Origin of the sequence: Chlamydia caviae GPIC, assembly GCF_000007605.1 — a bacterium.
GTDB lineage: Bacteria > Chlamydiota > Chlamydiia > Chlamydiales > Chlamydiaceae > Chlamydia > Chlamydia caviae.
Genome location: NC_003361.3, coordinates 171,110 through 286,452 on the forward strand (window position 1 = coordinate 171,110; position 115,343 = coordinate 286,452).

The window sequence follows — 115,343 nt, forward strand, 5'->3', positions numbered from 1 at the left end:
AACATTTAGGATCCATATACACACCGTACGCAACAAATTTCTGGAGGGGAACAGAAGCGTAATCTTTTAAATCCTCCAAGACCGCGATTTACATATAATTGCCTTTTCCCTTCTTCAAAGAGGAAATGACCTCGCGCTAAATCTGGATTTTCTAATCCAGAGATTTTGTTCATAATCTTATTGGCAAACTTCGGCCAAGGGATAGAAATTTGAGGTCCATGTGTATGGCCAGAAAATATAATATCTCCAGGATAAGGCTCTAGTTGACGCACAGTATCAGGATTATGAGAAAGGATAATACCAGGCAAAGAAGGATTATAATTAATAAACGCTTTTTCGGGATTAAATTGTTTAGCAAAAAGATCTCCCAAACCAACAATATTGATTACATCGGGAATAAGGTGACTTTCATTATGCAATAGGCGGATAGGGGTATTTTTTAATAATTGTAAAAGTTCTTTATTAGGTTCTTGTTTTTCAAGACCCTCAGCGTATGTATAATCTCGAGAGCCAAATAGTCCTTGGGTTATCGAAACAAAAGCCCGCTTTAATGGCTGGCTGCTTTTCAAGGAAATAATATCAATCTTTCCCTGACTATTGCGGGAAATATAAGATTGGTAATCATGATTCCCAAGAATAGCAAATGTCCCTAAAGGAGCATGCAAAGTATTTAAAAAAGCTTCTAGTCGCGAACGCTCTTCTATTTGTGCTCGGCAAAGGAAATCCCCAGAAAATAGAAGAATATCCGGAGCGAGCTTCGCTATCTTTAAAGAAACTTTTTTAAGGAATTTTTTAGGAACAAATTTATGAAAGTGTAGGTCAGAGATTTGAACAATGCGCAACCCATGCAAGTGGGCGTGTTTTTTAGGCAGCTTCCATGTTAACAAAGATGTTTGTAACCAGTTTGGCTCTATAAAATTTGCCCATGAAAAGGCAACGAGAGGAGCTGCAGCAGCTAAGGATAAAGAGGTTAGGACCACAATAACACTATAAACACATTTTTTCCTCGTCCTATAGGACGAGGATCCTGAAAAAGAGCCAACTCTTAATTTTATTTTACGATATGAGCGGAAAGGGCTTTCGTCATTTGAAACATATCGATTGGATTTTTAGAACCAAAGACTTTAGCTAGGGCGTCATCGGGAAGGATATTTCTTTTATTCTTAGGGTCTTGAAGGTTATTTTTTTTAATGTGCTCCCATACTTTTTTGACAATTTCAGTGCGGGGCATTGGTCCCTCGCCAACGATAGCTGCTAAATCGGGGGTAATATTGACGGGGTTCATAAAAGCAGAGTTTTTGTTTTTTTGACTCATTGGTTACTCCTAGTAAAGGTGGTATGAAGAGACGGAGCTCTTCATCGCAACTTTTTTATCTTTCAAGAAGGTTTCTCGTCAAAACAAAAAAACAGAACTCGCTCCTCAATCACTCTTTATTAGTGTTTTAAGTGGCAATCTGGAGAGGGTTTGGGTGAAGGAAAGAGCTCGTCTCTAGATGGCATTGGAGGAGCAGGACACGTTGACTTTATTGTTTTTGCTTTTCTAGAATCCTAATAGTAAGTCTTTTTAAGAGTCCTATATGCACGAAAGTTTAGATAAACGGTTAGAATGCTTAGTAGCTGGCTTGGCTTTAGCCGGGAGGTCTCTTTGACCTTGAAGGTAAGAGACAAGAGTTGACTGAATTAGAAGATCAGACCTTGAAAGAGGACTTCTGGCAAGACGTTGCTCATGCTGGAAAAGTTTCTGAACGCGTCGCATCATTAAAACGACAAATTTCTGATTATGAAGAATTCAAAAGTAAGGTAGATAACCTGACTTTTTTCTTAAATGATAGTGAAGCTTCTTCAGATCCCGAACTTCGTGAAGATTTAGAAAAAGAATTTTCTGTTTGTGAAACTATCCTTGCCGAATGGGAAACGCAACGCTTACTTTCTGGCGAGGTGGATAAAAATCCCTGCTTTTTAACGATCAATGCTGGTGCGGGGGGGACCGAGTCTTGTGATTGGGTGGAAATGCTTTTCAGGATGTATTCTCGCTGGGCATCCCACCATCAATGGAAAGCCGAGGTTATAGATCGTCAAGAAGGGGATGTCGCAGGGATTAAGCATATTACCGTAAAGTTTTCAGGAGAGTATGCTTATGGTTATGCTAAAGCAGAGCGTGGTGTGCATAGACTTGTGCGCATTTCCCCTTTCGATAGTAATGCGAAACGTCATACAAGCTTTGCTTCCGTGGATGTCTATCCTGAAATTGATGATGAGATAGAAATTGATATCCGCCCAAATGATTTGCGTATTGATACGTACCGATCTTCAGGAGCTGGAGGACAGCACGTCAATGTTACCGATTCTGCTGTGAGAATTACCCATATTCCCACAGGAATTATTGTTTCTTGCCAAAGTGAGCGCAGCCAAATCCAGAATCGTGAAAGCTGCATGAAAATGTTGCGCGCAAGAATGTATCAGCAGGTTCTTCAGGAACGGTTAGAAAAGCAACTTCTTGATAGAAAAAATAAAAAAGAAATTGCTTGGGGTTCACAAATTCGTAATTATGTTTTTCAGCCTTATACTTTGGTCAAAGATATGCGTACGGGGCATGAGACTGGCAATGTGCAGGCTATGATGGACGGAGAATTGCTAGATGATTTCGTCAAAGCGTATTTAGCAGAGTATGGAGAAGCCTCATGACAGAGAATAGAGATACAGGAGTCCCTGGATTAGAAATACGTTACACGCTGCCTAGTGATGCTGTGTATATGCAGCAATGGTTAAATGATCCTAAGATCCTTCGAGGGTTTCCGTTAAAGACTGAAGCAGAAATTCGTGACAGCGTAAATTTTTGGGTAGGATTTTATCGGTACCATAGTAGTTTAACAGCTGTATATGAAGGGGAAGTCGCTGGAGTGGCTACTCTTATTTTAAATCCCTATATTAAGGTGTCCCACCATTCGTTAATTTCGATTATTGTTGGTGAGCCTTACCGAAATAAGGGGATTGGAACAGCATTATTAAATAATTTGTGCCATTTGGCTAAAAGTCGTTTTCATTTAGAGATCCTCTATTTAGAAGTCTATGAGGAAAATCCTGCTATAGAGTTATATAAACGTTTTGGTTTTATTGAAGTGGGAAGACAACGGCGTTTTTATAAAGATGAGATAGGGTATCTTGCCAAAATTACTATGGAAAAAGATCTTTAGATGCTCGTGCTAAAATCTATTTTATAAGTCCTAGTGTTGTATGGCATTTCAGAAAATCCGTAAAATCCTTAAAAAATTTTCTCGAACACTTCTCGTCACTAAGTCTTCTTCTATGAATCTATCAGGGATCTATAGTCCTACGCGCATAAGATCTTCTATTCCTGTCGATTATACTTCTGGAAAAGTGTATGATCTAGAGAAGATATATCAAGATCTCAATTTGAGATTGTTTGATGGTTCTTTGAATTTAAAAATCGGATGGTTTGGTCGGGAACGCTCGGGGAAAGCACGCCGCGTTGTTTTAGGGTCTTACCATGAAGAAGAACAACTCATACGCATACACCGTTCATTAGATCGTGAAGATATTCCGTTATTTTTTATGGAGTATATTATTTATCATGAAATGGTTCATAGCATAGTTCCTCGTGAATATTCTTCATCAGGAAGAACGATTTTTCATGGGAAAAAATTTAAAGAATGCGAGAAACGTTTTCCGCTATATGAAAGTGCTGTAGCTTGGGAAAAGGCAAATATTTACGTATTGTTGCAAGGATATAAAACAAGATTGGGTAGGAAACATGGCAGGACACAGTAAGTGGGCGAATACAAAATACCGCAAAGAACGCGCAGACCATAAAAGGGGAAAGATCTTTTCTCGAACGATTAAAGAATTAATGGCTGCTGTGAAGATGGGAGGTCCTGATCCTAAAACAAATGCACGTTTACGCGTAGTCATACAAAAAGCTAAAGATCAAAATATTCCTAATGAAAATATCGAAAGGAATCTGAAAAAAGCGACCTCAGCAGATCAGAAAAATTTCGAAGATGTTACCTATGAGCTTTATGGTTTTGGGGGAGTCGGGATCATTGTCGAAGCAATGACGGATAATAAAAATCGTACCGCCTCTGATATGCGCATTGCTGTGAATAAACGCGGAGGGTCTCTCGTAGAGCCAGGTAGTGTTCTGTATAACTTCGCTCGTAAGGGAGCTTGCTATATTTCTAAGAGCTCTATAGATGAAGCGACTCTATTATCACATGTCATTGATGTGGGAGCTGAAGATCTTGATAATGATGATGAAGAGAATTTCATCGTACTTTGTGATCCCGTAGAGCTAGCTTCTGTGAAGGAAAAGTTAGTTGCCTTAGGCGTGACGTGTTCTGAAGAAAAGCTTATCTATGTCCCTTTACGTCTCGTAGATTGTGATGAAAAAGACGGAGAGGCAAATCTTGCTTTAATCGAATGGCTAGAGCAAATCGATGATGTCGATGAGGTATATCACAATATGGCTTAAGGCTTTTCTATACTTAGAAAAGCCTTAAGAGTTTTGCTTAGGAGTGTCTTTGAGGTGGAGAAGGAGGAGACCCCGTCACCTTAGATAAGGTTTTTGACAGCATTGTTGTTGTATTTCTTGCAGCTTCAAGTAACTGTTTACCTTGTGTGGATTCTGTATCTGCACTATCCAAGGCTTCTTGCAATCTTGCGCCTTTTTCAAATAGTGCGATTTTATTAGCAACGCTGCTTAATGTTGCTGTTACATTGGCTGCTGCTCCAGGAATTCCTGAAGGAGACCCTCCCGTTGTAGGAGTCGCTGTTCCTCTAGTTCCTGCTACAGATGTAGAGGTTGCTGTCTCTTGCCGAGGAGCTGGCGAGCTTACCGTAGTGCTTGTCGTAGAAGGTGTCGCAGCTTGTAATAAATTCGATAAGCTATCAGCTACACCTTTAGCAGCTCCATGAAGGTCAGGGGAACCTCCAGGAGTCGTTGTTTCTGCCGTCTGTGCTTTAGGAAGATCGGAGACAGTCGCAGATTGTTGAGGTGCAGAACTGCTAGTAACTACTGAAGCAGGTAAAGGTGCAACGATACCGCCTGATCCCGTGCGCTCTTGGAAAGCTTTGATGAGACTTCCTACGTTTGTCCCTGGGGCACCAACAAGGTTCCCTTGTTGATCAAACGCGTCGTCAAGGTGGGAGCGTAACTGTGGTAAAAGATGCTCCAATCCTTCTGCGCCCTCACCACCTGCAGCACTCATTAAATTGCTGGCTCGTGATTCAGAAGAGGTTCTTGCATTTCCTCCGACGATATTGCCGTCCCCATCAAGGTTAACTTTTTTTGCAACGAATACTCCTTCAGGTTGGGTAGGCTTCGGTGTGTTCCCTGATTCAACAGCTTGAATTACATCGCCGAGATTCTGATTTACAGGAATAGGCTCTCCTTCATTGCTTTCAGGATAAACAACATCTAAATGTTCTCGGACACGGTTTAAGATATTTCCTAGTTCACCGCCATCATCGTCATTACTTCTTTGTACTCCACGTCCACCATCACCTTGATCATTCTTTAACAATACTGTAGGCTTATAAGTCCCATTTTCTGATGTTCTGACAACGGTGCCTAAATCTTGGTTTCCTTCATGATGTACGCCATTTTGATCATAGACAGTATCTAAATGCTCGCGGACGTTGTTCAATATTTGTTGTAAATTAGCAGCCGGCATTCCTGTGATATTGACGCCCCCTTTAGCTGGAGGAGGTGGCCCAGGAGGTAGTGGGGCTGGGGCTAAGTTGTCTACTTCTTCCCCACCACTTTCGTAATGTAAAGTATCTTCGTATTGTGTGCTGGTACTTTGTGTTTCTACATCATCAATATCTGTTTCTGTACTTTCATCTTGAGTGGAGAGGCCGTCAATTTCATCAAAGCCTGCGGTACTATCAACTTCGGACATATCGGGTGTAGGGGAGGTAGTGACAGTAGTCGTCGTTGTCCCTCCAGTAACATTGACGTTAGTGCTAATACCACCTAAGTTAACATTGATAACAGGTGGAGTGTAAGGACCGGGTTGTGGTTGAGCAGGAGCCGCTGTTTCTCTTGAGAATGCTGTTGCGTCTGGTTTAGCAACATTATTCCAATTAATTCCTTTCAAACCACCGACATCACCCCAGATAGGTCCTGAATCACATTTGGTTCCGCGACGCCATACCGAAGGGGTATAGCCGCTGCTAGATTCTTTAGAGTTCCATGGACCATAGAGCACAGTAGTTTTAAACTTCATGCTCATAAGTAGGTGATCGTAATGTCCTGTCTCTCCAGTCTGTCCTGCGACGCGTGGTTGAATATTATTGGACCAGTCAGCTTGCATAGATTCATAGCCTACGCAGAATTTCGCAATGCACATTTCTAAATCTTTAACATCAGTGATAGGCTCTTTTGTTTTTCCGTTAGTTACAGCTATGGACTCTGCTGTGCTCCAATCACCATTTCTTACGAAAATAAAGCTTCCCCTAGCCTCATCCATAAAAACAATATGACCGGCCTTAGTCTGTAATTTTGCTTGTACAGAGGGGGTGGATAGGAATTTGATAATCGAAGCTTTATCTGTGGGATCATATTTAGGAAGGGCCATACTGGGTAGGCCACCAGGACCCTCAGCTCTTTCAGCACCATCGGCAGCTTCTGAACCTCGTAGACCTGCAAGATCTCCTAAATCTACATCACCAGAAGCTTCTTGAGTGCCTCCAGCTTCACCTGTAGCCCCAGCATCTTGAGTTTCTCCCGTAGCCCCAGCATCTTGAGTTTCTCCCGTAGCCCCAGTATCTTGAGTTGAAGATGTCGTTGAAGTGTCGGAAATGCTGCTGTCGCTACTCGATGTGCTGTCAGTTCTTGCTCTTCCTGTTCCAAGAATATGAGTTCCTAATAGACTGGCTGCTGTAGCTGTTGATGCGCTGCCGCCTGTAGTCGGCGCTGTTGTAGATACATCTCTTTGCGTTGTAAAAATCACGGCTCCCGAATCAGATTCTGCCTGAGCTACCGCTTGCTCTGCTGTTGTGTTAACAGTTTGCGCGGTTGTTTCTAAAGCTCCAGTCCCTGTAGTAGATACAACGTGACCCCCAAAGGATGTAGATGTCGTTACTACAGGAGTTGATGTCGTCGTAGTCGTAACATTCGTTGTAGATGGATTATTAATAGGACTAGTCATGATTTAACAACTAAATAAAAAACTCTAATTTAATTAGATTGTAAAACAAACTATTTATTAATATCTCGAGTTTTTGTTCAGTTAATAAACTAACCGCTGTTTTAATAGCTTTTAATTATTGTGAATAAAAGACATTTGTTTCTAAAAAAATGAAAAGTTTGCATGGAAAATAACGTTAGGGAAAGTTAACGTTTCTTTAGGATGATTAGAAAAAGGTGACTAGGAGCTAAGAATGGCAGCAGCAGAAGTTTTTGGTGGTTGTGTGTTACAAGGTTCAGTACGTGTATCTGGAGCTAAAAACTCTACAACTAAGTTACTTGTTGCTTCGCTATTGTCTGATCGCAAATGTATTTTGCGTAATGTTCCTGACATTGGTGATGTACGTTTGACAGTTGAGTTATGTGAATCTTTAGGTTCAATCGTTCATTGGGATAAGCAGGCGGAAGTCATAGAAATTCATACACCTGAGATTCGTATGACTGAGGTGTTGGCACAATTTTCTCGGGTAAATCGTATTCCGATTTTATTGTTAGGAGCTTTACTTGCGCGTTGTCCTGAAGGTGTTGTTGTTCCCTGTGTTGGGGGAGATGCTATTGGAGAGAGAACTCTGAATTTTCATTTTGAGGGTTTAGAGCAGCTTGGAGCACAAGTGGCTTGCGATGGGCAAGGATATCAAGCGGCTGCTCCTAAAGGTCTTGTAGGGGCTTATATCACTCTTCCTTATCCTTCTGTAGGAGCTACAGAGAATTTAATCTTAGCGTCTGTACGTGCGCGGGGAAGAACGATCATTAAGAATGCTGCTTTAGAAGTGGAAATCCTTGATCTTATTTTGTTTTTACAAAAAGCCGGCGTAGAGATCACTACAGATAATGATAGAACTATAGAAATTTTCGGATGTGATGATTTCTATGAGGTAGATCATTGGGTAATTCCTGATAAGATAGAAGCGGCTTCATTTGGTATGGCGGCGGTACTTACCGGCGGGCGTGTTTTTGTAGAAAATGCTGAGCAGGATCTGATGATTCCTTTCCTGAAGACTTTACGCTCTATAGGAGGAGGATTTTCAGTTACAGAAACTGGAATCGAGTTTTTCTATAATGAGCCTTTAAAAGGAGGCGTTGTCTTAGAAACAGATGTGCATCCTGGATTCCTTACGGATTGGCAACAACCGTTTTCCGTTCTCCTTTCTCAGGCAGAAGGGTCGTCGGTAATTCATGAAACCGTTCATGAGAATCGCCTAGGGTATTTGCGAGGGTTACAGCAGATGGGAGCCAGTTGCGAGCTGTTTTATCAATGTTTAAGCTCAAAGGCTTGTCGCTATGCTACAGGAAATTTCCCTCATAGCGCGGTGATTCATGGCGTGACACCTTTAAGATCCTCACACCTTGTTATTCCTGATTTACGTGCAGGATTTGCCTATATCATGGCAGCGCTTATCGCTGAGGGGGGACCGTCGCTAATAGAGAATACTCAGCTATTAGATCGGGGGTATTATAATTGGGTGGAAAAACTCAATTCGCTAGGGGCAAAGATCCATTTACTATCTTTAGATCCCGTCGCTCCCTAATGTTATAATTTGTCTAAAGTTTGTAACCCTAATAAATGCATGCCTGCAGCTAGGGTCTTTTCAACAAGAGCGCAAAGATACAAACGTTCTTTTTGATGGGAGGACCCTTCAATATGACAATCTCTAAAGAAGGCATTAAACTTGTTTGTAAGCATATATAAATAGTCGGTTAGGAAATGCGGGCAGAGATCTTTCAGAGTCAGATCAATGGCTTCTGGGAAGCGCAAGAGCGCTAAAGCTAAAGCTTCTTCGGAAGGTTCTTGAATATTTGGCGTCGCTTCTAGGTCTAATGTTTCAATTCCCAAACGCCGCTTTATTCCTTGAATGCGTACATAAGCATAAAGAAGAAACATCGCAGTGTTCCCTTCAAAACGCAACATCTTCTCAAAAGAAAAGATATAATCACTGACGCGATGAGAAGATAGATCCGCATATTTAATAGCATTAATCCCTAAAATAGGAGCTCGTGAGGAAATTTCTTCATCAGAGATTTCCGGACGGTGTTCTTTTAAGGTGGCTTTTGCTTGATCTATAGCAGTATCTAACAGCTCTTTGAGTTTTATATTCTCTCCGGAACGGGTTTTAAATTTTTTTCCTTCAGAATCAAGAACAAGACCGAAACCCACATGAGAGAAGGTTTCTTTATTAGGCAGGTAGCCTGCAGCTAATGCCGTAGCTTCAAGAAGTTGGAAATGTAGAGATTGTCCCATATCGGTGACAATGATAATTTTATCAGCACCATCGTTGTTTACGCGATAGCGCATAGCAGCTAAATCTGTAGTTGCATAGTTATAGCCCCCATCGCTTTTTTGCACCATTAAAGGGATGGAAAAGCCCTCATGAAAAACGCATTTTGCGTTATCAGAAATCGTAATGAGATTCTTGTTTTCTAAATCTTGAATAATTTCAGGAAGGAAAGGATTGTAGAAAGATTCCCCACGCTTTTCGATAGCAATATCTAAAATATTGTAGATTTTTTGAAAAGCACGCTCAGAAATAGCACAAATTTGCTTCCATAACTTTAAAGCAGAAGGATCTCCAGCTTGTAAAGCAACGACGTTCGTTTGTGAACGTTTTTTAAATTCTGCATCCTCAGCAAAGCGTGCATGCGCTTTTTTATATAATACTGTGAGATCTTCAAGGTTCTCGATATCTTCGGAAGGTTCTTCTTGAAGGTAGGTGATTAACATGCCAAAAGCTGTTCCCCAATCACCAATATGATTCAAGCGTGAAACGTCATTGCCTACAAAAGCAAAAACACGTGCTAAACAATCTCCTATAATTGTAGACCGTAGGTGCCCTACATGCATATCTTTAGCAATATTTGGAGAAGAAAAATCAATAACAACTTTTTTAGGATCCTTAACACGAAATCCTGAAGATAACTCCTCAGAAAATGTTTTTAGACTGTTGTTTAGAAATTCTTTTGAAAATGTAAAATTGATAAAACCTGCGCCAGCAATTTCTATAGAAGTAAAAATCTCTTTAGGAATGTGATTGACAATGGCTTCAGCAATCGCTCTAGGCGCCATCTTTAATGTTCGAGCAAGTTTCATCGCATCATTACATTGATAATGACCAAAATGCTCTTTTGTAGATTGGGTAATGTCAGGAGAAAAAGTGTCGATTTGAGGAAACGCTGATAGAGTGGCTTCTCGACATAGAGAAGATAAATAAGAAAGCAGAGTCATCGTCATTAGGGGACCTCTCCTATACAGCCATTTTCATACCAAGTTTTTAGCTCGGCGATTTTGCTCATAATTCTATCAGTAGCTATTTGATAAGTTTCCTTAGCACTTAGAGTGTCATTATCAATCAAATCATCAAAAGTTAGCGGCGTACCAAAAACACAAGTGACTGTTTTCCAAATTTTAGGGAATTTTTGATGGCGATTGAAAATATCATAAGTCCCTCCAATATAGACAGGAACCACAGGAACGCGAGCTTTAATAGCAATTAAACCAACACCAACCTTTCCGGGAAGCAGATCCCCAGTTGGGCTACGCTCTCCTTCGGGATAAATAATCAGCTTTTTTTTCTTTTTAAAGAGTTCAAAAGCAGCCTTAAATGCTGCAGAATTTCCCCCACCTCTTTTAACAGGATAAGATCCCCATTCTTTATGTAGCCATCCTGTAAATCGGTTGCTGAATAATGTAGAACGTGCCAGGTGATGTAGACAACCACGAACAGATAAGTTTAGCGCTATAGGATCTAAATATGAATTATGATTCGAAGCAATAATCGCTGCGCCTTTGACAAGATTCTTTTTCACTCCATAAACTCTATGTCTATAGAGTAGGGTGAAGACGACTTTGGTAAGGAATTTACAAACTGTAAATATCATGGCAAATTCGGGGAAACTAAAGCTAAAATTTTCTCTAGAACCTGGCTTATTGTCAAATCTGAAGAATCTAATATGATGGCACCTTCAGGGATGATCAAAGGATCATGGAGACGTTGGCTATCGGCTTCATCACGCTTCACAAGCTCAGCATGTAAAGCTTCTTTCGAAAGAGAATTCTCTGGGAGATCTTTTAATCTTCGGGAAGCTCTGACCTCGGCACTTGCTGTAAGAAAGATTTTTACATCAGCATCAGGAAAGACCTTGGAACCCATATCCCTTCCTTCAAAAACACAGTTGCCCAATTCTGCATATTTTCTTTGGAGCTTATGCATAAAAGAACGTACTTCGGGAAGCTGAGAAAGTTTTGAAGCTGCATTGGCGACTTCTTGAGTTCCTAGTTCTGCAGATAAGAGCTGCCCCTCTAGAAAAGCTTCCAAAGGCTGCCCCGAAATAAATGAAAAGGAGAAAGGAGGATTGTCAATAAGCTCTTTGATTGGCAGGGCTTGCCAAGGTTCTTGCAGGTGTGTGTAGGCTAAGGTGCGATACATCGCACCTGTATTGCAATAGTTAAAGTTTAACTCCGTGGCAAGGGCTTTTGCTATTGTACTTTTCCCCGTTCCGGAAGGGCCGTCTATTGTAATAATCATCTGAGAAATATAGATTTTTGGGTAATCAAAAGGAGAATATACACAATAGGAGTAGAAAGTAACAGAGAATCTAAGGTATCTAAGGTACCGCCTACAGCCTTGAGTTGGTTACTATTTTTAATTTTTGCATCCCGTTTGAAAATAGATTCGATAATATCTCCAAAAAATCCACTAATTCCCAGAATCACTCCTAAGGCAATTAAAATACTTGGCATAGTGATATAGTTAGCGAATCTTGCGGGAATTTGTAAAAAGAAGGCGACACTGATTAATGTAGCTCCTAAACATCCTGCAACAAAACCAACAATCGTTTTATGTGGACTGATTTCAGGAGTGATTTTCTTTTGTCCCAGTGCTTTCCCAAAGAAATATCCGAAGATATCTGCTCCTTTTGTTGTGGCAATGAGAAAACATGCCCACCACACACCTAAAAAGGGTTCATCCGTGTGGATAAATCCATAAAGAATGTGTAGAAATAACCGCACAGGAATGCCCACATAAAGCATGGAAAATAAGGTAATTCCTGAGCTTTCCAAAGGACCACATTTATTTTTCCTAGATCTAAAAACATTGATCGTTACCCAAATAAATAAGAAGCTCCAGGGGAGGGTAGAAATAAATTCCGGAAGGACATGACGCCATCGAATCGCAATGAAACTGGTTAAAACAAAGATAAAGGATCCCATAGCACTATATAAACGGAAAGCATAGTGCATCTTCACTCTGGCCATCGTTCCATATTCATAGGTTCCTACAGCACTACAAAGCGCTGTGATAAATCCTAAAGCAAAAGATGTGACAGGAAATAAAGAACTGTAAAGAAGAAGTACTAAGAAAGTGAGAACCAACGAATGTACAACAACTCGTTGAAAAAGATCTCCATAGAAAGGAGTTTTGAACTTATTCAGTTTCAACATGGCTATCTGCCTCCTCGTCGTGATCTGTGTTGGTAAGCTTTAATGGCATCTAGAAAATGATTGGGTTTAAAATCTGGCCATAAAATATCAGTTACGTATAGCTCTGTATACGCTATTTGCCATAAGAGGAAATTACTGACACGCATTTCACCGCCAGTGCGGATTAATAAATCAGGATCCGGCATCTCCGAAGTATCTAAATACAAGCGGATTAACTCTTCAGAAATAGAGTCAGAAGATATTTTTTGCTCTACCAAATCTTGATGGAGTTTTTTAAATGCACGTACCAGTTCATCCTTTCCTCCATAATTAATTGCTAACACAAGATCTCTATGCGAGTTTTGGTGGGTTTTTAAGGAGATTTCAGAAATTTTTTGTTGTAACTGTAAAGGGAGAGCCGATAAGTTCCCTATACAACGTAGGCGAATCTTATTTTCAATAAGATAAGGAAACTGTTCGTCCAGTTGCGAGTGGAAAAGAGAAAAAAGTTCCTCGACTTCTTCGGTTGATCTTAGAAAATTCTCTGTAGAGAAGGCAAAGAGTGTAAGAACCTCAATACCTAAAGAAAAAGCAGATTCAATAATACTAGGAAGAGCTTTAGCTCCGTAGTAATGCCCTGAGGTTTGTTTGAGCGTACATTGTGTTTGATGTTGCTGATGCCAACGGCGATTGCCATCCATAATGATGGCAACATGTCTCGGTAGAGACTGTAGGGATACATTAACTTGATCTTCCTGTTTTAAGGTAAGAGGCATATCTAAATCGTGAGTTGTGGCAATGCGTTGTGACTGGATTTCAAAAACAACAGCTGAACCTCTTCTTGAGCCGAAATAATAGACAAAGAGCTTTATAATTTTCTCGGACTGTAAAGCAATCCAGAGTTAAGTGAATTGGAATCTCCGAGGCATAGTAGAAGAAATATCATATCTTGACAAGTTGACATTCTTCAATGAGAGGAGAATATACAGTATAAAAAGACCTTCTCAGGGCAATAGCAATAAGCTTTTCTGTTTAATGTGATGTATTTCGATTAGCTGGTTCAGCAGTTCGCAATGTTAAGAAAAAATTACTATAATATATTTGTTTCACTGCAGCGTTAGCAAACCAACTGTCAAAATGAACTTTTACACGCCTTTATAAATATATCCTGCTACATTTTTTGATTTTTCTCCAAAACAAAGATAGGGCAATTATCCTGAGCTATCTATGTAAAGAGTCTTCTCAATTATCTAGTTGTAAAAACAATAAAAATTTTTCATAAGAAAGATCCTAGAGGTTTTTTATTTCTTCGATTTGTTATACTTAGTTGCGTTTATAAACTAGTTGTTTTTCAGTCATGAGACTAATACTTCCAACTTATAAGGTTTTTTAAATGAAATTGCCTCGAATGTGTTTTGGATATCTGCCGAAACCCACATTTATGTCTACAAAAGCGAGGGGCAGTGTTCATTATATCCCTACTGCTCGGCATGCGGCTAGAAAGATAGGTTCAGGGCTCTTCTCACTGCTAGGTATGGGAGCTCTTTCCTGCAGTATACTTGCCGCCAGTATGTGTCAGACGTTTCTCCCTTGTATTGGATTGTTAATTCTTGGGATCCTTCTATGTGTCGTTGCCTATCGCCAATACACAAGCGCATGGACACGTATAGAAATCCCAAAATTATGTTATCGGCAACATGTAGTCTCTTCGGTAACCGACCAAGAATACCTCTCTTTGTTGCGGACATGGCGTTTGCTCTCCCCAGGGATGTACTGTCATCAAGAAAATAGAAATATTCAAATTTGCGAAGGGACTAGGGAGAATTTAAAGAAAATTTTAGAAAAAAGATCAGTTAAGAAGAATGGAACGATTTTAATTCAAGAATTGGATTTAGAGGCCATTCGAAATGGTCGGTTAGCAACGGAAACATTGTATCAAGAAGTGTTTCAGCTTCCCCCTATTATGCAAGAGTGTGTTGAAAATTCATTAAGAACCAGCCATTCTAAAGACAGAATAGTCGCCATTCCTTGGAGCGATCTCTCTCCAGGACCATCCCCCCAAGAAGTCCTTTATACACATATTCCTGGATTGCGTCAGGAAGGAGCAGAGTCCTCCCCGCTTTCCGTATATACAGTAGCCTATGTTGAGGCTTTTAAAGCAGCTATAGAAAGAGTCTCTGTTTCACGTCTTGTAAATAAGGCAGGGATATGTCTTTTAGTTTCTCCTTTAGGTGTTGTAAAGGGATTGGATCCAGAGGCGCTACATTCTACAAAACTTCTTTCTAAAATGGCTTTTCTTCAAGCTGCGGAGTTTTTGGCAAGAGAAGCAGTACTTCCCGAGAGTAAATCGAAATTGCCAATAACCATAGCTCTTGTTGATCCCGAAAGTGTTGCTCCGTTGAGATCTATAGATACTAACGTGATGTTTCCAAGTAGAGAATGTTTGTCTTTCTCCGATTTCACCCCATCAAGTTTTTCTTGGTGTCATGTAATTTAATCTGCCTTGAGGATAGTCTGTAAGGGGTAGATTGATTTGTTGTACACGGAAGTTTGGAAGAAATAAAAATTAAAATAAATCGTCCTAGATCATAAATACAATCTTAGGATTGTAGTGACGACTTCATAATAAATTACTTGTTTAAATTCCTAAACAGGTCTCCATTTGACGATTTTATTTTCAATTGGTATTTTAGTTCATTAGTATTTCTATTCAAAATATTCGCTAATTTAAAAGAGCCGCGCAATGAAACAGAGATTTGGACGCAATTTAAGTATAATTGTTTTTGTTTTTGGATTAGCTCTCTACTATGTGTTGCCCACATGTCTGTACTACTCGCGACCATTAAGTAAAAAAATCGATGAGAAGGAAGCGCAACAAATTGTTCGCAAGTTAACGAATCAAGTTTCTGAAGTACGCAGTGATATTATCCCTAGAGTTTCTTCGGTGCTTTCAGCGTTGAAATTACGCGGTCATATTGCACAACATCCCAGTATTCCAGGAGTGGTGAATATCCATTTCAAAGATCATGCGGATGCCTACACTTTTCTTGAAAATATGATTTATGGCGAACCCACAGTCCCTATAAAATCTTCACGTCTTTACGTATTAGGCTATGAAAGGAAGGAAGGCAGTGTTGTCCAGGTGACTGGATCTTTGACTACCGCTTTAACAGAAAAAGACTTTTCTTTTGTTTCTTATAATAGAGAGGATGCTGAATCAGGAACAGAAATCTTAAATATTGCCGCATCTTCAATTACTCCAAATCCTTCAGGTGCATGCTCTTGTGGCTATCCCTCGTTTTGGGCTACAGCATCGATAGATAGAGTCGTTCAGTTGGCTAAGAACCTTTCGTTAGGTTTGGACATTCTTCCTAATTTCAGAACAGCATCTCTACTGAATTATTTCTTTTCTTCAGAAAGAGATTATTCCGCATTTTTAGCACGCTTAGAAAGTTTATCGATGGACTCAAATATTTCTGAGCAACATCAATCTATTTTTCGTGACTTATGTCATGATCTGAAGACCAGAGCGCAAAGATGGAAAAAAACAACCACGCGCATTGTAGATAATTCTTTAGAGTGTAGCGCAGTATCTCCCTTCTTCTCTTCAGTAGAATTTCTTTCTAAGGAAAGAAAATTAGTATTTTGTCTCGATCCTCATGTGCTTGCTAAACGTGAAGAGTTGCCCATAGAACAGCGTTTGGATTTTGATGCTTGGTTGGCTAAAGAGAAACACAGACTAGCGCATAAATTTCAACGACCTTTGCAGGAGACCTCTCAGGGATTTTCATTGAATCTAAGTGATAAAGATGCGAGTGGAAAAATCGTTTTGCATGGCCAGCGTATCTATCAGGGAATGGTCGAGCATCTAGCTACATTGGCATTGAATAGACCTCCAGCAGAATCCTGTGATCTTGTACGAGAAAATTTTCCTATACACTGTCGTTTGCCTAGAGAAAGCGATACCTTCGGTTGTTTCATTTTCTCTCCAGAAAAAAGTTGCTCTCATTTCTCTAAAGGATCTGTTTACATAGTTTTGAAAGGGCTCCGCTCTGTAGCCGCGAAATATGAGAAGGGAAACGCAGAAGAGGCTAAGGTCTTCGATAAGGATCTACAAAATTTATATAATTGTTTTGCTTATACGGATGCTGCTCCATGGAGTATCGGAGAAGATGAGGTTTTAGAAGTTAAGGAGCCTCTACAAAGATTTTTCGATGTGTGGGGCGAGAACTTTGTTGTTTCTAACGAAGGTGAAATTGCTAGTCTTGAAGTTCGCGATATACGAGATCGTTTAGAAACGTTGAATCGCATTGAAAAGCACCGTCAAGAAGAATGGGTGCGTTGGCATGAACAGTACCAACAGGCCAGCTGTTCTATGGATGATCAGCAGCGTGTACGCGCTGCTGTGCCTCACCGAAGTGCTTTTGTTGAAAATCTCAAACTCAATCTACGAAAATACTCTCGTGGCGATAACGTTTTGCGCTTCGGGATTGATTTTATTGGTGGAAAACAGATCCGCTTAGCTTTTAAAGATCATCAAGGAAAGCAATTAACTGATAAGGAAGGGATCCTTAAAGTTTCTGATGAACTCTACGCTCGTTTAAATAAATTGGGCGTTGCAGAAGTCGAGATACGTAGGGAAGGAGATAACGTACATCTCAGTGTTCCTGGATCTACTAAAATTTCTTCCGAAGAAATTTTAGGTACCTCTCAGATGACGTTCCATGTCGTGAATGAGAAATTTTCTCACTATTCTGCGCTTCGCTATGAAGTGCAAAGATTTTTAGATTACCTGTGGTTCACAGCACGAAGTCAAGAAACGACATCTCCGGAAGCTATTAATAAGTTGGCAAGTCGTATCTTTAATGATCAGAGCTTCCCTTTGCCCACTAGCGTTAAAGAAGCAGTTGCAAAATTACAGCAAGAAGGTCTGGCTTTCCCTGAAGTTGGTGGTGAGGCAGCCTCTTCTCATTTGGATACGACGTATTCAATGATTGCTATAGAAAAGAATATTGAAGGTAGAGCAAATCCTTTGATGATTGTTTTCCGCAACTATGCTTTAGACGGTGCTTCTTTAAAAAACATCCGCCCAGAATTTGCTGTAGGGGAAGGCTATATCTTAAATTTCTCAGTAAAAGATACTGCAATAGCTCAACGAGCTCACAATATTTCTCCAACAGAGAGTTTCCACGCTTGGACCGCTGCTTATTGTCAGGAAGGCGTCAGTGGAACAACCAATAGCCAACACTCTTCTGGAAGAGGCTGGAGAATGGCTGTTGTTCTTGATGGTTATGTGGTCAGCGATCCTGTATTAAATGCTCCTTTAAAAGATCACGCTAGTGTTTCTGGAAAATTTTCACATCGTGAAGTAAACCGCTTAGCTACGGATTTAAAATCAGGATCTATGTCCTTTGTTCCTGAGGTTTTAAGTGAAGAAGTTATCTCTCCTGAATTAGGCAAGCAACAACGTACACAAGGGATTATCTCTATATGTTTAGGTCTTGCTGTTTTGATCATTTTGATGAGCGTTTATTACAAATTCGGAGGAGTTATTGCCTCGGGAGCTGTTATCTTAAATCTTCTATTGATTTGGGCAGCCCTACAGTATCTTGATGCCCCTCTAACTCTCACGGGATTAGCGGGAATTGTATTGGCCATGGGAATGGCTGTAGATGCTAACGTGCTTGTATTCGAAAGAATTCGCGAAGAGTATTTATTATCGCGAAGTCTTACCCAGTCTGTAGAAGCAGGGTATAAAAAAGCTTTCAGCGCTATCTTTGATTCGAATTTGACCACAATATTAGCTTCGCTACTTCTTTTGGTTTTAGATACGGGACCAATTAAGGGATTCGCTCTGACTTTAATCCTAGGGATTTTCTCTTCAATGTTTACTGCATTATTCATGACGAAGTTTTTCTTCATGGTATGGATGAATAAAACGCAAGAAACTCAGCTGCATATGATGAATAAGTTCATCGGCATCAAGCATGATTTCTTAAAAGAGTGCAAAAGACTTTGGATGGTATCCGGGAGCGTTATTGTTTTGGGATGCGTTGCGTTAGGTTTCGGGGCATGGAATTCCGTTTTGGGAATGGATTTTAAAGGTGGTTACGCTTTCACTTTAGACATGTCTGATCAGAAAGCTGTAGATGTTGTACAGTTTCGTAATAAGTTAGGGGATAAATTTAAGCAGGTAGGCTTATCTTCTAGAGACTTCAAAATTAAGACGTTAGACTCTTCTGAGAAGATAAAAATATACTTCAGTCAAAACGCATTAACTCGAGTACAAGCTTCTGAGAAACAGGTATTCGAAACCCCTGATCCTAATTTATCTTTAGTGATGGGCATACTTTCTGATACAGGAATAGACACTTCTTCAGAGAGCTTTAAAGATACCCAGAATTTCTGGCTTAAAGTTAGCGGACAGTTCTCTAATAAGATGCGTCAACAAGCTTGTATAGCGTTGGCGGGAGCCTTAGCGATCATTTTGCTTTATGTGAGCTTGCGTTTTGAATGGCGTTATGCATTTAGTGCTGTTTGCGCATTGATTCATGATCTTGTCGCTACCTGCGCCGTATTAGTAGCCACACATTTCTTTTTGCAAAAGATACAAATTGATTTACAAGCAGTCGGAGCTTTGATGACGGTTTTAGGGTATTCGTTAAATAATACCTTAATCATTTTCGATCGTATTCGAGAAGATCGTCAGGAAAAATTATTTACACCTATGCCGATTTTAATAAACGACGCACTGCAAAAAACCTTAGGAAGAACAGTAATGACCACAGCGACAACACTGTCGGTATTATTAATTTTACTGTTTGTTGGAGGCGGTTCAATCTTTAACTTTGCTTTCATCATGACAATAGGTATTCTTTTGGGCACACTATCATCTCTATACATAGCACCGCCTCTTCTTTTATTCATGGTTCGTAAAGAGGAAAGAAACAGGCAATAATTACAAGTTATTGCCTGCTTTGGTACAGAAGGATGAAAATTCTCTTTAGAAAAATAGATTTTTAAAGAGTTTACGGCGCGAAAATCTATGGCAATAAAAGATAATTCTTCTGTCCCCAGCCCTAACTGGGTATACCCTAAGCAGGATCCTGCTTTGCTTTCTGCTCTTATAAAGGAATTGCATCTTCATCCGATAGCTGCACAGATCTTTATTTCTCGAGGATTTCAAACTGTAAATGAAGTCCGCGACTTCCTTTATGTACACTTAGATAATCTTCACGATCCCGAACTCTTACTGGATATGACCAAGGCCATAGAGCGCTTGCTTCTTGCTAAAGAGCGCAATGAACACGTCATGGTTTATGGCGATAGTGACGTTGACGGCATGACGGGGGTGGCTCTTCTTGTAGAGTTCCTAAGATCTATAGATATGAAAGTTAGCTACTGCTTTTTGGGAGCTTTGCTAAAACATTACGGAGAACCGTCCTCATTAATTGCTAAAATGAAAGAGGAGAAGGTTACTTTACTGATTACAGTAGATTGTGGGATTACCGCAGGAAAAGAAGTCAGCGATATCAATAAGCAGGGAATTGATGTGATTATTACAGATCATCATATGCCTACGGGTAAAATTCCCCATTGTATAGCTACTTTAAATCCTAAATTAAGAGATCGTGCTTATCCGAATAAGGAATTAACCGGCGTAGGTGTGGCGTTTAAGCTCGCGCGTGGTGTTCTCAATGCGCTAAGGAAAGAGAACCCAAAACTAAAAGTAGATACTAAACATTTATTAGATTTAGTGACTTTAGGGACAGTGACTGACGTGGGGACCCTTTTGGGAGAAAACCGCACTATGGTCAGGCATGGTATAAAAGAGATTGCTAAGGGCTCGCGGTTAGGCCTGCATAAACTCTGTATTTTTGCTGGGGTAAAACCTTCCGAAGTGACCTCTACGGATATCGTTTTGAAAATATCTCCTAAGCTGAATAGCTTGGGAAGGCTTGCCGATGCTGCTAAAGGGGTGGAGTTATTACTCACCCAAGATCCAGAAACTGCAGATGAGATAATTCAATATCTCGATAAGATAAACAGAGAACGGCAAAAAATAGAAGCTGATGTTTTTCATGATGTACAAAAAATCCTGAAAAACAAACCCGAAATCGTTAAGCAAGCCGCTATCGTATTATCGTCGAATGATTGGCATGCAAGAGTCATTCCGATTATTTCTGCGCGCCTTGCCAAGGCCTACAATAAGCCCGTAGCTATTATTTCGAATCAAGGAGGCGTAGGGAAGGGGTCATTAAGAACTATAGGCTCTTTCCCACTCCTTGGGATATTACAGAAGTGCTCATCTTTGTTTATATCCTACGGAGGGCATGATTTTGCTGCGGGGATTATCATCAACGAAGACCAAGTAGAAGCATTCAGGAAGAAATTTATCCATCTTGTGAACTCATCATTAAAAAAGGATAAAGCAGTTCTTACCCTGCCCTTAGATGCTCAAGCTGATTTCGACGAGATAGATCACGATTTATTGTCCTCTATAGATCTTTTTGAACCTTTTGGGAAAGGAAACCCTATGCCGGTATTCTACACCATAGTCCATCAGGTGCGTTATCCTAAATTATTACCAGGAAATCATCTCAAGCTTTATCTTAACCACGGGGAAAGGAATCTGGAAGGCATTGCTTTTGGACTGGGAGATAGAATAGAGGCGCTTAAAGCAAACTGGAATAAGCCCTTGGAACTTGCCTATACGCCACGTTTATCCCAATCTTCTAACGGAGGAGTGATTCATTTACTCGTTCGAGATTTCCATATTCTTCCGCTAAATTATAAAGATAGCCAGCCAAAGTTTTAATTCCTTGAATGTGAAAAAAATACCCCCACCATCGCAGTATTTTCTAATACTTTTTTCTTGAGTTTTTCTACAGGCCCGTTTTAAATCATTCACCCAATTTTATTGACGGCTGGGTATCTTCACAAACGCATTTCTTCTAGACATTTTGGCTAAAGAAAATAACCCGATAATTCAGAATACATATTTTCTTTCGTAACATCTTATGAAAGGAAATAACCTAGGAATCTCCATAGTTGTAGCGCAGTTCTTCGGAAGGTTTTTGATGGGTTTTTTACCGCATTGTAAGGGTGATCAAAGATAATTCTTGATAGTTTTTATTTTAAAACATTCTTACTAATAAGAAGCATTTAATTTAAAATAGCGGAATAGGAACATTTTCTTTGTTTTATTCCATATTTTTTTTAAAATGTCCACTTTTAACTCCCATATTTGCAGCAGATATGTTTTCAGTTCCCCAATCATCTGTTATAGGTAATTCCCTGATCACGATGAACCCACAACCTGAAATTTTAATATTTTCCTCAGAAGCGGCTCGTCAGGCGCATAGGAGGCGAACTCTTTACCCCGTAATTTACAAGATACTTGATGTCATTTGTGAAATTATTAAGTGCATTTTCCGCATTATTTTGTTTATTCCGTTCGGATTACTTTGGGTATTGGGGAAGATTTGTCAGAATTGTTTGCTTCCGGCTGCTGGAGGGCTATTCACAGAGCAGCTATGCTTTGCGAAAAAAATATTGCAAGAGAGTTTTCGTTGTTATGTGGACGATTGGCTAGAGAGTGGTTATGCAAGTTCTGTAAAGCGTATTCCTATTCAATGTGATGATTTACTCATTGACGCCATTAGTATTCAATTCCCTGATGCTGAAAAAGATAGATGGATGCTGGTTTCCTTAGGGAATAGCGAATGTTTTGAAACTAGAGCTATGGTTTACTCTCGTAATGATTGGATATTGAATGTGGCGAAACAAGCGCGGGCTAATGTTGTAGTATTTAACTATCCAGGGGTGATGCATAGCAAGGGCCCCATTACACGGGAGTCTTTAGGAAAGGCTTATCAGGCATGTGTTCATTATCTTCGAGATCACCCTGACGGACCGAAGGCAAAACAAATTATAGCTTACGGCTATTCTTTAGGAACCCTAGTACAAGCGTTAGGATTGAGCAAGGAAGTCGTCGATGGAAGTGACGGGGTCGATTGGTTTGTCATTAAAGACCGTGGACCGAGGTCAGTTGCGGCGATAGCATCTCAATGGCTCGGGAAAGTTGCTGGATGGACAGCAACACAGTTAGGTTGGGAAATCAATTCGGCAAAATACAGTGAATCTCTTGTTTGCCCAGAATTATTCATACACGGAGAGGATTACCAAGCTCAACTCATAGGAGATGGTATGTTCAATAGGGATAATTGTTTTGCAGCACCATTTTTAGATCCTAATGCTCCTAAATTCCCTGGAAAGAAAATTCCTGTAGGGGAGTTCCTACTACAGCATAAGGGAGAGCTTGATGAGACGACCATACAGAATGTAGTTAAACACATCATAGATCACTATAGTCCGGAAGACCCCAGTGAAACACCAGATGATGGGGAATAACTTCAATAATACAAAAGCGTGTTTGTGACTGGTTAGAGAATCTTTTACGTAAAAGATTCTCTATGGCACTGTTGTCTCTACCTTAGATTTGTCTTCAAATTTAAGGTGCTAGTATGCGTATAAGCTACTGAGGCATATAAAATGCGCTTCAAAATAACTTACTATAGTTGAACAGTCTAAATGGAGCAATGATGAACGCTATTACGACGAATCTGATTTTTTCTAATCTGTCTATTTGAGTTTCAGAGGTTGGGAGTTTATTTCTAAATAACTAAGTACAGACTGTAAAATTAGGGAGATTGGGATGTTGTCCGAACTCTTCCTAGAGATATTCCATTCAAGTGCTTTAGGATGGGGAGTTTGTGTTTGAGTGGGCTTGTATTTTCAAGATGTCTATGTTTTAACGTTAAGAAATATTAATAAAATGACGGAGTAATTTGGTTTTATTAAGATTTAAACAAAAACATCAACTTTATATTAACAAAAAAGCTTGATTAATAAAGCTTTTCTTAGGAAAATACTTATTTAAAAATTTCTAAAAATTAAGGAAGAACTACTAACTATTAAGGTTGTTTTAATTCTAGAATATGTTGAGGGGGGAGGTTTGCTAACGTATGGAATGCATACAACATGAAAGCTGTTTTGATTTAGATGACAGAGAAAATGCACAGCAACTTGAAGTGCAAGAAGGAACTGAGATGGTTTCTATTACACAGGCGGCAAAGTTGCATAATGTAACACGTCAAGCAATTTATGTAGCAATCAAACAAAAGAAACTAAAGGCTTCTAAAACAACCCGATGGGAAATCGATCTTAAGGATTTGGAAGACTATAAGCGTAACCGTTATTCAAGAAAGAAGTCTCTTTATCAGGGGGAGCTACTCTTTGATAACGACAAGGGGTTTTACTCTGTAAATCAGGTGGCTGATATGCTAGGGATCCCTGTGCAGAAAGTTTACTACGCTACCCGCACGGGAACCATGCGAGGAGAACGCAAAGGCGCAGCTTGGGTTATCTCTCAATCAGAGATCGATAGATATAAGAGCGAGTATTTAAATAAGCAAACAGTGAAGAAAATGAAAGAAGTTGCGGTTGAACACCCTACAGCTACTCCAGCAGATGCTGTTTTTTCGGGAACCGCCTTATTTGAGAACGACTAGTTCATATTTATCTTCTCCTGCTTCTTAAGCTACCGCTTTTATCTCCTTCGCCTTTCTAACTTCTCGTGTTTTTTTTGATATTCTGTTTATATGCAGATAGATTAGATCTGCGTGTAAATTTCCATAGAAGCTCTGTAGCTTTTACTAGGGATACAGAGTTTTTTCTTTGCCCGCCTCTAATTCGGTAATCGAGGTGCCTAGAGAGGATTTCTCTTGAAGAAATAACTAGGTTCGAGGTATCAAGTCTCTTTCGTCTTAGGATTAAAAAAGAATGGCTTGGGAAAACGTACGCGTTAGAGTTGCGCCGTCGCCTACAGGGGATCCCCACGTAGGGACAGCCTACATGGCTTTGTTTAACGAAATCTTTGCAAAACGATTCAATGGGAAGATGATCCTGAGAATCGAAGATACCGATCAAACACGTAGCCGTGATGATTATGAGAAAAATATTTTCTCCGCTCTTCAATGGTGCGGTATTCAATGGGATGAAGGACCAGATATTGGCGGTCCTCACGGCCCCTATAGACAGTCAGAACGTACGGAAATCTATAGAGAGTACGCAGAGCTTCTTTTAAAAACAGATTACGCTTACAAGTGCTTTGCTACGCCTAAAGAGCTTGAGGAAATGCGTGCTGTCGCCACTACTTTAGGGTACCGCGGGGGATACGATCGCCGTTATCGCTACCTCTCTCCTGAGGAGATAGAGGCGCGTACTCAGGAAGGCCAACCCTATACCATTCGGTTAAAAGTTCCTCTTACTGGTGAATGTGTTCTTGAAGACTACTGCAAGGGTAGAGTTGTTTTTCCCTGGGCAGATGTTGACGATCAAGTTCTTATGAAATCCGATGGTTTCCCTACATACCATTTCGCTAATGTTGTAGATGATCATCTTATGGGCATTACTCATGTTCTTCGTGGAGAAGAATGGCTGAGTTCTACTCCTAAACACCTGCTTCTTTACGAAGCTTTTGGTTGGGAACCGCCTATATTCTTGCATATGCCCTTACTCCTTAATCCCGATGGTACAAAACTATCGAAAAGAAAGAATCCTACTTCGATCTTCTATTATCGTGATGCTGGGTACATAAAAGAAGCCTTTATGAATTTCCTGACTCTCATGGGTTATAGCATGGAGGGGGATGAAGAGGTATATTCTTTAGAGAAGCTTATTGCAAACTTTGATCCTAAGCGGATTGGAAAGTCCGGAGCGGTTTTTGATGTTCGTAAGCTAGATTGGATGAATAAACACTATCTAAATCATGAGGGATCACCAGAAAATCTATTAGCTAGACTGAAGGATTGGTTGGTCAATGATGAGTTTTTATTGAAAATTCTTCCCCTCTGCCAATCTCGGATGGCGACACTTGCAGAATTTGTCGGGTTATCAGAATTTTTCTTTTCAGTTCTTCCTGAGTATTCCAAGGAAGAGCTTTTACCAGCCGCAATCTCTCAGGAGAAGGCTGCTATCCTTTTTTACAGCTATGTAAAATACTTAGAAAAAACCGATTTATGGGTTAAAGATCAGTTTTATCTAGGGTCTAAATGGCTTTCGGAAGCTTTCCAAGTCCATCATAAGAAAGTGGTGATTCCTCTTCTTTATGTGGCTATTACTGGAAAGAAACAGGGATTACCCCTGTTTGACTCTATGGAGTTATTAGGGAAACCTCGTACGCGTATGCGTATGGTTCATGCTCAAAATCTACTTGGGGGAGTTCCTAAGAAGATCCAAACGGCTATCGATAAGGTTCTTAAAGAAGAAAATTTCGAGAATAAAATCTTAGAATTTTAGTCTGATTAAGTGGACAGTACCTCTATTGAGAATGCGATCACGCTATATATTTTGTGGGAAGGATGCTTGAAATATCGACTTGGCGATGGAAAACTCTAAAGAGTTTGCTTGCTTAGCTAGGGGGATGCATCCTTGTGCGAGAATATAGCTACGAGGAGGGGGAGCGTAGGAACAGCTGGAGACAAACAGAGATGTAAAGATAGCCATATGTAAAAAAGAAAATCTTTTCATTTCCAACTTCCTATTTATTTAAATGTTAGAACAACATTTGTTTATTATCTATTAATTAAAAGAGTTGTTTTTACAATAAAAGCCCATGCTTATAACAATCAATAGTTTATGAAAGGCGAAAAAAGCTCCTTTCCCTCAAGCATTTCATGCAAGTTATTCATAATAACACTCTTCTAGTTCTATTTATAAATCGTTCCCATTTAACAAAACTGCTTTAATTAATGCTTTAGTTTGGTTTTTAGTATCAGAAAAATAGTTAATTTAAGAAAAATATAAATAGAAAAAAGAATTGATAAAATTTTTATTTTCTATTGTAATATTGTTCATGGGAAAGCGCTTTATTAATTATTAAAAATTGAAAGGGTTTTTAATAAACAATCAAGCGCGTTAAGTTTTCTAATTAGAAAGGAGTTATAAACTTATGAAGAAAGCTATTTTATTAGCTGCAGTATGTTGTGGTGTTGTTGGCTTGAGTAGCTGCTGCCGTATCGTAGATTGCTGTTTCGAGGATCCTTGTGCACCTAAGTCTTGCAATCCTTGCAACGTTTTCAAGAAAGACGGCGAATGCAGTCCTTGTGGTTCTTACACACCTTCTTGCTCTAAGCCTTGTGGCTCTGATTGTAATGCAAAAGTTCAAGGACCTCAAGCTAAAGGTTGTACATCTCCAGACGGTAGATGTAAACAATAAGTAGTGGTTCTTAACTATTTACTTAAATTGGTTAGGTAGTTAGGAGGTAAATTATTTCCCTGTTAACTACCTTTATGAAAATAAACTTAAATGTTGAGGGTAAGAGTCCATCACTTTCTACCCGATGGCAGAAGAAAAAATAACACACGCGATAGGAGATCCCTATGTCCAAACTCTTCAGACGAGTAGTTACGGTCCTCGCGCTAACTAGTATGGCGAGTTCATTTGCCAGCGGGAAGATAGAGGCCGCTGCTGCAGAGTCTCTTGCTACAAGATTTATTGCTAGTGCTGAAAACTCAGATGACAATATTTCGCAGAGAAAAGCCAAGAAAGTTAGATTTGGTCGTAATAAATATCAAAAACAAGAACAAAAAAATAATGGCCCTTACTGTGATAAAGAATTTTATCCGTGTCAAGATGGCTCATGCCAATCATCAGTAGATACTAAGCAAGAACCTTGCTACGGCAAAATGTATTGCGTACGTGTTAGCGATGATAGTAACGTTGAAATTAGCCAAGCTGTACCTGAATATGCAACAGTAGGATCTCCTTATCCTATTGAAATTCTTGCTGTAGGTAAAAGAGATTGCGTTAATGTTGTTATCACTCAACAGCTTCCTTGCGAAGTTGAATTCATAAGCAGCGATCCTGCGACAACACCTACTTCCGATAGTAAATTAATTTGGACAATTGATCGCTTAGGTCAAGGTGAAAGATGCAAAATTACTGTTTGGGTAAAACCTCTTAAAGAAGGTTGCTGCTTCACAGCTGCTACCGTATGTGCTTGCCCAGAACTTCGCTCTTATACCAAATGCGGACAACCTGCTATTTGCATTAAGCAAGAAGGCCCTGAGTGCGCTTGCTTACGTTGCCCAGTTTGTTACAAAATCGAAGTTACCAACACAGGTTCTGCTATAGCCCGTGGTGTTGTGGTTGATAACCCAGTACCCGATGGGTATTCTCACCCTTCAGGACAACGCGTTCTTTCCTTTAACTTAGGAGATATGCGTCCTGGTGATACAAAATGCTTCACTGTAGAGTTTTGCCCTCAAAAAAGAGGAAAAATTACCAACGTTGCTACTGTATCTTACTGCGGTGGACATAAGTGTTCCGCTAACGTAACTACTGTAATCAACGAGCCTTGCGTACAAGTAAATATCTCCGGAAATGACTGGTCTTACGTATGTAAGCCTGTAGAGTACACCATTGTTGTATCTAACCCAGGGGATCTTAAACTTTACGATGTTGTTATAGAAGATTTAATCCCATCAGGAATTACAATTTTAGAAGCTCCTGGTGCTGAGATCTGCTGTAACAAAGCTGTATGGTGCATTAAAGAGATGTGTCCAGGAGAAACTCTTCAATTTAAAGTTGTTGCTAAAGCTCAAACCCCAGGCAAATTTACAAATCAAGTTTCCGTAAAAACAAACTCTGATTGTGGATCTTGCACTTCTTGCGCAGAAGTTACAACTCATTGGAAAGGTCTCGCAGCTACCCATATGTGCGTAATTGATACCAATGATCCTATTTGCGTAGGTGAAAATACTGTATACCGTATTTGCGTAACCAACCGTGGTTCTGCAGAAGATACTAACGTTTCGTTAATCCTTAAGTTTTCTAAGGAATTACAACCCGTTTCTTCTTCGGGTCCAACAAAAGGAACCATTACAGGTAATACAGTAGTATTCGATGCTTTACCTAAACTAGGTTCTAAGGAATCTGTAGAGTTTTCCGTAACATTGAAAGGAGTTGCTCCTGGAGATGCCCGCGGAGAAGCTATTCTTTCTTCAGATACTTTAACAGTACCTGTAGCAGATACGGAAAACACACACGTTTATTAATCTTTTAAAATTCTTTAAAAGATCTTAAACGAAAAAGCCGTCCTAGATTGCATCTAGGGCGGTTTTTTTTGTTTCAGACTTCTTGAAATTCTTTGGAATTTTTTGAAGAGCCCTCTTGATAAAATCTAAAAAAATTAAATTAAAAATTTTAATTAAATAATGGAGTTGGTTAAACTCTTTCGTCTTACGTTTTTAGAGAAGGAGTTTAACATGTTAACAGGTGTAGAAAATAGCGAAAGCGGCGTTATCGATCTAATTAAACCAGGATTGGATGATGTAATGAAAAACGAAACAGTACAAGTGACTTTGGTGAATTCTGTATTAGGATGGTGTAAAGCGCATATCGTTGATCCGATAAAGACATCCAAAATTGTACAATCAAGAGCCTTCCAAATTACCATGGTTGTACTTGGAGTTATCCTACTTATTGCTGGTTTGGCTTTAACTTTTGTATTGCAAGGGCAGCTTGGCAAAAATGCCTTCTTATTCTTAATCCCTGCGGTTATTGGTTTGGTTAAACTTCTAACCACCTCAGTGTTTATGGAAAAACCTTGCACTCCAGAAAAATGGCGTTTATGCAAACGTCTTTTAGCAACAACTGAAGATATTCTAGATGATGGGCAAATTAACCAATCAAATACGATTTTCACTACAGAAAGTTCCGACGTAACGAATACAGCAACGCAATCGTAGTTAAGATGGCATAGCCTTGAACTTTGTAATGTTTTGAGACATTAGGAGGCGTTTAGCCTCCTAAAGAAATAGCCGCCTTGCGCTCTCTTAAAAGAATCATGTCCTTTAAAATATTCACAGATTCTTCCATTTGTAAATCATTGCTTCCAAAAGGTCGTATTGCCTCTGAGGGATCTTTTAACTCATCTAAGAAGATCTTATAGTTCTTATTTTCACTTAGACGTTGTTTACTATTTGCGGTTAGCTGAGGAAGCATCTCTTTCCAAACAGTCTCTTCTTTCTGTAGATTGGGAGTGTAGTATTTTTGAAACCAAGGACGCATTTGGGCATCTAGGTCTTTTAAATTATCATCCATCACATTATCACAACTATCCGCAGGGAGGGGATGTTCTAGATAACGCTCTCCTAAAGGTTCTGCAAAATAACGCGAGGCGATATGGATATCAGAGCGTACACCTTGAAGTTGTGTAGATTTTCCAGAAGGAGAGTAGTATTTCCCTACAGTAACCTTGAAGAAGCCCTCTTTATCAGAATCTGCCGTAATTGTTTGATGTTGGATTGTCCCTTTCCCATAAGTTTGTTCATCACCAACGATTATAGCTACGCCATAATCTTGAAGCGTTTGAGCAACAATTTCCGCCGCAGATGCAGAGCTTTTCGAAACAAGAATAGTTAAAGGACCATCGTAGAACTTTTTAGGAGATACTGTGCGGTAACGCTTGATGCTGCCGTCTGCGTAGCGAGAGACAACAACGACACCGTTAGTCATAAATAATCCCGACACCTTGATAGCTTGTGAGAGAAATCCCCCAGTATTTTCTCGAATATCTAAAACTAGCCCTAGGAGATTCTTATCTTGTAGACTTTGAATCGCACGTTTTAAATCTTGTTCGCTAGAGATTTGATTTTCTCCTTCATAAAAAGAATGCAGCGTGATCTTTCCTATAACCCCATTGCCATAGGACTCATAGGAGACATCCACACGACGATCGTCCAAGCTGATCTTCTCACGTCTTAATTTTACTGTACGGTTTTGATCTTGACTATGGACATCTAAGGTAACTTCAGAACCTTGAGAACCTCTAAGACAGTCTAATACCGCTCTAAAGGGAAGATTCTCTATATTTTTGCCATCAACACGATAAATGATGTCATCAACATGTAAGTCTCCAGTTTTGTGGGCAGGCCCTCCAGGAATGATCTCCTTTACACTAACCCCATCAATATCTTCTTTTAAGATTACACCAATCCCACACATGCCTTTTTCTAATTGAATACGCATAGCAAGGGCTTCATCCTTACTAAAGTAGGTGGTATGCGCATCTAAGCTATGAGCCATAGCCTTAACTACACGAACATGGAAGTGGTGCGACTCCTCTTGAGGAGACATAGGTTTCCCATAGTCATTAATCCCTAAGTAGGGGTTTTCATGCGCTTCGAGTTGTCGTACACAAAGTTGAGTTAAAGAAGCTTCCTTGCCCTGATAGCGGTTTTTAGAACTATCTGATAGGTACACAGAAATATAAGAGAGAAGTAAAGAACGCTGTCTTTCTTTAACCTCTTGGATAGAGCGCGCCCACTGCTTAGGTTTCTTAATCAGTGCATGGGTAGCAGCTTCTTTAACCAAAGCCTCAGGATCAGATAACCATTCAGTTCGCCACTCGCGTGCTCGAATAATGCTATCTTTAATTACACGATTTAAATTCTGATAAATCGCAAAATTATTCGTCTTATAATTTTTCAACAGACGTTTCTTGATATCTGTAGATTGGATAAAATTACCTACCTCTTGTTCTGTAAGATAAGCTTTGTGAGAATCAAAAGATTGCGAATATCCTCTTAATGAACGCATAAGAATATCGGGGGAGATATCTTGAACATCCACATGATATTCAATCAATCGATCCACAGTTTTTCGGATGTCTGCTTCATGAAGTAATTCAGAAGCAAAAGAGAAACTGGGAAGGCAGGTTAGAACAAGAGCGCAAAGACGTAGTATTTTTATCATTACAAATATCTTTGTTGATCACGGATACTCGTAACATCGACACAAAATCCTCAGGCTTGAGCGAAGATTTTTGGTCTCCAAAAAAAAACTATTTAGAATAAACAGGTTGGTAAAAAAAATATTCTTTTTAAGATAGCGGAGCGAAGGGACGTAATACGTCGCACGCATCGCAAAGTGTATTGATCAATAATATTCCGGCTGCAATGAAAACCAAGAAAGAACCTATAATAAAGTAGGCTCCTGAAAAAGGTAGTGTTGCTTGAGGAAGGAAACTTAATCCAGATAAAATCAAAGCAAGAATCAAAAATACAGCCGCCGCCGCAGTCATCACAATATTGCGAGAGGAAGCATATACTCGCTGCTGACAACTTGCGTGTAAAGAATTAGCTGGAATTTCCGTAATCATGCCTACCTTCGACTTATTTAGGAATAAATATTATAAAAAAAATGACATAAGAAAACACTTAAAATAAAAGTTTTTTAACTTAGATCGTTTTCGAGATTCTTTTATGCATTATCTTTGTTTTTTCACATTGATGGCTTCTATTTTAATGAGTGGAGCTGCTTCTCGTGCATATGCTGAAGATTTTCCTTGGGTAGCACCCAAATCTCTTACCATACTCGGTAGCCCCTTTATCGATGTTGTTCTCGATGTTGATGAAGAATTTATCGAAAATTGTAATTTGAAAATCGGAGAGATACAGACTTTAAGTAGCTTCGATATTAAAAAATTTTTTTTTATGTATAAAGAGGCTTTCCCTGAGAATCCTATTCAGGTGACGAGGAAAGAGCCTCTCAGTCTTACTGAAGATCAGCTAGCTAACTTAGGGATTGCAAGTTTACGCAATGGTAATGCCTATTTCAATTCTCCAAAACATGCGGAGCATGGCCCCGCATTTAATGAGTTGGATCAACTGCGACTGATTTTATGCTGCCCAAATCAAGAAGACACTTTATGTTACTTCTCCCAGGAAGCTCCTGAGTCTTCAACGGAATTGTGTCTATCTCCTGATGGGCGATATACTCTGATTGATAGTGAATTATTTCTTTGCGGCTTTTGTATAGAAAGTTTTTTAAAAAGAACAGAGAGCCAGACACAAAAGGTCTTGCTTGATCTGAATAATTCACGTGTTGCTTCTCGATTTAGAGATCGGATTTGGTCGTTATTGCCGTATATAGACGTTCTTTTTTTATCCGAGGGGTCAATAGAAGCGATCACAGGGATTTCCAATCCAACTACGGCAAGACGCCTGCTTTCTCGCATTGTTCCTACGGTATTTGTTCAAAATGCATCTGAAGACAAAGCACATATCTACTTTATGCAACACGGAAAAGAAACAGCTTATAGTTTAAAACAAGACACACAACAAATCGTTCTAGGGTTTCTTTTCGGCTATATTAACGATAATGTAGTCGATAATTATTTCCACTCTAGTGATCTTTTATTTGAAAATGCCTAATTTCTTCTCTTACGAATCATAAGAGTCATTTTTCCAATGCTAAAACTGAAAAATAAGTTTTTCACGTTAGAACGATTTTTTTGAATATCAGATGATTATACTCTAATTCCTATCTGAAAATAAGCCCTTGCAAACAAAGGGATCCTTACTCTATATTTTCCCCCTTATAGTAGTTAGGTTGAATTGAGAAGGATACATGCCAACCATTAATCAATTAATACGTAAAAAGCGTCAATCTAGCGCGTCTAGAAAGAAATCTCCAGCCTTGCAGAAATGTCCACAAAGACGTGGTGTATGTCTACAAGTGAAGACAAAGACTCCTAAAAAGCCGAACTCAGCTTTACGTAAGGTTGCTTGGGTGCGCTTGTCTAATGGCCAAGAAGTTATCGCTTACATTGGTGGTGAAGGTCATAATTTACAAGAGCACAGCATCGTTTTGGTTCAAGGTGGTAGGGTTAAAGATTTGCCTGGTGTCCGTTATCACATCGTTCGCGGAGCTCTAGACTGTGCTGCTGTCAAAAATAGAAAACAAAGCCGCTCTCGATACGGAGCAAAGCGTCCTAAGTAGGACTATTCTTTATTTAGGAATGAGAAGTTAGAGGTTAATTTATATGTCAAGACGACATGCCGCTGAGAAGAAAGTAATTCCAGCAGATCCTATCTACGGAAGTGTAACCTTAGAAAGGTTCATTAATAAAGTTATGATGCACGGAAAAAAAAGCATCGCTAGAAAGATAGTCTATTCTGCTTTAGAGAGATTCTCTAAAAAAATCGGTGCGGAGAATGTTCTAGAAGCTTTTAAAGAAGCCTTGGAAAATGCAAAGCCTTTGCTCGAAGTTCGCTCCCGTCGTGTTGGAGGAGCAACTTATCAGGTTCCTGTAGAAGTTGCTGCAGGAAGAAGAGATTGCTTGGCTATGAAATGGATTATCAATAATGCCAGAAACAAGCCTGGAAAGTGCATGGAAGTAGGACTAGCAACCGAGCTTATTGATTGTTTCAATAAACAGGGAGCTACCATCAAGAAACGTGAAGATACCCACCGTATGGCTGAAGCAAACAAAGCATTTGCTCATTATAAGTGGTAAAATAATATTTAATCTCGGTTTGGAAGGGGCATAACAAGTTCATGAGTGATCAGGAATTCGATTTAAGCAAAATTAGAAACATCGGTATCATGGCGCATATCGATGCAGGAAAAACGACAACTACAGAAAGAATTCTTTATTACGCTGGAAGGACTCATAAAATTGGTGAGGTTCATGAAGGCGGAGCTACCATGGACTGGATGGAGCAGGAGCAAGAAAGAGGAATCACCATTACCTCTGCTGCAACAACTGTTTTCTGGTTGGATTGTAAAATCAACATTATTGACACTCCTGGTCACGTAGACTTCACTATTGAAGTTGAAAGATCTCTCCGTGTTTTAGATGGTGCCGTAGCTGTATTTGACGCGGTATCTGGAGTCGAACCTCAGTCAGAAACTGTATGGAGACAGGCGAATAAGTACGGTGTTCCCCGGATTGCTTTCGTAAACAAAATGGACCGTATGGGTGCGAATTATTTCGCAGCTGTAGAGTCTATGAAAGAAAAGCTTGGTGCTAACGCTATTCCTGTACACTGTCCTATTGGCGCTGAAAGCCAATTTGTTGGGATGGTCGATCTTATTTCTCAGAAAGCTCTATATTTCTTAGATGAAACTCTAGGGGCTAAATGGGAAGAACGTGAAATTCCTGAAGATCTGAAAGAGAAATGTGCAGAACTTCGCTATGCTCTTCTTGAAGAGCTAGCTACAGTAGATGAGGGCAACGAAGCTTTCATGATGAAAGTACTTGAAGATCCCGATTCCATTACTGAAGAAGAAATTCACCAAGTCATGCGCAAAGGTGTTATTGAAAATAAGATTAACCCTGTGTTGTGCGGAACCGCTTTTAAAAACAAAGGTGTGCAGCAACTTCTTAATGTTATCGTAAAATGGTTGCCTTCCCCTAAAGATCGTGGCATCATTCACGGAATTAATTTAAAAAATAACGAAGAAGTTCATTTAGAGCCTAGAAAAGATGGGCCTTTAGCTGCTCTTGCGTTCAAAATTATGACAGACCCTTACGTTGGTCGTATTACCTTTATCCGTATCTATTCCGGAACGCTTAAAAAAGGTTCAGCTATCCTTAACTCTACTAAGGATAAGAAAGAACGTATCTCACGTTTATTAGAAATGCACGCCAATGAGAGAACCGATAGAGATGAGTTTACTGTTGGTGATATTGGTGCTTGCGTTGGTTTGAAATATTCAGTTACAGGGGATACCCTCTGTGATGATAATCAGGAAATTGTTCTTGAGCGTATTGAAATCCCTGAACCTGTGATCGACATGGCTATTGAGCCAAAGTCTAAGGGCGATAGAGAGAAATTAGCTCAAGCGTTGAATGCTCTTTCTGAAGAAGATCCTACGTTCCGCGTGACCTCAAACGAAGAAACCGGACAAACAATTATTTCCGGAATGGGTGAGCTACATTTAGATATTCTTCGCGATCGTATGATCCGCGAATTTAAAGTGGAAGCTAATGTCGGTAAACCTCAAGTTTCTTATAAAGAAACAATTACCAAAAACGGCAGTAGCGAAACTAAATATGTAAAACAGTCTGGTGGTCGTGGACAATATGCTCACGTTTGCCTCGAGATCGAGCCAAATGAACCAGGGAAAGGGAATGAAGTTGTCAGCAAAATTGTTGGAGGTGTCATTCCTAGAGAATATATTCCCGCGGTTATGAAAGGTGTGGAAGAAGGCTTAAATACAGGAGTTCTTGCAGGCTATGGTTTGGTCGATGTTAAAGTAAGCATCGTATTTGGATCATATCACGAAGTGGATTCCAGTGAGATGGCATTTAAAATATGCGGTTCGATGGCTGTGAAAGAAGCTTGTAGAAAAGCTGCTCCAGTAATTTTAGAACCTATTATGAAAGTTGCAGTAACCACTCCTGAGGATCATTTAGGAGATGTTATTGGTGATTTAAATCGTCGTCGTGGCAAGATCTTGGGCCAAGAATCTTCACGAAGTATGGCGCAAGTGAATGCGGAGGTTCCTTTAAGTGAGATGTTTGGATATACAACATCTTTAAGATCTTTGACTTCCGGAAGAGCAACATCAACAATGGAACCCGCCTTCTTTGCTAAGGTTCCTCAAAAAATTCAAGAAGAGATTGTTAAGAAGTAAGGAATATATGAAGCAGCAGAAACAGAAAATTCGTATTCGTCTGAAAGGATTCGATCAAGGGCAGCTAGATCGATCAACTGCAGATATTGTTGAGACTGCTAAAAGAACAGGCGCTCGTGTAGCAGGCCCTATTCCTTTGCCTACAAAGAGGGAAGTGTACACTGTGTTGCGTTCTCCTCACGTAGACAAGAAGTCTAGGGAGCAGTTTGAAATTCGCACCCATAAGCGTTTAATAGATATCCTGGATCCTACAGGAAAAACTATAGATGCCTTAAAAATGTTAGCTCTTCCAGCAGGGGTTGATATTAAGATTAAGGCTGCTTAATTTAGTTCGGCTTGGCCATGCATTTATTAGAGAAATTTAAGGCTCAGAGGGTTTCTCTTCTCTCGCGAGAGCTCGTTTCTTGTTGCGATTCTAGCATTGCTTCTTCCGATGCAGGCCATGTCTATCAGCTGTTTTTCAATACAACAAATTCTAATCTATCTTATAAGGTAGGGGATTCTTTAGGTATATTCCCTAAGAATTCTTTAAGTGTTGTTGGGAAGATTCTCGAGTGTCTAGGTTATTCTCCAAAACAACTAGTGCAAACTCGAGAATCCTCTCACATTACATTCTATGACTTCCTAAGATGTCATGCAAACATAGATAAAATACCTGCAAAACTTAAGTCTTTTTTCCCTGATGTAGAGGATTCCACCTCCCTCTATGATGCTATCCAAAAATATCAACCCACGATCTCTTTAGAGCTATTTACACAAAGTGTATTACCTTTGTTACCCCGATTTTATTCCATAGCTTCTGCTCCACATCCTACTGAGGGCAAGATAGAACTTCTAGTACGGCTTGTGAGCTATTCTGGAGAGTATGAACAACGTCATGGAGTATGTTCCTTCTTTTTATGTAAGGAATTAGAAATAGGCGAGGAATGTTACGCGTTTGTACAGCCTACCAAGCATTTTACTATTGGAGATCATGTTCAGAATAAGCCTATTGTTATGATTGGTTCAGGAACAGGAATTGCTCCATATAAAGGTTTTGTACAACAGCGCATTTATAATAATGATCCTGGAATGAACCTTCTCTTTTTCGGAGAGCGATTCGAAAAGGCCAATTTCTACTATCAAAATTTTTGGAAGAAAGCGATTAAAAACGAGTTGTTGAAGCTTTTCTTGGCATTTTCTCGTGACGGGGATCAAAAGATCTACGTACAAGATCTGCTCAGAAAAGAAAGAGAACTCGTTTTACGAGCATGCGAAGAGGGAGCTCACTTTTTTGTCTGTGGTAGTAAAACATTGGGAAGTGAAGTTAAAAAGACTCTGGAAGATATCCTAGGCAAAGATAAGCTCTCCCAATTAAAGGAAGAGCGTCGTTATGTTATCGATGTTTATTAATTGCAATACTCTGCAACTGTGAGTACGCAAAAGCATTGTACACCGTCGCCACAGCCAAAATCACTCAATCCTTCTCCAGAAGTCGCAGTAATACCTACAGAGCCTAAAGGAATATTTAAAGCTGAGGCAATACTTTGTCTCATGGCAGAGAGTTTTGGCAGAAATTTAGGGCGATTTCCTTCAATAGTAATCGCTACGTGGGAAATCATTTGGTTCGATTTTAAAGATTTTATAGCTTCGGATAAATACACACTACTGTCGGTAATGCCGCGAGTGTGGAAAAGCTCATCGGCGACTTCTCCTAATATGATTCTATGAGTTACAGAAGAAATGGCATTGCAAATAGCATGGAAGACGATATCACCATCAGAATTGGCTTGGAAACCAGGACTGTTTTCAAAGATTACCCCAGCTAAAATGCAGGGCTTTGCAGAACTTTCTGAGAGAAAACGATGGCTATCTTGCCCGATTCCTACACGATAAATCCATTGCGGTTTAGGCAAAGGAGAGTCATTTTCTGCGTCCATATTTTATTGTACCGTTTTAACATTCCTTATTTTGAGATTATTCCATTTTTAATTGGTAGATCACCGTATACCTCAATCTACAGAGGTTATACCGCGACTAAAAGTCTCGTGGAAAAATATACAAAATAATCAGAATTCACGCACCTATACATATGTAAAAATTCTTTCTTTGAAACATTAACTAGCCTATAAAAACATTATTTTAATTTTCTTCTTAACACAATAATTTATTTACAGACGTTAAGAAAACAATTTATTTTTAATCTAAAATAGTTGATAATAATACGATTTTTTACCAATACGGGTCTTATTTACAATTATGCAGATTAGATTTCAGACAACCGAAGAGTTTGATGAGGTAATAGGACGAGTATTTCCTAGCAGCTGCCATATGGTGTTTCCTAGAGATGATGATGGCCTTTGGGATACCTCTTATGATTGGGATCTAACACATCCTTTTGCTTTGAAAAATTCTGTTTTAGCAGCCATTCCATTGATTGGATCAATTATGGGATTGATCAAATTATTCACTGTTTGGTCTGTGAGCCCATATGGTGAAAGTAAAGTAAAGATAGCTACCTACACCATCACAGGACTCATGGAATTGTGTGGTCTAGGGATTGTTCTCCTAGCATTAAAAATTCTCTATTTATTTTTTAAAACTATTTGCGCTCTATTTAAAAACATTTCTTTTAGGAATGGAGGGGAGCAAATTTCTTCTGCAAACTTGCAAAATCGAAGTTTTCAATCCGCAGGTCTAATTTTTTCGTAAACTCTTTGATTAGAGCTTATGTTCTTAGAAATATCATTGCTTTAAAGCGAATATTTCCTTATGATAACCTACTGAAATGGCTGGATAGCTCAGTTGGTAGAGCAGAGGATTGAAGATCCTTGTGTCGTCGGTTCGACCCCGGCTCCGGCCATACTCGGTTAACGTTCAACGTGTCTAGTTTTTCTTGAAAAACTAAAATCAAGGACTTTGTATTTTTTATAATTTCAAAGTTTGCTAAAGTATTTAGCAAATCTATTGAGTCCTAAGCACAGAATAAAGAATCATAAGGAAAGAATTAATGAAGTCTTACGCGATAATTCAGACCGGAAGCAAACAATATCAGGTTTCTGAAGGGGATGTAATTGACGTCGAATTATTAGACGGCATTTCCGAAGGGCAAGAAATTGTTTTCGATCAAGTGTTGTTTACTTTTGATGGATCTAAAGTTTCTTTAGGGACTCCCATTGTAAAGGATGCTGTGGTGAAAGGTCAGCTACTCTCTCAAGTTCGTGGAGAAAAAGTAACGGCCTATAAATACAAAAGACGTAAAAATTATCATCGTAAGACTGGTCACCGTCAGAACTATCTTAGAGTGAAAATTAGCAATCTAGTGATTTAATTGGTGGAAAACTAAAGGGATTTTGAAATGGCACATAAGAAAGGTCAGGGAGCAAGCCGTAACGGTCGCGATTCAGAGTCAAAGCGTCTCGGTATGAAAGTGGGCGCAGGGCAAAGAGTTTCCACAGGAAGTATTCTTGTAAGACAAAGAGGTACTAAGTGGCATCCTTCACAAAACGTAGGTAGAGGTCGTGACGACACTTTATTTGCTTTGGTGGACGGTATTGTGGTCACTAAGAAGACAGATCGTACATACATTTCTGTTCTTCCAGAATAAGTCTTAAAGAGACTCTTCAAAAACTCATTTATCTTAGGAAGCTCTATTTTTTGCTCACGCATAAAATGGAGCTTTTCTGTTTTTAACAGGGTTTACGATTTGGGGATAAGTATACAATGTTTTTAGATCAGATTACTATAGAGTTGCGCGCTGGGAAAGGCGGCAATGGTGTTGTAGCATGGAGAAAGGAGAAATACCTACCAAAAGGTGGTCCTTACGGTGGTAATGGCGGCGTCGGTGGATCCATTATTATTGAATCAGCTACACATGTATACTCTTTCGAATCTTATAGAAATATACGCTTTTTAAAAGCCGAAGATGGACAATCTGGAGCTACGAATAATCGTTCCGGAAGAAATGGGAAAGATTTAGTCTTAGTCGTCCCTGAAGGAACATTATTACGGGATGTAGAGACTCGGGAGATTATTTATGATTTTGCTAAAGACGGAGAACGTTTAGTCATTTGCCGCGGAGGCAAAGGTGGTAAGGGAAATACTTTTTTCAAGACATCTACCAACCGTGCTCCTACAAAAGCTACTCCAGGGAAACCTGGGGAAGTGCGCCAAGTCGAGCTAGAGTTAAAACTCATTGCAGACATCGGTCTTGTGGGCTTTCCAAATGCTGGGAAATCTACGTTGTTTAATACTCTTGCTAAAACAGAAGTTAAGGTAGGGGCTTATCCATTTACTACACTGCAACCTGTATTAGGTTTAGTTCCTTGTCGAGAGAAGTTGTATCAAAAACCGTGGATTATTGCAGATATTCCCGGAATCATAGAGGGCGCACATCAAAATCGTGGTCTAGGATTAGACTTTTTAAGACACATTGAACGCACGAGATTGTTATTATTTGTCGTTGATATTTGTGGATGTGAGAGATCATCTCCGGAAGAAGACTTACGTATTCTTATGGATGAGCTTTTGCATTATAAAGAAGATCTTGCTGATAAAGGTAGGATCATTGCTTTAAATAAGATCGATGATCTTCTTCCTGATGAGAGACAGGAACGTCTGGAGAATTTTCAAAGGCTCTTTCCGTCTGAGCAGTTCGTGATGTTATCTGGACTTACTGGAGAAGGAGTAGATTTGCTCAACAGCCTTTTCACAAATAGACTGAGTGTATAAACAATACCCATCAAAATAGCGATTGTTGGTCCTGCAGGGAAATCCAAGGCGTAGGCAAGAACGATTCCGGAAAATGAGCATAAAATGTTTAAGAGAACGGAAATGATCATAATATGAATCATTCTATGGGAAAACCTACAAGCAATCGATATAGGCAAAACAAGCATGCTTAGCATTAAGATAACGCCCATGATGTAAATTAGCATAACGATGGTAATTGCTGTTAAGATTAGCAAAAGAAAGTACCACGTTTGTACAGAGTAGCGACTGAGCATCATGTATTTCTCATCGAAACATAAGGCGAGAAATCGTGTATGGCAGAGCGCTACAGTTGCCAGAACAATAACGTCTAATATCCCCAAACTATAGAGATCTCCGGTGGTTACCCAAAGAATATTCCCAAAAAGGAAATTCACTAACTCTGAATTAAAAGCCGGTAATTGAGAGATAAAGATAATCCCAATCGCCATCCCTACAGACCAAATCATAGCAATGAGGGCATCCTCTCTTTCTTGATACTTGAGATGAATTTTCCCAATGCAGATTGCGAGGATTATTGCTCCGATTACCGCTCCGTACATGGGAGAAAACTCAAGATTTAGCCGGTATTGGATCCATAAGGTGAGACCAATCCCTCCTAAAATAGAGTGGGAGATACTCCCACTAATAGAAACGATGCGTTTGACTACGATATATGTTCCTACAACGCCCCCAGCGATAGAGGCTCCTAAAGCTGCAAGTAACGATGGGAGAAGTAACGCTGGGAGGATATGATCAAAAAAAGAAATCATAGATCAACCTTTTTGTCGAAAGAATCACAGCAAAACTCTTGAGGTATCGTTGGGGTATTTGTGAGTGTTGTTAGAGTTCTACTCATATAAAATACTTTATTGAAGTGACTAGTTGTATGATGTAAATCATGGGTGATCATGAGAATTGTACAGCGATCATTAAGTTCTGAGAGAATCTGTAGAATGCGTTGTTGATTTTCAGGATCGATATTTGCTGTAGGTTCATCAAGAATGAGTAATTTAGGATGAGATGCCAGAGCTCTAGCCAGGAGTACTCTTTGTATCTGTCCTCCAGATAGGTGAGAAAAGCACCTATCCTTATGGTGTAAAAGACCTACTGTTTCTAGGGCTTGCTCAGCAAATTCATGATCGCATTTAGCATATTTCCCATGCCAGCGAAGAAAAGAAAGTCTTCCTGATAGCACAACCTCTTTTACAGAAATGGGGAAGGAAAAGTCGTAGGAGAAGTGCTGGGGGACCCAACCAATGGTTAACTCGGATTCTTTTTTACATGTAGAAAATGTTTTTAGAGTTCCTAGTGTAGGTTTTAATAACTTTAGCATGAGCATAGCTAAGGTTGTTTTCCCTCCACCATTGGGGCCTATAATACCGACAAAGTCTCCTTCATGAATCATGAAGGAGACTTTATTGATGATCCAGGGGCTTTTCGGTCCATAACGGAAAGAAAGATCCTTAACAAGTATTTGTACTGTCATAAATTAGCAAGGGTTGTTGCTATGGTTTTCAGGTTATTTATAACGTGTTCTTCATAGGGATCTAAGTTTACTGTATCCATGTGGAAGCGTTCAGCAAGCATAGCGCTACTACGCTTACCGGCATGACGAAGTAAAATCATAGAAGAAATCCCATGCTCTCGAATACTTTGAGCCGTGCGGATAACATCTTTTGGAGAGGGGTCAGCATGATTGCTCTTTTCAACAACATGTTGGAAAAAATTGTAATCTCTGCAGAAATAACCAAAGGCTCCATGTGCGACTAAAATATGACGCTGCTTAGCAGCAGAGGTGATTTCCTGAATCTCTATATCTAAAGCTTCTAGAGTTTTAAGTAGCTTTTCTCCGTTATTTTGATATAGCGCGGTATGTTCTGGAAAATGCAAACATAGAGCTTCTACAATAGAGGCGACTTGTATTTTTAAATTTTTCGGACTTAGCCAGGTGTGGGTATCAAAGCTGTGAAAGTGCTGTGCGCATCCCGTATACCCAGGAATGACTTGAACATTTTTATTGAGATCTACTTGAGGACAAGAAACATTTTTTTCACAGGCCTTCTCGAAATTCTCTCCCATACGAAACCAAAGTTGCGCACGAAGAAGTTTTTCCATATGACGGGGAGATAATTCATAGGTATGAGGATCATAGTTATTAGTAACTATAGAGCATACCTCACAAGTATCCCCCGCTATCTGTTCAACAAGGAACTTATAAGGAACTATACTAACGAGAACATGTTTGTGTTCTAGTTTAGAGTCTCCAAAAGCGTGTGAACAGCAAAAGAAGAACAAAAGAAAGATATATATTCTACGCATGATCTAAATAGATTGATGAACGCAGCCATTATCCTATTGACCCGCAATTTTAATAAAGAATGAATTCAAAATAGCTTTGTAGATTTTTTAAACATTCTTTGCATTTAGACGAATCTTGATAAAAATGGACACATTGAGATATCTTCAGATCAAGTTTTTCGAAAGAATATCCTTATTTGGCTAGTGGAGAGGTGTCCGAGTGGCTTAAGGAGCACGCTTGGAAAGCGTGTGTGCGTTAACGCGTACCGAGGGTTCGAATCCCTCTCTCTCCGTCAACTTTCTAAAAATCTATTCTTCCCCACAACACCAGTTTGTTAACTAAAAATAAAAGTTGAGAAATATCCTTTTCTATTTTTTATTCTTGTATATCAAGAATATTTGCTTTAATGTGTTCTGATTTTTCAATTCTCTAGAACCTTTAAACGTGTGAATCTTTGCTGTTTAGACGAAAAAAAGTTTTTAGAACCTGCTCGAGTTAATACTTGCGAAGGGAGTTGTGTTCATTTCTGTTCTTAAAGATTTTCTTTAGGAATATGTTAACTTCTTCTCTCTTGCGTAAACGTGTGTATATGTAGGGAGGAAACCTTTGGAAGAAGACTTTTTCAAACTCATTCTAATCACCGATAGACAAAACATCCCTATGGAGGAATACCTGGACTTTGTATCCGCTTGCGTGCAATCGGGAGTGACTGCAGTTCAACTTCGTGAAAAGGGACTTTCGCATAGGGAGCTTCTAAGTTTTGGAGGAGCATTAAAATCCATTTTAGACCCTTTGGATATCCCTTTAATTGTTAGCGATAGCGTATCTGTATGTTTAGATTTGGATGCTTCAGGTGTCCATTTAGGACAAACAGATGGGGATGTTATAGAAGCTAGAGAGCTTCTAGGCCCTGATAAAATTATAGGATGGAATGTCCATACTCTTGATCAGCTGCTCAACGCTAATACTTTACCCATTGATTATTTAGGATTAAGTGCGTTGTTTGCGACTGAGAATAAGCCTGAAGCTACTGATCTTTGGGGTTTTTCTGGTTTAGAGCAAGCCGTTTCTCTATGTGAACACCCTATAGTTGCCGTTGGCGGTATTGATGAAAGTAATGCCGGAAATGTTGTAGAAGCTGGTGCTGCGGGGATTGCCGCTATAGGCGCATTCCATTCTGCGCACAATCCAGGTTTAGCAACAAAAGCACTAAGAGAAATTGTTGATAGGGGACTTAGATGCTAGAGCAGATGTATGAAGCATTGCAACGTTTAAGAAAGGAAAAGCCTGTAATTTTAAATATTACAAACTACGTTTCTATGGATTTCCTCGCCAATTGCTTTCTAGCTATTGGAGCATCACCTATTATGAGTGTCTCTGATTTAGAGTTGGAAGAGTTAATAGGACTGAGTTCTGCGGTTTATCTGAACATTGGGACTTTAGATCATCTATTTATCCAAAGATCTTACAGAGCAGTAGATATTGCTATCAGGCAAAACAAGCCGATAATTTTTGATCCGGTAGGTTCAGGGACGACAAAAATTAGAACAGAGGTTTCCCATCATCTTCTTGCCCACTCTACGATTGTTCGAGGAAATGCTAGTAAGATTCTTTCTTTCGGAGATCTTTCTATAAAAACACGTGGTGTAGATTCTGCTAACACCACGCATGATGCTAAAGAAACAGCAATTGCTTTAGCTAATGAATGTTTATGTGGTTGTGCTATTGCTGTTACCGGCGCTGTAGATTTTATTACTGATGGGAAGCGTAGTGCAACTATAGAGCTGGGAGATCCGTTAATGTCTCATGTTACGGGCATGGGGTGTTCTTTAACAGGAGTCCTTGCTGCGTTTAGATCAGTAATTGACGATTCTTTTGAAGCTGCACGATTAGGTGTAGAATACTTCTCTCTTTGTGGCATGTTGGCTCGTGAGCGTTGTGAAGGTCCTGGGCTATTCAAAGCCTATTTTCTTGATGAACTCTACGCTGCGGACTTTGATAGAATGCGTCGTTATTACGAGCAATAGAAGTTTTAAGCAGTCTACTCTTTAGAACGCATTCTCGTTCTATCTTTAGTTTTGTAATTGAGAACCTATGTAGGTTCTACAATTACAAAACAAGTTATCTAGAACAAATCCTTAGCTTACTAGCCCTAGAAGATCATACGTGCGCCGCAGTTGGCTATTTGTGTTAACGAAGACATTCCAGCATCTACAGTATAGGTACCATAGAGTGTCCAGTATGGTCCTAGATAGATTTGTGAACTACACTCCATTCTTCCTGTGTTTCTTGCAGGAATTACACTAGAAACTTCACCAGTTTGTCCTGTGGAATTAATTCTGTAAGTACATTCAGGATGATTTCTATAAATCACAGGAACATAAGCAACAGAGAGCTTGTTGTACATCAGGATATCGTGATGTAATAAAGCTCCTTCAAAGACGAAACCTAAAGGTGTAGCTAGGTTTCTATAAGCGAAAGAGTTGAATGTTCTAGGATCGTAGTCAACTTCTGTAAATTGCTTTTGACGTACTCCTGTATATTCTGCTTCTGAGTAGAAGGAGAATCTTGTCGTCGAGTTATGAGAAGGCTCTTTTAAATCAAGAACGATACGAATATCAAATAACCAGCCGAGATCTTCCCAATTTCCAAGATTGCGCTCTTGAATGGTTGGGTAGTAGGTGGTTGTATCGTGCTTCATATAGCCATAAGTCACCAACCCTTGGAAAAGTATGGGGCGAGGAGCTTTTGTTTGTCTATGAGGTAAATAGAAGGATCTACCCGCATATAACGTTCCTTGGAAAGAGTGATCGGAACCTTTATGCTTGTATTGCCCAGCAGTCTTTTCAGATTTAGCATGTCCGAAGACTTGGCTAAATGAAGCTCCTAGAATAAACTCAGGGCGTGGTTTAGCATCTATAGCGAGTGAGTAGCCACGGCTATGGTAAGAGAAGGATCTTGCCTCTTCTCCTTCATCTTTTTGTAAGAAGGATCCGATACCGCATAACCAAAGGTTATTGTAAGCAGCGTCGTCAAACCGTGCGTTATTAAGCATGTTGTTGACGATACCCTGTTTTACGGCAATCAGGGAGTTTTGAGAACCGAGAATAGAGTTCACATAGAAGTAATTGTCACGAGGAATATAGACCCAGCGACGGTATTCTTCAAACTTCCAGTTAGCTTGTAGCTTGCCATTTGTATTTGTTGTATCTAGTGTCCAGGTACCAATATAACCTTTTTTAGGTTTGGTATCCCCAGCTAAAGTTAGATCAGAAATCTCTACCTTGCTAGAGTCTGGGAGTTTCAATAACTCAATTTGACGATCTTGACCTAAGTCAGGATTTTGGTAGAAGACTCCCGAAGGATCGATAAGGGTCAGTATTCCTGTTAGATAGATTTTTTCCTGATTTACATCAGGTTGAGCTTTATTCGCTTGTACAAGCGCTTTCTTCTCACCTTTTTGACCTTTAGGTCCTGCTACTCGCGTAGGCTCCACGCCTAATTTCAAAGCAGGAGGGGAAGCAGCGTTGCCGTCTTGGGCAAGAACCTCACTAAAATCAATAGTAAGGTTATTAATTGCTATACCTCCGGTCGTTCCGCCGCTACCACCTGTAGGTTTTCGTGTGGATAATATGGATCCTGGTCCCATAACGAGAGAAGATCCAGCTTTCTGATCAAAGGAAATAACATTCAACTCTGCATTTTTTCCTAATACTAATGTCCCGCTGTGTAAAACAGCCTTTTGAGGAATGAAGGACTTATGCTCATGAAGCTCTCCGGAGAATAGTATGGTTCCCGTGTAGCTTGATGGAGTCCCTGGAGATGAAGAGGGGGCTTTGTTGATGTCTAGAGTATTGTAACCACTAGTTTTAGATGTTGTGATGTTTACAGCATCATAGAAATTGATGGATTGATTTTCAGCAGCATTAAGAGTGAGCTTAACTTTCCCTGCTATACTACAAAAAGACGTGGCGTCTTGCTGTGCTGTAGGTAGGCATTGGTTGTTTTTAAATGTGATGTTACCACTTAAAGCTGTAAGATTAAGCACAGCATCATCACTGCCGCTAGCAGGTTCTCCATAAATTGCAGCGCCTAAGTTTTTAACAGAAGCTGTTTGATTTGATCCTTGAGTGTTTGTTGCTGGAGTTTGTGCTAAGGTGACCTTGTTATTCAGGAACGACACAGACGCAGAAGCTGTAATGTCTGCCTGTTTTGTGAAATAAATCGCACTACCATCGTTTGCAGAACTATTGTTGGAGAAGTTCATGTATCCTTTTGGAATGGATAGGGTAGCTGCGTAGATAGTTCCACGATTTTTAGCTATGTTTTCTTCAAAGTAACAGTAGGAGGAATCGGTAAATTCTACCTTGCCGTCTGAACCGTTTGTGCTATTTTTACAGCCGATTGCCGAGCCATTTTCTGCCGAGTTGCCTTGGAAAAATAGTGCTTGGTTTCCTGTGAATGTAACGCTAGTTGTTCCTGCAATAGCCCCACCAAAGGTTCCCTTTGGAGTGATTTGTAGAGCTGACCCAGAAGACTCTGATGGAGTGCATAAGGCTGAGTTATTAACAAAGTAGATCGATTGAGAACAATTTTCAATCGTCACAGCAGGAGCATAGATAGCCCCACCTGCTACCTGGCCTGTTGTTGCACATCGTTTTGTAGTTGCAGAGTTTTCTGAGAAGGTTAGCTTCCCTTTGCTATTTTGTAGTTTAAAGGAGGTCTTAGCATAGATAGCCCCACCTTGAACATTAGGATCTGTAGGAGAATTATTAGTTGAGAGAGTCGCATTTTTATCAATGGCTTGGTTCCCAGAGAATGTACAATCCCCGACTAATTCTTTTAAGATAAGTTCTTCAGCATAGATAGCACCGCCAATAATGTCTGTAGGAACAGTAGTATTGTTACCAGACTCTGTTTTTACAGCTGAGGTAGTCTCTGCTTTGTTATTGCTTACAGTGAATTCTTCAGGAAGATTTGTGCAGGTAAGTTTTTTCGCATAGATAGCGCCGCCAGCTTCTTTTGCCGTATTTCCTGAGATATTTGAAACTTCAACACCATCAAGAGTCAATTCTTCTGTAAAGTAGAGACCTCCACCAAATTTTCCTGCGGAATTTCCTGAGATATTTAAATGATCAAGACGGGAGATTTTTCCTTTTTTACCGTAAACACCCCCACCATTTTCTGAGGCAGCGTTTTTCGTAACGTTTGTTGTAACGATGAAGTCAACTTTGAAATCCAAATCATCTGGATTAGCTTGTCCAGCAGAACCAACAGCACCATTTGCAGGTATCTCTTGTGTACAAAGACCAGCACCATTTTTAGCTTGGTTTTGATCAATATCAATTAACTCAAGATTGGTGAAGGAGGCTTTCTTAGTGTAAACACCCCCGCCATGTTCCGTAGCTGTATTTCCAGTAATCACAGCACTTCCAAATACAGGACCTGTAGTTGTCGTAGAGGAAGAGTCTGGATTAGGGACGGTAAAAGTAAGCTCTTTGGGAATGTGGGCTCCGCCACCACTTTTGCTGGAGGTGTTGTTTATCAAACAAAAGCTCTCTAAATTTGATAAGTTTAGAGATTTCTCCGCAGCGAGGCAGAGACCCCCACCATTTTCTTCGGCAACGTTACCCTTAAAGAGTGTTTTCCCTGTAAGGTTGGAGAATGTCACATCGCTTTCACAGTAGAGTCCACCACCGGATTTTTTTGAGGTGTTTGTGGTGAATTGTATTCTATGAGAATTTTCACATGTGAGAGTGCCTTTAACATAGGCGCCCCCACCATGATCTGTAGCTTGGTTATTTAGGAATTCTAAAATTGAAGTAATCTTAGATACGCTAAGGTTTTTCTCAACATAGAGACCTCCACCTTTTCCCAAAGGAGGCGTATCAGCAGGTGCAGATTGCTGGGCTGCTGACTGAGAGGAAGCCGCGCCAGTAGCAGCAGAAGCAACAACAGCTTTTTCTTTGGAGGGTATAGTGAGGGTAATGTCGTAGTTGCCAGCTCTGTTAGCTCCAAAATATGCTTGAGATAGGTTTGTGAGCGTTATGTCTCCTAAGCAGTAAATGCCTCCACCACCGGTTTTCCCGTTATTACCGTTAAACTGAGTGAGGGTAGAGGAATCGCTTATTGTAAGATTCTCTTTTGCATAAATGGCACCTCCTTGTGCATCCGCGGAGTTGCTTTGGAATTTTAAATTAGCCACTTTGTCGATGGAGATCGCTTTATTTCCATAAATCGCTCCTCCAGATCCTGTGGCAGTATTTAATATGAACAGGGTATCTTCAGAACCATCATGAATCGTAATGGTATCTAAACCGAAAATGGCGCCCCCACATCCTTTGATAGTAGTGTCTTTTACATCTGGAGCGGCAGCTGGTGCACTGGAAGAAGCAAGAATACTGGAAACTTTAGGAGCCGCTGGCGTTGCAGCAGCTTTTGCTTTTTTCGTTGTTTCGATTTGCTCTTTGATGGTGTCAATAATATGAGGGAATTCTGCAGAGTTTTTCCTGAAAGTCATATCTTTGTAAGTAGAGATGACAATGGCGCCTTGAGCGAAGATGGCACCGCCGTTTCCTGCAGTTTCTGTTGTATATGTAGGGAGCGTAGGAGTTTGAGATCCTGCATCCGCCTTGTTTGTTTGTGCGATATATCCAGGAGAGATGCTTCGTAAACTAGAGGGAGAGGTTCCATCTGGAGTTGCTGGTTGAATAGGGATTAGAGGAACAGGAACGCGCGCAGCGTTATTTGTAAATTCAATAGAATTCAGGATATGTTGAATTGTCAGTGTAGAATCTGTAAATAGAGCGCCCCCAGCTTCTTGAGATAGGTTATCTTTAAAGGTAACATTTTCTAATCCATCAAAAGATATAGGACCTTTGGAGTATACTGCTCCTCCTTTTCCTGTCATTTTGATTAGAGAGCAGGAGATAGATCCTGGATTTCCCGCGTGGGTAATAAATGATAAGGGGCCGCCTTGGTCATTGTAGAAAGCTCCTCCACCTTTAGGGGTAGGAGTGGAAGTCACGCTGTCAGCAGTCGTTGTCGTAGTTGCAATGGGAAAGCTTAGTGCATAAGGTCGTGCAGATGTTAGGTTGCTAAGATCAATATTTCCTTGATGCAATCGCGAAAAATGAGCGCATGATGATGAGCTTAGATTTTGCAGGATAGATAGATACAGCTTTTCACGAGGTTGAAGAAAGCTAATTTGTGCCGTTGCCTGCTGTTGTTTAGTACTGGCTGAACTGTCGGAACCATCTGAGCCGCCGCTTGAAGATTCTGGCTCACTGGGTTGCAGAGGGGGCATGGGCTTAGGGATGGGAATGTTTGTAAATGTTGTAAATGAAACATTCCCCGAGATGATGTACGTCGTTCCAGTGTAATTTTCTGTAGTTTGCGTGAAGTTATTCGACTGAGAATCTGACAAAGAGAACCCAGATCCTCTATAACTGGAGTTTAATTCTTTCGAAACGGGTTCACTAAATACTGTAATCGAGGGGAGCACGGCAGCAAAAACAGCTGTAGCTGATAGCCACTTCATAGAACAAAAACCTACTGCGAACATTCACTGACTAGATATGTGTTAGATAAATCAGAAAGATAAATTAGGCAAGGGATAATAAAAGGGGGGCAAGAAAGATCAAGATATTAAAGATGAGCTTTAGGGAGACAGGAGCGCATCCATAATATCTTGATGAATGTTATCCATAATCGCTAACAAAGTTCCCAGTCAAGGAAAATTTAGAAGCTTAAGGATAAACCACCAAAAGCATCTCCGGAGAGATTGTTGCCTTCGCGTTGTGTTGTTGAAATTCCTAAGTAAGCCGTAGCAAATCTATATTTGAGGGTAGAACGGAATTTTAGATTTACAGCTTCTTGTCCTATAAAGGCTCCTGCAACTTTCCAAGAATGTTGATTTAGGATTAAGGCAGCCGTTGTTGTAGGATTTTCTCTAAGCAAGTCTTTGATATAGGCCATGCTCAATTGTGTGAATAGCGAGTATTTTGCTCCGAAAAGGCGTAATTCTAAAGAAACCCCTGTAGGGAGAGCAAGATTACTCAAATGTGAAGAAGCGAAATACCGAGGATCGTATCCTGTTTCTATGAAAGGATTTTGGTTGATTACGGTATACTCAAGATCAACAAATGGAGTAATTTTCAGACAACGGATTCCCTTAGGATAGGCATAAGATAGGCCTACACTTCCGCGAAATCCCTGGTTTTTCCAAGCTCCTCGGGTGATGTCCTTTTTCGAAAATTGATGTTTTGCAACATGGGATTCTTCAGCATAGCTTATAGAAGATCTGAATGATAAAGCGCGCCAATTTTTAAAAGCGGCTACTGTTCCTAATAGCATATGCGAATTGCTTTTCCCTGGAATATTATCCTGAGAGATAGATCCATGAAGTTGTGTGAATGTCGCACAAACAACAGTATTGGGTGAAAAAGGCAGTTTAATTCCTACATTCTGACCCACTTGTGTCGTAGAGAAGTTATTATAGCTTTTGCCATTTTGTTCCATAACACTGGAGATGGGGCCACCAAAAATACACGCATACTTTATAGGCATGATCGTGTTGTTATTTAAGTAGTTATCAAGAATAGCGTCATTAGAAGAGCGCATCCCTGTAAATGTTGCCCATACAGAAGATGGGATGAGATATCCCTCTTTCTCAGGATTTAAAATGAATGTTCCTGTTGGGATCCATGAGGCTTTTAATGTTTTATGTCGCTTTGAATTTTCCTTGGACCAATTAAATTTCCATACACCTTGATAGCCATAGGCATTTTGCTGCACAGCAATCTCTTCAGGAATAAAGTTGTCAATATTAACACTTTTTTCGGATTTGAAAACGATTTCCATATGATATGGCTGAGATGCCAAATCATGATTATTATAGAAGATATTATCGGGATCATGAATTTGTGGAGATCCCGACAGTTTGATTACTGAATTTCCTGATCGTATTTCAGCGGGAAGATGAGAGTGAGTAGTATCTAAACCAAAGCTAATATTAGAAATAACCAGATCTTTTCCTGAGCTATTGTAGGTTGTTAACATCGACCCGGGGCTAAGATGTAATGTACCGCCTAACTGTTTAAATTCTTGAACAGCAAGAATAGCACCACTTATAATAGAAAGAGTTCCGTTATGTAGATATACAGGTTGGTTGAAGATAGAAGTTTTATTATTGTTATCTTGGCGATCTATAGCAAGTTTCTCTCCAGAAAAGATAACGGAACCGCAATGCAGAGTATGATCAACAGAGTTAATGTGTATAGGATCTGCACCCTGTGATGCTGCAAGAACCGGATCATAAAAAATAATGGATTGATTTTCATTAGCAATGAGGCGGATAGATTCAGGAGCACCGTTAATTATAATGGCATTATTCTTTATGGTGGAAGAATGCTTGGTGGTGATCCTAGCCGTGTTATTGCTAAAGATAATGTCAGCACTTTGTGCGTGCAAATGTAGTTTTGGTTGTCCACTTAAGTAAATTGCACCCCCTTCAAAATCCCTAGAGGAATTGTCAGAGAAGATAATGGGTTGAGAAGCTGTAATATTACAGCTTACCGCGGCTATAGCTCCGCCACCTTTAGCGTGGTTTTCACTAAAGAGAATAGGCGCGTCATTGTTTTTGATAATTACCTGCGAAGAAAAAATAGCACCGCCGAGAATGTCAGCACTATTTTTGCAGAAAACTACAGGAGCAGTTTGCTTATGTATATTGCAGCATTTTGTAAAAATTGCTCCTCCAGAAGATACCGCTCTGTTTTGTGTGAAGGTAATGGTATTTTTGTTTCCATTAAATTCTACAGTTCCTTGTGCATTACAGATGCCTCCACCAAAATTAGCGTAATTTTCTTGGAAGAGAATTTCCTGATTCCCATCAAAGAGGATAGAAGATCCAGCAACTTCGCTATTGATAGCTCCGCCATTACCTGAATTTGTGATGTTTTTTGTAACTTGTGCACGGTTCTTAATAAAAGAAATAGCGCCACGCTGCTCACTAAATCTCATGTGATTTGGTTGCACTCCTGTAAGGAGAATCGCGCCTCCAGCTCCATGACTTATGTTATTTTGGAAAAGCAGACTAGTGTTTCTAGTGAAGAGCATATCCTGTTTAGAGGTAAACACTCCTCCAGAACTCTGGTTATTTTCTACGTTGATCGCTTTTAAATTTTCAAAAGTAAGAAGAGTCTTAGAAAATACACCAGCTCCCTGACCACCTAATTGTAAATTCGTGAAATTTAAGATCGCTAGAGGAGAGCTCCCTGTAAATGTGAGATTGCCCTCTGAGTTGCAAAACGCTCCCCCGGATTTATGGATATTGTTTCCAAGGAAATCCTTAAGGGTGAATTCACCTCTCAACGTGTAATTTGTTCCCTGAGGGGACGTAGTTAACATGGTGAATAATTCAAGATCTTCACCCGCATGGGTTCCCGATAGAGGAAGAGTGACCTCCGCTGATAAATGAGATGTATAGGCTAATTGTGTTAGTGAAGAAAGAAGTGCGAATTTCCAAAAAAACATCTGTTTCATGTTTCAGAATCCTAGTCATTTCACGGTCTAGAGTAAGGGATCTAACTTACATAGAAGGGCAAAATAAATACACGGAAATAAAAAGTTGATCTAAGCGTATGTTAATAAGAATAGAATAGTTAAAGTCCATTTTATTTTTTCTTTAACTATGTTGAGACGTGCCTCTAAAGACGATATGTATCTTTCTCTTTAGAGGCTATAGAGGGAATGGATAAACGAAATTTAATCTTTCGTTTCTTCAATCATTGCTTTTGTGAAATCTTTGATCTCTTTAGATAGGTTTTTCGCTAACGCTTTTGTTTGTTGAGCAAAAGTCTTTGTGTGCTGTTTAGAGTGCTTAAACAGGGTTTTTCCTTTTCTCGTTCCCGAAGTTTTTACCTTTGAGAGTTTTTTTCTCAACTGCACACCACTTTTTGGAGTGAACAAACAAGTCAGCAATGTCGCAATAAAACCTCCAAATAATACACCTCTGAGCCACCGCCACCGCTTACATGTTTTTTTATTAGGTTTATGATTTCTAAACATACTTTCTTTCCCTCTACGGCAAATTTAATCCTTCTTGCGAAATACACACCAAACGAGCAGCGCAGCTGCTGCCCACTTAGCCCCTCGGCAGATCTTCCCCATCCAGCTAGCCTTACTTCCCTCACAGAGGAAATCTTCAATATCCTTAGGGAAGTGTTTATTCCGTTTGCGCAACCAACTGAAAATAAGCTTTTTCCCTAAGAATAAAGGAGCTAGGATCTTGGCTTCAAAATTTAAAATTGTCGTGATCTTACTGATATTTTTAACTATCTTGTTGAGCTTATGTAATAAGCTAATAGCCAAAACGAACATCGTTACCATGCACGTTGATAGCAAGACACAACAGACAATGATCGCTCCCGTGAGGTAAGTATTCATATAAAGTGAATAAACAATTTTTATTTTTATTATTTAATTTCACTTCTTATTTTCGATTTATTTTTAAAAAAGTTAAAGAAAATACTTTTCAATAAATAAGTTAGAACTATAAAAAAGAAAATCCCCAACAGGCGTTGGGGATATGTGCTTGATAATGAATAAGATGAGGAGGCTCTCGAAATATTCCTCTAGGAATTCTTATTTTGCTGAAGATTGCAGCTCTACCACTTTATCAGATACGGGGAAGACGATTTCCTTTCTCATTAAGAAGACCCCAAATAGGTTAAAGCACAGGAGAAGAGCTCCAGATACAGACATGATCAATAGGGCTGTGTTTTGCGATAAGAAGCAAAACATAGGTAATATAGCAGCTCCGTATAGGGTATAGATTTTCGATCCCATATTTCCGTAAAGAAACTTTGCACATTTTTTCCCGACAAGGAAATACGAAATAATCGTTGTATAGCCCGTGGCGAAGAAGAATGTGGGGAGGAGGATCTTCACAAGAGGGAAATAGGTGGCTAAGGCATGTTCAACAGCTTGAGAAGCGTTGTCAAGGCCTAGAGACCAAGATCCGGATGCAAGTACCATCAGTAAGCTTAGTGTACAGATAAGGTTATCGATAAGAAGTCCTATGATACTTAGCTGAGCCTGTGTTTCTGGACGTTTTGCGGAACTCTCACTTTGAATAATGGAATCAAATCCAATACCAATATCTCCGGAATAAGCGGCTCTGGAGATCCCTTGGTGGATTGTCGTTGCTACAGTACAACCAGCAAAGCCTCCAATAGCACCATGCCCTGTAAATGCTGATGAAAATACGGCTGAAAACAGAGCCGGAAGCTGGTGGAACTCTTTTATAAGTATGTATAGAGATAGTACACAGTATAAGGTGAGGAAAAATGGAAGTACGACAGCACAGATTTTCCCAATACGCTGCAATCCCCCTTGAACTGCATAGAGAATTAAAAATAGCAAACCAAAAATAGTGAATAATTTTGGGATGTTCCAGCAGTGGGAAATTGTGTCAGCAATAACAGAAAACTGATAGATTTCTACACCGTAAATACAGAGCAATACGGCTACAATAATAGGGATGAGTTTGGTCCCATAAGCTTTATCTAGGAAGTACATTGGCCCACCTTGATAAACGCCGTCGCTATCTACCTTACGGAATTTAATCCCTAAGTACACCTCGGAGTATTTCACTATGGAACCAAAAATTCCCGCAATCCAAACCCAAAATAGGGCTCCGGGACCACCGATGCACGCAGCAGTAACAATCCCTACAACATTACCAATACCGATATTGCCACTCGCTGAAGCAAAAAATACCTTCAACGGATGAATGCCTCTTTCGTGTTCCTTTCCCTTTTTCTTGGAAGACTCCTGCATATACTGGTAGAAAAGCCTGCAGAATTGAGGAATTTTGGTAAATTGAGAAAAACCAGATTTCCACGAAAAGCTTATCCCCAGGAAAAGAATCATGAGAAAAGCCACATATGACCAGAAGAAGTCATCAAAGGTGGCTAGTAAAGACAAGACCGCGTTCATGGTAAAAACTTTTTTTATAATTAAAATATTTAAACAGTTCTTTGGTAAGAAGATGGGTAAACTATTATCTCTATTTTATCTTTTGTTTAGTAGGAAAATAAAGCTTATATACGAAGATAAAAGTTCCTAAAGAGATAAAAATATCGGCAAAATTAAAAGTTGGGAAATACCACCGTTTAAAACCGATAGAAATAAAATCGACAACATGCCTGTAGAATAGGATGTCTCCAACGTTCCCAATAGCTCCGGAACAGAGGAGAATCAGGGAGAAGCGGATTGAAGGGGAGGTTCTTTTCTTTCTTAGAAAAAGAAAGGCAAGAATACCTAAAATAATTGCTATACGTATGGCAAATAAGAAATATTTATATTTTGAAAATATCCCGAAGGCAGCGCCTTCATTAAAAGTAGGGCAAATACAAAAAATTAGCTTACCCCAACTATACTGGTATAGTATGGGGCGAGCGTCGGGTAAATTCCCCCGGTACAGTAAAACAGCTAGTTTGGAAACCCAATCGATAAGGACGAAAAATGAAATAGCGAGGAAAGTAGATCGGGAGCGACTAGACATGGGGATTAGTTTCCGTAAAGTAGACCTTTTTCGAACTCGGATTGAGCTTTGACGGTCATTGTGGCGTAGGGAATAGCCATTAAACGGGCTAGAGGAATTTCTTCACCACTTACGTCACAAATCCCATAAGAGGACTCTTCGATTTTTTCTAAAGCGCGATTGATCTGTCTTAATAATTCATACTCTTTGGTTGTTACCTCCAAGCTGATTGTTCTATCAAAAGTATCCGTTCCCTGATCAGCTTGATGTTGAGAATATCCAGTAGCTTCGTTAGGCTTTTTGACTTCTTGAGCGTTCCCTTCTAGGGTATGAGATAGCTTATATTTCATCTCTAGAAGTCTTTGTTTAAAATTGGCTATTTCGTCCTCAGACAACGGCATAGTTTCCTCTCTTTAACCTTAAAATAATAACTATTTTTCCATATCCGGAGTTGCAGATAGCAAAACCTCCATTAATTCGCCAACATCTTTAAATCTTCTATAGACGCAGGCAAATCTAATGTAGGCAATCATGTCTGCCTTTTTTAGATATTTCATTACTAGTTCGCCAATTTCTTTGGTAGAGATTTCCCTATTTTGTTTGCCCAAGAGCTCAGACTTCACGTTAGAGGCTATCGCATGCACTTGATCCTGACCTATACGTGTATGACTAGAGGCGGCATTTAATCCGTTAATTAGTTTAGATTCTTGGAAATTCTCGTAACGACCATCGCGTTTTAGTACCTGCAGAGTGAGCTCAACGGTTTCAAAAGTGGTAAACCTTTGTCCACAATTTAAGCACTCTCGTCGGCGTTTAATCGCATTTGCCTCTGGCGCATTTCTCGAATCTATAACCTTTAATTCCCCATGATTGCAAAAAGGACACTGCATGGGAGCTACCTCCTAAAGTTAAGGTAGTCTAAGAAAATAATAATTTTAACGCAGGATAAATCTATGCGACTATAAGTTGCAAATTTTTTTTCCTAATCCATAAAAATAGGGCTTGCGACAGATGCGGATAGCGTGATAAGTTCTCGCCATTTTTGCGAAAGTGCAACATCTTATCGCAAGGGTATTTTATTGTAAATATTAGTTGTTTAGGGATTAAGAATGTTTTCAGGGATAGTTCAGGAGCTTGGTGAAATATTTAGTGTTGAGCCAAGAGAAGAGGGGTTAACTATAGGTGTGCAAGGGTCTCCCACATGCATTTCCGAGTTGGAAATCGGCTGTAGTGTTGCTATTGATGGTGTTTGTCTTACTGTAATTAGACTTGAGGAAGAAGGTAAAATGTTTTTTGATATCATTCCTGAGACTCTTGCCTGCACTACAATAGGAGATAGAAGTGTTGGGGATCGTGTAAATATCGAACGTTCTTTAAAAGTTTCTGATGAAATTGGGGGGCATATGGTTTCCGGTCATGTTTGCGGTATCGGAGAGATTGTGCGTATAGAGAAAAATCGGTATTATTTTCGTGTACCAAGTTCCTTATCTCTATATCTTTTTGAAAAGGGATTTGTTTCAGTAGATGGAATTAGCCTGACTGTTGTCACTGTGAATGAAGATGTGTTTTCAGTAGGATTAATTCCTGAGACGCTATCTCGAACAACATTAGGATATAAGCGAGAAGGGTCAAAAGTAAATATTGAGCCTGATATGGCGACAAAAACACAAGTGGATACCCTAAGACGTTTATATCCTCCACAACAAAACAGATAATATGGATTACAAACTACTGGATAGTGGTGATGGAAAAAAGTTGGAAAGCTTTGGTCCGATAACTCTCATCCGACCTTCTTGCACGGCAATCTGGCCGAAGAGTTCACCATCTCTATGGAAAAAGGCGCAAGCAGAATATCAAAGATCTGGTGAAGAAGGGCAGTGGCATTTTAGGTCTTCTGTCCCTAAAGAATGGCGAATCGCTTTGAATGGCGTTGATTGTACGCTAAAGTTCACTCCTTTTGGTCACGTAGGTATTTTCCCCGAACATAGCGGTTTCTGGCCCGAATTAAAACAGAGCATAGAAAAGCATTCTGAATGTCGGGTTTTAAATTTATTTGCTTATACAGGTTCTACGTCGATTTTTGCTGCAAAATGCGGAGCAAAAGTATGCCACGTCGATGCATCTAAATCTGCAATAAAATGGGCGCAAAAAAATGTTGCGAACAACGCTTTGTCTGAAAAAAGGATCTTTTGGGTTATTGAAGATGTATTTTCTTTTTTACAAAAAGAAATACGGCGAGGGAAGAAATACGAAGTGATTTTATTAGATCCTCCAACCTATGGTCGCGGACCTGATGGCGAGGTTTTTAAAATAGATAGAGATTTCTTCTCTCTGCTGCTTTTATGTTCCAAATTGCTTTCTGATTCTTCTTCCTATATTTTGATCACTTCGCATACGCCAGGGCATACGCCAGCTTTTTTACACAGTTTAGCTACGCGGGCTCTACCTTTGGATAGACAGTATTGGTCTTCTGGAGAAAGTTTTTGTGGTATTGGGGATCAAGCCTTACCTTCTGGAGTGTTCGTTAAATGGAGTTCATAGGAAAAAATAATCCCAAGGTGAAAGAGGTAGTAGCGTTAAAACAAAGCCGTTCACGTAAGGGGCCGCTATTTCTTTTAGAAGGATTTCGAGAAATTCAAAAAGCTCTGAACTCAGGATACGAGTGTGAGCGGATTTTCTGTGGAGAGAATGTTTCGGAAAAAGAACAATCTTTTTTAAATCGTATTCAAAAAACACCTTTGGAAAAGATTTATTGTTCAGAAGAAATCCTTTCAAAACTTTCTTATAAAGAGCATCACGATAATTTTATCGCTGTGATGAAGAAACGTTGGTGGTCCCGAGAGGAATTTCTAGGCCAGAAAAAAAATCCTCTGCCTTTCTATTTAATCATAGAACAGGTTGAAAAACCTGGAAATGTGGGTGCTATACTTAGAATTGCTGATGGGGTAGGTGCTGATGGGGTGATTTTATGCGATCCCATAGTTGACCTCTACAATCCTAATGTGATTCGCTCTTCATTGGGAACAGTATTCACTCTTCCTATCTGGTCAGCTACTTTAGATGAGGTATTGCAAACTATTGCTGAGGAAAAATGGCAAGTTTTTGCAACTTCTCCTAGAGCAAGTACTATGTATTTTTGCGAGAATTACAACCAGCCGCTGGCTCTAGTTTTTGGGTCAGAAAAAGACGGACTAACTTCTCACTGGCTTAAAGGGAATTTTGCAAAAATATCTCTTCCCATGCTTGGTCAAGTAGATTCTTTAAATTTATCTACAGCAGTTTCGGCAGTTGCTTACGAAGTCATTCGCCAACGCTGGCTAGCCTAATTTAGCGAGAATGCAGAAAAATACGTTCTATAAGATCAAAAATAATTTATATTATTTATCTCTAAGAAACGAATTAATTAAAAAAAATAGATTGCATTAGTTGTTGTAAAGTTTTTTTAACTTCCTTGTGTAAACTTGATTTTTAATGTTTTTTATGAGATGCTTGACGTTTCCAGGATGCGGCGAAGATTGTGGTTCTAGACAATCATGATTCTCTAAATGGATAGATCAGTGAGTTATAACGAAGTTCGATGAAAACACGCTTTCCTTCGCCCTTTTTTATTTTGTATCGCCGCTTAACTGTAGCTATTAGCTTTGGGAAAGTCCTGGGGTGGGGGTGTTTGGGGAGAATTCTATCTTGGATGTTCTCCTGCATTGCAAGCTTTCGTCGAAAGCTATTTTGTTCAGCCCCTTACCGAGCGTCTTCTACTGTAATCAGTGTGGGCAACATTGTCCTTGGAGGTTCTGGTAAGACGCCTACAGTATTGTGGTTGGCTGAAAATCTAAGGGCTCGAGGATATTCCTGTGCCGTTCTTTCTCGCGGATATAAAGGAAAATGTAGTCGTCAGAGAAAGCTTATTGTAGTCGATCCTAAGATGCACAGCGCCGCTTATGTAGGAGATGAACCCTTGCTGATGGCAGGGAAACTCCAGGATGGGGCTGTTTTTGTGCATAAGGATCGTAGAGTTTCGGCTAAACACGCTGCTAAAAATTTTGATATTTTGATTTTGGATGATGGCTTCCAAAATACCAAACTACACAAAGACGTGGAAATTGTCGTAGTTAATGGTCAAGATCCCTTAGGGGGAGCAGAGTTTTTCCCCCGAGGCCGCCTTCGCGATTTTCCTAATAGATTGAAGGAGGCTGATTTTATCATAGTTAATGGTTCCTGTTGTTTAGAGAATCAGAAACTTTTAAATACATGGAGCTCGTCGCCAAAAATTTTTGTTGAGCCCTGTATTTCCCAAGTACTTTGGGAGCCGAGTGGGGAGCAACTTCCTTTAGATAGCCTTTCGGGGCTAGCTGCCGGTGTTTTCTGTGGTCTCGGATTTCCACAGGGATTTCTTGATATGTTGAAACGTGCCGGAGTGAAGATATTAGGGACGTATTTATTACCTGACCACGCGGGAATAACGAAAAAAGAATTGCACTACTTTAGCTCGAAGATAGCTCTACGTCAAGGGCGGGGGATATTGTGCACGGAAAAGGACGGTGTAAAGCTCGGGAATTTAGTTCATGAGCAAGGGATTCTCCCGGTTGGCAAGGTGCAGATGCGTTTTGATTTTGCAAACCATGAAGATTCTGGCGTTTCCTTACTAAATAGAATAGATCAAATACATAATGGTAAGAGGTAACTAATGAAACTATGGATGAAAATCTTTATAGGATTATTTGTCGGGGTTACCCTAGGTTTAATTTTAGAAGACAAAGCAATCTTTTTTAAGCCGATAGGAGACATTTTTCTTAACCTGTTAAGCATGGTTGTCTACCCTCTGGTATTTTGCTCCATGGTTTTAGGTATTGCTTCTATCAGCGATATGAAGAAATTAGGCCGAATAGGAATGAAAAGTGTCGGCTTATATTTGGGTACTACATGTATTGCTATTGTTATAGGCTTATGTTTCGCTCAATTTTTTAGCCCTGGAGAGGGGTGTGACTTATCACAGAATGTTATTGAAACAACTATAGTTGCTCCTGAAAAGAATAGTGCCTATTTCTTATCTTTGATTTCTCAAATTTTTCCCTCAAACCCCGTGCGGTCGTTTGTTGAGGGAAATATTTTACAAATCATTGTCTTCGCTATTTTCTTGGGAATCGCTATGCGTCTTTCCGGAGAAAAGGGGCTTCCTGTAGCTAAATTCATCGAAAGTTTTTCTGAAATCATGCTCCGCATGATCAACATGATCATGGCTTTTGCACCCTATGGTGTTGGAGCTAGTATGGCATGGATTTCTGGTAGTCACGGGTTAGTGATTCTCTGGCAATTAGGAAAATTCGTTCTCGCGTACTATCTAGCGTGTGTATTTCACGCTGTGATTGTCTTTGGCGGTATTATCCGCATGGGCTGCAAGATGTCCTTCTCTAAATTCCTTTCTGCTATGATGGATGCAATATCTTGTGCGATATCTACCTCTAGTAGTTCGGCGACACTACCTGTAACGATGCGTTGCGTATCTAAAAATCTTGGGGTTTCTTCGGAAGTTTCTGGTTTTGTTTTGCCTTTAGGTGCTACTGTCAATATGAACGGTACCGCAATATTTCAAGGTATGGCCGCAGTATTTATTGCTCAAGCTTATAACTGCCCTCTATCTTTCAGTAGTTTGCTATTGCTTGTTATTGCAGCTACTTTTTCTGCAGTAGGCAGTGCGGGTGTCCCTGGAGGAGGAATGATCACTTTAGGATCTGTATTAGCCTCCGTAGGCTTGCCTATACAAGGAATCGCTGTTTTAGCAGGAATTGATAGGTTGCGAGACATCATAGGAACCCCGATGAATATCCTCGGAGATGCTGTGGTAGCTGTTTATGTAGCTTCTGGAGAAGGCGAGCTATCAACACCAATAGAGAGCAAAGTAGCTTTAGAAGACGAGAGCAGAGAAACAGTGTAGGAGAATTTACGCATGTTTGAATTTCGATTTCCGAAAATAGGGGAGACGGGTTCCGGAGGGTTTGTAGTCCGTTGGCTCAAGCAAGTAGGTGAGAATGTTGCAAAAGACGAACCTATAATTGAAGTGTCAACAGACAAGATTGCTACTGAATTAGCATCTCCTAAAGCAGGGAAATTGATTCGTTGTCTCGTAAGTGAAGGTGATGAAGTCGCCTCTGGAGAAATTTTAGCCGAAATTGCTATAGAATCGGGTATGCAAGAAGAAGTTTTAGAAGAAGCCTCTTCTAAGACTTCTTGTTCTCATTCTCAAGATTGTGGAAATTCCCCAGGATGGTTTTCACCAGCAGTTCTTAGTTTAGCGCATCGCGAAGGTGTTAGCATCCAACAGCTCCAACAAATTTCTGGAACAGGAAATGAGGGGCGTGTGACGCGTAAAGATTTAGAAAATTATATTTCTGAAATGCGTGCGCCTTCGTCTCCAAAAACAACAAATGCGAATGAAAATCGCATTCCTATGTCTCCACTACGTAGAGCTATAGCTTCTTCATTATCTAAATCTTCAGATGAAGTGCCTCACGCGTCTCTTATTGTAGATATTGATGTCACAGATTTGATGAACTTAATCTCTGAGGAGAAAGACAGATTCTTTGCAACACATGGTGTGAAACTGACGATTACGAGTTTCATTATTCAATGTTTAGCAAAGGCCTTGGAGCAATTCCCGTTATTAAATGGATCTTTAGACGGGGATACAATCGTTGTGAAGAAATCCATAAATGTGGGAGTTGCTGTTAATTTGAATAAAGAGGGTGTTGTTGTCCCTGTTATTCACAATTGTCAAGACCGTGGTTTAGTCAGCATTGCAAAAACTCTCGCGGATGTATCTACAAGAGCTCGATCCAATAAGCTTGACCCTTCAGAAACTCAAGATGGTAGCATCACAGTGACTAATTTCGGTATGACGGGAGCTTTAATTGGTATGCCGATAATTCGTTATCCCGAAGTGGCTATTTTAGGAATAGGAACAATACAAAAACGTGTTGTTGTTCGTGATGATGATTCTCTAGCTATCCGAAAAATGGTCTATGTTACGCTAACATTTGACCATAGAGTGCTTGACGGCATTTACGGTAGTGAATTTTTAACCTCATTGAAAAATCGGTTAGAGTCTGTTACGATGAGCTAACATACGACGATTTTTCCAAGGACTAAAGGGATGGGTTCTCCCGCAACAGCTATCGATTTATGCCAAGATATTATCACTAAGCAAAAAGAATCTTTAGAGCGCTTTTTTGCTACTTTCCAATGTGAGGGGACGTGGTTGTTAGCTGAGAAAATATTGAATCATCAAGGTTCTATATTTTTTTCTGGTGTGGGCAAAAGCGGTTGTATTGCAAGGAAGATAGCTGCAACCTTACAGTCTTTTGGAGAACGTGCTTTTTTTCTTTGTTCTGGAGATCTTCTCCACGGGGATTTTGGTGTTGTCCGTCCAGGAGATATTGTTTGTCTGTTCTCTAAAAGTGGAGAAACCCGCGAACTTTTAGAATGGATCCCTTATTTCAAAGAACGTGGTGTATTTATCGCAGGGATTACTTCCTCTGCATATTCTAGTTTAGCTATTCTTTGCGATCATGTGGTTATTTTACCTATGATAGAAGAATTAGATCCTTTTAATCTTGTTCCTACAACATCAACAACATGCCAGCTGTTATTTGGAGATCTTCTCTCTATTACACTATTGCGTAGTCGAGGAATATCTCTGGCAGACTACGGGAAGAATCATCCGGGTGGGCAAATTGGTTTGAAGGTTGTTGGGAAAATCCGAGATTATATGTTCCCAAAAACAGAAGTGCCTTTTTGCTCTCCTGACAATACAGTTGCAGACTCCTTGGATATTTTTTCTTCCTATGGTTGTGGCTGCGTGTGCGTAGTGAATGAGCTATTCGAAATATTGGGAATATTTACAGACGGGGACTTACGCAGGGCTTTATCTCGTCATGGAGGGGATATTTTATTGCAGAAGCTTAAAGATATCATGACTCCAAGTCCTAGAGTGATCAGCGAAGATGCTGATGTGCTTCTTGGCTTACAAATGATGGAAACAGGAAACCCTGTTAGCATCCTACCTGTTGTCGATGCTAAAGATCAGAAGTATGTTGTGGGATTGCTTCAGATGCATACACTGGCAAAAGCAGGACTCATCTAAAGAGTAAAAAATATCGGAAGAGAGAGTAAGCCGGATTCTGTCTACAAGATGGAAAAGACCATCTTGAGGGCAACCATTCATCTAGGGGGCATATTACTATACCCCTCAAGCGATTATGAAAAAGTTTATGAGGAATACTATCCCTCACTATGCAGAAACAAAAACTTTTTCTCTTGCTTCAGATAGGGTTTGCATGTCTATTAAGTCACCTTAATAGCTCCTACTCTTAAAGTAGGAATTTTCAGCCTGTCTATAAAAAGACCCTTTTATAGCGGAGTGTTTTCTGTTGCACTTTCCGTAGCCTTACGGCCCCTGGAGTTTCTCCAGTATCTCTTCTTATGAAGTCCAGACTTTCCTCTCAGTATACCTAACTAGAGATATAAAAAGCGGTTGCCTTTCTCTTCCGATGAACTGTTATATAGCAGCGCGACGACGACGACGTTTTGCTGCAGAGCTGTCAGCAGTGAGAGCATCTGGTTCTCGCCAATATAAAATTCTAGAACAATGTTCGCAGAAAATTAATCGGTCTTTTTTACGGACTAAATTTTCATGCTGTGGAGTTAAAACGATATGACATCCACTACAGACACGATTCTCTATAGGAACAACAACGCGATCTTTTTTATTATTTAACAAACGTTCGTAAATAAGAAACATTTCAGGATCCGTAGCTTCTTTTAACTCGCTACGCTGTTGTAGTAGGGCTTGGCCCTCTTGATTGATGTTTTTAATGCTTTCGCAGATTTCTTTTTCAATAGCAAAGCTGCTATTTTCTGTAGATGTTAGACTTTCTTTTAAAGAAACAATCAGATCTTCACTTCCTGCTTGCTTGTCCATGAGATCACTAAGTTGATGTTCTAACGCACGACGCTCTTTGTTTGCTGCTGTCATTTCTTGGGTGAGGGCATTAAACTCATCCATCTTTTTCACAGCTGCTTGTTGACTTTCTAATTTATTGATTTGATCAGAAATCTCTTGAATCCGATTCTCACCTTCTTTAATCTGATTCTTTAAGTTTTCCATCTCCAACTCTTTCTCCTGAACTTTACGACGAATGTCAGATTTAAGAGATTGGACTTTAGCGAGCTCTTTCTGATGCTCTTTTTTGACTCGCATTAAGCGAATCATTTTAATATCGAGCTCTTGAATGGCTAAAATGCTCTGGAGGGCTTCATGCATGAAAACTATTCCTTGCTTGGCTTAGTGGTTCCTAAATACGGATGCGAAATCATGGAATTTAGGAATGAATACATCTGAAGAAGAAAGCAAGTTTACTGCTTTTTTAGCAAGAAGTAAAGAACGTTTTTTTCAATAAAAGAAATTCCTAAGGGACAGCAGCTTACGACAAGGCAAAAGTTTAACCATCCTAACCAGTATGAATTAATTTTTACCAGTTTCAACCCGAGAGCGAGTTTAAAAGATGACTTGAATTTGAACTTGTTCCTTTGCATAAGGCAATCCGCTACTTCAAAAAGCCCCCTAGCTTCTCCCTAGTTCTCTTTCCTAAACACGTAATTCACAAGATTATTACTTCTGCGAATCTAAGGAGTAGGGTAATGGCGGGAGGAAAAAAATAAAAGGTTCTTTTCAATTTTTTTATTTGATGTTAGAGGAGAGATTTCTTAATTGATAACTCTCCTCTTTTTCTTAGTCCCAAACTAGGGAAGAGGTGCAAACGGATCTTGTAAAAGAATAAGGAGTTTTAAAGAATTTGGATTGCTTAGGGCTGCGTTATTGACAGCTTCAACCAAAGCCTTCTTGCATAGATTATTGCAGCCTAACATCCACTCATAATTTTTATTTTTTTTGGGAACATCGTTTTTTGCATCCAATTCGTAGACAGAAGAGAATAGTGGGACGGAAATGATAGAACATTCTTTTTCAATAGCTTCTTTTATGCAGCTTTCGTAGGCATAAAGTGCGCGGTTATAATAACCATTGATTACGTCTTGATCGCTTCCTGAGAATTCGTCGAGTTTGGGACCTCGGATATGCCCTATACGTTCCGGATATTTTTCTTTTTCTAAGAGAGGTATGGACTTGCTGTTTTTTATATTTAATGGTGTGGAACGAGCCTCTGTGGGGGCGAACGGTGAGATAATGGAGGTTTGTCCCTGATACTGAGCTGCACCCCAATTTGAATGCTCTCCAAGTTTGGTAAGCTCTTTGACTAAAGCGCGCGCTTGATTTGTAGTTATTGCAATCTGCGTTTGCGGTGCAGGAGGTACTGCATTGAATGTGATTCCGCGTTGGCTTGTTACCGTTCTTGCTGTATTTGACCTGGGAAGAGCGGAGAACTTTATAGAGAAGCCCGAGACCTCTTCTCGCATACCAAGTTTAACACCAGGATTTTTCTTGTTTTGGTAAAACGATAGTTGGGCTCCCGGTTCGATTACAAAATTTGCATCTGCAACTGTAGCTGGGAGAGCTCTAAAATCTTGATCTAGTGCTTGAATCCAGTCCCCATCAGCTTTTTGTGTTAGCTGTTTATAGACAAGTATGGCCACTCCGGCAAATAGCACAGAGGCTATAGCCAATGCTGCGAATACAGGAGACCCTAAAACAATAGCAAGGGTAATACCGGCAGCGGCAGTTCCAATTGCTAAGGCACTGAGAATAGATACGGAGGCAATTTTTAGTATCTTGTTACGTCTTTGAGTAGCAATTTCTCTTGAAGATAGGGCAGGAGCTAGAAGCGGAGTCCTGCTGTTTCTAACTTGATTCTGGGAGTTACCCGGGTTAACACTAGGCATAATAATAATATTTAGTTTTTATTAAATTAATTTTAATAAAATTAAATCTTATTTGAATAGTAATTTATTCTTTACAGCTTCTTGATTTTAGAAGAAGAAATAGCATGGATTTTATCTTTAGAAGGATAAACTTTAAATGAGATGTAGATGTCTCGGAGTTTATTTGTAGTTAAGTGTCTAAGAGATAGATACACGGGGATAACAGCAAGCAGAAATGTAAAGAATACGGGGTGTACGCAGCAGCCTAAAGCAATGATTCCTGCGGTTAGCGTCGTTAAGACTAGTGTTTGAATGACGCAATGTGCAATAAAACGAATGAGTTTAGCTCTGGCTTTACTTCCCTTTGGGAATAGGCTCAAAGGCTCTTTATGTCTTGGATTTTGTGGTGGTGTTGCTGCAACTGACATATAGAATGTAGATGAGTAAAAGCTTAAAAGCAGCACAATTTTACTCCCAAAAATTGTTTTTTGTCATCAGCTTTCCATAGAACTCCTTTCTTAAAGGAGTTCTCCTGGTTGATTATAAATTTTTTGAAACTCCTTTAATGTAATGGGCCCTTGGCATAAATGTTTTTTGTTTGGGAGCTTAGAAAAGAGTTTGGCGTAAGCTCTAACTCCCGAGGGGCTGGTTAAAATTATCCGATGACATCGATCAAATATTTTTGACTTCAATCGTTGTTCTCGAATGCCGTAGTGAGGGTAGGCAAAAAAAGATCTATTTTCTTTCTCTAGAAAATTTTTAATAACAGGGCGAGATAAAGCAGAGTGCGGGTAGAGGATCCGAGCGTCTTTAGGTAGTGAGGAAATCATTGGCAAAACACCTTCTCCTGTTTCAACTGTAGCTAGTGCGTAGTGTGCCTTTGGGAGAAGACATTTAAGCCGATGTGCTGTGATTTTCCCTAAACATAGGTAATGCTTATTTTCCAAAGTTTTTTTCGGCACTTTCCTACGCATTCTTGAGATAAATAGCGATGTTGACGAAGGGCTAGTGAGTAAAATATGCGAAGTTTTCTCAAGGTACCGAAAAGCGCGGCGTTGTTGCGGGGAACTTCTTGCAAATGGAACGATCACAAGAATCGGAGCAAAATAGGCGTGATACCTTTTTGCGGTTTGTTGATTTAATCCTAGATATAGGGTCATGGAGGCGTCTTGTTCTAGAAATGAATCCAAATCCTAGTTTAGGTAGTGGGGGATTGTTTCGCATCTAGAAAACAGTTTTCATCTTTATTTGTAATAGAAACAGTGTAGATACATCATTAAAAACACTTATTTTTAGCAGTGTTTAGGTTATATGATGAGCCGATTGACATTTTTCGATGTGGCAGCTAGGATGTCTTTTTCTGGATCTTAGCTTTTTCTCCAAGGGAAAAATGACAGTAGTTCTTAGGCTTTCTTGGGTTAAGTGCGGAGAGCTTCGCTTTATATTATAATTTTTCGTTTGTAGATAGTTGTTAACAGAGGTTCGGCAATGGCATCGTTGTTGCATAAATTTTTAGAAAATGCTTCGGGGAAGAAAGGTCAGGACCTAGCTTCTACCGCATATTTAGCTGCATTAGACCATCTTTTGCACTCCTTTCCTTCGATTGGGAAGAGCGTTATTGATGAGCTCAAGGGGCAACGCTCTCGTTTAAAGATGATAGCTTCTGAAAATTACGCCTCTATTTCAGTTCAGCTTGCTATGGGAAACTTACTTACAGATAAGTATTGTGAGGGAAGTCCATTTAAGCGATTTTATTCTTGCTGCGAGAATGTTGATGCTATTGAGTGGGAGTGTGCTGAAACAGCTAAAGAACTCTTTGGCGCAGAAAGTGCTTTCGTGCAGCCCCATTCCGGAGCCGATGCGAATTTATTGGCGATGATGGCAATTATTACTCAGAAAATCCAAGGTCCTGCTGTTAAACGTTTGGGATACAAAACGATTAACGATCTTACAGATAAAGAGTATGCTGAATTAAAGGCTGAGATAGGTTCTCACGTCTGTCTAGGTCCTTCATTAAATTCAGGAGGGCATTTGACACATGGAACAGTACGTATGAATGTGATGTCAAAATTGATGCGTTGTTTGCCTTATGAAGTGAATAAGAAGACAGAACGTTTTGATTATGCTGAAATTGCACGTTTAGTGCGTACACATAAGCCTACAGTGTTAGTTGCTGGATATTCTTCTTATTCGCGTAGATTAAATTTTTCCACCCTAAAACAGATTGCTGATGATTGCGGAGCTGTTTTATGGGTAGACATGGCACATTTTGCAGGACTTGTTGCTGGGGGTGTTTTTGTCGAAGAAGAAAATCCTATTCCTTTTGCTGATATTGTCACTACGACAACGCATAAAACTCTACGAGGACCTCGTGGAGGTTTGGTTTTAGCTTCTAAAGAATATGATGGGATAATCAATAGAGCTTGTCCTTTAATGATGGGTGGTCCCTTGCCTCATGTTATTGCTGCGAAAGCCGTAGCATTAAAAGAAGCTCTCACTGTGGATTTTAAAAAGTACGCTCATCAGGTTGTGGATAATGCGAGAACTTTAGCAGAGCATTTCCAAAAGCAAGGATTACGTTTGCTTACAGGCGGTACGGATAATCATATGTTGATTATTGATCTGACTTCTCTAGGTATTTCTGGACGCATAGCCGAAGATATTTTAAGTTCTATCGGTATTGCAGTAAACCGCAATACGATACCATCGGATGCAGTGGGTAAATGGGATACTTCAGGAATACGTTTGGGAACACCTGCTTTAACCACTCTCGGTATGGGCAGTGATGAAATGGAAGAAGTTGCGAATATTATTGTGAAAGTATTGCGAAATATTACTTTGAGACGTAATGCTGATGATAGTTTTAGTAAAAGTGAAGGAGAGCTTCCAGAAAACATTGCTCAAGAAGCTAGAGCACGAGTCGCAGACTTATTATCGCGGTTCCCGCTTTATCCTGAAATCGATCTGGAAACTTTAGTTTAGTTAGGAGATATGTTGTTCTATGCCTGATGGGGAAGTTAATAAGTTACGAGATGTTATAGATAAAAAAATCTTAGATGCCCGTCGGGTATTCTTTTCAGAACCTGTAACAGATAAGAGCGCAGCAGATGCTATTAAGAAGCTATGGTATTTAGAACTTAGCCATCCTGGTCAGCCTATAGTATTCGTAATTAATAGTCCTGGGGGATCTGTAGACGCAGGGTTTGCAGTTTGGGATCAGATAAAAATGATGACTTCACCAGTGACTACTGTGGTTACAGGACTAGCCGCTTCCATGGGATCAGTATTAAGTTTGTGTGCTGCTCCTGGCCGTCGTTTTGCAACTCCTCATTCACGTATTATGATTCACCAGCCATCTATAGGAGGTCCAATTACAGGACAAGCTACAGATTTAGACATTCATGCTCGTGAAATCTTAAAAACAAAAAAACGCATTGTTGATGTGTATCTAGAAGCCACAGGACAACCTCGCGAAGTCATTGAAAAGGCTATTGATCGGGATATGTGGATGACAGCAGATGAAGCCAAGGATTTTGGTTTATTAGATGGCATCCTTTTCTCATTCGACGATTTATAAGCCTTACGTGTACTCTGGGGCGGGAAATTGCTTTATTCTTAGCGAAACTTGTCCTGAGATTACAACAATCTCAGCTCTGTGTAAGGAAGAACAAGTAGATGGATTTTTACTTGTTCTTCCTTCATCTGTTGCCGATGCCAAGCTCATTATTTTTAATGACGACGGTTCTCGCCCTAAGATGTGTGGGAACGGTCTTCGTTGTGTTATAGCACACCTTTCTTCGGTATTGAAAAAAGAAGACATTTCTGTAGAAACCGATTCAGGGATTTATTTTGGAAAGTTTTATTCTTGGAATCGTGTTGTTGTAGATATGACTCTTCCAGATTGGAAATACCGTTGTCATAACCTCACATACACTATTGCGCAGCTGCCTCAAGAAATCTTCAGTATCAATACCGGAGTTCCGCATCTTGTTGTTTTTGTCGATGATGTATCTTGTATTCCTATAGATCTTTGGGGAAGTTTTCTACGTTATCATGCAGATTTTTCCCCTGAAGGAGCTAATGTAAATTTTATTGAAGCAATGAGTTCTAGGGAATTTCGGATACGCACTTATGAACGAGGGTTAGAAAGAGAATCTTTGGCTTGCGGTACTGGAGCTACAGCCGCAGCCCTTGTCGTAGCGAAACGCTACGGCTTATCAAATATTCAAATCCCTATCCGGACGTGGAGTAATATTGTAATCAACATCTCTTTAGATCGTGACCGAGTGTATCTTGAAGGGCCCGTAAATAAAGAAGTACTTCACTAGAATTTTCAAATTTTTATATTGAATCTGAATAGAAATGGGTTCAAAGATAGCTAAAAGAGCGCATATCTATTTGGCATTCTATGTTGTGAATTGATTCCTTAAGGATAGATCTCTTGCCCTCTAACTCCGATTCTTTTATAATCTTAATTTATGACTACGTATCCTGTTCCACAAAATCCTCTTTTACTACGCGCTTTGCGTCTTATGGACGCCTTCTCGAAGTCTGATGACGAGAGAGATTTTTATTTAGACCGTGTTGAAGGGTTTATCCTCTACATTGATTTAGATAAGGATCAAGAAGACTTAGATAAGATATATGAAGAATTAGAGATAAATGCAGAACGCTATTGTCTAATTCCTAAGCTCACGTTCTATGAAGTTAAAAAAATCATGGAAACGTTTATCAATGAAAAAATTTATGACATTGATACCAAAGAAAAATTTCTTGAGATCTTACAGTCTAAAAATGCTCGCGAGCAATTTTTAGAATTTATCTATGATCATGAGTCTGAATTAGAGAAGTGGCAGCAATTTTATGTAGAACGTTCTCGTATACGTATTATTGAGTGGTTACGTAATAATAAGTTTCATTTTGTCTTTGAAGAAGACTTAGATTTTTCAAAACATATTTTAGAGCAATTTAAAATTCATCTTTTCGATACTAAAGTATCGAAAGAGTTATCGCAAGCACGTCAGCTTCTTGTGAATAAGGCTAAAGTTTATTATTCTAATGAGGCTTTAAATCCTCGTCCTAAACGAGGACGCCCTCCGAAGCAAACAGCAAAAGTAGAATCTGAGACTACAATATCTAGTGATATTTATACTAAGGTGCCTGCAGTTGCTCGACGTTTTCTTTTCCTTCCGGAAATTACCTCAGCATCTTCGATTACATTTTCTGAGAAATTTGATACTGAAGAAGAATTTCTTGCGCATCTTCGTGGATCAGGTCGTGTTGAAGATCAATTAAACCTTGCTAATCTTTCTGAAAGATTCGCTTCGTTAAAAGAGCTTTCTGCGAAATTAGGTTATGATTCGCTATCTACCGGAGATTTCTTTGGTGATGATGACGACAAAGACGATGATGAGAAGCCTGCACCTAAGAGCAAGGCTCCTGCTAAGCGTGGTCGTAAGAAATCTTAATAGGTTTAGATCTTTTGCAATATCCAAATAGTTGCAGCTCCAAAGGCAAATTTTCTTTTTTTGCTTATCTGGAATTGTGCGTCTTTGAAGAGTTGTTCTAAGTAGTCATCTTTAGGCAGATTCTTAATGCTTTCAGCTAGATAGTGATAGGCCTGTTTATTTTTAGAGCATAACCTTCCTATCAAAGGCACTAAGAATTTTAGATATAATCTATGTGCTAGATACATAGGGTGGTTATCAGAAGGCGAGGTGAGCTCTAAAATTCCTAAGCATCCATTTGGTTTTAAAATACGATGGATTTCATTAAGGGCGTTTTTACGATCGGGAAGATTTCGTAATCCGTAGCTTATTGCTGCTAATGTATGTGACTCTTGATCGATAGGGAGTTGGGCAATATCTCCTTCTATAAAGGTGAAAGGAGCCTTAGGATAACGTTGTTTTGCTATCGCGAGCATATTTGAGGAGAAATCAACGAGTATGGCTTGCGATTTCGGATAATCGTGAATATATCTATAGGCAACTTTCCCTGTTCCTGAGCAAAGATCTAGGAGACATTCTGACTTCCCTAACATTTTTGAAAACTTACGATTCCATAAATGATGCATCCCTAAAGATAAGATAGAATTGATCCTATCGTATTTAGGGGCTAAGGAGTCGAACATCTCCTGAAGATCAGGCTTGTTGGTGGATAGTTGCATAATATTCTCGGAATCTTTCTAAACCTTCATAATCTTCTTCTCTTAGACGATAACGGCAAAGAGAGTAGTACTCCTTAATAAGAGCTTCTGGCAGCTGAGAGCGCTCGATAGCTTGTGCTATAGCTGCTTCGGGATGAACTTCGAAATGGCTTAATGAACTCTCTAATGCTGCTTGTACAATAGCACTTCCCTGAGGGTTATTAGAAAGAACAACAGCAAAGACAAAAGGTAATTGGGTAAGTTCATACCATCCTTGAGCAAGATCATAAGTTGTAAATCCTGGAACATGAGGATGGCGTAGAGCTTTATCGCCAATTAATAATAAACCGTCATACTCTTCGCTCTTTTCGATAACCTTATCAGAGGTGAGTTGGATAATTTCTGGGATGGGTGTCTTCCATAAATGTTGGCAGAGGATATTTAGTAACATTACCGAAGAGCGGCTTTCTTTTGTTGCTGCAATGCGAAGTTTTTCTGATGTGAAAAACGTCGATGCAGCATAAAGATTCACACTAAGAATTTTTTTATAAGCCGCTATGCCAAATCCTGGAAGTGTTCCTAAAGGATGGGTCAACAGCCCTACTGCAGAGGTAAGAGCGAATTGTAAACTACCATCGAGGAGTTTCCCAAGGAGATCTGCAGGAGGTGCCGTATGAAGAAGAATCTCCTTGTGTTTTGCAAGCTCTAAAGAAAAAGGAAAAGCGTTGATATAGCTTACGCAACCTAAAGTTATACGTCTTTCGAGTTCGTCAGACATGGTATGCGTCCTTGTTCTTTAATGAGGTTTGCCATTCCCTCGATGTCCATTTTTATATTTTGATTTGAAGAGGCCATTTGAAAAACTTTTTCTCCGATATGAGTGGAGGAAAAATCATTGGCTCCACAAGATAATAGATGTAGAGCTTGCTCGATTCCTAAGTAATTCCACAAGGCTTTTATATTTCTAAAATTGTCTAAGAATAACCTTGCAACAGCAATGATAGATGCTGGAGGGATGTTATGGGAACCGCCTAATTTGCGTAGTCTTTTCCCTAGGGGGTTATTTTCTGTTGCGAACTTTAACAATACGAAGTTCTTAAATCCTAAAGTATCGTCTTGCAGACTGCGCAATTTATCCATATGTGTAACAATATCTTCAGGACGTTCCCTATGATAACACAACATCGTGCTATTGCTAGGAATTCCAAGATTATGCGCTGTTTTATGAATTTCTAAGAAATCTTGAGAGGATAAACGTCCGGGAGCGAGTATCTGCCGTATTTCATCAACAAGGATATCAAATCCTCCCCCAGGAATAGAGTCTAATCCCGCATTTTTTAATGTTTTCAAAACCTCGACAACAGGAATATTGTGTAGATTAGCAAGATATGCATACTCGATGCCTGTCAATGCTTTGATATGGATATGAGGGAAGTTTTCCTTAATCTTACTGAATAGCTCGGTATAATAGTCTAAATTACACTCTGGGGAGCATCCGGCAACAATATGTGTCTCTGTAATGGGAACATCTAAAGCGCGGATCTTTTCTATTAACTGATTTGGCGTATAAAACCAGCCTTTAGCATCTCCAGGTTTTGCATAAAAAGCACAGAACGTACAGTTAAACTCACAGAAATTTGTGGGATATAGATAAAACGTAGAGGAGTAGTAGACAATATCACCGACATATTTGTGACGTATCGTATTTGCAAATGCCCATAAAGCACGTTGGTCGTCTTCATCTTCAATGAGAAGCAAGCGTAAGGCATCCTCTTTAGAGAGACGCGCCCCTCCCATATAATTATCAAATAAATGCTTTAACCAAGAATTTTTAGGAAGAATGCGGGGGATGTGTGCTGTCGTCATAGGGTGGTGCCTTGGTTGTAGAATCAGATCGAGTTTGTTTATCGCATGCTTTCTTATGGCAACAGTCCGATTTTCCACACCCTTTAGATAAAGGTCTACCTAAGAGATAAGAGCCTATGAGTAAAATGACTATGCCTACTCCTAGTAGTGCTGAAGCACAGCAAATAAGAAGAAAAAGAGTCATCATAAAGATCAGCCTTCGACAAAGTCGATAATATTAATGAAGATCTACCCAAATAGGGGAACTCCATGCCATAGATTGGTCCGCTTGCGTTACTCTGAGATAGTAGAATGCAAAAGGAATTTTTCCTTTAGGATCCTTAAGAGTTACTTTAGATAGAGGCTCCATATCATCATATTCATAATCTAGATTGTTGCTATCGGGATGGAATGTTTTGATCACTTCCCCGTTGCGGATAATCTCAACGGTTTTTAGTTGATCTGTTCCTGCAACATATCCTGAGATATGACGATTTACAGCAAGGCCAGGTTTTGTGGTTGTTGATAACTCAGAACCCATAGGAGCTGAGGTAATGTTAAAGCTAACAATAATTCTTGGCCCCGTAGTTGCATAACAATGACGCTGATATAAAGCTTCTACCAGGGAATCTCGATTGTATTTGTTACACACAATGGCTGTGAGCCCTGGAGTATATTGCTGTTGGTTGGCATCGAAGAATTTACCATAGATACCACGATCGTCAAGGCCTCCAGCAACAAAGCCAAAACGTAGGTTACGTTTTAACGCTTCTATTAATGTTCCTGAGGCGACTTCGGAGTCTGCTCCCTTGATAGGGAAGATATTTCCTTCTTTTTCTGTTCTTTCTGAACATCCCCAAGAATTATAGATTTCTACAACACGCTCAAATTCTGGATGGAAATTATCGAAGTTAAATCCATATTGTTTTGATGCTGTAAAACAGGGGATCGAAATAATATCGTGACCCGAAGAGCTTTTATACAGCTTGGATAAAGAGGCAATCTTGCAATCTTTATGCTTTGAACAAGATTTATTCTCTTTTATATAGAGAATCTGTCGGAGTCCCTCTTCGCCAGGTTCTCCAAAATACTGCAAACCAGATAGAGAGACAAAACGATCTTCTTCATTAAAATCGCTTATAGTCTGGTTGATCATTTTCCAAAGATCAGGAGTTAAACCTTCCTGGTTATCAAAAGATGATGAAGCATAAAAGTTTAATGCACAATCATCTCTGAAATGTCGTAGGCAGGCTTCTATATTTTCTTCAGAATCTACACGTTCTGATTCTCCGTGTAGTAGACCCCACATAAGATTAGGAGATGACTCTGAGAAACATTTTATAGGTGCAGACACAAAGATTTCATTTGTGAGGAGATTTTTTAATTGGATCCTATAGATACCAGGTTCGTTGAAATAGAGATTGGGGAGAATCACGAATCCTGTTTCAGGAATGAATAATTGCCAATTAAGATTTTCTCTTAGGTGTTCATAGGAGAGCTCAATACGTGTATTCTCTGGTGAGAAGTTTGTCAGGTTATTGAACTCATCTTCAAATCGTACAGTGATATCGAAACGCTTGTTCTTGACAACATAGGAGGGTGTGAAAATTTGGATCTGTTTGAGAACATTTCCACGGATATCCATAGTAAAGATATCCGGTTCATCATAATCTCCCTTGCCTTCGGGGTCCACATAAAGATAGAAAGGTTTTCTACGTTGGGTAAATAGCTGAGCACCGTTTCCTGCTTCATCTGTTTGTGGATGTTCTGGAGAAGGTCCAAGAACAATTGTAAGAGTTTCACCAGCATCTAGTTCATAAGGAAGGGTGAATTCATATTGAGGGACGGGACTATTTGCAATGGGGATCGTTACAGCAGTAAGAATATCCCCTTTAGGCGTTTCTAAATAGATAGTATTACGCGGTTGTTTTAGATCTGTAGAAGGGATCTCCCAATCTATGGGTCTCCCTTGACATCCCAAGTCAAATTTAAGTTTTGTTCCCTCAGGGAGGTAGTCAACTAGGGAATAAAGAAACTTCCATGTAGATATTTGCCCAGCTCTAGCTACGGAAGGATTAACATAACAAACAGATCTGCGCATAGTAACATAGCGGGTTGGAATCAACTAAAGGCATCATCATACACTAGAAAAAGGTTTTTCTCAATCTTCGTCTTTGCTTAATGCTTGTAATGCTTCCTGCACGCTATTGAACATTTTAAAATATGAGAGGAATCCGGTAACGTAAAGAGTTTGTTCTACTGTTTTAGGAACGCAGGTAAGAACGATTTTTCCGGAATGTTTTCCTACTTGGTGGTAGCTTTGTAAGAGGACACGAATGCCCGCACTGGACATATAGTCTAAATTTGTGCAATCAAGAACGATATTTTTGATTCCTGAAGATAGGGATTGTGAGATGTTTTCTTGTACTTCCGGAGAAGAGATCCCGTCAAGTTTCCCTTGGAGATGTAAGACAGCAGTGGTTCCGTGCTCTTCTTTTTGGATGTTATTCATTATCGATGATGCTCCCAAACCTATGGTGATTTCTCAAGACCTAACTCTCGTAAATCTTTAGGTTTTTTGCAAAGAGATTTTTCTATTCTTTTGTTTCTCTGTATATTGTAGGAGGTTACGAAGGAGATATTTTCTTTTTTCGTGGGGTAATTTTGAGTTTGCCTACACTACGTTCTGAGCAAGTGATAATTTCGATATCGAAGTTTTCGTGATGGATTTTCATTCCTTTTTGTGGAACGGCCCCAACTTTATGAAAAACGTGGCCTCCTAAGGTGTCATAGCTATTTTCGTGATGGATTTTTAGATTAAAGTATTCCTCTGCATCAGAGATATTCATACGCCCATCTACGATCCAAGCATTGCCAACTTTTTTATAAGGAATATCTTCTTGAACATCATACTCATCGGCAATCTCTCCGAAGATTTCTTCGATAATGTCCTCCATACTTACGATGCCTTCGGTAACTCCGTACTCATTGACGATAATCGCCAAGTGGCGATGTTTCTGACGAAACTCTTGAAGTAGTGAGGAGACTTTCTTAATTTCTGGAGCGTATAGCGGGGGTTTAGCTACTGAAGAGACAGGTTGGGAGGCATCTACAGATTTTGGGTACATTGCCAACAAGTCTTTTACTAAAAGGACTCCAGTAATGTTATCGATATTTTTCTTATATAGAGGAATTCGGCTATAGCCTTCTTCTACGATAGCTGGAAATGCATTGCAGATAGGCGTGTCTTCTTGAATGGCAAAGATATCTACTTTAGGAATCATAATTTCCCGAACGATCAATTTATCAAAAGACGATACGGCTTCTGACAGTTGATTTTCCATTTCTGAACTATGAATTTTAGGATCGTCTTCATTGTTATTGATGGAACGTTGGAAGGGGAAAAAGAAAGCTTGAAGTAGAGAAGAAATAGAGCATAGTGCGGAAACAATCCCTTTACGGAGTTTTATACAGAAGGGAAGGAATCCATAAGCTAATGGGGCTGCGAGTATATACATTCCCCAAAAAGTGAGGGATGCGCTTTTAGTTTTGAATGTATATTGAGAATAGATCGTGGTTCCTAAAATTCCGTATAAACTTAGTAATACGGAGGCTAAAAGAGCCGGAGTATTTGAACAGCGCTGTTCATCATTCTCATCGTGTGTTTTGATAGATTTTTGTGTCAGTGCTGTGGCAAATAGGAGAAAGAGGATAGAAATTGCTAATAGGAAATCAAGCATTTTAATCTGATAAAAGCGCGTGTTTTTCTCTTAACATACATAGCGCTTGATTTTCTTTAACTCTCATTTTTTTTCTTTCTTCAGGAGTTTGATCATCATATCCAAGCATATGCAGGAGAGAGTGAATAACATAACGAGAGATCTCTTCGTATAGAAGATCAGAATCTTCTGCACGATCTTTCAAAAAACGTATAGCAGCTTTTGGGCTAATGAAAGCTTCACCAAGAATGTGAGGTTGAGAAGACGTTCCTGGAGAATCTATAGGTAAAGTAATGGTATCTGTTAGAGAAGGATCTGAAAATACTTCGTCATGAAGTTGAGCTAAAGATTCATCATCTAAAAAGTAAATATATACTTGATCCGTATGAACTTCCCAATGTTGTAAGCAATAAAGGACTAATTTTTTCGCTGATTGTATCCGAATAGGAACATCGTTTTGCTTGTTAGAGATGCAAACCTGTATAGAAACTTTCTTCAAGATAAATCAGCGTAAATTTTTATTTCATTACAGGAGTTTTAGGAAGGCCTGTAGCTTTTTTTGCTGTAACATCATTCCAACGGCCTAGTTTACGTAAAACGTCTATCCGTTCAAAACGTTTAAGTACGTTTCTCTTAGTTTCCCCTTTAATGGATTTACCGTAACTACGATGTCGTGACATAACTGATACTCTAGTAACTAACTAATTTGCGGAATAAAAACACTTTCATTGCTTACAGCATTTTTATGTGCCTTATAAGCGATTCTTGGAGCGGGTTTTGGATGAGTAATTGCGTAAACTGGCTTACGCTTTTTTGGACTCACTGCTCTTCGACGAGCTTGTTTACTCATGCGTGTCATAAGATAACTCGATATTTAACTTTTTAATTCTCCGAAGTGATCGAGAGGAAGATCGGAGACTTATAATTAAGAGAAAGGATAATCAAAGGAACGTTTTTTTTCAATAGGATGACCCATTTATTACAGAGGATTTTTGCTTAGAGCTTCAGTAATTGGAGAACAGGAGGTATTTGATCCTGAAGTAAGCACTCCACAGGAGATAATATATTTGAATGCATCTTCGATTTTCATATCCAAGAAAGTAATATCAGATTTTTTAAAAAGGGTGAGAAAACCTGAAGTGGGGTTAGGTGTTGTGGGGATAAACACTGTAATCATAGGATCTTCGGGATCATCTGAGCAAATGTGTGGTGCGTCTCCTGCAACGAGGCCGATGCAGCGTGTTTGTGCATTAGGGAAGGGAACCATAACAACTTGTTTGAACGATCCGGATTGTGATCCGAAGATGGTGGTCATGACTTGTTGAGCAGCCTTATAAACAGTTTTTATAATAGGGATTTTATGAAGAATTTTATCATAAATAGAGAGCAGGGATTTAAAAATCATTAAACGAGCAAGGAATCCCAAAAGGACGGTAGCGAAGAATAATCCGAACAAAAGGATGATTTGCAAAACAAATTTTAATAGAGCTTTGTGTTTAGCATAAAAGCTAATGCGTTCGAAAAATCCTGAAACTAGGCCAACAAAAGGTTGCGTAAGGAAATTTATGATCATTCCAACAATAGCAAGGGTGATTGCTAGAGGGAGGAGGATAACCAGACCTGTAATAAAGTGTTTTTTCATAAATCGCTATTGTTGTGTTAGAGATTTTCTAATTTTAATTAAATCTAATATAAGAGCAGAGTTTGTAATATGACTCCATAACATTTTGTTAGATTTTTCTCATAATATCGATAATTAGGATATTTATATTCCTTATGGTTAATTTTTGTTAGCATTTTTCCATGCTTTTTTTTTCTAAAGATTTTTCAATCTTTTATATTTAATAGGAATCTCCATGGAAGATCTTTGCATTCTTCAGCATAGTCAATCCCTATTCGAGGTGTTTGTGTGATTCTCCCCGAGGCTTTCTCTTTGCTTATATGCAGATGGGGAGAGGTAAGCGCATGGGTATTGTGTTCCAGGGTAAGATTGAGAGCTTGGCATACTTTCCCCGGTCCGTTGGTGAGTAGATGTTTGGGTTTATTTTGCCATTGGCGTCTTTGGATCATAATATCTTCTCCTTCATAAGGAAGGATAGCACGAATCAATACTGCGTGGGGGAGATCTTGCTTTGCGGTTACTACGTTGAATAAGGAATGCATACCGTAGCAACGGTAGATATAGGCAATACCCCCACGACTATACATAGGGCTATTTCTTTTTGTTTTCCTATAGTTATAGGCGTGACAGGCTTTATCATCCGGTCCGCGATACGCTTCTGTTTCTACAATAAATCCTGAAGTTATTTTTCCTGAGATTTTCGTTATGAGAATGTGTCCTAGTAACTCTTTTGCTAGATGAAGAACATCATCGTGTAGGAAGAAACTTTCAGGAAGCATTACTCTGTTTTCCTTTTTCTTCTAGTTCTGGGTTTCTTTTCTGGATTGGATGATTTTTTCTCGCTTTTCTTTGGCGTTTTTGTAACCAACGACCAAGTAATTGCCTGATTGAGGAGATTTACTTCCGAGAGTTTGACCTCTATAGTTGCTCCGGGGCGCATTTTACTTGGAAGATCATCGGGAGAGGTTTTCTTTTTTAAGGAGTATTCTTTAGGTAATTGCGCTGCTGGGATGAAACCTTCTTGGCAAAACTCTGGAACTGTGAAGGAAATCCCTTCAGGAGTTGTTGTGATAATGAAGCCTTTATAAATTGTTTCAGGTTGTTCTTTTAAGAACTTATCTAAGAAGCGGGTCTTTTTAAGATTTTCGAAAGCAAATTCAGCTTTTGCGGCTATGCGTTCTTGTGTTGAACAGGCTCGTACGATGTGTTCTAGGCGAGTTTCTTCTATCGACATGGGGTGAAATAGCAGTCTATGCACAACAAGATCGATATAACGACGGATTGGGCTTGTAAAGTGTGTATAAAAGTCGAGTTTTAATCCGTAATGGCCTTTATTTTCTGTTGAATATGAGGCAGTTTTCATGCTGCGGACAAACTGTGAATGTAGAATGGCTTCTAGAGGGTGCCCTGCAGAGCTTTCTTGTAGTAGATATTGGTAATCGGGTTCTTGAGCTGGGGTCATAATAATATCAAACCCCATACCTTTTGCCATTTCCTGGAAGGAAAGTAGGCTTTCATCGTTTGGAGATTCGTGAATTCTAAATGGTAGAGTGACTCCCTGGTGGGAAATATGGTAGGCGATGACTTCGTTAGCTTTAAGCATAAACTCTTCAATAAGTTTATGCGATAGCGTTTGTCGTGTTTCTATAAGAGCTACAGGCTCTTGTAGGTTGTCGAGAGCCATAGTAAATGAGGGTAGGACAAGGCGTATGCACCCACGTTTTTCTCTAATATCTGCGAATTTTTCGCTTAACTCTGCCATAGCAAGGAGAGTTTTTGATATAGGATGGGGTTGTTTATTTTCTACAATCTCATCTACTTCATCATAGGTCATCCGGTATTTACTGCGAATTACGCTACGAAATACCTCGTAATCGGATAAATGGCCTTCCTTAGTGAAAGTCATGAATACAGAAACAGCAAGCCTATCTACGTTGGGTTTTAAGCTGCAAAGGTTATCAGAAAGAGCTGAAGGCAACATGGGGATTACTTTCCCAGGAAAGTAGATAGAGTTGCATCTTTTACTTGCTTCTTGATCTAGAGCAGAATGTGGCGTTACGTAGTGAGAGACGTCTGCAATATGGACGCCAAGAATATAGTTGTCATTATTGTCATAAGTTAGCGATACGGCATCATCGAAATCTTTTGCAGTTATCGAATCGATAGTAAAGCAAAGGAGATCGCGAAGGTCTTTTCGTGATCGTAGAGCTTGGTTGATATGTTTTTGTGAGAAATGGCTAGTTTCTTCGATAACAGCTTCCGGAAATTCCTCTTCAATAGCGTATTCAGCTTTTATGCAGGGGAAGTCCGCTTTAGCATTGGAGATATTGCCGATAAATTCGAGCATTTCCAATGGAGGAGGTTCTTTAGATTCGGGTTTTTCCTTCCATGCGGGGGTGCTAAGTAATAAACGATCCCCAAGTTTATAAGAACGTTTAGGGAGAAGTTTTGCTTTTACAGGAATATCTGGGCCTAAGGCATTAACACAAACGAGAGCGGTTGTTCCATCAATTATTGAGGTTATAGTTCCTACAAGAACTGTCTTCCCTCTTGAAACAACTTGGTGGATCATGCCTTTTCTTTTTTCTCCTTCTTTAGAATTTGGGAAAAGAGAGACGATAACATGATCTCCATCTAGAGCACCTTTAAGGTCTCTTGCGGGAATAAAAATATCAAAGGGGTACTCCTCAGGATGGTCAGGTGTGACAAATCCAAAGCCTTTCTTAGCGTGAACAAATAAGACGCCGGAAATTAAGATTTGCTTAGAGCTTCTTCTAAAGCCTTGGGGTTTTCTTTTTCTTATTTTTTTCACCAACTTTGCTCCACGTCTGGAATTATGATTTTCATGGGTTTACCTAGCCTTTGTTGGATGTTTTTAATGCAAAGATATTTTTATGAATAGGGTTAAAAAGAAAATTCCCTATTCTCCGGAGAGAAATAGGGAATAAAAGATAAGTTTTTTAGGATATTAATCGTTAGGTTTATCTACGATTTCAACATCCGCTTCCTCGATGTTCTCATTGTTCGAGTTTGAAGAAGCTGAATTTCCTGCAGGTGGCTTTGTGCTGAAGCTATGTTTTTTCAAATCTTCTGTATTGATATTGGGACCACCCTGAGCGTTAGCAGCTGAAGATGCAGCAGCTGATGCAGATTGCGATTGCATAGCTTCTCCTATCTTTTGCATATGACGGCTAAGCTCTTCGGAAGCATCTTTGATTTTCTCTACAGGAGCCTCTTCTTTAAGAACTGTGCGAACTTTTTCTATACGCTCTTCAATTTCTTTTACTAAAGATTCAGGGATATTGTCTTTATAATCACTGATTGCTTTTTCAGCTCTGAAGATCATACTGTCAGCTTCGTTTCTTGCGTCAGAAGCTTCGCGGCGTTTTTTATCTTCTTCTTTGTGTTTCTCAGCATCGTTGATCATTCTTTGGATTTCATCTTCTTTTAATCCTGAACTTGCTTCGATGCGGATTTTTTGCTCACGACCGCTAGCAGCATCTTTTGCAGATACGTGAAGAATCCCGTTAGCATCGATATCGAAAGTTACTTCGATTTGAGGATGTCCTCGAGGTGCTGGAGGGATATCTGTAAGGTCAAATCTTCCAATTTCCTTATTGTCTTTTGCCATGGGGCGTTCCCCTTGTAAAACAACAATAGTTACTGCGGGTTGGTTATCTGCAGCTGTTGAGAAAATTTGTTTTTTCTGCGTAGGGATCGTAGTGTTTCTCTCTACGAGGGGGGTCATCACTCCTCCGAGAGTTTCGATACCTAAGGAAAGAGGAATCACGTCAAGCAATAGAACATCTTTTACTTCGCCACCAAGAACGCCCCCTTGAATAGCAGCTCCAATAGCAACAACTTCATCAGGGTTTACGCCTTTATTTGGCTCTTTACCGAAGATAGATTTTACTACTTCCTGAACTGCAGGCATTCTTGACATACCTCCAACAAGCAAGACATCATCAATATCGCTTGCAGAGAGTTTTGCATCAGCTAAGGCCTTTTGACATGGGGCTTTTGTACGCTCGAGTAAAGTAGAAGCCAGCTTTTCAAAATGTGCACGTGTTAATGTTAGTGTTAAGTGTTTAGGCCCACTAGCATCCATAGTGATAAATGGCTGATTAATCTCTGTGGAAGATACTCCCGAAAGTTCTATTTTTGCCTTTTCAGCAGCATCTTTTAGTCTTTGAAGAGCCATATTATCTTTGCTGAGATCGATGCCTTCTTGTTTTTTGAATTCTTCGATCATCCATTTAATGATAACTTCATCGAAATCATCGCCTCCTAAATGGGTGTCCCCATTTGTAGAGAGAACTTCAAATACGCCATCACCGATTTCTAAGATGGAGATATCGAAAGTTCCTCCACCAAGGTCAAAAACAGCAATTTTTTTATCACCAGCTTTATCAATTCCATAAGCAAGAGCCGCAGCTGTTGGTTCAGGAATAATACGTTTAACGTCTAAGCCGGCGATGCGTCCAGCGTCTTTTGTAGAAGCTCTTTGAGAATCATTGAAATAAGCAGGAACGGTAATGACAGCTTCTGTAACAGGTTCTCCGAGATATGCTTCTGCAGTTTCTTTCATCTTTATTAGAACTTGAGCACCAATTTCTTCAGGAGTGTATTGTTTCCCATCTACTAGGAAGACAACATCACCGTTAGATCCTGAAGCCACCTTGTAGGGTACAGTTTTAATTTCAGATTCTACTTCGGAATGCTTTCTTCCAATGAAACGTTTTGTAGAAGCTAAGGTTTTTTCAGGATTTGTAACAGCCTGTCTTTTTGCAGGAATCCCTACTAAGGTTTCGTTTCCTTTGAATGCTACGATAGAAGGTGTTGTACGTGTTCCTTCTGAAGAGGTAATGACTTTAGCTTGCCCGCCTTCCATTACAGATACGCAGGAGTTTGTTGTTCCTAAGTCTATCCCTATAATTTTACTAGATTTTTTTTGTTCACTCATGATTCTTACCTAATCTCTAGGGGGTTTATTTTATTTTTCTACTTCTTCTTTTTCTTGAGGCGCTGGAGCTTTTGCTACCTTGACTTTTGCAACGCGTATGGGACGCTCACCGATTTTATAGCCTTTAGAAAATTCTTCCACGATAGTCCCTTCGGGGACTTTTGTTGTTTCTTCTGTTTCCACCGCTTCATGTAAAAATGGATTAAATTTTTGTCCTACTGAGGAGTATTCAACAATGCCTTTCTCTTCAAAAACTTGTTTAAATTGTTGTAGGATCATATTGAATCCTAATGCCCAATTTTTCACTTCGTCTGACATTTGTGATGCAAATCCTAAAGCTTTCTCCATACTTTCGATAGGTACTAAAAAGTCTATAAGGGCATTTTCGACTGCATACTGCATCATTTCTTGACGTTCTTTTTGCATACGCTTGCGGGCATTTTCTGATTCCGCAAGGACCATTAAGTATTTATCATTTTTTTCTTTTAGCTCTGCTTTTAGCGTGGCTATTTCTTGTTGGAGATCCTGAATCTCATTATCTGGGATAGGAAGAGAAGGATTTTCTGTCTCATGTTCATTAGAGGAATCTGTCATGATGTCTCCTTAGGGGGTAACAGTTTTATAGAAGAGTATCTTGCCAGTAATGTAGGTTCTTTAGAGAGTGTAGGATCGGAAGGACAAGGTCTTCTGAAGGATAATTTAAACTTATAAAAACTTTGTGTCAGGCTTGCTTTAATTTTATCTGCAAATATTGTGAGGGTTTTAAAAATCTCCTTATAAGGAAGATTTACAGGGCCTAGCACGCCAAAGGCTCCTAATGGAGTGCGGTTCATGTAATAAGGAATCGTAATCACAGCACATTGTGGATTTGGGGTTCTAAAAATATCAGAAAGCTCATTACCTATAAATGCTGTAGGGCGGTCTCTATGCATCCCAATATCTAAAAGCTTGCACATATGGCGGCGGTTTTCGAAAAATGATAACCCTAAAGCTAGCATGTCGGGATCTTTGAAAGACTCATATCTTAGGAGTTTTGATAATCCTGTTTGATATAGATCTTCCTCACTGAAATTACAGTAGCGGGTAAGATACCGTACCACGACTTCGTTGTATAAGGTCATTCCTATATCTTCTTCTTTTTGTGAAAGAATCTCCATGGGAGATTGCTTACGAACATAACTTTGAAGAAATATTTCAATGCGTTTTAAAGAAGCAGGATTTGACGCTTCGGATAGCCATAGGGTATCTGTAAATATCTGACCAAATTCTGTAGATAAAATCACAACAGCCCGTTGTTCATCTACAAGAGAAAGCTGGATATTGGTTACAGAGTCATTGTCAAATCGCGGTGAAGAGAAACATGTCGGAAGTTGGAGGGCTTCTCCTAAGAGTTCCGATGCCTTTTGTAAATCCTTAACAATATTTTGGCTCTCTTCAGGTAGCTGGTTTAACAGATTGATTGTAGATTCAGGAAGCTCATCCTGAGAACAATCTGCACAATGGTCCACATAATAACGAAAAGCTAAATCCGTAGGGATTCTTCCTCCGGAGATGTGATTTTTCTTTAAAAATCCTTCCGCCTCTAACTCTGAAAAATAATTGCGAATAGTTGCTGTACTCAGATTGGAGCCTTCATATTCCTTCAAAGTTTTTGATCCGACCGGATGACCTGTTTTTAAATACAGCTCTGTCGTCGTTAAGAGTATGTAAAGAATCTTAGACTCTCGTTTCGAGATCCATGATCTGGACATGTCGGTTTTCCAATATAAGTAATCCGTTCGCTGGTGATTATTATAGGAAAACAGTCTCCGAAGGTCAAGGTTGTTTAGCACTCGATTCTAAAGAATGCTAATTTTTCTCTAAGAAATAGGAGAGAAACCGCGAGGTTTTGGGAAATAATTCTTACACCAATTGAAAAAATCTTTTGGTTCTACGAAAAACTTTTCTCTGGACCGAGATTCTATTTCAAGGACTCCGGAGTTTTGGAAAGTCTTGCCGAGAATGAGTTTATACGGAATGCCAATAAGATCGCTATCCTTTAATTTAAATCCAAGTCTTTCATTGCGATCATCTAATAGAGGAGCGTAGCCGTAATTTTGGAGATCTTTATAGATTTTTTCAGCAGCTTCTTGAGATGCGGCATCACCACCGTTATAGAGAATGGCGATATCAAAAGGAGCGATTGCTTTAGGCCAGACGATACCACGATCGTCGGCAAGTTGTTCTATACAGGCAGCTAGGGTTCTGCCGATGCCAATGCCATAGGTCCCCATCCAACAGGTTTGTTGCTCTTCCTGTTCGTTTTGGAAGCCCACTTCAAAACATTCCGTGTAGCGTGTGCCTAGATTGAAAATATGGGCAACTTCTACACCTTCAAAGACTTCATAAGGAGCATTGCCGTTTGCTGGACAAAGGTCTCCGGCTTCAGCAAGGAGAAAATCTCCATATTCAGGTCGTGGAATGTCCCTATCCCAGTTGACGTTTTTATAGTGTTTGTCTTTGGTATTTCCTGCGCAGATGAAGTTGGTCATACAGCGTGTAGTTTCATCAGCATAGAGTTCAATAGGACAGTTTAAAGGACCAATAAAGCCTTTTTCAGTTCCTAGATGTTGTTGTAGTTCTTCATCTGAAGCAAGAATGCACTCATCGGCATTGAGTTTAGAGCGTATTTTAGTCAGATTGATCTGACGATCTCCTCGGATGCTTATAGCTACAAACTTGTCTTTTTCTCCATAGGAGAGCTTTACCACAAGAGTCTTAATGATTTTGTGGGAAGGAAGAGAGAAAAAATCTTGGAGATGTTCCATGGTGCGTACGTCAGGTGTGGCGACTTCTTCTATAGGGAGATGTTCTTTATCGTACGTGTATTGTGGAGGTTGTGAAACTGCAGCTTCAATATTCGCGCCGTAAGCGCCGCTCACACAAATAGTGTCTTCGCCTAGGGAGCAAAGAACATGGAATTCTTCCGATTTTCCCTTGCCGATTTTCCCTCCGTCAGCTTCTACGATAACGTACTTAATTTCTAGTCTATCGAAGATGTTTTGGTAGGCTTGTCTTAGCTTGGCGTATTGTTCATTCATCTGTTCTGGAGAATCTGAGAAGGTATAGCTATCCTCCATGAGGAATTCTCTAGCACGCATCAAGCCGAATCTTGGTCGGATTTCATCTCGGAATTTTGTTGCAATTTGATACAGATGGATGGGGAGTTGTTTCCTGCCTGATAGCCATTGAGAAACAAACATAGAAACGACTTCTTCATGCGTAGGGGCAAGACAGAGTTCCTTATCTTCTCTATCCGTTAAGGTATAGAGTAGGCCTTCGGAACGAAAGGCTTCCCAACGGCCTGTCTTTTGCCAAAGCTCTGCGGGATGAAGAATAGGAAGTACAAGTTCTTGACCTCCAATAGCATTCAGCTCTTCGCGAACGATATCCATCATTTTCAGAGCTACACGCCAGAATAGCGGGGTGTAGGTGTAGATTCCTTTTGCTGTCTTGAAAATGTATCCAGCCTTTTCTAGAAGTTCATAGGATAAAACAGCGGCTTCTTTATTCGCATTTTTAGAAGTTTTGTAAAAAAGCTGAGAAGTTTTCATAAGGAGACAGTTACAGATCTTTGATTTTAACCAGCAGATACCGAAATGGATACCGCTTTCTTCATTGAAATATGTGGGTTGTTACGAAGCGAAGATCTTAACATAGCGGTCTTTCTTGATCAATTGCTAACATTAATCATTAAAATAATTTACTTTTAATTAAGATTATTTGCTCTCTTCTTTTGTTTTTAACAAATAAATGCCCAATTAGATATAAATATAGTTAGTTAAAAAGTGGGTTTTTTAAATTTTTTTATTCGGTAATCCTATGTCATCAGTAAGTGGAAATCTTGGTCAGAATCCTAATCCTATTCCAGAAGATCCAAATAATCGTTTAGATAATGCGGAGGCTTCTTCTAGGGATCAAGGAGAGGGTGCAGCCAGTGGGGTTACTGAGACGGGATTAAGTGTGGATGTTGTGTCTACTGGACAGGTGTCGACCATAAGTCCTGCGATTAGTGGGATACAAAACATTGCCAGTGAGATTATGGCTGTAGGTGTACCTACAGCTTTACCTCCAACATTACCCGAAGCTGCGGGTTTTGTTGAAGAAGTCGCTACTGATTTCTTTGACGACGACGGTCTCAGTAGGGAAGATTCAGAGAATTTAGAGGAAGCAGCTGCAGATTTATTTGCTGGTGTTAGTGAATCTAAAGAGCTAGTTGATGGTTTGAGAGGAAGACTAGCAAACTTCCAGAAGACGCAACCGGGAACCACAAAGCAAACATCTAGAAAATCTCGACTTGAAGAAGGTGAAGATGTCCCAGATCTTGAAGAGCAGTTTCTTGACCTGCGTCGCAATTATGCTGTATTAAATGGTCGTGCGAACCAATTAGAAAGTAATACGTCTAGGTTCATGGCTGATTTAGCCAATATGCACCGTACATTAATGAATGTATCTTTGGAAGAATTTTACGGTATTTTCGGAGGTGAGTCTGATCGCTTCCGCGCAGACTTGCAAAGTCTGGGGATAATTTATGACAACGGTGGTTGGAGAATTTATTCTCAAGGAGTGATTCCTAGATTAACTTTAGAGGCTCAAAATCTGCGTACTGCTTTGGAAAATCTCTATATCCCAACAGAGGAAGAGTTCATAAAAGCAGCGACAGAAGATATCTCTTGTTGTCGAGCTCTTATCAATAGATTAAAGGCACTATGGAATACGTTGGTGCAGATGTTTCACGCTCTGTACGATAAGGCGCTATTTTACCTATTTTGGCTTGCGAAAAAGATTCGTAGGCAGCAGCCTTTGACGAGTCAGGGTGAAAAAAATCCTAAATTTGAAAATCCTTTCGCATCTACTTCGGGGTCTACTGGGGAGAGTGAAAGTACAGCTTCTGTAAGATCTTCAGTTTCTGGAAGAGGCGATATATCCGATGAGGAGATGATACGTCGTCCCGAAGATAACACTGTAGAAACTCAAGATGTTGATAATCAAGATGAGGAAAGCAGAGAAGACACCGAGGGCAATTCTCAAGATTAAATAAAGAAAGAAAGAAAGGTTCTTACAATCTGTTTGAGTATTGTTTTTTTTAAAATGCTCTAGTATGTTCACCCATGTTACTACGGATTGTTTAGGACATCTTTGTTTATGAATATTAAAAGAAAACGCTCACTACTAGTGTGTTTAGGGGCGGTGTTTTTTCTAATTACGGCTTGCTGCCCTTTTGCGGATAAAAACACTACCTGCTCTCCTAAAAAGTATCTTCCTGTTGTAAGTCATCTTTTAGAACTTTGTGATTTGCCAGAGGTAGAAACCCCAGAGGAATTAGTAAAGGTAACTCAGCCTTTATTATTAACTCGAGAGCAGCGTATGGCTGTGAATTTCGATTCTGTACCCTTAAAGGATGATCATGCTTTTTATAATGATCTTTCTTTATTAAGAATGACGCAGGTAGTTCCTGCTTACGCAGCTACCTATGGTAGTGCGGTAATCTTTGGCGGTACACTTATAAGTATTCGTCAGCGTTTAGATTTCCTTGTTCGTGAATGGCATCGCGGTGTACGTTTCAAAAAGATCATTTTCCTCTCTGGAAAACGCGGGCGCTACGCTAAGGTTGAAAACCCTGATCAATTTTATGACAGCCGTCATAATCCCTTTCCTATAGAAGAGAATTGGAATCCTAGGGAACATAAGCTTCCTTCTTCAGAAGATGAAATCGCTAGATTTGTTTGGTCGCAGATGGTCGTTCCTGCTTCTTGGAGAGATCCTTCAGGGAGTGTTGAAGTAGAGTTTCTAGTTGCCGAGCCTGCAGAGGGGCAAGAATACGGAACACGTCATGATACATTAAAAATTTTTCGTGCGTATCATGGAGATTGTTCCGAGCGTATTTTATTCGTCAGTAGCCAGCCTTTCATTCATTTAGACCGTTCCCGTGTTGTCAAGCACTTTGATAAGGAAAAGTATGACATTGCTGGTCCTGGATTTGCGCAGGCGGTTTTAAAACATAACTGGGCTCCTAGAGTATGTCTACATTCTTTAGCTGCGTGGGTAGGTGAAACTAACGGCTATCTTGTACTATCTCAGGAGTAGCCCTTGAACGAGGAGTATTGGATTTTAGAGGTGAAGGTCACCCCAAAATCTAGGGAAAATAAAATCGTTGGATTTGAAGGTGAGGTATTAAAAATACGTGTCACCGAAGCTCCCGAAAAAGGAAAGGCTAACGAAGCAGTGATTGCTTTGTTAGCCAAAACTTTATCTCTTCCTAAACGTGATGTCACTTTGATTTCGGGAGAGACTTCTAGGAAAAAAAGGCTCTTATTACCGAAGTCTACGGAATCGATAATTTCTCATTGGCGAGAACATGGACTTTAAACAGGGCCGCAGTTTTTTTCAGCTTCAGGTTTGTCGCTTTTCACAGCAGCTTTCTTATCTTTATTTTCTTTAAAAATAATAGAGCGGAATTGTTTACGTTCTGTTCTGTTGATTTTCAAGCCTAAACGACGGATAACATCTTCGTTAAATGTTGTTGTTTGTGGTAGGGGCTCAGCAATGATTTTTCGTAATCCCTCGGTATCTTGATGGCGATTGAGTAAATGATAGACCATTTGAGCTGCTTGTTTCCCAGATTTTTTAAAATCTACACCACAGGCAACGCAAGCCCCTTCGGCTACTAAAGAGAAATCATCAGTAATTACAGGAATTTTTTCTTTAAGGATATCTTCGATAAATGTTGTTCTTTGTTTATGAGCCAATGAGGAAAAGGGAATAAAAATTGCTGAGGGACGTTTGTCAATAGCTTGTTGGATACGTGTTTTGAAATTTGTCGCCGTTACAGGAATTTCCGTAACAGTGATTCCTGAAGCATGGAGTTTCTTCTCAATTTCTTTTTGTAGTGCTGAGGGGAAGGGCTCTGAAGGCTTTATATAGATCAAAGATTCTGCATTTGTTCTTACAGCTTGTATAGCAAAACAACATTGGTTGATATCTAGGGTATCGTTAACACCATAGATATTTGTTTGTTTTTTCGAGAAAGCTAATGTTTCTCCTTCAGGAACAGCAGCATAGATAATGGGCTTTTTTGTTTCGATTTGGCTCATAATTTTTGTCGCTATAGAGCCTAAGGTAACAATAGCGACAATATCTTGATTGCTATGCAACGAGCGTGCGATTTTTCTTGCCTTAACAACACTGTCTTCAGCGTTCACAACAAGAACTTCTGGACAGTTGTCTAAGGTTTTTAAAACATCTATACAGCTTTGGCTGCAATCTTCGAGTATCGAATGGGGAAAAGATAAGAATACAGCGACTTTCGGAGATCCTTGTTCTGGATTTGGCGAGGAGATAACTACAGAAATAAAGGAGCAGATAATGGAAAGGAAAAAAGCATATTGAGCAATTTTACGAAGAATCATAGTGACTACACCATTCTATCATATACAGATGTTAGAGTTAACCGTTGGCAAGCTGCCATAATGTCTTCAATTTTCCCTAAAGAAGAAAAACGAACATAGCCTTTTCCACACGCGCCAAATCCTTTACCAGGAGTGATGGCAATATGATACTGAGTTAAGAAAAAGTCAAAAAAATCTTCATCGGGGAGGATTTTAGGGACTTCAACCCAAAGATAGGGAGCGTGTTCACCTCCGTACACAGAAAACTCAGCTTTTTGTAAAGCCTCACGCAATAGTGAACTGTTGTGGCGATAATGGGCAATAGCCTCTAAATTTGGAAATAAAGAAGCCCCAGTAATTGCGGCTTCTTGAACGGGTAAAGAAGCCCCATTAAACGTCGTATGCAGGAAACGTTTCCAATCGTCAATTATAGGAAGACCATTGCTATAGCGCAGGTCTTTGGGAACAACATTCCATCCCAAACGCACTCCTGAAAACCCTAAAGACTTAGAGAAAGAGTTAATTTCTATAGCGCAAGAACGTGCTTCAGGAATCTCAAAGATACTTTTTGGTAAGGAAGGATCAGAGATGAATGCGCTATAGGCAGCATCAAAGAGAATGATACTTCCGTGAGAGTTTGCATAGGTGATAAGTTCTTCGAGCTGCTCTTTAGTCAATACAGTTCCCGTGGGATTGTTAGGAGAGCATAAACAGAAAATATCAATCTCCTCTCCTTGAGGAATCACAGGAAAGAAATCAGTTTCTTTTCTACAGGGAAGTTTAATAACCTTTTTTGCTCCTGCAAGGAGGGCTGTATCGATATACACAGGGTAGGAAGGATCTTGAACCGCTATCGTTTTCCCCGGACCAAATAGAGATAGCAGACGGAAAATATCCATTTTTGCTCCGTCTGAGATGAAAATCTCTTCAGGAGATACTTTCCCCTGATAGAACACCTCAGAGAGTTTTTCTCTTAAAGTTGATAAGCCTAGCTCAGGACCATAGCCGCGGTAGGTTTCAGGATTCCCTAACTTCTGTACAGATTTTGTAAAGGTGTCCATGACCGCTGTGTGCAGCGGTTGGGTCGTATCTCCTATAGACAGGTCTATAATAGAGACGTCAGGGTGTGCTTCACGAAAAGCGCGGATTTTTTGACGAATGCTAGAGAAAAGATAGCTGGTTTCTAATTTTGAAAAATTATTGTTTCTTTGCATTGCGCTTTTTTCGTTGGTCGTGGTTGTTAGACATCTTAAAAAAGGTCCTGCTTTTTGCATATACCTTTCTGTTTTTTTCTAAAGCGAACGCTTTACGTTAGCTAGGATGCCCCGGATCAACCTAACCATCTTCTCTGAAGAAGGGTTAAGAATTCTTAATTTTTAATATAAATACACTATCTTTAGCATTTTAATTAGGGTTTATTTTCAAAATAAGTTTTATAATTTAATTAGTTGAAAACATAAAAGATTATTTTTAGGTTTAATTATGAATCCAATTAACCCTTACCGAAGTTTTTCTACAGGATCATCACATGTTCCTAAAGACAATAAAGAAGATCCTCTTCGCGGCGTAGGGGAAGGCTCAAAGTTTACAAGAAGGGGTGCTGTTCGGAAAAAGGGTGTGCGCGGTGCTTCGGGATATCTTGAGTCTAGGGTAGGCAAAGCAGGAGATAAAAAAGCTCAGGCAGCTGCTGCTAAGATGTCAGGATTTGGGAAGGCGATTAAGGAAACTGGGGAAAAGGCTGCTGCGGCTGTGAGGGGCGCCGTGGGTGGAGTGAAGGAAAAAATTATTAAAACAGCAAAGGATTTGAAGGGGAAATTTCAAGAAAAGGTTGACGGGAAGAAAGAGAAGTCGGCTCCTGAACAAATGAAAGCCCTTGCTAAAGAGGCAAAGGAGAAGGTGGAGAAATTGGTTTCTCTAGGGAAGAGAGGGAGTACAGGGGAGTCCTCAGAGGGCCCTGTTTTCAAAATCCCTAGACCTGAAATTAACCTAGAAGGGGCGTCTACCTTTAGCCCAGATTTAGGTGCTATAGTCGGGCGGAAGCCGGTAAAAATTCCTAGAGCGAAAGTGCCAACGGGCAAAGGGGGTTCTAAAGTAGGGAAGCTTGCGGCAGGTTTGAAACGAAGTGCAAGGTCGGGTGGTATAAGAAGGAAGGGACCTAAGTTTGGTCCGGATTTAACCAAAGTCAGTCCTGAAAAGTTCATATTCCCCAGAGCTAAGGTCGGTGGTGATGGGACCACGAAAACCGAGGCACCAAGAAAATCTGAGCGTTTAGAGGGGAAGAAAAATAAGGGAATTCTTAAACAACCTGGAAAACCTAAAACAGGGGATAAGGGAGTGCGTTGGGCCGATCAGGAGAACAAGCCTCTTGAATAATCAGCTCTGGCGTTTGGTTAGATTTTCATTTTGTAAAACAGCTGCATCTTAAAAGATGCGGCTTTTTTTATATAAAAATCCCACCCAGTTCACTGGAGTAACTGGATGGGAAAGGGAAAGTTTTCTTTTTTTTGCGTGATTAAATTTACATTTAGAATCACAAGCTTAGGAGTGATAGAGGGTTCTCAGGCGGGCTTTTCCTGAGATTTAAGTATTCCAAACTCGTATTTTCCCTTATAAATATTCTTCTATTTTTGTCGTGATATTTTTCTGATTTTAATTAATTTAATTTTTAAACTTTATTTATTCAAATTAACTATTTCTGTGTTTATCTTCTTCATAATAGAAGTTTTAGATCAGAAGATAGGCAAGATGTGCTCTTTTTGTCTTATGTTTCCGAGTCTTTGGTTATGAGTTACCTATTGCTTTTAAGCTATTTTTGAGATGGATTTGATAAGATAGATTTTTTTGAATCCACGTGCGATATGTTGCTAAATAAATCAGCTCTTTCTATAGGTTGTGGATACCATGGGAAGACTGTTACGTTATAGTTGCTGTTTATGCAGCGTATTTATTTGCTATTTTGCATCTTGTTTAACTGCTGGAGCTCAAGAAACCGCGCGTTGTCCTGATTGTGAGAATTTTAGAAAGTCCGTTACGCGCTCGGATCAATTACCAGAAAATATTCAAGAATCTGAAAATGGTTGTTATCTTACGGGATATGTACAAGCTCTCGTGGATATGCATTTTTTAGATAGCTGTACTCAGGTAGTTGTTGAAGATCATGTTGCCTATGTATTTTCCCTTCCTGTAGATACTGTCCTTTCCAGTGCGATTATAGATTTTATTAAAGATCTACCTTGCATTACGGCTGTAGAAATTTGCGATAGCTCATATCAAGAGTGTCGCAATCGCTATAGAGAGGGTTGTCCCTTATTGCCAAAGCAGAGAGCTTTAGGAACGGAGATTGTCTGTGGTAAGGAGGGGGTATGGCTGCCTCAAAATACTATACTTTTTGCTCCGTTAATTGCCGATCCTCGTCAGGTAACAAATAGTGCGGGAATTCGTTTTAATGAGAAGGTTATAGGGAATCGCGTAGGTTCTGCTATTTTTGGTGGAGATTTCATTCTCCTCCGTCTTTTTGATATTTCTCGATTTCATGGAGATTTGGACGTTGGTATTCAAGGTGGAGTCTTTTCTGTTTTTGATTTAGATCACCCTGAATCCTGTATGGTCAACTCGGACTTTTTCGTTGCAGGTTTGTTAGGATTTGCCGTGGATAGATGGAGTTTCCGTTTGCGTCTTTGGCATCTTTCCTCACATTTAGGAGATGAGTTTCTTCTGAGCCATCCGAACTTCCCAAGGTTTAACCTTAGTGATGAGGGAATCGATTTCTTTGCTTCTTTACGCTATAATGCCCAGATCCGTGTTTATGGAGGTTTAGGCTATATCATTAGTCGAGATCTCTCCTTTCCTGAACGTCCGTTATATATAGAGGCGGGAGCAGAATTACGTCCTTTCGGATTGCGAGAGGGAAATTTGCATGCTCAACCTATTTTCGCTATGCATTTTCGCTTCTGGGAAGAGCAACATTTTGGCATAGATCAAACCTATATCTTAGGTATGGAATGGTCAAAATTCCGCGATGTGGGAAGAAAAATCCGTGCGTTCGTTGAATATCACCAAGGCTTCTCTAAAGAAGGTCAGTTTGTGCGAGAGCCGTGTAATTACTACGGCTTTCGCTTAACCTACGGTTTCTAAATTATACCTCTATGAATCCATCAGGATAAGGAGGATGTTCCGGTCCTATGGGTAGTCTATTATTGAGATATCTTCTGAAAATTTCGATTCCTGCTTGGGGAGTGGAAATACAAAATACGCAATTGCTTACCCATTCCGAACCGCGATTGGTTCCTGATTTGCAATTGCTTTGATATACAGGAGTCACTTTTTCTTTCCAATAGGATGCTGGCCCGATTAGGAATATAGGAACTGGGGGTTTCTTCCCTGTTTTTATACTGACAAGCTCAAGAGCAAATTCAAAATCTGTCCCCATTCCTCCGGTAACAAATAAAGCAAGATCAACATGGAAGTGTTCTTGACGTTGAATTAAAGAAGAGAGGCGGTAGGTCATTTTTGCTTGTATATAGGGATTTGCAGCTTGAGGGGCTCCCGGAGATTCCTCAAAATCTATAATGTTGCCGCATGAGAGAAGATTGAGTTCCATGGCAACTTCATTCCCTACAGCCATGGCTCCCGGACCGCCTCCTGTCATAATCGCTAAAGGAGTATTGGGGGGAAATCCAGGAATAGGCATGGATTGGGTAAGATCGTTAATCCCTTTTAAAAATGCTCGGAGGTCTTCTTTATACCCTTCTGAAACAATACACGAGCCGTGAATCCCAATAAAATAGGCAGAGCGAAATTGTTGAACACGTTGGGTGGGGACAAACATCCCTGTATTTTCCCCACGACGTTTTACATATTGTAAAACGCGTTTAGAGACTCTATCCACCCAAAATGTAGGAATGCCTGCAAAGTATAAATCCATAAGCAAGGAGCGGTCATGTTCAGAGAAGTACTCTCCATAGGTGTAAGAGGGTATTTGGAAATAGATTTGCTTGAGATAATAGTTTACATGATAAGAAAGCAACATGCCTTTAAGACAGGCAGAAGGGAAATATCTAGAGAAAAGCACTCCCTGACTTGTGATATGTCCTGTTTCCATAGCTTGCAGGAAGGGGAAGCAGGGTTGTTCCTCTATGTATTCTTGAAGATTCTCAGGCTGGGATTCTTTTTTATCGTATAGAGATTTTGCCGATCCTACTAACCAGGAATCTTGTGATAGTTCGGAGATTTCACTGCCCTTAGAAATAAATGTTGCTGCTTTTTCTTGGTCTCCTGGTGTCGTTTTGAAAATATCAAAAATACATTGTTCAGATTCTAAAGAAGATTTGAGTAAATCACGATAACAGAAGAAAGAATGTTCTTTATATGGCTCTATAGTGAAGAATTCTAGAGGAATGGTTTCTACAGGGACTGAGCTTGTTCCATAAAATTCGTAGATATCCCCAGATTCTTGTGTTGTGGGCTCTAAAATATTTGCCGCAGTATGTCGTACTCCTTCAGGAAGGAGGGAATCTACAACGCGAGCGAATACCGTGCGGATATGTAAGGGCTCGGTTTTTATAAGTAAAATACGATCGCGTAAGGGGAGTTTTTCACGTTCTACTTTATGCTGATATAGAGAAAGGAAATTTCTTACTCTCATGTTGGGTTGGCCTAATGCTTTTCCTATTAGAGGCAATAAACCATAAATTTTATGATCGTAGTGAATCACGCCAGGAAGTGTAGGAAGAGAGACTACGAGACGATCATCAATGACATCTAAAGAAATGAGATGTTCTAATTTTTTCCCAAAACACAACAGAGGCATGCCTGACTTATCCGTATGTTTTAGCATTCTCTCCAGGTATTGTGGAGAGCGTACTAACCTGCGATCATCAGAAGCAAATAACTTGGCAATATAGTCTCCAGGTTCTAACAAGGTAAGCATAACAGAGGCTATAGGGTCATGGCTGCTTATTTGCAGCAGCAAGCGGGCTCGAAACCGCTCTTTACTTAGTTCTGCTTCTTTAATCTTTGCATCCACACCTAATTGTGCAAGCGAACTTTTTAGATTGAGATGTAAGCAGTGCTTAGGTAAATGAAAACCCAAGAAGTACTCGGGGATATTTAGTATTTCTATTTCTCCTTCATAGGTATTAGGCGAAAGCATGCGTAGGGGAGAGGTTAGATACCCATCAGGAGAAGTTGCATCATGGTTCCTGTGGAATAAACTATACATATATATCCTCCAAAAAAAATCGGCTTTTGTAGCTCGAAAGCTTAGTTTTAGATGAAAAAGATTTTTAAGAAAACGGAAAGAAGCGTCTTTGCGATTGAGAATTATTTTTCTCTGGATACAATGGAGGGTTTTTAAAAAGGATGGGAAATATGCGAATTCCAAGAAGCGTTGGTACCCACGACGGTTCTTTTCATGCTGATGAGGTTACAGCGTGTGCCTTGCTTATTTTGTTTGATCTTGTTGATGAAGGGAAGATCATCCGTACACGAAATCCTGAGAAACTCGCAGAATGCGAGTATGTATGCGATGTCGGGGGTATCTATTCTTTAGAGGAGAAAAGATTTGACCATCACCAAGTTTCCTACGAGGGACCTTGGAGTAGTGCAGGCATGATATTAAATTATCTGAAAGAACAAAGACTGATGAGTTTGGAAGAGTATCATTTTCTAAATCAGACGTTAATTCATGGTGTTGATGAACAAGACAATGGAAGGTTTTTTTCAAAAGAAGGCTTCTGTTCTTTTTCCGATATCATTAAAATATACAATCCTGAAGAAGGCAAGAATTCTTCGGATGCAGACTTCTTTTTCGCCCTAAAATTTACTATGGATTTACTGAAGCGTTTGAGAAGTAAGTTCCGCTATGATCGCATGTGTAGAGATGTTGTCAGATCTGCCATGGAAAAAGATGAGTTCTGTTTGTTTTTCGACCGTCCTTTAGCATGGCAAGAGAATTTCTTTTTTTTAGGAGGAGAGCAGCATACCGCAGCGTTTGTCTGTTTCCCAGCCTGTGATCAATGGATTCTTAGAGGCATTCCGCCTACCTTGGATAGACGCATGGAAGTGCGTGTTCCCTTCCCAGAAAGTTGGGCAGGACTTCTTGGTAAAGATCTCGAAGAGGTCAGTGGGATTCCTGGAGCTATTTTTTGCCATAAGGGGCTCTTTCTATCCGTTTGGGATAGCAAAGAACATTGTCGACGTGCCTTGCAATTGGTATTAGAAAATCGAGGATTAGTGTGACCATTTTTGAAAAAATTATTGAAGGCTCCATAGAGTGCGAAAAAGTTTTTGAAAATGAGAATTTTATAGCTATTAAAGATCGCTTTCCCCAGGCTGCTGTTCATTTATTAATTATTCCTAAGAAGCACATCGAAAGAGTGCAAGATATGCAAGAAGAGGATTTACCTTTACTTGCTGAAGCAGGAAAAATTATTCAGCAATTGGCAGAAACTTTTGGTATTGCTGATGGATATCGTGTCGTGATCAATAACGGTATTGAAGGGGGACAGAGCGTATTCCATTTACATATTCATCTTTTAGGCGGAAGTGCCTTAGGGGCTATTGCTTAGTTTTTCTTTGTTTATTTACGCATGTGGCACAAGGATCACAATCTTTGCGTCAGCATTTGCTCATTCATGATTTCCCTGAAGCTATCAAGGAAGCTAAGACGCTATTGTCTTCTTCCGAGTGTTCACTTTCTGAAACGCGTCTTGCCTTGCGGGCATTAGCACAGGGAAAGGATTATACAGCCTGGAATCAGGAATTTAATAAATCTCGGCAACGCTATCCACAACTTGCTAAAGATCGTGATACTTTAGAAGATTTTTCCCAACAAATTCTCCGCGATGGGATCTCGCATCCTTCCATGACAGTCCGTGCTGTGAGTATTCTTGCTGTAGGCCTCGCTAGAGATTTCCGTTTAGTTCCCTTAGTGTTAACGAGTCTTTCTGATGATAGTGTCGTCGTGCGTACATTAGCTTTGCAAGTAGTTTTGCACTATGGAACGCAAAGTTTAAAAGATGCTGTTTGTGCCATTGCTCGTCATGATGAATCTATGCAAGTGCGGATAACGGCATACCAAATTGCTGCGATGTTAGCGATTGAAGAACTCCTTCCTTGTCTTAAAGAACGGGCAAATAACAAGCTTATTGATGGGGAGGAGCGTAGGGAAGCGTGGAAAGCCTCTTTGATGCTTACCCCGCAACTGCTCACAGGATCTAAAGTAAAAGAAGATATGGACCAGGCACTATTTGCCTGCGAGCTTTTAAGCCACGAAGGAGACGGAAAAGATGAAGAGGTCCTCTTAGATTTGCTATCTATTCAGTATCCTGAAGTGCAAGAGACGGCGTTGCGTGCTGCTTTGGCTTGCGGACGCGAGGTGAGCTGTGAATCTAAGAAAGTGGCGGATCAGGTGCGCCACATCGCACAAACATCACCATTTCCTAAAGTGCGTTTGCAAGCAGCAGCCGTACTCTATCTTCAAGGAAACTCTTTAGGAGAGGAGCTTTTGGTTCAAGGTTTACAATCTTCTTTTGCTTCTATTTGTGAAGCGGCTTCTGCTGCGGTGTGTTCTTTAGGGATACGCGGCAAAGATCTTGCCGATAGGTATCTGCATGTTGTGACATCTAGAAAGGCTGCAGCAGATCTTGCAATTTTACTTCTCGTGAGTCGTACAAATGTAGAAAAAGCAGGAGATGTCCTTGCTGAGTTTATCAGCGATCCTGAAATGTGCTGGGCTATAGAACAGTTTCTTTGGGATTCACAATGGAATCCTAAAAGCACAGCTCTTCCTCTCTACTTTGATATGGTGAAAAGGGAAATTGGTAGGAAGCTTATCTGCCTACTTGCCGTAGCAAAATACAGTAAGGTAAAGAAAGTCACGGAAGACTTTCTTGCTAACCGTCAGCAGCAAGGATGGAGTTTTTTTGCAGGTGTGTTTTGGGAAGAAGGAGATGAACAAGCAGCTCAGGAATGGACAACAGATAAGAGCTTTGCCTCTAAATTAGAATCTACATTAGCTACGCTATGTCAGAAAAAAAATAGCGAGTCCTTACATACAGCTATAGATCTCTATCCTAAAAGTCGTTGGCAAGACAAACTCGCTATCTTAGAAGGCATAGCATTTTCCGAGAATACAGAGGCTATAGATTTTCTTCTTGAGTGCTGCTATCACGAAACCCCTTCGCTACGTTGCGCAGCCGCAGGGGTTTTATTCGCTTTATTTAAGTAAATCCGCTTCCGTCAGCTTGACGAGATTATCTAAAGGATTCGAGGGATCATTAGCTACAGTATCGAGATTGTCTTTATACCTCTGTAAATCTTCAATTAATGAAGATAGGGCACGATCACACTCTTCCTTAGAAAAGAAAGATTTACACTGATTTTCTAAAACTTCTAAAAAACTATCAACAAATTGAATGACGTTGTGAATAAATTTTTTTAAATAAATGTTAGAATTCTTTTTTGTATTTTTATTCTTCATAAATTAATTTTAATTTGTTTCTTTTCTCTTTTTTTAAATAATAAAGACTTTTTTTCTATATTTTTTAAATATTCAATGGGTAATAGGGAGTTTTTATAGATTTTTAAGAGTAATTGTTTTACATTTGTATGAAAGTCTAAAGCGCTAGGATTTTTAGATATGCAAACAATGTCTTTTTCTTTGAAAATGCTTCGCGCTTCTCTATTTTCTTTAAGCTTCCATTATTCTGGTCGCTATCTCCATCGAATCTAAACTGTTTTTTTTAAGTGTTTTTTTTGCTGAAGACTTGAGTGGTTTCTGTCTTATTTAGACAGTTGTTCTTCGGCCTGTGTATTTTTTACAGTTGAGAGTTTCGAAATGAATTTTGGGTTATTTTTAGGTTGTTTGCTTGGCGTTCAGGCCTTTTGTTTATTTGTAGGTCGTCAGGGCGGTTCTGCAATTCAAGATCGCGATAAGTACTTTCTTGCGGGAAGAAGTTTAAAAACGTTTTCATTAACGATGACGTTTATTGCTACGCAAATTGGTGGTGGGGTCTTACTTGGTGCTGCTGAGGAAGCAGCACGTTATGGTTATGCGGTAATCTTATATCCTTTAGGTGTGGCTTTAGGGTTGATATTCCTTGGTGTAGGTCCGGGAAAGAAACTAGCCTCTGGATCTATAGTGACTGTGGTGACACTTTTCGAAAGTGTTTACAAGTCGAAAAAGCTACGTAAAATGGCCTTTCTTCTTTCAGCACTATCGTTATTTTTTATTCTGGTAGCCCAGATTATTGCTTTAGATAAATTGTTCAACGTTTTGCCCTATGGTAAGTACCTTACCGCTATTTTTTGGATAACGTTGGTATTTTACACATCTACAGGGGGCTTTCGTGGTGTCGTAAGAACAGATATTATTCAGGCAATTTTTCTTCTTATTGCTGTGATTACTTGTGCAATTTCTGTTTGGTACCGTTCTTCTGAGTTTACCCCTATACTTTCCAATGCGGTATTCGAGCCTTTGCCAACAAGTAAACTCCCGGGGTGGATTTTCATGCCTATGGTGTTTATGATTGTTGAGCAAGACATGGCACAACGTTGCGTAGCGGCATCATCACCGCGACGTTTGCAAATTGCTGCGATACTTGCGGGCAGTGTAATTTTGCTATTTAATTTCATCCCGCTATTTTTAGGCTCTCTAGGAGCAAAACTTGGCATTGCTCAAGGTTGCGTGCTTATTGATACTGTAGCTTATATTAGCGGTCCATCACTAGCAGCTGTTATGGCAGCAGCTATTGGTATCGCGATACTTTCTACTGCAGATTCCTTGATTAGCGCTGTTGCTCAGCTTGTCAGCGAGGAAGTCCCTCAGATATCTTCGATAAACTATCGTTATTTGATTTGTATTATTGCGGTGTTGGCGCCTCTTACTGCTATGGGCTTTAGCAATATCGTAGATTTGCTGATGTTAAGCTATAGCCTGTCCGTATGCTGTCTTTCCGTCCCCATAGGTGCTGCTCTTCTTACGCGTTATCAAGCTAGCACAGCGGCAGCTTGGGCAGCAGTACTTATAGGTGCAGGTGTCTATAGCTGTGGGTATGTTATCACAATTCCTTTCTCCAGGGATTTGATTTCTTGGTTATGTTCATTGCTCGCGTTTGTCTTTGTTGAAATTCTCTACGTATACAGCAGGAAGCCTTCAGAAAGGGAAGCGTAATCTTTTCCTAGAGATCTCTTGAGTTAAGGAATCTTTCCATAGATATTCTCTGAATTCACCTTCTTGTTAGAAAACAAGAAGGTGAGGGTCGTTAATTAAGTTATCTTACGTCAAGGTTCGGAAGTTGTTTTAAGCTAGAAAGAAGATCTATAAGAGAGGATAGGAAGGCTTGGAACAAAGGTTCATCGGAATGATCGGAGATGCCTCTGAGTAATTTTCTACAATAGTAAATTAGCCAATATAAGGCGTAAAATAGACATTGTAGAAGATAGAGCTTGCATGTTTGTGTTACCATATACCTCCATGAAGAAAATACTCTTATTCCTTCATTGTTGTTTGAAGATCAAATAGATAAAACAAACAAAACTTTTCAATACAAATCTTTTTAAAAAGATTTGTATTTTTAATTTAATTAAATTGTTTTCCGCACTTAATTTTGTTTAATTGCGAACGTGGCGAATTAATTATATATTTCCAAAAGCTAGATTTTGGGAAGGCTAGGATGTTTATCCCCCTATTTCTTGATACATAGGGGCCGCGTCTTCTTTTCTGATAGAGGAGAATAAATCTGTAAGTTCTTCGGGAGTGACGTGCTGTTTCCCATCACAAAGAGCTTTTTCTGGACACTCGTGCATTTCTATGATCAATCCATCGGCTCCTGCCGCCATAGCAGCTTTTGCAAGGGGAACGACTAACGAGCGTTTTCCAGCAGCGTGGGAGGGATCCACAATTACAGGAAGAGGGCAGATCTCTTTCAGTAGGGCAACCGTATTGAGATCTAGTGTGTAGCGTGTAGACATTTCAAAAGTGCGTATGCCGCGCTCACAGAGAATGACTCCAGGACATGTCGGAGAATTAAGAATATATTCAGCTGAGGATAGCCATTCTTCTATAGTTGCTGATGGATGACGTTTAAGAATAATGGGACGGTGACTGCGACTAGCTTCCTGAAGCAAAACAAAGTTTTGCATATTTCTTGCCCCTATACGAAGGATATCGACATTTTCTGCTGTGATTTCCACATCCCTGACGTCTAAAACTTCTGTTTCTGTAAGTAATCCGTGAATACGTTGCGCTTCTTTATGCCAGATCACCCGTTCTTTTTCCCATCCCTGAAAAGAGTAGGGGCTGGTTCTAGGCTTTCTTACTGAGCCTCGCAGTACCGTAGCTCCTGCTGCTTTAGCTGCAAGACCTATAGCTACCGTATGCTGGTAGCTTTCTAGAGTGCAAGGACCCGCAATGAGAAGCGGAGAGCCTCCTCCTACGGATATTTCTGAAGATAGGAAAAGGATAGTATTGGGATCTTTAGGAGATCGTTTTAATGTATGCGGTAGGGGGAGGGTAGTCGTAAGAATAAGAAAGCTTCCCTTATTTTATGGTTGATTCGGTGGGGTTCCAGGATGCGTCGTTCTCGTAGTGTCGCTAGCATCTTTTGGTAATAAACAGTTGTAGTGGTTATTAGCATGTAGAACAAAAATTCCTGCTTGTTGTTCTGAGGCATAGTCCGTCTGGAAGAAACCATGGTTATTTGCCAACGGTGTTAATTGGCGTACCGTTTGTGTTAAACTTCCATCTGCTAGGTATTGACAAAGCGCTAAAGAACCTAAAGCAGAAGAAATGGCGCTAATATGCTCGTCTTCCGCTTGCGTATTTACAGAGTTAAACATCCGCATCAGCTCGTGAATGTCCATAGTATTGAGATCATGGATGAAGGATTGCGAGGCTTCTGGATAGGCATTTCCTCTACGCACTAAGGAAAATAGGAAGACTTTTTGTAAATTGTTATAGGTAATGATTTTTTCAAGGTTTGCCCAGAATAATAGATTCCAGCGGTGAAAGTCCTCTACAATGCTCGTTTTAATGCGTGTCGTTTGCTCAGAGATGTAGGTGGTTAACCTGGTCGTGACCTCTGTATTGTCTTCTAATATCTGAGGATAAGTACTTAAGAAACTATAGAGTAAGATGTCCAAAGTGAGCGTTTGGCTAAATGGTCTACTCGCATTTTGAGGCGTAGCTCTGTGACCTACGATATCCAAATGCTGAATAAAATCTGCCCATAGCTCAGGATAGTTTGTCCGTACTTCTTGGACTAACGCAGAAGTTTTTTCCGGATTCCCTGAGTTCATAATTTGGAAGAAGTCGTTTCTCATGGTCGGGCAAAGAGAAAGCGCTGCAGGATCCTTAGCTAAGAAGGCTAGTATAGCTTCAATAGTTTGAGGGGTAACGTCATCTCCAAATGTCGGACCGGACCAACAGAAGGTTCCGAAAATACTGCTTCCTGTAGACAGCACGCGATGCGTATTGATATTCTTTCTCAAGGCTTGTTGCAGATGCGGTTGAAAAAGCAGCATAATCTGTTTTGCATCCTTTGCAGTAACCAAATTTTGAAGTAAAGAGGGGTATTGCAATAGGAAGAAGAACATCTTTATTCCTTCCGCATACACCTTATCTTGAGAATTCGCCGAGGCCTCTAAAGGTAATCCTTTAAATATCTGAGATTCGGTCATTTCAAGATACGACATAGCTAAGTTTGTATTTTGATAGATATGCGCTAAAATAGCATCTAAGGAGGTGCGCAACTGTGCCTCAGAAAGAGTCTGTGGCGTGATTTGCATTAACTTAGCAATAATTCTATAGGTAAGACCTAATTGTGTAATAGTACTTGAAGATTTAAATCCGTCACAAAGACCTAGGGCAACCTCAATCAGGCTGCCAGCCTGTTTTTGCTTCCAGGAGCTTTTTAGCTTCGCATCAAGTGCCGAGGCTTTTTCCCCACGCCATCCTAAAAATCCTACTAGGGATTGTTCATCCCCTAAAGTATTTTTGAGGAGAGCTTGTGCTTGTGTTAAGAAGTCAGAGCACACGGCATTATTCGCTACACATGAGGGATGAGAAAGAAGGAAAGAAAGAAGGATTAATGATGTAGCTAAAGGAGGGTTAGGCCTTTTCTCAGTAATTGCCTGGGAGAATTTTCTGTAGTGGCCTCGAATTTCTCGGGGAAGATTTCGTATAATAGGAGCAACATTTGTTTCAGTTAAATCTCCAGAAACTAAAACCGTTGATGCAACGTCGATAAGCTCATTTAATGATGCTTGAAGCTGCGCAGCTGCTTGCTGTTGTTCCTGGGGTAATTGTTGAACATCTTGATCATTGAGGAGGAGCTGGGATAGGAATTCCAAAGCGAGAGAACACTGATCAGCAGCTCCTGTTATTGGCAATACATTGCCACGGAAGATATGATTTAAAATTGGGCTAGATGGTTGTGTTTGGATGATTTTTTTCAGCGAGTCCGCCAACATCTCCGGAGCTTCCGTCATCTGACCCAAGATTAAAGCCCTGACGTTATCTTCTCCCCCCAGACTAGTTATACGGTTTTCATCCATAGTGAAAAGAGCGAGATTCTTTAAGTAAGAAATCGCTATAGGGGTATGCAGTGGAGAAAGAAGAACGTTATCGTATAGGTCCTTGATATTTTGATAGTGTTGGCAAGAGCGGATAACCGTAGCCATTTGCTGAGACAATAAGCGGTTTCTTGCTGATGATCGTGCAAAAGGGAGTCCTAAAATACGCTGAGCTTCATTTTCGAATGCTTGAGGATCTCTGGAGCGCATCAAAGAAGACATCCAACCTATGTGGAAAGAACGGTAAAAACAGTTCCCATCTCCAGGAACATCAACGAGATAATAATGTTCATTCAAGTGTTTTAACTGACTTAACTGTAGCTTGGCAACTTGGACGTCTTCATTCTGAGGATTTCCTGTTTGGATGCTATGTTCCAGATCCCTCATTATCATTTGGAAATGCGATTGGATACGTTTAGGATAGGTAGCCACGAATAGGGGATTCAGGATTTGTGCCGCAGTGATAGTTAAACGTGCACTATTTGGAGATAGTCCCTGTTCGTTAAAGTTTACCATAGCTTCTAAGGATTTTCTATCCACACCCGCAGGCACAACGCCTAATCCCTGCATGCTGTCTATGATTTCAGTTAGCGAAGGTAATCCCGGCACTGGGCTAGGGGCCGGCGCCGCTGGGGGGAGATCTAATGAGGCCTTGGTAACGGGAGGGTGTTGAGGCTGTGGAGCCGGAGCCGCGGGTTGTTGTGCGGGAGGAGGGGTGGTATCTGCTGGTGGTGGCACCTGTCGTGTATCAGCCCGTTGTTGCGTCGCTGGCTCTTGAGGAGGTTGCTGGGTTGGGCTTCTTGGTAAGAGCGGAGAGGGTGCAGGTGAAGATAGTGGGGAAACTCTTGGAGATGATGTTGGGGATGTCGTCGGTGAAGGTGACTGGGGTTGTACAGGGATAATGGGTCTAGCGGTCTTATCTCTTGCATGATGCGTGCAATAATGGAGAAGCAGAAGGAGACCCAGTGTAATGATATGCAGTAGCACATAAGCAACCAACCTTAAGACTCTAATAGACAAAGGGTCTTGCGGATTGGTTTGTAAATGATAGAGATTATTTCTTCCTGGAGAAGGACAGGAAGGAGGTGGAGAAGAAGGTGAGGTCATAATTGATTTTTTTTGGGTATAACTGCATACTTACTCGCTGTCGACGTCAATTAATATAAAGCATATTCGAGTTTGATGATTTATTGTTGTGTATATAAATTATAACATATTTTTAGTTATTCTAGCATAGTTTTTATGAAACAGTTTACTTTTTACCTCCGAACCTTGTTGTGTTTACTTTGTTTATTCTCAGCGGGCTGTACCTCTTCCTCTAATAATAGGGATAAACTTTGGATAGTGGGAACGAACGCCACTTACCCTCCTTTTGAGTTTATCGATGAGAATGGGAAAGTCGTGGGTTTCGACATAGACCTTGCTGAAGCTATCAGCAAAAAACTAGATAAACAGTTAAAAGTTACAGAGTTCTCTTTTGACGCTTTAATTTTAAATCTAAAAAAACACCGTATAGACGCTATTTTGGCAGGAATGTCGATTACTAGATCGCGTCAAAAAGAAATCGCTATGATTCCTTATCATGGAGAAGGTGTTTGTCAGTTGACTGTCATATCTAAACAACCCTTAAGTAAAGAAGATATTCTTCCTTTATCTAAACACTCCTCAGTTGCTGTGCAAACAGGAACCTTCCATGAAGATTACCTACTATCTTTGTCAGGAGTGAAAGTACGTTCTTTCGATAGCACTTTAGAGGTGTTGATGGAGGTTGGTTCTAAAAAATCTCCTGTGGCAGTTCTTGAGCCTTCCGTTGCTCGTGTAGTATTGAAAGAGTTCCCTGATTTATATACGACAACTATAGACCTTCCTGAAGATTGGTGGGTTTTAGGTTGTGGTTTGGGAATAGCAAAAGATCGCCCCGAACATTTAGAAGAAGTTCAAAAGGCTTTGGATGAGCTGCAAGCAGAGGGAGTAGTCCGAGAATTAGAAAAGAAATGGGGCTTAGATCAAAAGAAGTTTTAACATTTCTTTTATTAAGAAGAATCTTCCTATTAGAAGATACTTCTTGTCTATTTTTGCATTTTTCTTTTTTAAATTGTCTTTAGACTTCTTTTTTAAATTTCTTTTCTTATATAAGAATTAATTTGTTTGAGTTTTTATAAACTCTTACAATTTGATCTTTTCTATTTTTTTTGTTATTTTCTTTCTGATTATTTTAAGGGGCTGTGTATGTTTGGTTCCTTCCCGTGCTATCCTGGTTTTAAGGATAGTGCCCAGTATGCCAACACGCATTTTTATTGTTCTTCTTGCAAGAGTGTTGCCCAACCCACCGAGGTTTCTGTTCTTGTTGTGGGTAGTGATGGGCATCCTAGTGGTGTGGCTCCCGTTTTGCGATGTAAGAATCATCCGATTAAGGGGACATATTCTTCTGGGCCTATGACAACACTGTGGGGGTTACATCCTAAGGATGCCGAGGCTATTGCTATTCGTGAACAAATGCGTAACGTATGTTTTCGAGTACGTAATTTAGATATTTGTACTTTGTTAAGTTGTTTGGCAGGCGGCGTTCTACTTCTTTCAGGAATTATTCTTGGTATGATTGTTGCTGCTCCTGTATTTCCTGGATTACATCACTGGTGTTTCCCTGCGATTTTATTAGGTATTGGTTTAATCTTGTGTTTGATGGGAGCAATTCTTAATTATTTTTCCAGGGCACGTGTGTGGGAATGGCTAAGTCTTTCAAAGGATTATACAGAACGTTGTGATCTTGTGCATATTCAAGACGGAACGGAAAAGTATGTCGTGCTTACGGATTTTCCTCCTTCATGCCATTTGTTAGATCCTATATTAGCTAACAATGGTCTTGCCCAACCTACAATCCCTTTATCTTCTGCGGAACTTCCAGTTGCCGAACCCGCTTCCTCTTTCCCTTAATTTTCTGGACAGTTACAATTTGGCTTTTAGGAATGTGCCGGGGATTGTCTGTGAAAAACAAGATTCAGGGAGATTTTTCATCAGGGAAATTAATCTTTTTAGGATCAGGAAATCCCGAGGGGATTCCTGCGGCCTTTTGTTCCTGTGCGATTTGCACAGGAAAACAGATCCGGCGTTTGCGTTCTTCCGTGCTTATTGCATGGGCAGGAAAGAATTTTCTTATTGATGCGGGGCCAGATTTCCGACAGCAGATGTTGGAAAATCATATTCAGCAACTCGACGGAGTATTTCTTACTCATCCCCACTACGATCACATCGGTGGGATCGATGATTTGCGCGCTTGGTATGTGATGCATCAACGTTCTCTTCCCGTTGTTGTTTCCGCATTTACCTATAAATATCTTTCTAAAACTCGTGAGCATATTGTTTTCCCTCAAAGTAGTGCCACAGCACTCCCCGCTTCTTTAAATTTTACTATTTTAAACGAAGCCTATGGAGAGAGTACATTTTTAGATCTTCCTTATACTTACGTCACCTATTATCAAAAATCTTGTGAAGTTATGGGATACCGTTTTGGAAATCTTGCCTATCTTACGGATATGAATAGATATGATCATGAGATTTTTAGTTATCTTTCTGGAGTGGAAACATTGATTTTATCAGCTTCTCCTAATCAGCCCCCTCCGGCTTTTCACGGATACGGACACGCGCATTTTACTTTGAGTCAGGCAGAAGATTTTGCTTCTCATGTAGGAGCAAAGAAATTAATCATCACACATATCAGCCATAACTTACAAAAAGAGCTCGCAGATTATTCTGATAAGGTGTGTGCTTATGATGGTATGGAAGTTTCCTGGTCTTTGTAAGGATAGATAATGAAAAAAAAGCCTAAAGAAGAGAAAAAGAGTCGAGAGAGTGCGCTAGGATGGCGTTTTTCTCTTCCTCGAGAAGAGCAAGATCCTTCTCAAGCTTTAGCCGTTGCCTGTTATACAGGCAAAGCTGATCAAAAGAACATAGAAGAACATAAAGAAGAGCTCGTTTCTCTTGCTGAATCCTGTGATATCACAGTGTTAGAAACACGTTCATGGATTTTACGCATGCCGTCATCTTCAACGTATTTAAATGAGGGGAAACTATTAGAAATCGAGGAGATTTTACAGGCGTTTCCTACTATTGGTACATTGATAGTTGATGAGGAAATTACTGCTTCACAACAGAGAAACCTGGAAAAACGTTTAGGCCTTGTTGTTTTAGATCGTACAGAGTTGATATTAGAGATCTTTGCTAGTCGTGCCTTCACTGCAGAAGCTGGACTTCAGGTAGAATTAGCCCGCGCACGTTATCTTCTTCCTCGGTTAAAGAGAATGTGGGGGCACCTATCACGTCAAAAATCTGGAGGTGGTAGCGGCGGAGGTTTCGTTAAAGGAGAGGGAGAGAAACAAATCGAACTCGATAGAAGGATGATTCGTGAAAGGATTCACAAATTAACTTCTGATCTTAAATCTGTAGAAAAGCAAAGGAAAGAGCGTCGTAAGGCTAAGGAAAGACGGGGCATCCCTTCATTTGCTTTGATTGGATATACTAACTCTGGAAAGAGCACATTATTGAATTTTTTAACCTCTGCAGAAACTTATGCTGAGGATAAGCTGTTTGCTACTTTAGATCCTAAAACGCGCAGGTGCATTCTTCCTTGTGGTCAGCGTGTTCTCGTTACCGATACAGTAGGATTTATCCGCAAATTACCCCACACCCTTGTTGCAGCATTTAAAAGTACTTTAGAAGCCGCTTTACATGAAGACGTTTTACTTCATGTTGTGGATGCTTCGCATCCCTTAGCTTTTGAGCATATAGAGACAACGAAAGCGATATTACAAGAATTGGGAATTGAGCATCCTAAAATCGTTACAGTGTTAAATAAGATCGACGCACTTCCTGATAGTAAAGCCTCTGTGAAACTTCGTTTGTTATCCCCCCGTGCTGTACCCGTCTCTGCAAAAACTGGAGAGGGGATACAAAATCTTCTTGAAGCGATGACAGAGATGGTTACCGAAGGATGTCCCGAGGTAACATTAAAATTTTCTTATAAAGACTATGGGAAATTTACTGAGCTTTATGATGCTGGATTAGTACGTTCACATCGCCGTAAAGATGATATTTTAATCGTAGAGAGCTACTTACCCAAAGAGTTGGAGAAAAAGTACCAACCGTTTATTTCCCGCCCGCGTTCTTCTCAAAAGAAAAAAGAAGATTAGGTTGTATTTCAGGAAGTTTCTTTATAAGCTAATAAGAAAAAAGAGAATCTTTATTAGTGAGGAAAAGTAGGGATACTTTAGAATACTGTCTTCTTATTTTTTTCGTGTCTCACTAAAAACTTATGACAGTTGTAGAAGTAAAGGGAACGTTTAAGCTTGTTTGTTTAGGGTGTCGTGTAAATCAATATGAAATTCAGAGTTACCGAGATCAGCTGAATTTTTTAGGCTATCGCGAAATTACTGATCCCGAGGAGCCTTGTGACCTGTGTATTGTCAATACCTGTGCTGTTACAGGGTCTGCAGAAAGCTCTGGACGTCATGCTGTACGTCAAGTTTGTAGACAGAATCCCGATGCTTTTTTAGTGATTACTGGCTGTTTAGGAGAGGCTGATAAAGAATTTTTTAATTCTTTAGAAAGGCAATGCCTTCTTGTGTCTAACAAGGAAAAGCATCAGTTAATGGAGAAGATTTTTCCTTCCATTCAAGATCTTCCTGAGTTTCGTATCCGTAGTTTTGAGGGGAAGTCTCGAGCTTTTATTAAAGTTCAGGATGGGTGCAATTCCTTTTGTTCGTATTGTATTATTCCTTATTTGCGTGGTCGGTCACGTTCACGTCCTATTCAGGAAATTCTTGATGAGATTTCTGGACTGGTTTCTCAGGGATACCAAGAGGTTGTTATTGCGGGGATTAATGTTGGTGATTATCAAGATGAGGGGAAGTCTCTAGCGCATCTTATCCGTCAGGTGGATGAGATCAAAGGTATAGAAAGAATACGGATTTCTTCGATAGATCCTGAAGATGTTCAGGAAGATCTTAGGGATGTATTGCTTTCAGGAAGACATACCTGCCATTCTTCGCATCTTGTTTTGCAATCGGGGTCAAATGCCATTTTAAAACGGATGAATCGTAAGTATTCAAGAAGTGACTTTTTAGATTGTGTAGATGCTTTGCGTTCTGTGGATCCTCGATATGCTTTTACAACAGATGTGATTGTTGGCTTTCCTGGTGAGACAGATCAGGATTTTGAAGATACCCTACGGATTATTGAAGATGTAGGTTTTATCAAGGTGCATATTTTTCCTTTCAGTCCTAGAGAACGAACAAAAGCCTATACGTTTGCTTCTCAACTTCCCCAGTCTGTGATTAATGAAAGGAAAAAGCACCTGGCCCATGTTGCCAAAGAAATCGCCCGTAGGGAGATGGCACAGCGTATAGGGGAGACGGTTTCCGTCCTTGTTGAAAGAATTGATCAAGGTATAGCTTATGGGCATTCTCCATATTTTGATATGGTAGGCTTTCCAGCAGATTCTACTGTTGCTGTGAATACGTTAGTCAATGTGTATATAGACGCTGTTGAAGAAGATACTCTTAAAGGAAAACGTATATGATTAAAATAACCCAGAGTTTTAAACCTTATACGTTGATTCCTGGAACATTTATGCCTATTCCAGGATCTGAGCTTTATGCTCAGATCTTTCCTACATTATGGCGTATATTTTCTGCTTCTCATGAACTTCTTAATGAGGGTTATGTAGAAGCTCAGGGACCTTTAAAACGCTTTGCTGTTTTCCAAGATTTGCACCGTGGGGGCTTATCTGTTGTTTGTGAGCAGTATAAATACTACATTCTTCCTTCTGGGAAAAAGGTAGATTCTTTGAAAGGGCATTTACCCCACGCAGATTCTGCACAACCCCTGCTTTCTTTAGGTGTGCATAAACACGCAGATTTGCATAAGATTCGCTATCGTAGAGATTTAAAAGAGGTTCTTCCTTTATTGCTACGCTTGGGTTCTCTTACTCCTGAGTCTTCAAGAGATGAGGAGGTTTTAAAGAAGGGAAGTGGGACATTATTCGTTGATGCTTATCAAAAGATTCAAGAAAGAAGGAAGACGGAGATCTACGCAGCCTTATCTTCTTTATATCTTGCGGGCTTTTCTGAGAATCTTTTGCCTAGGATTTACGATACTGAATATCAAGGCATTCTTCATGAGCTTCCTAAAAAGAATCTACGGGAAAATATTCCTTTCCCTCTGCTTTTTTATACCCTGGGCATGCTGCGGGATCTCTTTATTTTACGTGATAAGGAGATTGTGGAAATCCTTCCTTCCCTACCCCCAGAGTTTCCTTGTGGAAGATTTATCGATGTCCATCTGCAAGGAATAGGGAAATTATCTTTAGAATGGAGTAAAAAGACCATCCGTCGTGTTTGTTTGCATGCTGAGGAAACTGGACCCGTATTGTTAGCTTTCTCTTCAGAATTATCTCATTGCCGTTTACGCCAATGGGAGAAGAAACAGTT

At 39.9% G+C, this 115,343-nt stretch carries 104 protein-coding genes, 2 tRNA genes and 1 other RNA gene (2 of these 107 running past the window's edge); 54 read left to right on the top strand and 53 right to left on the bottom strand.

The annotated features are described in order from the left end of the window. The 3 genes from ispD to CCA_RS00865 form a co-directional block, all read right to left on the bottom strand. Positions 1 to 16, bottom strand: the beginning of a protein-coding gene (gene ispD, locus CCA_RS00855; protein WP_041462197.1) for a 2-C-methyl-D-erythritol 4-phosphate cytidylyltransferase. 623 nt of this gene lie to the left of the window's left edge; the window shows 16 of its 639 coding nt (coding positions 1-16); it begins with the start codon at positions 14 to 16; its stop codon lies beyond the left edge, outside the window. Continuing rightward, positions 6 to 980: a UDP-2,3-diacylglucosamine diphosphatase LpxG gene (gene lpxG / locus CCA_RS00860; RefSeq protein WP_011006135.1), complete on the bottom strand. Its 975-nt coding sequence runs from the start codon at positions 978 to 980 to the stop codon at positions 6 to 8. Before lpxG ends, ispD begins: the two co-directional genes overlap by 11 nt. 71 nt (positions 981 to 1,051) lie before the next feature. Continuing rightward, positions 1,052 to 1,315 (bottom strand): SWIB/MDM2 domain-containing protein, encoded by a 264-nt coding sequence (locus tag CCA_RS00865; RefSeq protein WP_011006136.1) that lies wholly within the window; start codon positions 1,313 to 1,315, stop codon positions 1,052 to 1,054. A gap of 262 nt (positions 1,316 to 1,577) precedes the next feature. On the opposite strand from CCA_RS00865, the gene prfB reads away from it, so the two are divergent. The 4 genes from prfB to CCA_RS00885 all read left to right on the top strand — a co-directional run bounded on the left by prfB (position 1,578) and on the right by CCA_RS00885 (position 4,489). Next, a protein-coding gene (gene prfB, locus CCA_RS00870; protein ID WP_162008453.1) for a peptide chain release factor 2 occupies positions 1,578 to 2,685 on the top strand; the annotation gives its coding sequence in 2 pieces (ribosomal slippage) (positions 1,578 to 1,646 and positions 1,648 to 2,685; 1,107 coding nt in all). Further along, positions 2,682 to 3,194 (top strand): GNAT family N-acetyltransferase, encoded by a 513-nt coding sequence (locus tag CCA_RS00875; RefSeq protein ID WP_011006139.1) that lies wholly within the window; start codon positions 2,682 to 2,684, stop codon positions 3,192 to 3,194. The genes prfB and CCA_RS00875 overlap by 4 nt, the downstream gene beginning before the upstream one ends. A 40-nt stretch (positions 3,195 to 3,234) precedes the next feature. After that, complete coding sequence (locus tag CCA_RS00880) at positions 3,235 to 3,789, top strand: M48 family metallopeptidase (protein ID WP_011006140.1); 555 nt, start codon at positions 3,235 to 3,237, stop codon at positions 3,787 to 3,789. Next, on the top strand, positions 3,773 to 4,489 hold the full coding sequence (locus CCA_RS00885; protein ID WP_011006141.1) for a YebC/PmpR family DNA-binding transcriptional regulator: 717 nt from the start codon (positions 3,773 to 3,775) through the stop codon (positions 4,487 to 4,489). Before CCA_RS00880 ends, CCA_RS00885 begins: the two co-directional genes overlap by 17 nt. Positions 4,490 to 4,526: 37 nt before the next feature. Here CCA_RS00885 and tarP read toward each other — a convergent pair whose 3' ends face one another. After that, positions 4,527 to 7,169 carry a type III secretion system actin-recruiting effector Tarp gene (tarP, locus tag CCA_RS00890; RefSeq protein ID WP_011006142.1) on the bottom strand — a complete coding sequence of 881 codons (2,643 nt, stop codon included), beginning with the start codon at positions 7,167 to 7,169 and terminating at the stop codon, positions 4,527 to 4,529. Between the two features lie 232 nt (positions 7,170 to 7,401). Here tarP and murA point away from each other — a divergent pair, with 232 nt between their 5' ends. Next, entirely contained in the window at positions 7,402 to 8,736 is a 1,335-nt protein-coding gene (murA, locus tag CCA_RS00895) for a UDP-N-acetylglucosamine 1-carboxyvinyltransferase (protein WP_011006143.1), read from the top strand. A gap of 2 nt (positions 8,737 to 8,738) precedes the next feature. On the opposite strand, the gene argS is transcribed toward murA, so the two are convergent. The 5 genes from argS to CCA_RS00920 are packed head-to-tail and all read right to left on the bottom strand — an operon-like array spanning position 8,739 to position 13,399. Beyond that, on the bottom strand, positions 8,739 to 10,427 hold the full coding sequence (argS, locus tag CCA_RS00900; protein ID WP_041462239.1) for an arginine--tRNA ligase: 1,689 nt from the start codon (positions 10,425 to 10,427) through the stop codon (positions 8,739 to 8,741). Positions 10,428 to 10,432: 5 nt separating this feature from the next. Beyond that, positions 10,433 to 11,080: a lysophospholipid acyltransferase family protein gene (locus CCA_RS00905; protein ID WP_011006145.1), complete on the bottom strand. Its 648-nt coding sequence runs from the start codon at positions 11,078 to 11,080 to the stop codon at positions 10,433 to 10,435. Then, complete coding sequence (gene cmk, locus CCA_RS00910; RefSeq protein WP_011006146.1) at positions 11,077 to 11,727, bottom strand: (d)CMP kinase; 651 nt, start codon at positions 11,725 to 11,727, stop codon at positions 11,077 to 11,079. Before cmk ends, CCA_RS00905 begins: the two co-directional genes overlap by 4 nt. After that, positions 11,724 to 12,644 carry a phosphatidate cytidylyltransferase gene (locus tag CCA_RS00915; protein WP_011006147.1) on the bottom strand — a complete coding sequence of 307 codons (921 nt, stop codon included), beginning with the start codon at positions 12,642 to 12,644 and terminating at the stop codon, positions 11,724 to 11,726. The genes cmk and CCA_RS00915 overlap by 4 nt, the downstream gene beginning before the upstream one ends. A 2-nt stretch (positions 12,645 to 12,646) precedes the next feature. Then, positions 12,647 to 13,399: an isoprenyl transferase gene (locus tag CCA_RS00920; RefSeq protein ID WP_011006148.1), complete on the bottom strand. Its 753-nt coding sequence runs from the start codon at positions 13,397 to 13,399 to the stop codon at positions 12,647 to 12,649. Between the two features lie 617 nt (positions 13,400 to 14,016). On the opposite strand from CCA_RS00920, the gene CCA_RS00925 reads away from it, so the two are divergent. From CCA_RS00925 to gltX, 6 genes are all read left to right on the top strand, one after another. Further along, positions 14,017 to 15,120 carry a hypothetical protein gene (locus tag CCA_RS00925; protein WP_011006149.1) on the top strand — a complete coding sequence of 368 codons (1,104 nt, stop codon included), beginning with the start codon at positions 14,017 to 14,019 and terminating at the stop codon, positions 15,118 to 15,120. 246 nt (positions 15,121 to 15,366) lie between these two features. Next, positions 15,367 to 19,581: a protein translocase subunit SecD gene (gene secD / locus CCA_RS00930; protein WP_011006150.1), complete on the top strand. Its 4,215-nt coding sequence runs from the start codon at positions 15,367 to 15,369 to the stop codon at positions 19,579 to 19,581. A gap of 87 nt (positions 19,582 to 19,668) precedes the next feature. Further along, entirely contained in the window at positions 19,669 to 21,441 is a 1,773-nt protein-coding gene (gene recJ, locus CCA_RS00935) for a single-stranded-DNA-specific exonuclease RecJ (RefSeq protein WP_011006151.1), read from the top strand. Positions 21,442 to 21,929: 488 nt separating this feature from the next. Beyond that, positions 21,930 to 23,036 (top strand): CPn0927/CPn0928 family alpha/beta hydrolase fold protein, encoded by a 1,107-nt coding sequence (locus CCA_RS00940; protein WP_193328803.1) that lies wholly within the window; start codon positions 21,930 to 21,932, stop codon positions 23,034 to 23,036. Between the two features lie 614 nt (positions 23,037 to 23,650). Continuing rightward, positions 23,651 to 24,196 carry a helix-turn-helix domain-containing protein gene (locus CCA_RS00945; protein WP_011006153.1) on the top strand — a complete coding sequence of 182 codons (546 nt, stop codon included), beginning with the start codon at positions 23,651 to 23,653 and terminating at the stop codon, positions 24,194 to 24,196. A 271-nt stretch (positions 24,197 to 24,467) separates the two neighbouring features. Next, on the top strand, positions 24,468 to 25,985 hold the full coding sequence (gltX, locus tag CCA_RS00950; protein ID WP_011006154.1) for a glutamate--tRNA ligase: 1,518 nt from the start codon (positions 24,468 to 24,470) through the stop codon (positions 25,983 to 25,985). A 42-nt stretch (positions 25,986 to 26,027) separates the two neighbouring features. On the opposite strand, the gene CCA_RS00955 is transcribed toward gltX, so the two are convergent. After that, positions 26,028 to 26,216, bottom strand: a complete 189-nt coding sequence (locus tag CCA_RS00955; protein ID WP_011006155.1) for a hypothetical protein — start codon at positions 26,214 to 26,216, stop codon at positions 26,028 to 26,030. A 421-nt stretch (positions 26,217 to 26,637) separates the two neighbouring features. On the opposite strand from CCA_RS00955, the gene CCA_RS00960 reads away from it, so the two are divergent. The 3 genes from CCA_RS00960 (at position 26,638) to CCA_RS05155 (ending at position 29,438) form a co-directional block, all read left to right on the top strand. Beyond that, on the top strand, positions 26,638 to 26,904 hold the full coding sequence (locus tag CCA_RS00960; RefSeq protein WP_011006156.1) for a small cysteine-rich outer membrane protein: 267 nt from the start codon (positions 26,638 to 26,640) through the stop codon (positions 26,902 to 26,904). Positions 26,905 to 27,068: 164 nt separating this feature from the next. Beyond that, positions 27,069 to 28,745: an outer membrane complex protein OmcB gene (gene omcB, locus CCA_RS00965; protein WP_011006157.1), complete on the top strand. Its 1,677-nt coding sequence runs from the start codon at positions 27,069 to 27,071 to the stop codon at positions 28,743 to 28,745. A 210-nt stretch (positions 28,746 to 28,955) separates the two neighbouring features. Continuing rightward, on the top strand, positions 28,956 to 29,438 hold the full coding sequence (locus CCA_RS05155) for a cysteine-rich outer membrane protein (protein ID WP_011006158.1): 483 nt from the start codon (positions 28,956 to 28,958) through the stop codon (positions 29,436 to 29,438). Between the two features lie 52 nt (positions 29,439 to 29,490). Here CCA_RS05155 and CCA_RS00975 read toward each other — a convergent pair whose 3' ends face one another. Both CCA_RS00975 and CCA_RS00980 read right to left on the bottom strand, forming a co-directional pair. Next, the gene (locus CCA_RS00975) at positions 29,491 to 31,446 is read right to left on the bottom strand and encodes a S41 family peptidase (protein WP_011006159.1); all 1,956 of its coding nucleotides are present in this window, start codon (positions 31,444 to 31,446) and stop codon (positions 29,491 to 29,493) included. Between the two features lie 127 nt (positions 31,447 to 31,573). After that, a complete protein-coding gene (locus CCA_RS00980) occupies positions 31,574 to 31,852 on the bottom strand; it encodes a membrane protein (RefSeq protein ID WP_011006160.1) in 279 nt (92 codons plus the stop codon). 103 nt (positions 31,853 to 31,955) lie between these two features. Here CCA_RS00980 and CCA_RS00985 point away from each other — a divergent pair, with 103 nt between their 5' ends. The 6 genes from CCA_RS00985 (at position 31,956) to CCA_RS01010 (ending at position 37,509) form a co-directional block, all read left to right on the top strand. Then, positions 31,956 to 32,906 carry a hypothetical protein gene (locus tag CCA_RS00985; RefSeq protein WP_011006161.1) on the top strand — a complete coding sequence of 317 codons (951 nt, stop codon included), beginning with the start codon at positions 31,956 to 31,958 and terminating at the stop codon, positions 32,904 to 32,906. 196 nt (positions 32,907 to 33,102) lie between these two features. Then, a complete protein-coding gene (rpsL, locus tag CCA_RS00990; protein WP_006342868.1) occupies positions 33,103 to 33,474 on the top strand; it encodes a 30S ribosomal protein S12 in 372 nt (123 codons plus the stop codon). A gap of 43 nt (positions 33,475 to 33,517) precedes the next feature. Then, positions 33,518 to 33,991 carry a 30S ribosomal protein S7 gene (gene rpsG, locus CCA_RS00995; protein WP_011006162.1) on the top strand — a complete coding sequence of 158 codons (474 nt, stop codon included), beginning with the start codon at positions 33,518 to 33,520 and terminating at the stop codon, positions 33,989 to 33,991. Between the two features lie 41 nt (positions 33,992 to 34,032). After that, the gene (gene fusA, locus CCA_RS01000) at positions 34,033 to 36,117 is read left to right on the top strand and encodes an elongation factor G (RefSeq protein ID WP_011006163.1); all 2,085 of its coding nucleotides are present in this window, start codon (positions 34,033 to 34,035) and stop codon (positions 36,115 to 36,117) included. A gap of 7 nt (positions 36,118 to 36,124) precedes the next feature. Beyond that, a complete protein-coding gene (gene rpsJ, locus CCA_RS01005) occupies positions 36,125 to 36,442 on the top strand; it encodes a 30S ribosomal protein S10 (RefSeq protein ID WP_006342871.1) in 318 nt (105 codons plus the stop codon). Positions 36,443 to 36,459: 17 nt separating this feature from the next. After that, positions 36,460 to 37,509, top strand: a complete 1,050-nt coding sequence (locus CCA_RS01010) for a sulfite reductase flavoprotein subunit alpha (protein ID WP_041462198.1) — start codon at positions 36,460 to 36,462, stop codon at positions 37,507 to 37,509. Here the strand turns inward: CCA_RS01010 and ispF are convergent. Then, positions 37,506 to 38,036, bottom strand: a complete 531-nt coding sequence (ispF, locus tag CCA_RS01015; RefSeq protein ID WP_011006165.1) for a 2-C-methyl-D-erythritol 2,4-cyclodiphosphate synthase — start codon at positions 38,034 to 38,036, stop codon at positions 37,506 to 37,508. The genes CCA_RS01010 and ispF overlap by 4 nt on opposite strands. A 319-nt stretch (positions 38,037 to 38,355) precedes the next feature. Between ispF and CCA_RS01020 the strand changes: the two genes are divergently transcribed. The 5 genes from CCA_RS01020 to obgE all read left to right on the top strand — a co-directional run bounded on the left by CCA_RS01020 (position 38,356) and on the right by obgE (position 40,827). After that, positions 38,356 to 38,808, top strand: coding sequence for a hypothetical protein (locus tag CCA_RS01020; protein ID WP_011006166.1), 453 nt, complete (start codon positions 38,356 to 38,358; stop codon positions 38,806 to 38,808). Positions 38,809 to 38,886: 78 nt separating this feature from the next. After that, positions 38,887 to 38,959 (top strand) — tRNA-Phe (locus CCA_RS01025). Positions 38,960 to 39,106: 147 nt separating this feature from the next. After that, positions 39,107 to 39,427, top strand: coding sequence for a 50S ribosomal protein L21 (gene rplU / locus CCA_RS01030; RefSeq protein ID WP_011006167.1), 321 nt, complete (start codon positions 39,107 to 39,109; stop codon positions 39,425 to 39,427). 27 nt (positions 39,428 to 39,454) lie between these two features. Continuing rightward, positions 39,455 to 39,703, top strand: a complete 249-nt coding sequence (gene rpmA / locus CCA_RS01035; protein ID WP_011006168.1) for a 50S ribosomal protein L27 — start codon at positions 39,455 to 39,457, stop codon at positions 39,701 to 39,703. 116 nt (positions 39,704 to 39,819) lie between these two features. Beyond that, a complete protein-coding gene (gene obgE, locus CCA_RS01040; RefSeq protein WP_011006169.1) occupies positions 39,820 to 40,827 on the top strand; it encodes a GTPase ObgE in 1,008 nt (335 codons plus the stop codon). Here obgE and CCA_RS05220 read toward each other — a convergent pair. From CCA_RS05220 to CCA_RS01055, 3 genes are read right to left on the bottom strand one after another with little or no spacing between them, the layout of a single operon-like run. Continuing rightward, positions 40,725 to 41,618, bottom strand: coding sequence for a metal ABC transporter permease (locus CCA_RS05220; protein ID WP_011006170.1), 894 nt, complete (start codon positions 41,616 to 41,618; stop codon positions 40,725 to 40,727). The genes obgE and CCA_RS05220 overlap by 103 nt on opposite strands. Next, entirely contained in the window at positions 41,615 to 42,334 is a 720-nt protein-coding gene (locus CCA_RS01050) for a metal ABC transporter ATP-binding protein (protein ID WP_011006171.1), read from the bottom strand. Before CCA_RS01050 ends, CCA_RS05220 begins: the two co-directional genes overlap by 4 nt. Continuing rightward, complete coding sequence (locus tag CCA_RS01055; protein WP_011006172.1) at positions 42,331 to 43,167, bottom strand: metal ABC transporter solute-binding protein, Zn/Mn family; 837 nt, start codon at positions 43,165 to 43,167, stop codon at positions 42,331 to 42,333. The genes CCA_RS01050 and CCA_RS01055 overlap by 4 nt, the downstream gene beginning before the upstream one ends. A gap of 185 nt (positions 43,168 to 43,352) precedes the next feature. Here CCA_RS01055 and CCA_RS01060 point away from each other — a divergent pair. The 3 genes from CCA_RS01060 to thiM all read left to right on the top strand — a co-directional run bounded on the left by CCA_RS01060 (position 43,353) and on the right by thiM (position 45,174). Next, positions 43,353 to 43,439 (top strand) — tRNA-Ser (locus CCA_RS01060). Between the two features lie 314 nt (positions 43,440 to 43,753). Further along, positions 43,754 to 44,392, top strand: a complete 639-nt coding sequence (thiE, locus tag CCA_RS01065; protein WP_011006173.1) for a thiamine phosphate synthase — start codon at positions 43,754 to 43,756, stop codon at positions 44,390 to 44,392. Further along, the gene (gene thiM / locus CCA_RS01070) at positions 44,386 to 45,174 is read left to right on the top strand and encodes a hydroxyethylthiazole kinase (RefSeq protein ID WP_011006174.1); all 789 of its coding nucleotides are present in this window, start codon (positions 44,386 to 44,388) and stop codon (positions 45,172 to 45,174) included. The genes thiE and thiM overlap by 7 nt, the downstream gene beginning before the upstream one ends. A gap of 125 nt (positions 45,175 to 45,299) precedes the next feature. Here thiM and CCA_RS01075 read toward each other — a convergent pair whose 3' ends face one another. The 8 genes from CCA_RS01075 to nrdR form a co-directional block, all read right to left on the bottom strand. Beyond that, positions 45,300 to 50,687 carry a polymorphic outer membrane protein middle domain-containing protein gene (locus CCA_RS01075; RefSeq protein WP_011006175.1) on the bottom strand — a complete coding sequence of 1,796 codons (5,388 nt, stop codon included), beginning with the start codon at positions 50,685 to 50,687 and terminating at the stop codon, positions 45,300 to 45,302. Positions 50,688 to 50,887: 200 nt separating this feature from the next. After that, positions 50,888 to 53,692 carry a polymorphic outer membrane protein middle domain-containing protein gene (locus CCA_RS01080; RefSeq protein WP_011006176.1) on the bottom strand — a complete coding sequence of 935 codons (2,805 nt, stop codon included), beginning with the start codon at positions 53,690 to 53,692 and terminating at the stop codon, positions 50,888 to 50,890. A 222-nt stretch (positions 53,693 to 53,914) separates the two neighbouring features. Continuing rightward, on the bottom strand, positions 53,915 to 54,217 hold the full coding sequence (locus CCA_RS01085) for a YtxH domain-containing protein (protein WP_011006177.1): 303 nt from the start codon (positions 54,215 to 54,217) through the stop codon (positions 53,915 to 53,917). Between the two features lie 24 nt (positions 54,218 to 54,241). Beyond that, the gene (locus CCA_RS01090) at positions 54,242 to 54,595 is read right to left on the bottom strand and encodes a hypothetical protein (RefSeq protein WP_011006178.1); all 354 of its coding nucleotides are present in this window, start codon (positions 54,593 to 54,595) and stop codon (positions 54,242 to 54,244) included. A gap of 198 nt (positions 54,596 to 54,793) precedes the next feature. Further along, positions 54,794 to 56,149 carry an amino acid carrier protein gene (locus CCA_RS01095; RefSeq protein WP_011006179.1) on the bottom strand — a complete coding sequence of 452 codons (1,356 nt, stop codon included), beginning with the start codon at positions 56,147 to 56,149 and terminating at the stop codon, positions 54,794 to 54,796. Positions 56,150 to 56,219: 70 nt separating this feature from the next. Then, positions 56,220 to 56,717, bottom strand: coding sequence for a signal peptidase II (lspA, locus tag CCA_RS01100; RefSeq protein ID WP_011006180.1), 498 nt, complete (start codon positions 56,715 to 56,717; stop codon positions 56,220 to 56,222). Positions 56,718 to 56,722: 5 nt separating this feature from the next. Then, complete coding sequence (locus tag CCA_RS01105) at positions 56,723 to 57,097, bottom strand: TraR/DksA family transcriptional regulator (protein ID WP_011006181.1); 375 nt, start codon at positions 57,095 to 57,097, stop codon at positions 56,723 to 56,725. A gap of 30 nt (positions 57,098 to 57,127) precedes the next feature. Beyond that, positions 57,128 to 57,586 (bottom strand): transcriptional regulator NrdR, encoded by a 459-nt coding sequence (nrdR, locus tag CCA_RS01110; protein WP_006342890.1) that lies wholly within the window; start codon positions 57,584 to 57,586, stop codon positions 57,128 to 57,130. 219 nt (positions 57,587 to 57,805) lie between these two features. Between nrdR and CCA_RS01115 the strand changes: the two genes are divergently transcribed. From CCA_RS01115 to CCA_RS01145, 7 genes are all read left to right on the top strand, one after another. After that, complete coding sequence (locus tag CCA_RS01115; protein ID WP_011006182.1) at positions 57,806 to 58,411, top strand: riboflavin synthase; 606 nt, start codon at positions 57,806 to 57,808, stop codon at positions 58,409 to 58,411. Between the two features lies 1 nt (position 58,412). After that, positions 58,413 to 59,237: a class I SAM-dependent methyltransferase gene (locus CCA_RS01120; protein ID WP_011006183.1), complete on the top strand. Its 825-nt coding sequence runs from the start codon at positions 58,413 to 58,415 to the stop codon at positions 59,235 to 59,237. Further along, positions 59,225 to 60,022 carry an RNA methyltransferase gene (locus tag CCA_RS01125; protein WP_011006184.1) on the top strand — a complete coding sequence of 266 codons (798 nt, stop codon included), beginning with the start codon at positions 59,225 to 59,227 and terminating at the stop codon, positions 60,020 to 60,022. Before CCA_RS01120 ends, CCA_RS01125 begins: the two co-directional genes overlap by 13 nt. Positions 60,023 to 60,273: 251 nt before the next feature. Beyond that, a complete protein-coding gene (gene lpxK, locus CCA_RS01130; RefSeq protein ID WP_011006185.1) occupies positions 60,274 to 61,377 on the top strand; it encodes a tetraacyldisaccharide 4'-kinase in 1,104 nt (367 codons plus the stop codon). Between the two features lie 3 nt (positions 61,378 to 61,380). Next, positions 61,381 to 62,628, top strand: coding sequence for a dicarboxylate/amino acid:cation symporter (locus CCA_RS01135; protein WP_011006186.1), 1,248 nt, complete (start codon positions 61,381 to 61,383; stop codon positions 62,626 to 62,628). A gap of 12 nt (positions 62,629 to 62,640) precedes the next feature. After that, positions 62,641 to 63,813 (top strand): dihydrolipoamide acetyltransferase family protein, encoded by a 1,173-nt coding sequence (locus CCA_RS01140; RefSeq protein ID WP_011006187.1) that lies wholly within the window; start codon positions 62,641 to 62,643, stop codon positions 63,811 to 63,813. A 30-nt stretch (positions 63,814 to 63,843) separates the two neighbouring features. Beyond that, the gene (locus CCA_RS01145) at positions 63,844 to 64,833 is read left to right on the top strand and encodes a KpsF/GutQ family sugar-phosphate isomerase (protein WP_011006188.1); all 990 of its coding nucleotides are present in this window, start codon (positions 63,844 to 63,846) and stop codon (positions 64,831 to 64,833) included. A gap of 10 nt (positions 64,834 to 64,843) precedes the next feature. On the opposite strand, the gene rnpB is transcribed toward CCA_RS01145, so the two are convergent. The 5 genes from rnpB to CCA_RS01165 form a co-directional block, all read right to left on the bottom strand. After that, an RNA gene (gene rnpB / locus CCA_RS05200) (RNase P RNA component class A) lies at positions 64,844 to 65,239 on the bottom strand. 8 nt (positions 65,240 to 65,247) lie between these two features. After that, a complete protein-coding gene (gene cdsZ, locus CCA_RS01150) occupies positions 65,248 to 66,012 on the bottom strand; it encodes a zinc ribbon domain regulatory protein CdsZ (RefSeq protein WP_011006189.1) in 765 nt (254 codons plus the stop codon). Positions 66,013 to 66,491: 479 nt separating this feature from the next. Then, positions 66,492 to 67,586, bottom strand: coding sequence for a membrane protein (locus CCA_RS01155; protein ID WP_011006190.1), 1,095 nt, complete (start codon positions 67,584 to 67,586; stop codon positions 66,492 to 66,494). A gap of 71 nt (positions 67,587 to 67,657) precedes the next feature. Next, complete coding sequence (locus CCA_RS01160; protein WP_041462241.1) at positions 67,658 to 67,993, bottom strand: hypothetical protein; 336 nt, start codon at positions 67,991 to 67,993, stop codon at positions 67,658 to 67,660. Between the two features lie 90 nt (positions 67,994 to 68,083). After that, the gene (locus tag CCA_RS01165) at positions 68,084 to 68,725 is read right to left on the bottom strand and encodes a uroporphyrinogen-III synthase (protein WP_011006192.1); all 642 of its coding nucleotides are present in this window, start codon (positions 68,723 to 68,725) and stop codon (positions 68,084 to 68,086) included. Positions 68,726 to 69,053: 328 nt separating this feature from the next. Between CCA_RS01165 and CCA_RS01170 the strand changes: the two genes are divergently transcribed. The 4 genes from CCA_RS01170 to CCA_RS01185 all read left to right on the top strand — a co-directional run bounded on the left by CCA_RS01170 (position 69,054) and on the right by CCA_RS01185 (position 73,033). Next, positions 69,054 to 70,547, top strand: coding sequence for a glycine hydroxymethyltransferase (locus tag CCA_RS01170; protein ID WP_011006193.1), 1,494 nt, complete (start codon positions 69,054 to 69,056; stop codon positions 70,545 to 70,547). Between the two features lie 19 nt (positions 70,548 to 70,566). Beyond that, positions 70,567 to 71,142 (top strand): ATP-dependent Clp protease proteolytic subunit, encoded by a 576-nt coding sequence (locus tag CCA_RS01175; RefSeq protein ID WP_011006194.1) that lies wholly within the window; start codon positions 70,567 to 70,569, stop codon positions 71,140 to 71,142. Then, on the top strand, positions 71,111 to 71,893 hold the full coding sequence (gene dapF / locus CCA_RS01180; protein ID WP_011006195.1) for a bifunctional diaminopimelate epimerase/glutamate racemase: 783 nt from the start codon (positions 71,111 to 71,113) through the stop codon (positions 71,891 to 71,893). Before CCA_RS01175 ends, dapF begins: the two co-directional genes overlap by 32 nt. Positions 71,894 to 72,043: 150 nt before the next feature. Further along, entirely contained in the window at positions 72,044 to 73,033 is a 990-nt protein-coding gene (locus CCA_RS01185; RefSeq protein ID WP_011006196.1) for a UPF0158 family protein, read from the top strand. Between the two features lie 5 nt (positions 73,034 to 73,038). Here CCA_RS01185 and ubiE read toward each other — a convergent pair whose 3' ends face one another. The 17 genes from ubiE to CCA_RS01255 form a co-directional block, all read right to left on the bottom strand. Continuing rightward, entirely contained in the window at positions 73,039 to 73,731 is a 693-nt protein-coding gene (gene ubiE / locus CCA_RS01190) for a bifunctional demethylmenaquinone methyltransferase/2-methoxy-6-polyprenyl-1,4-benzoquinol methylase UbiE (protein WP_011006197.1), read from the bottom strand. Further along, entirely contained in the window at positions 73,706 to 74,488 is a 783-nt protein-coding gene (locus CCA_RS01195) for a menaquinone biosynthesis protein (RefSeq protein ID WP_011006198.1), read from the bottom strand. Before CCA_RS01195 ends, ubiE begins: the two co-directional genes overlap by 26 nt. Beyond that, positions 74,461 to 75,576 carry a CofH family radical SAM protein gene (locus tag CCA_RS01200; protein WP_011006199.1) on the bottom strand — a complete coding sequence of 372 codons (1,116 nt, stop codon included), beginning with the start codon at positions 75,574 to 75,576 and terminating at the stop codon, positions 74,461 to 74,463. The genes CCA_RS01195 and CCA_RS01200 overlap by 28 nt, the downstream gene beginning before the upstream one ends. Beyond that, positions 75,542 to 75,763, bottom strand: coding sequence for a hypothetical protein (locus tag CCA_RS05225; RefSeq protein WP_011006200.1), 222 nt, complete (start codon positions 75,761 to 75,763; stop codon positions 75,542 to 75,544). Before CCA_RS05225 ends, CCA_RS01200 begins: the two co-directional genes overlap by 35 nt. A gap of 30 nt (positions 75,764 to 75,793) precedes the next feature. Then, complete coding sequence (locus CCA_RS01205; protein WP_011006201.1) at positions 75,794 to 77,656, bottom strand: DUF3604 domain-containing protein; 1,863 nt, start codon at positions 77,654 to 77,656, stop codon at positions 75,794 to 75,796. 60 nt (positions 77,657 to 77,716) lie between these two features. Further along, the gene (locus CCA_RS01210) at positions 77,717 to 78,067 is read right to left on the bottom strand and encodes an anti-sigma factor antagonist (protein ID WP_011006202.1); all 351 of its coding nucleotides are present in this window, start codon (positions 78,065 to 78,067) and stop codon (positions 77,717 to 77,719) included. 115 nt (positions 78,068 to 78,182) lie between these two features. Continuing rightward, the gene (locus tag CCA_RS01215) at positions 78,183 to 79,295 is read right to left on the bottom strand and encodes a hemolysin family protein (protein WP_011006203.1); all 1,113 of its coding nucleotides are present in this window, start codon (positions 79,293 to 79,295) and stop codon (positions 78,183 to 78,185) included. Position 79,296: 1 nt separating this feature from the next. Then, positions 79,297 to 79,773: an rRNA maturation RNase YbeY gene (gene ybeY / locus CCA_RS01220; RefSeq protein ID WP_011006204.1), complete on the bottom strand. Its 477-nt coding sequence runs from the start codon at positions 79,771 to 79,773 to the stop codon at positions 79,297 to 79,299. Positions 79,774 to 79,792: 19 nt separating this feature from the next. Next, positions 79,793 to 79,954 (bottom strand): small basic protein, encoded by a 162-nt coding sequence (locus CCA_RS05230; protein ID WP_011006205.1) that lies wholly within the window; start codon positions 79,952 to 79,954, stop codon positions 79,793 to 79,795. A gap of 17 nt (positions 79,955 to 79,971) precedes the next feature. Continuing rightward, positions 79,972 to 80,133, bottom strand: coding sequence for a hypothetical protein (locus CCA_RS05285; protein ID WP_011006206.1), 162 nt, complete (start codon positions 80,131 to 80,133; stop codon positions 79,972 to 79,974). Between the two features lie 120 nt (positions 80,134 to 80,253). Continuing rightward, positions 80,254 to 80,916 (bottom strand): DUF502 domain-containing protein, encoded by a 663-nt coding sequence (locus tag CCA_RS01225; protein ID WP_011006207.1) that lies wholly within the window; start codon positions 80,914 to 80,916, stop codon positions 80,254 to 80,256. Positions 80,917 to 81,101: 185 nt separating this feature from the next. Next, positions 81,102 to 81,674, bottom strand: coding sequence for a DNA-3-methyladenine glycosylase (locus CCA_RS01230; RefSeq protein ID WP_011006208.1), 573 nt, complete (start codon positions 81,672 to 81,674; stop codon positions 81,102 to 81,104). Further along, positions 81,674 to 83,698, bottom strand: a complete 2,025-nt coding sequence (locus CCA_RS01235; protein WP_370919299.1) for a ribonuclease R family protein — start codon at positions 83,696 to 83,698, stop codon at positions 81,674 to 81,676. The genes CCA_RS01230 and CCA_RS01235 overlap by 1 nt, the downstream gene beginning before the upstream one ends. A 165-nt stretch (positions 83,699 to 83,863) precedes the next feature. Beyond that, a complete protein-coding gene (gene dnaK, locus CCA_RS01240; RefSeq protein WP_011006210.1) occupies positions 83,864 to 85,858 on the bottom strand; it encodes a molecular chaperone DnaK in 1,995 nt (664 codons plus the stop codon). A 30-nt stretch (positions 85,859 to 85,888) separates the two neighbouring features. Then, positions 85,889 to 86,452 carry a nucleotide exchange factor GrpE gene (locus CCA_RS01245; RefSeq protein ID WP_011006211.1) on the bottom strand — a complete coding sequence of 188 codons (564 nt, stop codon included), beginning with the start codon at positions 86,450 to 86,452 and terminating at the stop codon, positions 85,889 to 85,891. After that, a complete protein-coding gene (gene hrcA, locus CCA_RS01250) occupies positions 86,449 to 87,609 on the bottom strand; it encodes a heat-inducible transcriptional repressor HrcA (protein ID WP_011006212.1) in 1,161 nt (386 codons plus the stop codon). Before hrcA ends, CCA_RS01245 begins: the two co-directional genes overlap by 4 nt. 108 nt (positions 87,610 to 87,717) lie before the next feature. Continuing rightward, on the bottom strand, positions 87,718 to 89,451 hold the full coding sequence (locus CCA_RS01255) for a proline--tRNA ligase (RefSeq protein WP_011006213.1): 1,734 nt from the start codon (positions 89,449 to 89,451) through the stop codon (positions 87,718 to 87,720). 268 nt (positions 89,452 to 89,719) lie between these two features. Between CCA_RS01255 and CCA_RS01260 the strand changes: the two genes are divergently transcribed. From CCA_RS01260 to CCA_RS01270, 3 genes are all read left to right on the top strand, one after another. Then, positions 89,720 to 90,934: a CT392 family protein gene (locus CCA_RS01260; RefSeq protein ID WP_011006214.1), complete on the top strand. Its 1,215-nt coding sequence runs from the start codon at positions 89,720 to 89,722 to the stop codon at positions 90,932 to 90,934. A 108-nt stretch (positions 90,935 to 91,042) separates the two neighbouring features. Then, positions 91,043 to 91,984 (top strand): hypothetical protein, encoded by a 942-nt coding sequence (locus CCA_RS01265; RefSeq protein ID WP_011006215.1) that lies wholly within the window; start codon positions 91,043 to 91,045, stop codon positions 91,982 to 91,984. A gap of 3 nt (positions 91,985 to 91,987) precedes the next feature. Further along, on the top strand, positions 91,988 to 92,266 hold the full coding sequence (locus CCA_RS01270; RefSeq protein WP_011006216.1) for a DUF167 domain-containing protein: 279 nt from the start codon (positions 91,988 to 91,990) through the stop codon (positions 92,264 to 92,266). Here CCA_RS01270 and CCA_RS01275 read toward each other — a convergent pair. Then, the gene (locus CCA_RS01275) at positions 92,263 to 93,306 is read right to left on the bottom strand and encodes an ABC transporter substrate-binding protein (protein WP_011006217.1); all 1,044 of its coding nucleotides are present in this window, start codon (positions 93,304 to 93,306) and stop codon (positions 92,263 to 92,265) included. The genes CCA_RS01270 and CCA_RS01275 overlap by 4 nt on opposite strands. A gap of 5 nt (positions 93,307 to 93,311) precedes the next feature. Then, on the bottom strand, positions 93,312 to 94,499 hold the full coding sequence (locus CCA_RS01280; protein WP_011006218.1) for an LL-diaminopimelate aminotransferase: 1,188 nt from the start codon (positions 94,497 to 94,499) through the stop codon (positions 93,312 to 93,314). Between the two features lie 268 nt (positions 94,500 to 94,767). Between CCA_RS01280 and CCA_RS01285 the strand changes: the two genes are divergently transcribed. Both CCA_RS01285 and CCA_RS01290 read left to right on the top strand, forming a co-directional pair. After that, the gene (locus CCA_RS01285; protein ID WP_011006219.1) at positions 94,768 to 95,658 is read left to right on the top strand and encodes a hypothetical protein; all 891 of its coding nucleotides are present in this window, start codon (positions 94,768 to 94,770) and stop codon (positions 95,656 to 95,658) included. Positions 95,659 to 96,186: 528 nt separating this feature from the next. Further along, on the top strand, positions 96,187 to 97,419 hold the full coding sequence (locus CCA_RS01290) for a DUF1207 domain-containing protein (protein WP_083747993.1): 1,233 nt from the start codon (positions 96,187 to 96,189) through the stop codon (positions 97,417 to 97,419). A 1-nt stretch (position 97,420) separates the two neighbouring features. Here the strand turns inward: CCA_RS01290 and CCA_RS01295 are convergent, their stop codons facing one another. Continuing rightward, positions 97,421 to 99,505: an LOG family protein gene (locus tag CCA_RS01295; RefSeq protein ID WP_011006222.1), complete on the bottom strand. Its 2,085-nt coding sequence runs from the start codon at positions 99,503 to 99,505 to the stop codon at positions 97,421 to 97,423. A gap of 149 nt (positions 99,506 to 99,654) precedes the next feature. Between CCA_RS01295 and CCA_RS01300 the strand changes: the two genes are divergently transcribed. From CCA_RS01300 to CCA_RS01310, 3 genes are read left to right on the top strand one after another with little or no spacing between them, the layout of a single operon-like run. Next, positions 99,655 to 100,524, top strand: a complete 870-nt coding sequence (locus tag CCA_RS01300; protein ID WP_041462201.1) for an MYG1 family protein — start codon at positions 99,655 to 99,657, stop codon at positions 100,522 to 100,524. Then, the gene (locus CCA_RS01305) at positions 100,521 to 100,853 is read left to right on the top strand and encodes a histidine triad nucleotide-binding protein (protein ID WP_011006224.1); all 333 of its coding nucleotides are present in this window, start codon (positions 100,521 to 100,523) and stop codon (positions 100,851 to 100,853) included. The genes CCA_RS01300 and CCA_RS01305 overlap by 4 nt, the downstream gene beginning before the upstream one ends. Positions 100,854 to 100,897: 44 nt before the next feature. Beyond that, positions 100,898 to 102,514 (top strand): HEAT repeat domain-containing protein, encoded by a 1,617-nt coding sequence (locus CCA_RS01310; protein ID WP_041462243.1) that lies wholly within the window; start codon positions 100,898 to 100,900, stop codon positions 102,512 to 102,514. Here CCA_RS01310 and CCA_RS01315 read toward each other — a convergent pair. Beyond that, complete coding sequence (locus CCA_RS01315) at positions 102,503 to 102,766, bottom strand: hypothetical protein (RefSeq protein ID WP_011006226.1); 264 nt, start codon at positions 102,764 to 102,766, stop codon at positions 102,503 to 102,505. The two genes, CCA_RS01310 and CCA_RS01315, sit on opposite strands and share 12 nt — an antisense overlap. A 357-nt stretch (positions 102,767 to 103,123) precedes the next feature. On the opposite strand from CCA_RS01315, the gene CCA_RS01320 reads away from it, so the two are divergent. Further along, positions 103,124 to 104,458: a sodium:solute symporter family protein gene (locus CCA_RS01320; RefSeq protein WP_011006227.1), complete on the top strand. Its 1,335-nt coding sequence runs from the start codon at positions 103,124 to 103,126 to the stop codon at positions 104,456 to 104,458. Positions 104,459 to 104,558: 100 nt separating this feature from the next. On the opposite strand, the gene CCA_RS05235 is transcribed toward CCA_RS01320, so the two are convergent. The 3 genes from CCA_RS05235 to CCA_RS01330 all read right to left on the bottom strand — a co-directional run bounded on the left by CCA_RS05235 (position 104,559) and on the right by CCA_RS01330 (position 108,966). Further along, complete coding sequence (locus CCA_RS05235) at positions 104,559 to 104,753, bottom strand: hypothetical protein (RefSeq protein ID WP_011006228.1); 195 nt, start codon at positions 104,751 to 104,753, stop codon at positions 104,559 to 104,561. 211 nt (positions 104,754 to 104,964) lie between these two features. After that, positions 104,965 to 105,813: a 3-deoxy-7-phosphoheptulonate synthase gene (aroF, locus tag CCA_RS01325; RefSeq protein WP_041462202.1), complete on the bottom strand. Its 849-nt coding sequence runs from the start codon at positions 105,811 to 105,813 to the stop codon at positions 104,965 to 104,967. 18 nt (positions 105,814 to 105,831) lie between these two features. After that, positions 105,832 to 108,966, bottom strand: coding sequence for a membrane protein (locus CCA_RS01330; protein ID WP_011006230.1), 3,135 nt, complete (start codon positions 108,964 to 108,966; stop codon positions 105,832 to 105,834). A gap of 135 nt (positions 108,967 to 109,101) precedes the next feature. On the opposite strand from CCA_RS01330, the gene CCA_RS01335 reads away from it, so the two are divergent. From CCA_RS01335 to CCA_RS01360, 6 genes are all read left to right on the top strand, one after another. Beyond that, a complete protein-coding gene (locus tag CCA_RS01335; RefSeq protein ID WP_011006231.1) occupies positions 109,102 to 109,881 on the top strand; it encodes a transporter substrate-binding domain-containing protein in 780 nt (259 codons plus the stop codon). 207 nt (positions 109,882 to 110,088) lie between these two features. Next, a complete protein-coding gene (locus tag CCA_RS01340) occupies positions 110,089 to 110,793 on the top strand; it encodes a hypothetical protein (protein WP_011006232.1) in 705 nt (234 codons plus the stop codon). A gap of 32 nt (positions 110,794 to 110,825) precedes the next feature. Continuing rightward, positions 110,826 to 111,659 carry an MBL fold metallo-hydrolase gene (locus CCA_RS01345; RefSeq protein WP_011006233.1) on the top strand — a complete coding sequence of 278 codons (834 nt, stop codon included), beginning with the start codon at positions 110,826 to 110,828 and terminating at the stop codon, positions 111,657 to 111,659. A gap of 9 nt (positions 111,660 to 111,668) precedes the next feature. Continuing rightward, a complete protein-coding gene (hflX, locus tag CCA_RS01350) occupies positions 111,669 to 113,045 on the top strand; it encodes a GTPase HflX (RefSeq protein WP_011006234.1) in 1,377 nt (458 codons plus the stop codon). A gap of 122 nt (positions 113,046 to 113,167) precedes the next feature. Then, a complete protein-coding gene (gene mtaB / locus CCA_RS01355) occupies positions 113,168 to 114,433 on the top strand; it encodes a tRNA (N(6)-L-threonylcarbamoyladenosine(37)-C(2))-methylthiotransferase MtaB (protein ID WP_011006235.1) in 1,266 nt (421 codons plus the stop codon). Further along, positions 114,430 to 115,343 carry the 5' portion of a hypothetical protein gene (locus CCA_RS01360; RefSeq protein WP_011006236.1) on the top strand. It continues 85 nt past the right edge of the window, so only the first 914 of its 999 coding nucleotides appear in the window; its start codon is at positions 114,430 to 114,432; the stop codon falls past the right edge of the window. The genes mtaB and CCA_RS01360 overlap by 4 nt, the downstream gene beginning before the upstream one ends.

Coding starts and splice junctions, on each gene's coding strand:
- secD (WP_011006150.1), top strand. CDS start 15,367: ATGAAACAGAGATTTGGACGCAATTTAAGTATAATTGTTTTTGTTTTT.
- CCA_RS01290 (WP_083747993.1), top strand. CDS start 96,187: ATGGGAAGACTGTTACGTTATAGTTGCTGTTTATGCAGCGTATTTATT.
- ispF (WP_011006165.1), bottom strand. CDS start 38,036: ATGGACGCAGAAAATGACTCTCCTTTGCCTAAACCGCAATGGATTTAT.
- CCA_RS01010 (WP_041462198.1), top strand. CDS start 36,460: ATGCATTTATTAGAGAAATTTAAGGCTCAGAGGGTTTCTCTTCTCTCG.
- CCA_RS01255 (WP_011006213.1), bottom strand. CDS start 89,451: ATGAAAACTTCTCAGCTTTTTTACAAAACTTCTAAAAATGCGAATAAA.
- CCA_RS01055 (WP_011006172.1), bottom strand. CDS start 43,167: ATGCGTAGAATATATATCTTTCTTTTGTTCTTCTTTTGCTGTTCACAC.
- CCA_RS01285 (WP_011006219.1), top strand. CDS start 94,768: ATGAATCCAATTAACCCTTACCGAAGTTTTTCTACAGGATCATCACAT.
- CCA_RS01195 (WP_011006198.1), bottom strand. CDS start 74,488: ATGTCTGACGAACTCGAAAGACGTATAACTTTAGGTTGCGTAAGCTAT.
- CCA_RS01105 (WP_011006181.1), bottom strand. CDS start 57,097: ATGCCGTTGTCTGAGGACGAAATAGCCAATTTTAAACAAAGACTTCTA.
- CCA_RS01320 (WP_011006227.1), top strand. CDS start 103,124: ATGAATTTTGGGTTATTTTTAGGTTGTTTGCTTGGCGTTCAGGCCTTT.
- CCA_RS00865 (WP_011006136.1), bottom strand. CDS start 1,315: ATGAGTCAAAAAAACAAAAACTCTGCTTTTATGAACCCCGTCAATATT.
- CCA_RS00960 (WP_011006156.1), top strand. CDS start 26,638: ATGAAGAAAGCTATTTTATTAGCTGCAGTATGTTGTGGTGTTGTTGGC.
- murA (WP_011006143.1), top strand. CDS start 7,402: ATGGCAGCAGCAGAAGTTTTTGGTGGTTGTGTGTTACAAGGTTCAGTA.
- tarP (WP_011006142.1), bottom strand. CDS start 7,169: ATGACTAGTCCTATTAATAATCCATCTACAACGAATGTTACGACTACG.
- cmk (WP_011006146.1), bottom strand. CDS start 11,727: ATGATTATTACAATAGACGGCCCTTCCGGAACGGGGAAAAGTACAATA.
- CCA_RS00905 (WP_011006145.1), bottom strand. CDS start 11,080: ATGATATTTACAGTTTGTAAATTCCTTACCAAAGTCGTCTTCACCCTA.
- CCA_RS05235 (WP_011006228.1), bottom strand. CDS start 104,753: ATGGTAACACAAACATGCAAGCTCTATCTTCTACAATGTCTATTTTAC.
- rpsL (WP_006342868.1), top strand. CDS start 33,103: ATGCCAACCATTAATCAATTAATACGTAAAAAGCGTCAATCTAGCGCG.
- dapF (WP_011006195.1), top strand. CDS start 71,111: ATGGCATCCTTTTCTCATTCGACGATTTATAAGCCTTACGTGTACTCT.
- obgE (WP_011006169.1), top strand. CDS start 39,820: ATGTTTTTAGATCAGATTACTATAGAGTTGCGCGCTGGGAAAGGCGGC.
- CCA_RS00880 (WP_011006140.1), top strand. CDS start 3,235: ATGGCATTTCAGAAAATCCGTAAAATCCTTAAAAAATTTTCTCGAACA.
- CCA_RS01260 (WP_011006214.1), top strand. CDS start 89,720: ATGTCATCAGTAAGTGGAAATCTTGGTCAGAATCCTAATCCTATTCCA.
- CCA_RS01185 (WP_011006196.1), top strand. CDS start 72,044: ATGACTACGTATCCTGTTCCACAAAATCCTCTTTTACTACGCGCTTTG.
- CCA_RS00915 (WP_011006147.1), bottom strand. CDS start 12,644: ATGTTGAAACTGAATAAGTTCAAAACTCCTTTCTATGGAGATCTTTTT.
- CCA_RS00955 (WP_011006155.1), bottom strand. CDS start 26,216: ATGAAAAGATTTTCTTTTTTACATATGGCTATCTTTACATCTCTGTTT.
- CCA_RS00985 (WP_011006161.1), top strand. CDS start 31,956: ATGCATTATCTTTGTTTTTTCACATTGATGGCTTCTATTTTAATGAGT.
- CCA_RS01210 (WP_011006202.1), bottom strand. CDS start 78,067: ATGAATAACATCCAAAAAGAAGAGCACGGAACCACTGCTGTCTTACAT.
- CCA_RS01335 (WP_011006231.1), top strand. CDS start 109,102: ATGAAACAGTTTACTTTTTACCTCCGAACCTTGTTGTGTTTACTTTGT.
- CCA_RS01095 (WP_011006179.1), bottom strand. CDS start 56,149: ATGAACGCGGTCTTGTCTTTACTAGCCACCTTTGATGACTTCTTCTGG.
- omcB (WP_011006157.1), top strand. CDS start 27,069: ATGTCCAAACTCTTCAGACGAGTAGTTACGGTCCTCGCGCTAACTAGT.
- CCA_RS01145 (WP_011006188.1), top strand. CDS start 63,844: ATGGGTTCTCCCGCAACAGCTATCGATTTATGCCAAGATATTATCACT.
- CCA_RS05285 (WP_011006206.1), bottom strand. CDS start 80,133: ATGACACGCATGAGTAAACAAGCTCGTCGAAGAGCAGTGAGTCCAAAA.
- hrcA (WP_011006212.1), bottom strand. CDS start 87,609: ATGTCCAGATCATGGATCTCGAAACGAGAGTCTAAGATTCTTTACATA.
- CCA_RS01175 (WP_011006194.1), top strand. CDS start 70,567: ATGCCTGATGGGGAAGTTAATAAGTTACGAGATGTTATAGATAAAAAA.
- cdsZ (WP_011006189.1), bottom strand. CDS start 66,012: ATGCATGAAGCCCTCCAGAGCATTTTAGCCATTCAAGAGCTCGATATT.
- CCA_RS00875 (WP_011006139.1), top strand. CDS start 2,682: ATGACAGAGAATAGAGATACAGGAGTCCCTGGATTAGAAATACGTTAC.
- CCA_RS01120 (WP_011006183.1), top strand. CDS start 58,413: ATGGATTACAAACTACTGGATAGTGGTGATGGAAAAAAGTTGGAAAGC.
- CCA_RS01115 (WP_011006182.1), top strand. CDS start 57,806: ATGTTTTCAGGGATAGTTCAGGAGCTTGGTGAAATATTTAGTGTTGAG.
- thiM (WP_011006174.1), top strand. CDS start 44,386: ATGCTAGAGCAGATGTATGAAGCATTGCAACGTTTAAGAAAGGAAAAG.
- CCA_RS01140 (WP_011006187.1), top strand. CDS start 62,641: ATGTTTGAATTTCGATTTCCGAAAATAGGGGAGACGGGTTCCGGAGGG.
- CCA_RS01080 (WP_011006176.1), bottom strand. CDS start 53,692: ATGAAACAGATGTTTTTTTGGAAATTCGCACTTCTTTCTTCACTAACA.
- hflX (WP_011006234.1), top strand. CDS start 111,669: ATGAAAAAAAAGCCTAAAGAAGAGAAAAAGAGTCGAGAGAGTGCGCTA.
- argS (WP_041462239.1), bottom strand. CDS start 10,427: ATGACTCTGCTTTCTTATTTATCTTCTCTATGTCGAGAAGCCACTCTA.
- CCA_RS01245 (WP_011006211.1), bottom strand. CDS start 86,452: ATGACAGATTCCTCTAATGAACATGAGACAGAAAATCCTTCTCTTCCT.
- CCA_RS01170 (WP_011006193.1), top strand. CDS start 69,054: ATGGCATCGTTGTTGCATAAATTTTTAGAAAATGCTTCGGGGAAGAAA.
- CCA_RS00925 (WP_011006149.1), top strand. CDS start 14,017: ATGAAATTGCCTCGAATGTGTTTTGGATATCTGCCGAAACCCACATTT.
- rpsJ (WP_006342871.1), top strand. CDS start 36,125: ATGAAGCAGCAGAAACAGAAAATTCGTATTCGTCTGAAAGGATTCGAT.
- CCA_RS01090 (WP_011006178.1), bottom strand. CDS start 54,595: ATGAATACTTACCTCACGGGAGCGATCATTGTCTGTTGTGTCTTGCTA.
- rplU (WP_011006167.1), top strand. CDS start 39,107: ATGAAGTCTTACGCGATAATTCAGACCGGAAGCAAACAATATCAGGTT.
- CCA_RS01125 (WP_011006184.1), top strand. CDS start 59,225: ATGGAGTTCATAGGAAAAAATAATCCCAAGGTGAAAGAGGTAGTAGCG.
- CCA_RS01280 (WP_011006218.1), bottom strand. CDS start 94,499: ATGCAAAGAAACAATAATTTTTCAAAATTAGAAACCAGCTATCTTTTC.
- rpmA (WP_011006168.1), top strand. CDS start 39,455: ATGGCACATAAGAAAGGTCAGGGAGCAAGCCGTAACGGTCGCGATTCA.
- CCA_RS01265 (WP_011006215.1), top strand. CDS start 91,043: ATGAATATTAAAAGAAAACGCTCACTACTAGTGTGTTTAGGGGCGGTG.
- CCA_RS01340 (WP_011006232.1), top strand. CDS start 110,089: ATGTTTGGTTCCTTCCCGTGCTATCCTGGTTTTAAGGATAGTGCCCAG.
- CCA_RS01295 (WP_011006222.1), bottom strand. CDS start 99,505: ATGTATAGTTTATTCCACAGGAACCATGATGCAACTTCTCCTGATGGG.
- CCA_RS01215 (WP_011006203.1), bottom strand. CDS start 79,295: ATGCTTGATTTCCTATTAGCAATTTCTATCCTCTTTCTCCTATTTGCC.
- CCA_RS05225 (WP_011006200.1), bottom strand. CDS start 75,763: ATGATGACTCTTTTTCTTCTTATTTGCTGTGCTTCAGCACTACTAGGA.
- CCA_RS00945 (WP_011006153.1), top strand. CDS start 23,651: ATGGAATGCATACAACATGAAAGCTGTTTTGATTTAGATGACAGAGAA.
- dnaK (WP_011006210.1), bottom strand. CDS start 85,858: ATGAGTGAACAAAAAAAATCTAGTAAAATTATAGGGATAGACTTAGGA.
- CCA_RS01230 (WP_011006208.1), bottom strand. CDS start 81,674: ATGCTTCCTGAAAGTTTCTTCCTACACGATGATGTTCTTCATCTAGCA.
- CCA_RS01315 (WP_011006226.1), bottom strand. CDS start 102,766: ATGAAGAATAAAAATACAAAAAAGAATTCTAACATTTATTTAAAAAAA.
- CCA_RS01165 (WP_011006192.1), bottom strand. CDS start 68,725: ATGACCCTATATCTAGGATTAAATCAACAAACCGCAAAAAGGTATCAC.
- CCA_RS01050 (WP_011006171.1), bottom strand. CDS start 42,334: ATGACAGTACAAATACTTGTTAAGGATCTTTCTTTCCGTTATGGACCG.
- CCA_RS01345 (WP_011006233.1), top strand. CDS start 110,826: ATGTGCCGGGGATTGTCTGTGAAAAACAAGATTCAGGGAGATTTTTCA.
- CCA_RS00920 (WP_011006148.1), bottom strand. CDS start 13,399: ATGCCTCTTACCTTAAAACAGGAAGATCAAGTTAATGTATCCCTACAG.
- mtaB (WP_011006235.1), top strand. CDS start 113,168: ATGACAGTTGTAGAAGTAAAGGGAACGTTTAAGCTTGTTTGTTTAGGG.
- CCA_RS01225 (WP_011006207.1), bottom strand. CDS start 80,916: ATGAAAAAACACTTTATTACAGGTCTGGTTATCCTCCTCCCTCTAGCA.
- CCA_RS00885 (WP_011006141.1), top strand. CDS start 3,773: ATGGCAGGACACAGTAAGTGGGCGAATACAAAATACCGCAAAGAACGC.
- rpsG (WP_011006162.1), top strand. CDS start 33,518: ATGTCAAGACGACATGCCGCTGAGAAGAAAGTAATTCCAGCAGATCCT.
- fusA (WP_011006163.1), top strand. CDS start 34,033: ATGAGTGATCAGGAATTCGATTTAAGCAAAATTAGAAACATCGGTATC.
- CCA_RS01300 (WP_041462201.1), top strand. CDS start 99,655: ATGCGAATTCCAAGAAGCGTTGGTACCCACGACGGTTCTTTTCATGCT.
- CCA_RS01160 (WP_041462241.1), bottom strand. CDS start 67,993: ATGTCAGTTGCAGCAACACCACCACAAAATCCAAGACATAAAGAGCCT.
- CCA_RS01275 (WP_011006217.1), bottom strand. CDS start 93,306: ATGATTCTTCGTAAAATTGCTCAATATGCTTTTTTCCTTTCCATTATC.
- CCA_RS01135 (WP_011006186.1), top strand. CDS start 61,381: ATGAAACTATGGATGAAAATCTTTATAGGATTATTTGTCGGGGTTACC.
- CCA_RS01075 (WP_011006175.1), bottom strand. CDS start 50,687: ATGAAGTGGCTATCAGCTACAGCTGTTTTTGCTGCCGTGCTCCCCTCG.
- CCA_RS05220 (WP_011006170.1), bottom strand. CDS start 41,618: ATGATTTCTTTTTTTGATCATATCCTCCCAGCGTTACTTCTCCCATCG.
- ubiE (WP_011006197.1), bottom strand. CDS start 73,731: ATGCAACTATCCACCAACAAGCCTGATCTTCAGGAGATGTTCGACTCC.
- CCA_RS01085 (WP_011006177.1), bottom strand. CDS start 54,217: ATGTTTAGAAATCATAAACCTAATAAAAAAACATGTAAGCGGTGGCGG.
- nrdR (WP_006342890.1), bottom strand. CDS start 57,586: ATGCAGTGTCCTTTTTGCAATCATGGGGAATTAAAGGTTATAGATTCG.
- gltX (WP_011006154.1), top strand. CDS start 24,468: ATGGCTTGGGAAAACGTACGCGTTAGAGTTGCGCCGTCGCCTACAGGG.
- lpxK (WP_011006185.1), top strand. CDS start 60,274: ATGAAAACACGCTTTCCTTCGCCCTTTTTTATTTTGTATCGCCGCTTA.
- CCA_RS01330 (WP_011006230.1), bottom strand. CDS start 108,966: ATGACCTCACCTTCTTCTCCACCTCCTTCCTGTCCTTCTCCAGGAAGA.
- CCA_RS05155 (WP_011006158.1), top strand. CDS start 28,956: ATGTTAACAGGTGTAGAAAATAGCGAAAGCGGCGTTATCGATCTAATT.
- CCA_RS05230 (WP_011006205.1), bottom strand. CDS start 79,954: ATGTCACGACATCGTAGTTACGGTAAATCCATTAAAGGGGAAACTAAG.
- CCA_RS00975 (WP_011006159.1), bottom strand. CDS start 31,446: ATGATAAAAATACTACGTCTTTGCGCTCTTGTTCTAACCTGCCTTCCC.
- CCA_RS01020 (WP_011006166.1), top strand. CDS start 38,356: ATGCAGATTAGATTTCAGACAACCGAAGAGTTTGATGAGGTAATAGGA.
- CCA_RS01200 (WP_011006199.1), bottom strand. CDS start 75,576: ATGACGACAGCACACATCCCCCGCATTCTTCCTAAAAATTCTTGGTTA.
- CCA_RS01155 (WP_011006190.1), bottom strand. CDS start 67,586: ATGCCTAGTGTTAACCCGGGTAACTCCCAGAATCAAGTTAGAAACAGC.
- CCA_RS00940 (WP_193328803.1), top strand. CDS start 21,930: ATGAACCCACAACCTGAAATTTTAATATTTTCCTCAGAAGCGGCTCGT.
- lspA (WP_011006180.1), bottom strand. CDS start 56,717: ATGTCTAGTCGCTCCCGATCTACTTTCCTCGCTATTTCATTTTTCGTC.
- recJ (WP_011006151.1), top strand. CDS start 19,669: ATGGCAATAAAAGATAATTCTTCTGTCCCCAGCCCTAACTGGGTATAC.
- CCA_RS00980 (WP_011006160.1), bottom strand. CDS start 31,852: ATGATTACGGAAATTCCAGCTAATTCTTTACACGCAAGTTGTCAGCAG.
- CCA_RS01205 (WP_011006201.1), bottom strand. CDS start 77,656: ATGCGCAGATCTGTTTGTTATGTTAATCCTTCCGTAGCTAGAGCTGGG.